Source organism: Agreia bicolorata, assembly GCF_000938265.1.
GTDB lineage: Bacteria > Actinomycetota > Actinomycetes > Actinomycetales > Microbacteriaceae > Agreia > Agreia bicolorata.
In genome coordinates this window covers 229,952-345,294 of the sequence record NZ_JYFC01000004.1, presented here as the reverse complement: position 1 = coordinate 345,294, position 115,343 = coordinate 229,952, and the positions used below count along the sequence as shown (strand labels likewise).

The window sequence follows — 115,343 nt, the reverse complement described above, 5'->3', positions numbered from 1 at the left end:
TGATTCTTGGCGTTCAGTACCTCGTGCCTGATGCCCTTCTTGGCGAGCAGTCGCGACAGGTACTCGCTCTTCTCGACGCTCGTGGTTCCGACGAGAACAGGCTGGCCCTTCTCGTGACGCGCGACGATGTCTTCGACGACCTGATCGAACTTCGCCTGCTCGTTCTTGTAGACGAGGTCGGACTGGTCGATGCGCTGCATCTTGCGGTTCGTGGGAATCGCGACAACACCGAGCTTGTAGGTCGACATGAACTCGGCAGCCTCGGTCTCGGCGGTACCGGTCATGCCCGACAGCTTGTCGTAGAGGCGGAAGTAGTTCTGCAGCGTCACCGTGGCGAGGGTCTGGTTCTCGGCCTTGACCGCCACACCCTCTTTGGCCTCGATCGCCTGGTGGATGCCCTCGTTGTAGCGGCGCCCGGCAAGAATACGACCCGTGTGCTCGTCGACGATGAGAACCTCACCGTTGAGCACCACATAGTCTTTGTCTTTCTTGAACAGCGCGCGGGCCTTGATGGCGTTGTTGAGGAACGAGATCAGTGGCGTGTTAGCCGACTCGTAGAGATTGTCGATGCCGAGGTAGTCTTCGACCTTCTCGATGCCCGGTTCGAGAATTCCGACGGTGCGCTTCTTCTCGTCGACCTCGTAGTCCTCATCGATGACGAGGCGCGTCGAGATGCCCGCGAACTCTGTGAACCAGCGGTTGGCCTCGCCCGACGCGGGGCCGGAAATGATGAGCGGGGTGCGCGCCTCGTCGATCAGGATCGAGTCGACCTCGTCGACGATGGCGAAGTTGTGGCCGCGCTGAACCATGTCACTGGCCTGCCATGCCATGTTGTCGCGCAGGTAGTCGAAGCCGAACTCATTGTTCGTTCCGTACGTGATGTCGGCCTCATACTGAACGCGCCGTTCGGCGGGCGTCTGCCCCGACAGAATCACACCCGTGGTCATTCCCAGGGCACGGAAGACACGACCCATGAGCTCCGACTGGTAACTCGCGAGGTAGTCGTTGACCGTGACGACATGCACACCCTTGCTGGTGAGCGCGTTGAGATACGCGGGCAGCGTCGCAACTAGAGTCTTTCCTTCACCCGTCTTCATCTCAGCGATGTTGCCGAGGTGGAGCGCGGCGCCACCCATGAGCTGCACGTCGAAGTGACGCAGGCCGAGCGTTCGGCGTGCGGCCTCCCGAACTGCCGCGAATGCCTCGGGGAGCAGGTGATCGAGACTCTCGCCGTCTTCATAACGCTTGCGCAGCGCGGGTGTTTCGTCTTTCAACTCCTCGTCAGTGAGGTCTTTGAACCCGTCTTCGAGTGCGTTGATCGCCTTCGCGTAGCTCTCGAGCTTGCGAAGAATGCGACCTTCACCGACACGAAGAACCTTTTCAAGAACTGAAGCCACCGAGAGTCTCCTACTGCTGATATTGCGGCGCATTTGGCCGACAATCCCAGCAATTCTAGCCTGCCTTGCCTGTACGCCACCGGAATCGCCCCTGAATCTGCGCCCGACACGACGAAGGCCCGACCCTGTGCAGGGTCGAGCCTCGTCAGCGCACGCTACGCCAGGTGGTTCATCGTGCGGATGCGCCGGCTGCGGCTGCCGTCACGACGGCGCTATCGGCGTCGGTCGGGTTGTCGTCGAGTCCGATGACCCCGTACTCCCAACCCTTTCGGCGGTAGACCACGCTGGGTCGGTGGCTCTCTGCATCGATGAACAAATAGAAGTCGTGGCCCACGAGTTCCATGAAATAGAGCGCGTCGTCGACCGTCATCGGAGCCGCGGGGAACACCTTCTCGCGAATGACGACTGGCGAGTACTCGGTGTCGTCGTCTTCGGAGTAGCTCGGCGTGTGCGGCTCTTCGGTCCGTGGCACCACAGCGCCTGTGCTGTCGACACTGTTGAGAACATCGACGTCGGCGGGCGTGATGTCGATGACGGAGAAGCCACCCGTCGATGCCTCACGCAACGAAACCGGGCGATGCTTTCCCCGATGCACCTTCTTGCGATCTTTGGCACGACGCACACGCTCCATCAACTTGGCGAGCGCGAGGTCGAAGGCCGCGTACTTGTCGCTCGCGGCGCTTTCAGCTCGAACGATGGGTCCAGGACCGATCAGCGTCAGTTCGACCCGGTCGTCTCCCGGCGACCCCGTAGCCGAATTGTGCCGGCAGAGTTTCACCTCGAGCGCGAGCGCCTTGTCGGCGAGATGCTCGATCTTCTCGGCCTTCTCCGTCGCGTAATCCCGAAATCGATCGGTGATTCCTAGGTTTCGTCCGGTGATGTTGATTTCCAAGGCGATCTCTCCTAGTCCAAGACGCGGCGCCCGAGTCGAGGGCGATTGGATTCCGCGCCTTTTCCCCCACCGTAGACCTGCCAGCTGACTAAGTCACCGTGCAATTCACTGTTTGTTCTCTTGACTTTTGCTGTATGCGCGAGAGCTGCCGCTCCCCACACCACGGCTCCCCCTTCCTCCGCCGCACGACGGCACTCGAGCAGGGTCGCACCCGTCGTCACGACGTCGTCGATGAGCAGCAGATGGCGCCCCTCGAGCCGGCGCGAGACCGCCCCCACAGAGCCCGAGAGATTGCTCCACCTCTCGTCGGCGCCGAGGGATGCCTGGTCGCGCGGCGTGCGCCGGTAACGGAGGCCGGTGGCTCGGCGAGGCTGCGGTCCGGCCCACCGCAGAAGAGATTCGACCGGGTTGTAGCCGCGAGTCCTGAAGGCCGCACGAGACGAGGGAACGACGAGGGTTTCGAGACGCGCCCCGACGGGCAGGCGCGGCTCGATCGCCTCGAGAGCGCGCATCACGGCTACGCCGAGCAACCGACCGAGCGGCCGCGCGCCGTCGAGCCGCCCGGCCTCTTTGAGCGCGTGCAGAACCTCTTTGGGCACGCCGTCGTAGCCGACGGTGAACCAGAGAGGCAGACCGTGTGCGCCCGCCGCACCTGAGGCGGGCACCTCGAGCAGATGGTGCTCGGCGTGGTCCGGCACCACGAGCGCCGCACGGCAGTCGGCACAGATACCCCGGTCGGCCGTGCCACACCCTGCGCACTCCACGGGCAGAAGCACGGCGAGACCGTCGAGTATCGCCTCGGAGACGGCACCACGCGTATCCATCGTTCGATCATGCTCTGATCGGCTGCCGCTGCAGCCACAGCGTGCCGATCTGTGCAGAACCCGCCCGTGATGCTGCGACGAGGACAGGACTCAGTACTGGGTCGCGAGGACCGCGACGTCGGCGGCCCTCACCTGCCATGTGTTGGCACTCTGCTGCAGGATATTGCCGTCGGAAGACAGGACTCGCAGGCCCACGACGTCGTTCGATCCCACGATCGAGGCGACCTTCGAGGCATCGGCCAGCTGAGTGGTCGTGCCGCCGATCTGCTGCTGCACGATCGCGTTGTCGCCCGACGGGGTGAGAGTGACCGACGCGACCGACAGGGAGTCGACCCACGTCGCATCCACCGCCGTACCCGAGCCCTCAGCCAGGTCGACCGGCTCGCCGAGCCCCGTGGGCGTGCCGTCTTTGTCGCGCAAGACCGAGGCGACCACGAGGCGGGGCTTGCCATCCATCATGAGGAACGCGAGAACCCTCGCACCATCACGCGACACGTCGAGCGACACGATCTGAGCCGCGCCGTCCCACGTTGCGGTGAAGCTCGAGGGCGTGCGACCCGCCGCCGACACGCGAATATCGAGCGGAGAGCCGCTGGGAACCGTCCACACAAAGCCGTCGGGATCGATGCTCGGCGCGATGAGCGCGGCTCGGTCGTCGACGATGCCGGGCGTGGATGCGGGAGCGACGGCATACACGCCGGCGGCCGTGCCGACCGCGGCCAGTTGCAGGCCCGGCACGGAATCCGAGAACGCGATCGACGTCGCATCCAACGACGCGACGTCGTCGCTGATGCCCTCGATGGGCGTCAGTGAACTGCCCGTGAAGAACCCGAACTGCCCTGAGCGCAGCACCAGTGCACGGCTGTCGACACGCGGCGTTGTGACGGGCCCGGTGTCGCTCGAGGTGGCGAGGGGAACCTCGGTCGAATCCACGGTCATGCGCACGGTCGACACCCCGCTGAGCGCGAGCAGGCTGGAACGCAGTTGCACATGCATCCGCTCGAGGGTTGCGGCGCTCGAGTCGAGAACGGGGCCCGACAGGTCGACGGATGCCACACCGGCGTCGACGGGAACGCTCGTCACGCCCGTGCCCTCCGGGAACGCCGTGACCACAGCGCCGCCAAGCCATGCCGACGGCCCAGTGATGAGCGCCCGCGCGATGCGGGTGCCCGTGTTGGATGCCACGCGCGGGAACCAGCGCACGTCGGGCACCAGACGTTGGTAGCTGGGATCGAAGAAATAGAGCGGGTACGAGTTGTAGACCTCGGCGAACTCGCTCGAGAGCATCACGATGCCGTCGGGAGCCGTATTGATGCGCCACTGGCCGTTCTCCTGCACGAAGGTGTAGTTGCGAGTCACGGGGGCGGCTGAAGGGACTGTGCTGTACTCGCCGTTCGAGTCGACCGTGGCGATCGGGCTGACCTTCAGGTCGATCGAAGTCTCAGAGGTCACCTGAGTGCTGCGCCCGCTCTGATCGATCGTGACGCCGGCGTCGGGCTTCCATTGGTCGGCGAAGTTCTTGCTGAGGAACGACCTCGCGACATCGAAATTGTTCAGAGGGTTCAACGCGGCTCGGATGAATCCTCGAAGGATGTCCTCCTGACTTTCGTCGACCGCCGGACCAGAGGGCTGGAAGATGATGTCGATCTCGTCCGACGTCGCGAGCACATCGCCTTTCTCCACCGGGCCGGAACTCGGGATGCCGACGCAGCCGGCAAGCAGCAGCACGGTCAGCGATGCCATCGCGGCGACGAGGGCTCGTGATCGAAAACGCATCATGGTTTGTCTCCGTTGAAGGCCTGTTCATCGAAGGCGTTGTGCGTCTGCGCTTCTCCGGCAGCGTCGAGCGGCGGCAGCGGCAGCGGCGAGACGCCGATCGGCCTTCCCTTGATACGGGGCAGCGTGAGCCGGAAGCAGGAGCCGGCGCCCGGTTCACTCCACAACGTCAACTCTCCGCCGTGCAGGGTCGCATCTTCGAGAGAGATCGCCAGGCCCAGGCCGGTGCCCCCGATGGTTCGCTTGCGCGATGGATCGGCCCGCCAGAACCGGTCGAACACGCGCGAGGCAGCCTCAGGGGTCATCCCTATCCCGTAGTCGCGCACCGCGAGCGCGACGGCCGTGGCCGTGCTGTCGATGGACACAACAATCGGGCGCCCCTCTCCGTGCTCGATCGCGTTGCCCAGAAGATTGCGCACGATGCGCCGGATGCGCCGGGGGTCGATATCGGCTTCGAAGTAGCCGCCGAGCGCGACGAGACGCAGCTCGCTTCCCGCCTGCAGTGCCAGCTGACTCATCTCGTCGATGGAGTCCTCGACGAGATGCACGAGGCTGGCGGGTTCGGTCTCGAGCTCGGCAGATCCCGCGTCGAACCGGCTGATCTCGAGCAGATCGCTGAGCAACAGCTCGAAGCGCTCCGTCTGCGTGTGCAGCAGCTCTGCGGTGCGCGAGGTCGCGGGTGGAAACGACTCCCGCTGGTCGTACAGCACATCGCCGGCGAGCCGAATGGTGGTGAGAGGCGTGCGCAACTCGTGCGAGACATCCGAGACGAACCGCTGCTGCACGCGTGAGAGATCGGCCAGCTGGGTGATCTGCGACTGGATGCTGTCGGCCATGCCGTTGAAGGATCTCGCCAGCGTGGTGATCACGTCGTCGCCCTTCTCAGGGATGCGCACCTCGAGTTCGCCGGCCGCGAGCTTGGCGCTCGTCTCGGCGGCAACGCGGATGGGCTCGACCACGAGTCGCACCACGACCCTGGCGATCACGCCGATCAATAGGCTGAGGGCGAGGGCCGCGATCCAGAGGATCTGCTGCACGAAGACAAGGGTGCGGTCGGCCTCGGCGAGGTCGTAGCCGAGGTAGAGCTCGAATTCGCCGGCCCCTGGAACGAAGAGCGGTGTGCCCACCACGATGCCCGGCACCGCAGCGCTCTGTCCGTCGCGAAGAGAGACGGATTGCCAGTACTGAGTCTGGTCATCACTGCCCGACGCGACCTGCCGGCGAAGTTCCGGCGTGATGACGTCGACGAGCTTGAGCGCACTGAACGAGATCGCCGTGTTGGGGCCCGTCTCGGTGCCCGGCGTCACATAGAGCGCCACCAGCCGCGATGACGTCGACGCGGTGATGGCATTCTGCACAGAACTCTGCAGTGACAGGCTCGCGGCTTGTCCCGTCACATCGGACGAGTCGAAGATGGTCTGCGCCGCCGTCGCCGCGCGCTTCGACTCGACCAGCACCTGATCGAGTCGCGAGTTGAAGAGGTCGTTACTGATGCTCGTCGACACGAAGGCTCCCGTGGCAGACAGGGCGACCGCCGAAAGCGCGACCGTGATCACGATCGTGCGGAACTGCAGGGAGCCGCGCCAGCCGCGCGCGATCTGCCGAGGCCAGGTGCGCCACTCGCGCACGATGGTGGGCCCGATTCGGCTCGTGCGACGCCCCTCGACGGTGGCGATGCTGTCGGTCGACACAGCCTGCTACGAGACCTGACCCGCCCGGTAGCCGACGCCACGAACGGTCATCACGATGCGCGGATTGTCGGGATCTTCTTCGACCTTGGCGCGGAGTCTCTGCACGTGCACGTTCACCAGGCGGGTGTCGGCCTTGTAGTGGTAGCCCCAGACCTGCTCGAGCAGCATCTCACGGGTGAAGACCTGCTGAGGCTTGGCGGCGAGAGCATGCAGAAGATCGAATTCGAGCGGGGTGAGACCGATGCGTGCGTCGCCCCGACGCACCTCGTGGCCGGCGACATCGAGTTCGAGGTCGCCCACCTGCAGCAACTCGGGCGAACCGGCGGCACTCGGCCGCAGGCGGGTTCGGATGCGTGCCACCAGCTCTTTGGGATTGAACGGCTTGACCACGTAGTCGTCGGCGCCTGCCTCGAGGCCCTTCACCACGTCGGTGGTGTCGGCCTTCGCGGTGAGCATGATCACGGGTATACCGGATTCAGCGCGGATCAGGCGGCAGACCGCGATGCCGTCGAGGCCAGGCAGCATGAGGTCGAGGAGCACCAGATCCGGCTTCGACTCGCGGAAGATGCCCAGTGCCTCTGCCCCGTCTGCGCAGAACACCGGCTCGAATCCTTCGGCACGCAGAACGATGCCGATCATCTCAGCCAGGGCGGTGTCATCGTCGACGACCAGTATGCGAGCATCCATGCGGTAAAGATTAGTCGAGGCGGGCGCATTCGCCTCACAGCAGACTGCGGGCAGGCGCGGTATATGGAAGCATGGGCGTACGTGACATGCCGGGGGACACCGATTACGACGATGAAGGATCACCGGTGAGCGACAGCCAGAATCCATACGGGGGAATCCCCCAGGCCTCATTCGGCCCGCCGTCGGCCGGCTATCCGCATATGCCGCCGCCTGCTCCCGCCGGCTGGGCACCCCCTCCTCGGCCAGGCCTGCTGCCGTTGCGCCCGCTCAGTTTCGGAATGCTGCTCGGCGCGCCGTTCCAGGTGCTTCGGCGAAATCCCGCTGCCACCTTCGGCAGCGCGCTGATCACGCAACTCGCCACGTCGCTCGTCACCGTCTTCGTCGTCGGCGGTGCCGGAATTCTGGCATTCAACCGCATCGACAGCGCCCTCCCCGAAGATCGTGACGCGGTCACTGCCGGGGCCTGGGCGACCGTGATCCTCGCCAGCCTCATACCGGTCGCTCTGTCGATCCTCAGCTCGGCGCTGCTGCAGGGTGTGCTCGTCGTCGAGGTGGCCCGCGGCACTCTGGGCGAGAAGAATCGCATGGGCGTGCTCTGGAGGGCCGCCGGGCGGCGGCTCTGGCCTCTCGTCGCCTGGTTTGCCGTGCTGCTGGGTGTGATCGTCATCGCCGTCGCAGCGGTCGTCGGTCTCGCCGTGCTCATCGGCGTCGTCGGCAGTACGGCGATCGGCGACGCCGCCATCGGCGTCGCGATCGGCGTCGGAGTGCTGGGCGCGCTCGTGCTCACCGCATCCGGCATCTGGCTGGGAACCAAGACCGCGCTCGTGCCCTCGATCATTGTGCTCGAGCGGCGGGGAATGCTCTCGTCGATCAGGCGGTCGTGGAGTCTCACCAACGGCTCGTTCTGGAAGACCTTCGGAGTTCTCGCCCTTATCAGCGTGATTCTCTCGTTCGCCTCGCAGATCATCACAACGCCGGTGTCGTTCATCGGTGGACTCGCAACCGGGTTCCTCTTTCCCACCGGCGGATCAGAGGACTCGGCCTCGTTCATCGCGGTGACGATCGTGACCTATGGGCTCACCCTCATCATCAGCCTTGTTCTGGGCGCCGTCACCGCCGTCGTGCAGTCGTCGGCCGTGGCTGTCATCTACATCGATCTCCGGATGCGCCGCGAGGGCCTCGATCTCGATCTGATGCGCTACGTCGAGGCGCGGCACACCGGAGGGGCCCACGACGTTCCGGATCCGTATCTCGTGTCGTCTCAGAGAAACGGCTGACCTCTCCCCTCTTATGCTCTCGATCTTCGCTCTGCCCGTGCTGTTCGTCACCGACGTTCCCGTCGATCCCGATGCTCCAGCTGCGCGAAAACTGCTGCTCGACGAGCTCGCGAAACCCGAGTACGCGGCGGCAAAGCCCACCCTCATCGACCGCATAGCCCAGGCCATCCAAGACTGGCTCGGTTCCTTCCGCGCCCCGGAGGACGGTTCGGTTCCCGACCTGTTTCCGCTCGTCGTGACCGTTCTCATCATCGGACTCATCGTTGCGGCGTTCTTCGTGTTCGGGCGGCCGCGCCTGCGGCGCAAAAGCCAGGCGGCAGGCGCGCTCTTCTCCGACGCCGACGACCCGCGCACATCGACCCAGCTGCGCGCATCCGCGCACGCAGCCGCCGCGGCGGGCGATTTCGTGACGGCTATCGAAGAAATGTTCCGTGCCGTCGCACGACAGCTTGCCGAACGCACGGCGGTCTCCGTCACCCCCGGAACGACCGCTCAGGAGTTCGCTGCCCGCGCCGCTCGGGCCTTCCCTGAGCACGGCGATCGTCTGGCACGGGGAGCCCGTGCATTCGACGGCGTGCGCTACCTCGACCAACCAGGCACCAGGGAGGGCTTCGACGAGATCGCCGCGCTCGACAGAGACATCAGCTCAGCGAGACCGTCTCGACTCGAGCGGGTCGCCGATCAGGGAGCAACGCTGTGAGCGCGCCGCCGGTCGAGCGTGGCACGGCCCCTCGCGCGGAGGCCACCACACCCACGCTCCGCGGCACGGCCAGACGCTGGCGGTTCTGGCTCATTCTCGCTGCGGTCGCGGTGGTCGGCCTGCTCGTCGTGGCCGTTGCATCCGGAACCGGCGGCGGCAGCCGTGCGCCGTATTCGATCACGAACACCGCGCCCGAGGGCAGCAAAGCCCTGGCCGAGGTGCTGCGTCAGCAGAGTGTCGACGTCATTCAGGCCGACACGCTCGACGAGGCGCGTGCTGCGGTGAAGGCGGCTCCCGGCGCGACCCTCGCCTTTGCCGACCCCGGCGGCTACCTGTCCGACGAACGGCTGGACGAGGCCGCCGAGCTCGCCGACCGGGTCGTGCTGTTTCTCCCAGGGTTCAACGAACTGCGCGCCTTCGCGCCCGGAGTCTCCGCGGCCGGCGCACCTCGCGAGATCGACGGCGTCGATGCCGGATGCTCCCTGCCGGCCGCCGTGCGCGCGGGCACCATCATCGGTGGCGGACGCTCGTACCGCGCGGCGGTCGACAGCGGCGCCGAACTCTGCTTCCGCAGCTCCGATGACGCATACTACGTCGTGCGCACCGAGACTCCGAACGGCACAGTCACCGTTCTCGGCGCGACCGATGTACTGAGCAATAGAGGCATCACCGGAGCAGGGAACGCGGCGCTCGCGCTCAGCCTCCTGGGCGAAGACGACACCCTCGTCTGGTACGTGCCCACGGCATACGATGTCGAGGCCGACGGGCCGGCAGACATCGCGTCTCTCACTCCCGACTGGGTGACCCCCGTGCTCCTTCTCACCGTCTTCACCTTCCTCGCCGCCGCCATCTGGCGAGGGCGCAGACTCGGCGCGCTGGTGGTCGAGAATCTTCCGGTCACCGTGCGTTCGCGCGAGACCATGGAGGGCCGCGCACGCCTCTACGCCCGGGCCGGCGCCCACACCCACGCACTCGACTCGCTGCGCATCGGCACGATCACCCGGCTGTCGTCCATTCTGGGTCTTCCGCGCAATGCCACGGTCGACGAGGTGATCACCTCGGTCGCCGCAGTTCTGCCCGCCAGGCCGCTCAGCGACATCCAATCGGTTCTTGTTGCGGCTGTGCCATCGAATGAGGCCGACCTCGTCTCATACTCCGACCGTCTTCTCGAGCTCGAGAGCGCCGTAACCCGGGCGGTCCGTCCATGACCGTGTCACCCTTCCTCCTGCCCGTGTCCCCACCGAAAGGCCGACCATGACAGACCAGCCAGAACAGACTCCCGACCAGCTCCGTGAGGCTTTGGGACGCGTGCGCACCGAGGTGGCCAAGGCCGTCGTCGGCCAAGACGGCGCAGTGACCGGTCTCATCGTCGCGCTCCTGGCGAAGGGTCACGTGCTGTTGGAGGGCGTTCCCGGTGTTGCCAAGACGCTGCTCGTGCGCTCGCTGAGCCACGCGTTCTCGCTCGACACGACCCGCGTGCAGTTCACCCCCGATCTCATGCCCGGAGATGTAACTGGATCGCTCGTCTACGACGCGAAGTCGGGCGACTTCGAGTTCCGCGAGGGCCCCGTTTTCACGAACATCCTGCTCGCCGACGAGATCAACCGCACACCTCCCAAGACGCAGTCGGCTCTGCTCGAAGCCATGGAGGAGCGGCAGGTGAGCGTCGACGGGCTCAGCCGCCCGCTGCCCGACCCGTTCCTTGTGGCCGCGACGATGAACCCCATCGAGTACGAGGGCACCTATACACTGCCCGAAGCGCAGCTCGACCGGTTTATGCTCAAGCTCGTTCTCGACCTGCCGCCGCGCGATACCGAGATCGCCGTGCTTCAACGGCACGCCGCCGGATTCAACCCGCGAGACCTGACCGGGGCCGGCATGACGGCCGTGCTCGGAGCATCCGAACTGCGCCAGGCCCAGGCCTCGGCCGCCGCCGTCGGCGCGAGTCCGGATGTGCTCGCCTATGTCGTCGATCTTGCCCGCGCAACAAGGCAGAGTCCGTCGGTGAAGCTCGGCGTCAGCCCCCGCGGAAGCACGGCTCTTCTCGCTTCGGCAAAGGCGTGGGCCTGGCTCAACGGCTCCCCTGCCATCACCCCCGACCACGTGCAGGCGATGGTGCTCCCTGTTCTCCGCCACCGCATCCAGTTGCGCCCCGAGGCCGAACTCGAAGGTGTCTCGGTCGACTCGATCCTGCGTTCGATTCTCAGCCAGGTGCAGGTTCCCATCTGATGACCGGGCGAAAGCACCTTCTCTGATGGCTGTCTCGGGTCGCTTCGTACTGCTTGTCGCCCTGGGCGTGGTTCCCGTGGTTCTTCTCGGCGAGGCATACCGCCAGGCCGAACTCACCCTTGTGTTGTGGCTGCTGCTGAGCGTGTTGATCGGCATCGTCGACCTCATTCTGGCGGCCTCCCCGCGCCGCCTCGTGATCGAAAGGGTGCTGCCGAATCGCGTACGTCTCGGCGAAACGGTGTCGAGCGAGCTCTTCATTACGAACGAGAACCGCAGAGCGCTGCGCGGCCTCGTTCGAGACGCGTGGCAGCCGTCGGCCGGTGCGGCGGCCACGCGTCAATCCGTCACGGTGCCCTCGTACGAACGCCGGATGCTGCGCACCACACTCACACCGTTCCGTCGCGGTGACCGCCGCACGGCCGGCATCACCGTGAGGAGCTTCGGGCCGCTCGGGCTCTGGGCCAGGCAGGCGACGCTCGCGAGCCCGGGGCGCATCCGGGTTCTTCCTCCGTTCAACTCCCGCAAGCATCTGCCCTCGCGCCTCGCACGACTGCGAGAGCTCGACGGCGCGACCAGCGTGCAGATCAGGGGCCAAGGAACCGAGTTCGACAGCCTGCGCGAGTACGTACGCGGCGACGACGTGCGTTCCATCGATTGGCGAGCCACCGCTCGGCAAGGGGATGCCCGGGCCGGGCACGAGCAGAAACTCATGATTCGCACGTGGCGGCCGGAGCGCGATCGGCGCATCGTGATCGTGATCGACACCGGACGAACCCAGGCCGCGCGAATCGACGACGAGCCGCGCATCGACACGTCGATCGAGGCATCGCTGCTGCTCGCGGCCCTCGCGACGCGGGCCGGCGACCGTATCGATCTGATCGCGTGGGACCGCCGCATCCGGGGTCGCGTCACGGGAGCGAGCGGCGGCGAGCTGCTGAATCGAATGGTCGACACGATGGCCACCGTCGATCCTGAACTACTCGAGACCGACTGGTCGTCGATGGCAGCGCAGGTTCGGGCAGTCACGAATCAGCGGGCGCTCGTGGTGCTGCTGACGACGATCGACACTCCTGCGTCGGCGAGCGGTCTGCTGAGCGTGCTACCGCAACTGGCTCAGCGCCACACGGTTCTGGTGGCGGCCGTCTCCGACCCCGAGATTCTGCGAGCGGTCTCAGAACGTGGCGACCGCGACGAAACCTATCGCGCAGCCTCTGCGGAACGCTCGCTGCTCGATATGGCGCGGGTCACTGCGGCCATCACACGACTCGGCGGCGACGTAGTGACGGGCTCGCCCTCTGCTCTGCCGCCGATGCTCGCCGACCGCTACCTGGCGCTAAAGGCGGCCGGTCGCCTCTGACCCGCGGCTGCGCTCATCCATCCGTCGCGACATGTCCTCATTCGCGGTGTTGGGAGCATCTGGCGACGGATGGATGCGCCAGTGCGGGTCCCTGTGGATGAATTCAGCGGACCCCGCTGCCACTCGGGCACCATGTTGGGGTGAAATCCCCTGAGCCCCTGCCACCGCAGCTTGCCGGACGCGCATTCAGTGTTCGTGAGTCGGACGCCGCAGGAATAAGACGTGGACGCCTGCGAGGTCGCGATCTCAGAATCGCGCACCGAGGGGTTCGAGTGCCGGTGGACGCAGAGTACACCGAGCAGCTCGAGCGCTCGGCCTTCATGTCACGATGGCGCCCCGGACAAGCCTTCTCGCATCTGACAGCAGCGCGGGTCTGGGGAATCCCCCTGCCTACGACCTTCAGCAGGCGTGAGGGTGTGCATGTGTCGGTCAGAGCACCGATCGCGCGGCCTCGGGGGTCCGGGGTGACCGGACATCAGCTCACCGATCCGTTCGCCTCGGCGGTCATGCGCTTCGGTGTACCCGTCGTCGACGCCGCTACGACGTGGTGCCACTTGGCGGCTTCACTGACGCACGATGACCTCGTCGCTGCCGCCGATCACCTGGTGCTGACACCAGCGAAGCAGCGTGCCGATGACCGTCGCCCCTACGTCACCACCGAGCAGTTGCGCGCACGCGTCGACAGCTATCACGGCCCCGGGGCTCGGGCCGCGCGCAAGGCACTTGCGGATGTGCGAGACGGTGCCGAATCGAGACGCGAAACCCTGCTTCGTCTCATCCTCCAACGGGCTGGGCTACCCGAGCCAGAGCTCAACGTCAACGTCTACGACGACGAAGGCCGGTGGATAGGGCGCTTCGATCAAGTGCACCGTCAGTGGATGGTCATCGTCGAGTACGACGGTGAGCAGCATCGACTCGACGATAGACAGTACGACCGCGACGAGATCAAGATCGAGGACGCGATCCAGGCCGGCTGGAATGTCGTGCGCATCAGAAAAGGGGCGATGCTCGCGGGCGGCAAGACTGCGATCGCGCGGGCAGAGCGCGCACTCCGCGCGGGCGGGTGGCATCCCTGAGAGGCACGACTCTCATCCATCCGTCGCGGGATGTCCTCATTCGCGACGTTACGAGCATCAACTGACGAATGGATGCCGGCGCACGCGCCGGTCAGCCCGCTACGAGCTGCTTCGCCCCGGACTCGAACTCGTCGAGGTCGCCCGTCTGGCCCGCCCGCACTGCGGCTCGCCCCACGATGAGCATGTACGCGAGGAATGCCGCCAGGGCGAGAGCGCCGATGCCGATCTTCACAGCCCACGGCCACGGTTGAGGAGTCACGAAGCCCTCGATGACTCCGGAAATGAAGAGCACGATCACGAGACCCAGCGCCACTGTGAAGAGCGCGCGGCCGTCTTCTGCGAGCGCCTGCGACCGAGTGCGCGCTCCTGGCGCGATCCACGCCCAGAAGATGCGCAGGCCCGCGGCACCGGCGACGAAGATGGCCGTGAGCTCGAGAAGACCGTGCGGCATGATGTAGAGGAAGAACGTGTCGCCCTGGCCGTAGTGAAACAGCACGGCGGCGCTGAGTCCGAGGTTCTGAGCGTTCGACATGATGAGCACGGGCACGTAGAAGCCGGTGATGCCGAACGCGATGCACTGCGCCGCGAGCCAAGCATTGTTGGTCCATACCTGCCCGGTGAACGACGCCGCGGGATTCTCGGAATAGTAGTTGACGAAGTCCTCGTCGGCGAGTTTCTTCAGCTCGGCATCGGATCCGAGGTTGGCAAGCACCTGCGGATCGTTCGACACCCACAGCGCGTACAGCGCGGCCACCCCGACTGTGACGACCGCGAGCACAAGCGTCAGCCACCGGATGCGATAGAGCGCGGCCGGTAACTGGAACACGAAGAAGGCGGGAATCTGCCGGAGCACATTGACGCCGGCCCCGGTGAATCGGAGTCGGGCTCGCGAGAGGAACAGCGATAGCTGGGCGCCCTGCGCGGTCGATCCAACGGTGGTCTTGATGGCCGACAGATCTGATGCACCGGCCTGATAACGCTCGATGAGCTCGTCCGCGTCGGTACCTGACAGCACTCGACTCTTGCTCAGAGCGTCGAGTCTGGCCCACTCGTCGCGGTGGGCTGCAGTGTAGGCGTCAAGATCCATCTGCTTGAATTGTATTCATGACGGATCCCCGTGTCGCCTCCCCGGTCGCAGGATTCGCCGATCCGCTCGCAGATGCCTTCACCGACGACGAGTTGCTGATCGGCGAAGCGGTCGCGCTCGATGTGCGCCCTGCCGGGTTCATTCTTCGCGCCGGAGGCGGCGCAATCGACTTCATCATTTCGGTGGCCATCCTGATCGTGCTGATGCTGGGAATCGGCGCACTCGGTCAAAGCGGCGTCATCGACGAGGCGCTCCTCGCCGCCTTGAGCGTCTCGGCACTCGTGCTGTGCTTCGCCGTCGTGCCGATCACACTCGAAGTGGTCTTGAAGGGCCGCTCTGTCGGCAAGCTCGCCGTCGGCGCGCGCATCGTGCGAGACGACGGCGGCGCCATCTCGATCAGACACTCCGTGATTCGAGGGCTGGTCGGCGTGCTCGAGATCTACATGACCCTGGGCGCGATCGCCGTGGTCACGGCCCTGCTCAACGGCAAATCGAAGAGGCTCGGCGATCTTCTCGCCGGAACGTACAGCCAGCACGAGCGGGTACCTACGCCGGTCAGCCACGCTCGCGGCGTTCCCGTCATGCTCCAGGCGTGGGCCGATGTCGCCGATGTCGCACGGATGCCCGACCGGCTCGGCAACAGAGTGACCCAGTTCCTTGTTCAGGCGCCGCGCATGGCGCCGGCGACCCGAGAGCGCATCGCCGCAGAACTCGCCGCAGAGGTCACACCGTTCGTCTCGCCCATTCCGCAGGTGCACCCCGCGCTCTTCCTGTCGGGCGTCGCGGCTGTTCGCCGCGATCGCGAATATGCGGCGCTTGAGCTTCAGAAAGCAGCGCTCAGCGGGCTCGACCCGATCCTGCAGAGCCTGCCGCACGGGTTTCCTCGACGCTAGTCACGCCACCTCGCGGCCTCAGTACCGGTAGTGGTCGACCTTGTACGGGCCCTCCACGGGAACGCCGATGTAGGCCGCCTGTCGAGGCGTGAGTTCGGTGAGCTCAACGCCCAGAGCATCGAGGTGCAAGCGCGCGACCTTCTCGTCGAGGTGCTTCGGCAGCACGTAGACGCCGATCGGGTAGCGCTCGTTGAAGGCGTAGAGCTCGATCTGAGCGAGCACCTGGTTGGTGAACGAGTTGCTCATCACGAAGCTCGGGTGGCCGGTGGCGTTGCCCAGGTTCATAAGACGTCCCTCTGACAGGACGAGAACGCTGCGGCCCGTGGGCAGGCGCCACTCGTGTACCTGCGGCTTGATCTCGACCTTGACGGCACCTTCGAGCTTCTCGAGCCCCGCCATATCGATCTCATTGTCGAAGTGGCCGACGTTGGCGATGATCGCCAGGTGCTTGAGCCCGAGGATGTGCTCGACCGTGACCACGTTCTCGTTTCCGGTGCCGGTCACGATGATGTCGACATCGCCGATCACGCTCTCGAGTCGCGCGACCTGGTAGCCGTCCATCGCGGCCTGCAGCGCACAGATTGGGTCGACCTCACTCACGATGACGCGGGCGCCCTGCCCGCGAAGGGCCTCGGCCGCTCCCTTGCCCACGTCGCCGTAGCCGACCACGAACACGACCTTGCCGCCGATGAGAACGTCTGTCGCGCGGTTCAGGCCATCCGGAAGCGAGTGGCGGATGCCGTACTTGTTGTCGAACTTGCTCTTCGTGACGGAGTCGTTCACGTTGATCGCGGGAAACAGCAGCTCACCGGCGGACGCCAGCTCGTAGAGTCGGTGCACACCCGTGGTGGTCTCTTCAGACACGCCCTGGATGTCGGCAGCGATGCGAGTCCAGCGATCGGTCGACGACGCAAGCGAGCGACGCAGAAGGTCGAGAACGACTCCGTACTCGTCGCTGTCTGAGGGCTGGCCAGCGGGCACAGCCCCGTCGAGCTCGAACTGCCGACCCTTGTGAACGAGCATCGTGGCGTCTCCGCCGTCGTCGAGGATCATGTTCGGTCCGATGAAGTCGGCCCCCTCTGCTGCGGCTTCGGCAGACCAGTCAAAGGCCTGCTCCGTGCACCACCAGTATTCCTCGAGGGTCTCGCCCTTCCAGGCGAAGACCGGCACGCCCGCCGGGGCGTCGGGTGTTCCCGTGGCCCCGACCACGATGGCAGCTGCCGCCTCGTCTTGAGTGGAGAAGATGTTGCAGCTGACCCAACGTACGCGGGCGCCCAAGGCGGTGAGGGTCTCGATCAGCACGGCCGTCTGCACGGTCATGTGCAGCGAGCCCATGATGCGAGCCCCAGCCAGAGGCTGAGACTCGGCAAACTCCTCACGCAGCGACATGAGCCCGGGCATCTCGTTCTCGGCAAGGCGGATCTGGTGACGACCGGCCTCAGCAAGCGTCAGGTCGGCGACCTTGAAGGGCAGAGTGGTCACCGGAGCAGCAGCAGAAGTCATGCTCCCATTGTAAAGAGGTACCGCTGCACGAGTGCCCGGGCTGTGCGTGCCTACTGGCTGAATTGAACGTGGCGCATGACTTGCCACCCCTGCGGTGCTTTGAGGCGTTCTGAGTGACGCGTGCACAGGTCATAGCTGTGCGGTTCGTGACTGAGGCTCAGCGGGCCCAGAACCGCAAGAGAATCGGCGTACACATACGTGAGAGTGGCGACCGCCTCATCGGGGCACGCTACTCGGGAACACGGTCGATTCGTCATCACCCTTCACCGTACGCCTGCCTCGCCCGCGGAGCCGTGAGGCTCTGTCGTGTGTCGCGCGGGGCACGAGGCTTCGACGGGTTCTGCCGCGCAGGGCCGCAGAGAATAGACTCTCGCCATGGCTCGCTCACGTCGCATCGCCCCGGCCTCGTCTCGAGGATCCGGTCGCAACCGGCACGGCAGGGGTCTTCGCTCGGCTGTCACGGGCCCGCACCTGCCCATGATGAACACGCGCATCGACTTCTTCGACACGACTGTCGCATCGACCGCCGAATACCTGCGCAGCGTCTGGCCGAACGAACTCGCCGATGCGGTCTTCGAGATCGGTGCGCTCCCTTACGGTGCGAACGGCAAGCCCGGAACCGCGGACACCGGGGTGGAGCGATGGCGCGTACTGGGCGACCGCATCATTCTCTACCGCGTACCGATCGAGCGTCTGGCTCACCTGCATCGTGACGACGAGGCGCACCGGCGCATGCTGATCGAGAGCTGCGTCTTTCGAGCGGTGGCCGAATACCTCGGCAAAGATCCGTGGGATCTTGCGCCCGAGGGCTTTCGCCACTTCTGACGACGCGTCTGCCGAACCCCTCGACTACGGGTAAACGACGATCGGGGCTGCTAGGTCGCTCGGCGGCGCCACCGTGTAGCCCGAGAGCTGGCCATCGCCGCTGTACCCCACGCTGATGCTCACCGCCGACGACATTTTTGCCGTGTAGACGGTGTTCGGCTGTGCGTCGAGGCCCTTCGTTCCGCCGGCGGGCACCACGATCTTCACCTCGTTGCCCGACGCCGTGCGCAGAGTTGCGGTCGCCTCTTTGTCGCCTGAATTCGCGATATGGATGCGCGGGGACGGCCCGGGCGCGATCGGCACCAGCACATCCTCGTCAAGCGGCGCTGCCGCCTGATTCCAGGCGAAGTCGATCGCGCCGGAGGCCAGAACGGAGGTGCGCGCGGACGCGACGATCGGCTGGGTCGAATCGAGGCTCACCGAATAGCTGCCATCGGGAAGGTCTTTCAGTGGCAGCTCGCTGACGACTCCCGCAGGAGCACTGAGCGTGTAGGAACCGTCGGCCGAGCCCGAGCTCTCGCTGGCGACCGAGACAGTGATCGTGGCATCGGTATCGCCCGGCACGTAGACGCGCACGGCGGCCTGTAGATCGGCATAGCCATCGGCGGAGAGGCGTTCTGCGATCGCTGACGTTCCTGTGATCTTCACTCCGGCGAAGACCACGTCGGTCGACGGCGCGGCCGTCGGGCCCGTGAGTTCGATACCGCCGGGCTCGAGGCCGCGGATGACCGTCTGCTGCAAGCTCGCCGCAACGTAGCCACCGGTGCTGACAACGTGAACGACCGGGTACTTGGCGTTCGGGGCGAAGCCGGCCAACGAGAAGACCCGCTGCGACTTGGCCGGCACCGTGATGCCGGTCGAACCCGGCGCGTCAAGTCGCCCGTTCTCGGAGAAGAAGGTCAGGTCGACATCGGCCGTGACCTCGGTGGGGTTGCTCAGAAGCACGAAGCTGGTGCGCCCCACGGTCGTCGCGCCGCCGACGAGCCAAGTGTCGGCCTGCGCCTCCGCGCAGTTCGTCGAGGCGAGGCCCGAGATGTCCTCCTGAGCGACCGCGACAGACTGTGCGGCAGCGATGAGAACCCCGGGATCGGCGGCCGGAGCAGTCACGGCCGTAGGAGCAGTCGCGTCGCTGACCGTGGAGTTGTCTGGCGCCGCAAGAGGCGACTGCTCGATGTCGACATCGGCATCGTCGGAACCGCTGCTGCGCTTCGGTGTGCCCACGCCCGAGGCCGTCGTTGCGTCGGCTCCGGCGCCGTTCGAGAGCTGCAGAAGCGACCCCGCGCAGACAAGGCTCTGAGGCAGCGGGGTGGGCGCGACCTCGACCGACGGCACAGAGGCCGTGTGGGATGGCAGGGGAATCAGAACGGCTCCGGCCACGAGGGCCGCGCCCGCCCCGAGGGTCAGGGCAGCCCCCAGCGCACGGGCGCTGGTGGCGATCACGGTGCGCTTAGCGGCCATCGTGCTCGTCCTCCTCGTGACTCAAGTCGATTGGTTTCACTCGCATCACGGTCTCCGCGTCGGGATCGTAGCCCTCGTCGATGTCATCGGGCATGGCACGCGGATGCGAGAACGCCGGTTCGGGGTCGGACTCACCGTCAGCCTGTGGCGGGGAGGCCATCGGCGGCGGCGTGTACACGAACGCCTCGTCGGAAACGGGCTCGGCAGCGTTCTGCGGGTAGCTCTCGGCGTCGGCCCCTGGGGCGTACTCGGCCTCGGGAGCGAACTCCGTCGGTGTCCGGGGCGCCGATTCGCCCTCAGGGAAGGCCTCTGGCTCCGGCTCCGGCTCTGACTCTGACTCTGGCTCTGGCTCTGGCTCTGGCTCTGGCTCTGGCTCTGGCTCTGGCTCCTGAATAGCCTCGGGCGACTCGACGAATTCGCCGGTTGGCTCTGCCTCTACCGGTGGCAGCTCGGTCGAGGCCGGGGCTTCGACAAGGTCTGCAAGCGAGGGCGTCTCGTGCTCTGTTTCGAGAACAGGATCAGGCGCTCCGATGAGATCGAAGTCTTCGCCCGGGTGAATAACGGTGGCGGGCGCAGGCCGAACACTAGAGCGCTCTGGCTGCTCCGACTCCGCAGCGGTAGCTGCTTCGGCTTCCACCACCGTCTGCTCATCGGGCTCCAGCCCCGACGTCTCCGATGCACCCTCCCGGGGTGTCGCCGATTCGTCAGGGGTGGAGTCAGGCACCGGCTCAGACTCCGGCGCGGATGCGATGGCTGCCGAACTCGCAGCCGCGGCCGCAGCAGCAGCTTCGGCGGCGGCATCCGGACGCGGCTTGCGCGTGAAGAGTCGGCGACGTGGTGAGGCGCCGGGCACCGGGGCGCCCGCTGCCTCGGCGGCCTGCCCATCCGGTGTCTTCGACGTCTCGTCGTCATCGTCGTCGTCGCCCTCTGCATCGGGCTCGTCGGGCATGGATGCGCCGGCGGGCTCGAGCGCACTCACGGCGCGGGCACCGTGGGGCTGCAGACGCCCGGCAGGAAGAGCGAGGAGGAGCATCAGGAGGAAGACGATGCCCTGTGCAACGAGGACGAGCACTCCGGTCGCCGATCCGAGGTTGCTGGGCTTCGGCTCGGGCAGACTCGAGATGCCGTCGGTGCCCGTGATCTGCCAGAGAGTTCCGGCGAAGGTCTTACCGACCGTGGTCAGCGATGCATTGGCATCGAACGCAGCGGTCGAGCGAGTCGTCGTCGTGACCAACGCCGGGTCAGTGTCTCCGGGCGCAGGGTTGGCGAGCAGCACGAACTCGACTCCGAGCTCGGCGAGGCGAGGGGTGCTGTCGCTTCCGCTCTGCGAGGCGAGGTTGCCGATGAGATCTGCAAGCTCGGCGTCGCGCGTCGCATCTCGATTGGTCGACGCGAGCGTCGACTGGTCGTCGAGCATCACGCCGGTTCCCGTGACGATCGCCGACTTGATGCCGCCGTCGCGCTGCGGCGTGAGCACGAGCGTGCCCACCCGGGGTGTGGATGCCGCCTCGGCCGTGACGAAGGCCGGCAGCAGACGGCCGTCGGTGGTCTGGATGGCGGACGCGCCGAGAAGCGTCGAAGCGACGAGCGGCACCGCGACGACAACCACGGTGGTCGCAGCCAGGACTCCAGGAGCGATCGAGAACCGCTTGAGCGCGTGCAGCCCCACGACGGCCGCACAGATGAGTCCGAGCCAGTAGAGGCTGAGGCCGGGGCCTGCCCAGAGCACCACTGGATCGGCGCCGATGGCATCGAGCGAGATACGAGTCGAGGCGATGGCCGTGGCGAGGCCGAGGAGCGAGCCGGCGACGGCGACGATCGCCCGCGTAACACTCGGACCGGGTAGAACAAGCGCGAGAACAGCGGTCAGCCCAAGCGGAACGACGGCGATCGCCAGCACGATCTGCAGAATCGACGAGTCGATTCCGACCATCGAGGCCAGGCCGGTCCATCCACTCTGTGCCGAATCGGGGATGCCGCTCAGCAGAGCGAGAACTGACCCCGGTTCGCGCACAGCGGGAACCCCCGGATCTGCCAGCAGGCCGAGCGGGTTGCCCGCGCGGAACTGACCCCAGGCCAACGGCAGGAAGAGGACGACGGCAGGAATGGGGATGCCGATGTAGCGCGCGACGTTGCGGCCCGCGGTGGCGACCGAGACGACCCAGATGATGAGCAGGGCGGGCCAGAGCGATGGGGCGCCGGCCAGCGTGACAGCGAACAGGATCGCCGCCATGGCCGACGCAGACCACGACTTGCGGGCAGCCAGGCCCGCGAGCACGAGCCACGGAAGCAGCAGATGCGCCAGCACAGCTCCGATGGCTCCCTGATCGAGCGAAGCCAGGAAGGTGGGCGCCAGAGTCCAGAGCACGGCGGCGACAGCACGCAGCCAAGGCTTGTCAGTGAGGCGTGCCGCGAGGAACCAGGCAGCCAGCGCCGCGAGCGGCAGTGCGGCGAGATAGAGGCCGACGATCGCCAGAGACGGAGACCAGAACGTGATCGATCCGAGAACGGCCAGTACGGTCGTGAACGGGTCCGCTGCGCCCACGAACCCCAGACCGATGTCGCGCCATCCGTAGCCGACGTGGCTCCACAGCTCAGACAGTGTGGCGCTCACCGGAAGCAGCGAACCGCCCGTGAGGGCGACAGCGCCGATCAGCGGAACGAACATGATGAGGCCGAGAACCGCGAAGATCAGAACGGTCGTGACGCCACCCGTGGCAATGAACTGGATGCGATCCTTCTCGCCGCGCAGGTGCGTGAGGGCGATCTCGCGTTGCAGAGAGCGCCGACGTCGCACCTCATCGCCCGGAATGCGCAGTGGCGCGATGGTGTTCCAGCCCACCCTCTTCGCGGCACGCAGGTTTCGACGGGCGTCGTTCACGCGCGATCCGAAGGCCGTACGGAAGGCGGCCGACAGCTCGCCGCCGATGGCGCCGGGCTGTTTGCGGACCAGCTGCGCGAGACTGCGCACGATGGCGAGTGGAACGAGCGAGAGCCAGTGGAAGACCACGGCGAAGGCGGGAGCATAGACGAGACGTCGGTGCAACTGCGCAGCTCGACGGTCGGCCTGGCGCTTGCGCCTGGCTCGACCCTTCTCACTGCGACCGGGGCCCGCGAGACCAGCTCCGGCAGAGGCGATGCGCGCCGCGGGAACACCCATGACCCGGTGGCCTGCAAGACGCACGCGCACGCTGAAATCGAGGCCGTTGTCCGCGGTAGGAAGCGCATCGTCGAATCCCGAAAGATCGTTCCACACAGTGTGACGAACGAGCATGCCGGCCGCGCCCACGCCGAGCACGTCGCTCATGCGGTCGTGCTGCGCCTGGTCGAGCTCCGTCTCGGCCATCGCGTAGGTGGCCCCGAACCGGGTCAGGGTCTCGCCGAACTCACTGATGTAGTCGGGGTGCTCCCAGTCCATCTGCTTCGGCCCTGCGGCAGCGACCGACGGGTTGACCTCGACAGCGGCGAGCAGGGCCGCGAGCGCGTCGGGTTCTGGGGCCGTGTCGTGGGCGAGCAGCCACAGCCACTCGTTCTCATCGGCAGGTGGCGGAACAACGCCGAGGGCATGTGCAACGGCCGTGCCGAAACTGAGGCGGCCCGATGCCTGGATGAAGTGAGTGGGTGCCGCGCCGGCGAGCAGCGCCGGCGTCGTGTCGGTCGAACCGACGTCGACAACGATGAGGCTGTCGGGCTGCCTCGTCTGCGCCTTCAAGGCGTCGAGGGTGCGCGGAAGGAAGTCCGCTCCGTTGGAGGCGACTAGGACTGCTGTAACTCGGGCGCGCATATCACTTAGACCCTAAGCGCCGCGTGCGATAGCGAGCCGTCCGGCCCCGGCGTGCCGGGATATCGGTCGATCGTCTATCAAGCTCATCGTCCGCCGAGCCCGTCGCCCTTCGACAAGCGCAGCGAGCGACTCGGCGCTAGGCCTGCTTGCGCAGCTTGCGACGCTCGCGCTCGGAGAGGCCGCCCCAGATGCCGAAGCGCTCGTCGTTCTTGAGCGCGTATTCGAGGCACTGGGCCTTGACCTCGCACGACGTGCAGATGCGCTTGGCATCGCGAGTCGAGCCGCCCTTTTCGGGGAAGAAAGCCTCGGGATCGGTCTGAGCACACAGCGAATCGGTCTGCCAGGCGAGAGGATTCTCGTCGTCTACCGGTGTCTGTTGACGTACGCCAGGAACACCGAGATTGACAGGATCGACGAACCAGTCCTCTGGGACGCCTGAGCGGTATTCCATAGCCATACCACGCTCTACCTTCTGATCTGCATTCGACCTGCCGAACCCCTCCCGCTAATTACACCCGTGTAGTTCGCGAGAGTCAAGTCGCAGATCGTAAACCCTCAAGTGCTTCTAGAGGGTTTGGCAAAACACCGTGTCGCGCTAAACGACGTTTGCGCGACACGCCAAATCGATTAGGCGCCCCGGCGCGCCGCCCACGCGCTGCGCACCATCTCGTCGAGCGTGTGGCGCATCCGCCAATCGAGGTCGCGGGCAGCCAATTCGCCCGACGCGACAATGCGGGCGGGGTCGCCCGGGCGACGCGGTGCGATCTCGGGTTCAAAGGGGATGCCCGTGCCTTCGGCCATGGCGGTCATGATCTGGCCGACGGATGCGCCGTCGCCGCTTCCGAGGTTGTACGCGGGTTCGAGCGGCTCGCCGGCGTCCAGACGCCGCGCGGCAGCCACATGCGACAGGGCGAGGTCGGAAACATGGATGTAGTCGCGCACACACGTGCCGTCAGGAGTGTCGTAGTCGTCGCCGTTGATGCGAGGAACCCGCCCGTCGAGGAGCGCGTCGAAGACAAGGGGGAAGAGATTGTGTGGGCTGGTATCGAACAGGTCGGGGTATCCGGAGCCGACGACATTGAAGTAGCGGAGCGAGGTGTGCGCGAGGCCGACCGCGACTCCCTGATCGCGCAGCAGCCACTCGCCGATCAGCTTCGACTCGCCGTAGGGCGACTGCGGATTCTTGGGCGTCGACTCTGTCACCAGATCAGTGTCGGGGGTTCCGTAGACGGCCGCGCTCGACGAAAAGACGATGCGGTCGACCCCGGCGTCGCTCATGGCACCGAGGAGCACCTGGGTGCCCGTCACGTTCTGCTCGTAGGTGTGCAGGGGGCGAGTGACCGAGACGCCCGCGTACTTGTAGCCGGCGACATGCACGACTCCCGAGATGGCGTGGTCTTCGAAGGTCTCGCGAAGCAGGTCGGCGTCGAGGATGCTGCCGTCGATGAAGGGAACTCCCTCGTCTACGAAGGCACGGTGCCCGCTCGAGAGGTCATCGATCACGACCACGTCGATGCCCTGCTCGATGAACGCCCTCACCACGTGCGAGCCGATGTAGCCCGCGCCTCCCGTTACCAACCACGCCATTCGTCGACTCCTCTATCCAGCGGCACGCGACGGTACCCATCGCGGATCAAGTCTCGCACCGTCCAGCCGATGGCGATTGCCGCTAGAACGCCCATCGTCACAAGAAAAATCATCATGGCAGTAACGATATGAATTGCGAAAACCCGCCACCAGATGGAAGAATGTCAACACTGCACGTTTTACTGCCACCGTCCGTCGACCGAAGGAATCCCATGCTGAAGAAGGTCGTTCTTATCGCACTCCCCCACGTCGCTCCGTTCGAGTTCGGGGTGATCTGCGAGGTATTCGGCATCGATCGCGCCGATATGGGCGGCCCAACTTTCGACTTCACGATCGCAGCCGCGGAGCCCGGCGCGATTCCCACCAGCATGGGTTACGACATGATGATCATGAATGACCTCACCGTGGCAGCCGACGCCGACCTCATCGCTATCCCGGCACACATGATCGAAGGCGACGTCCACCCTGAGGTCCTGAGAGTGCTGCACGAGGCGAACGACCGCGGCGCCTGGATCCTCACCGTCTGCAGTGGAGCGTTCACTCTGGCGAAGTCAGGCCTGCTCGACGGCAAGCGAGCGACGACGCACTGGATGCACGCAGACCGGCTCGCACGAGAGTTCCCCGAGATCGAGGTCGACCCCGACGTTCTCTTCGTGCAAGACGGCAACATCATCACCGGCGCCGGCACCGCTGCCGGAATCGATGCGGCACTCCATCTCGTGCGCACCGAGCTCGGCGCCTCCGCGGCGAACGTGATCGCCCGCCGCATGGTGGTACCCCCGCAGCGCGCCGGCGGTCAGGCACAGTTCATCGCCGCCCCCATGCCCGCTGAACCGAGCGACTCGTTCGCCGGCGTCACAGAATGGATGCTCGAGAACCTCGATCGCGACCTCAGCGTCGACGAGCTGGCACGCAAGGCCCTGATGTCCTCCCGCACCTTCGCGCGGAGGTTCCGAGCCGACCTCGGAACGACGCCCGCCGCGTGGCTCAACAAACAGCGCCTCATGAGGGCCCAGCAACTCCTGGAGGAAACCACTCTCGGACTCGAGGCCATCGCCTCGGAGACGGGCTTCGGATCGGCCGCCGTGATGCGCCACCACTTCGTGAAGACACTGCAGACGACGCCGGCCAACTACCGTCGCACCTTCTGCGTGAGAGAACTCGTGAGCTGAGCCTGGTTTGCGCGCTAAGTGAGGACATATTCGTCACGTCGAGAGCGCGGACCCGTTGATCCGGGGTCCGAGCCTTCGGTGGGCGAACAATGTCCTCAGTTGGCTACGGTGGGTCAGCCGCTCGAGGGCGACCACTCCCCCACAGGGACCGCGCGCTCCTTTAGCTCTCACCGATATCCGAGCCACATGGCTCGTGGCTTCCGCGGTTCGCCACACTCGACCTATGGCAGACAATGTCTCGCGCATCCAACAATTGATGATGGTCACAGGCGGAGTCGCGTCGCGAGGCACTCTGCTGTCGCTCGGTGCGACGCCGCGCATGATCGACCGCGCACGATCCCTTCACATACTTCAGTCGGTTCGGCGCGGAATCTACGCGAGCGCCCAGGCCGACCTCGATCAGCGACGCGCGATTCGGCTCGGCGGCAAGGTCGCGTGTCTGTCGGCCCTTCGCAGAAATCGAGTCTGGGCCGGAATCGACACTCGGCTCCACGTCTGTGTACGACGAAGCGCGCATCATCTGCACGTCCAAGAGGCAGCGAGCGTGGGCCTACCGGCCACGAGCCGACGCTCCGACACCAACTTTGTCGCCGACCCAGGGGCGCCGCGCGTCCATTGGCAAAGATCAGAACATCGCGAATTCGATGAGTCGTCATATCAGCGCGATTGGCTCATGCCCCCTCTAACGTCGCTGCGCCAGGCCGTGCTCTGCCAGAACGAAGAGCAGGCGATCGCGAGCATCGACTCGGCTTTGCGTACACGGTTCGTCGCGCAGGGTCAGGTCGACCGGCTGTTCACTCAGTTACCCGCTCGCCTGCAACACATACGTGCCGAGATCGACCCCACGGCGGATTCCGGCAACGAGACGATCGTGCGCGTACGGCTTCGCAGAGCTGGTTTCATCGTCGAAACGCAGATTCCGGTTCCTGGCACAAGCCAGTTCGACCTTCTGATCGACGGCGTCGTCACCCTCGACGTCGACAGCCGGCAATGGCATGGTGACGAAGCGCAGATCTCGTGGGACTTCGACAAAACGCTCTGCTCATTCGGAGCCGGCCTACCTAGTCTCCGCATCCTGCCCCGGCACATCTATCAGTCATGGCCGCAGACTCTGGCGGTCATCCGCCGCACTGTCGCCGATGCGAAGGAGCTCCGTGAGTTCCGTCGAATGGGGTCGCGCTAACTGAGGACAAATGAGCCAACGAGCGAAGATACGTCTCGTCAGATCAACGAAGTCGGTGCGCCGGCCGAAGAGTGTCCTCACCTAGCCTGGCTGCGCCCTACGCAGGAGCGCCCGGTGCAGCCAGGAAGACCGTTCCCACGCCTGTGAACGTGATGGCACCCTCCTCAGGTGTAATGAAAACCGATTGCCCGCGCTCGAGAGTGGTGTCGCTGCGCTCACCGTGGATCTCGAATGATCCTGAGGTGCAGATCGCGATCGCGGCGCCGTCGGGCCTGTAGGCCGCGCGCTCGTTCAACTCTGTGTGGATGCGCGCCAGCACGAAGTCGGGAACACCCGGCCGGAACTCCTCCACACCCTCAGAGGGGAACGTGGGGCGGAGGTACGGAACGGGCAGCGATTCGAAGTCGAGTACCGACAGCAGTTCGGGGACGTCGATGTACTTCGGCGTAAGACCGCCTCGCAATACGTTGTCGGACGCCGCCATCAGCTCGACGCCGAGCCCCTTCAGATACGCATGGATGTTGCCGGCCGGCAGATACAGCGCCTCGCCGGCCGAGAGGGTCACCCGGTTGAGCAGCAAGGAGGTGACGATTCCCGGGTCGCCCGGGTACTCGCCCGCCAGGTCGCGGACGGTCCGCAGGGATGCGGCGTACTCCCCCGCGGGCTCGTTCTCTTCCGCGAGCGCCGAGACCCGGCTCACGAGCGCCGCGACCTCCTCTGATCCACCCAGCAGCCACTCCACCAGCGAGCGGAGAATGCCGCCTTCGTCGTCGTCGGCGAGCGCCCGCGAGGCGAGCGGGGCGAGAACGGCCGGCGCCGGGGCATCCGATTCTGTGTCCCACTTCTCGAGCAGCGCGACGATGTCGCGGATCTCGGCGACCGGGCGGAACCCGCACAGGGCGTCGAAGGTCTCGCTCAACGCGACGATGACCTCGGGCTTGTGCAGCGGGTCCTTGTAGTTGCGGTTGGGTGCATCGAGCGGGATGCCCGCGGCGTTCTCGGCGTCGAATCCCTGCCGGGCACGTTCCAGCGTGGGGTGCGCCTGCAGCGACAGCGGGCCGTCGGCCGCGAGGATCTTGAGCAGGAAGGGCAGTTGTGCGTGCTCTCCGATCGCCGTCTCGCGGTCGTCCGCGATCCACTCGGCGAGGTTGTCGACGCCGTGCTTCATCGATCCATCGATGATGCGCGCCGGAGATCCCGGATGTGCGCCCAGCCAGAGCTCGGCCTGCGGCGCTCCGGATGCCGGGGTTCCGAGAAGCTCGGCGATCGCGGTGGCTGAGCCCCACGAATAGTCGCGGGGAGTATTGGTGATGCCAACGAACACGTCGGGCCTTTCTGAACTGTCGTCAAGGATCAACCCGTACGGGCGCGTTTATGAGCGACCTACAACGTCGCCCGGTGCGGCCTGCCGAGTCTTAGCCCAAACTACCAATCAGTTGGAGCGACAGCGGCCTCGCTGATTGAGTTGCACCCGAACACCCCTGAGCAACGGAGCACACATGTCTTTGGAACCACTCGCGAGCGACTTCTACGGTTACGAATCGATGCTGACCGATCAGGAGAAGACCGCCCTCGCGGCGATTCGCACCTATCTCGAGACCGAGGTCAAGCCGGTCGTGAACGGCCATTGGGAGAAGGCCACGTTCCCGCACGAGATCGTGAAGGGTCTCGCCGACCTCGACGTCTACCGCTTCGGCTGGGACGAGACGAAGCCGTTCGAGAACTCGGCCGTGTTCCGCGGATTCGTGGCCCTCGAGCTCGGCCGCATCGACGCATCCGTCGCCACCCACGTCGGCGTGCAGAACGGGCTGGCCATGGGCGCGATCAGCGTCACGGGCTCAGACGAGCAGCGGGCAGAATGGCTGCCCCGGATGGCCGCCGGCGAAATCGTCGGCGCGTTCGGACTGACCGAGCCCACGTCGGGCTCCGACTCCGCCCAGGGCCTCAAGACCACGGCGACGCGCGACGGCGACGAGTGGGTGTTGAACGGCGAAAAGCGCTGGATCGGGCACGCAACCTTCAGCGACATCACGGTGATCTGGGCCAAGGACACGGCCGACAATCAGGTCAAGGGCTTCATCGTTCCCACCGATACAGCCGGGTACCGCGCAACGAAGATCGAGAACAAGCAGAGCCTACGCATTGTGCAGAATGCCGACATCACGCTCACCGATGTGCGCATCCCCGAGTCGCTGCGCCTGCAGAACGCGAACTCGTTCCGCGACACCGCCAAGGTACTGCGCCTCACCCGCGCCGAGGTCGCCTGGGCGGCGGTCGGCAACTCGATCGGCGCCTACGAGGCGGCGCTGCGCTACACGAAGGAGCGCGTGCAGTTCGGCAAGCCGATCGCATCGCACCAGCTGATCCAGGACCTGCTCGTGAAGTCGATCGGCAACATCACGGCCAGCCTCGGCATGGTCGTGCGCGTCTCCCAGATGCTCGACCAGGGCATCCAGCGCGACGAGCACTCCGCGCTCGCCAAGGCGTATGCGACAGCCCGGATGCGCGAGACGGTCGCGTGGTGCCGCGAGGCGCTCGGCGGCAACGGCATCGTGCTCGACTACGACGTGGCCCGGCACTTCGCCGACGCCGAGGCGCTGTACTCCTACGAGGGCACGCGGGAGATGAACACCCTCATCGTGGGTCGCGCGCTCACCGGCTTCGCCGCGTTCGTCTAGCCGAGCGGGGCCGTTCCGGCGACACGACGACGGAACGGCCAGCGCCGCTGAACGCCCCACTGGGTCACGCGAAGCATCGCCTCGATCACGATGGCGCGACTCATTTTCGATTCGCCGCGTTCGCGTTCGCGGAACTCGATCGGAAGCTCGACCACGGAGCCGCCGCCGTCGAGAACGCGAAGGGTCATGTCCACCTGGAAGCAGTAACCCTTGGAGTCAACGGATCGCAGGTCCATGCTGGCGATGCTCTCCGCCCGGTAGACGCGGAACCCCGCCGTGACATCGTGCACTGCGATTCCCAGCATGATGCGCGCATAGATGTTCCCGGCCCGGCTCAGCAGCTGCCTGCTGAGTGGCCAGTTCACAACCGAGCCACCCTCGACCCAGCGCGAACCGATAGCGAGCTGGCGACGCGCATCCCCGCCCGACGCCAGACTCTCGACCATGGCCGGCAGTCTCTCGGGCGGGTGCGAGCCATCGGCATCCATCTCGATCAGGTAGTCGTAGCCGCGGTCGAGTCCCCAGCCGAAGCCTTCTACATAGGCCGACCCGAGGCCGAGCTTGCCCGCGCGATGAAGAACGTGGATTCGCTTGTCAGCCTCGCTCGCGTCGTCGGCGATCTTGGCCGTGCCGTCGACGCTGTTGTCGTCGACGACGAGCAGATGCGCCGAAGGCATCGAAGCGAAGACCCGCTCAACGATCCACATCAGGTTCTCTGCCTCGTTGTAAGTGGGAACGATCACGAGGCACCCTGCGCCTACTGGCGAATCGGCGTTGAGCGAATCTGACATCTGTTTCTCTCGATTACTGGTGATGTGCACTGCTGAAGGCAGCGGCGCTGGTGGGTATCTAAGGGCCTCAGCAAGGCTATTGGTTCCATAAGCATGCAACGACGCGCATAGAGGATCATCACAGCCACGACAAGATGAGCAGATCACGACAGCCGTAGCTGAGTGCGCTCGGTAGTCTTGCCTCTATGAACTCCGTGACAAGCACCGGTCGCGCCGCGCTGGCCGTGCTCACGTTCTTCACCCTTTTCGCCGGAGATTTCTGGCGCAACCTCATCGGCTGGTATGGCTTCGCGGCCCTGGCCCTCGCCCTCGTCATCACGCTGGCCGTGCTGATCACCCGAGACAAGGGATGGCGCCAGCTCACGCCGCGCCGGGTTCCGCTCGCGCTGGCCGCGTTCCTGGCCCTCGCCATCGTGTCGATCACCTGGTCGTTCTACCCCGGGGCCACACTGCTCGGTCTCGTCGCCCAGTCGGGCCCCGTGGTCGCCGCGATTTTCTTCGCCACCTCGATGACGTGGCCTCGCATCCTCACTGCCCTCGGCCGGGCCACCCGCTGGATTCTCGGGCTCTCCCTGCTCTTCGAGTTCATCGTCGCCGTCTTCGTGCGCCATCCGATCATTCCGTTCTGGGTCGACTACGGCGATGGGAAGCTTCCGAACGCGTTCTTCTGGAGCCAGGCAGACCTCTTCACTGGCGCGCCCATCCAGGGCATCGTCGGAAACCGTAATCTGTTGGCGTTCATCGCCGTGATCGCGCTGGTCTGCCTCGTTCTCGAGCTCACGTCGAGGTCGCTGGGTCGCAGGCGCGCGTACTCCTGGATCGCGATAGCGGTAGCAACTCTGGCGCTCACCCGCTCGACCACGGCCATCGCCGTACTCGTCGTCGTGGCCGCGGCTGCGGGCATCCTGATTCTGATGCGGCGGTCGAACGCGAGGCAGCGCCGAGCGGTTCTCGCTTCAAGCACGGTCGGCATCGTCGCGGTGGCGGTTCTGGTCGGGGTGTTCTCGTCGCAGATTCTCAAGGTCTTCGGAAAGAGCTCAGACCTCACCGGCCGCTTCGACATCTGGAACGCGGTCACCGGGCTCGCCCAGCAGCGCCCCGCTTTCGGCTGGGGCTGGGTCAGCTACTGGGTGCCGTGGGTCGAACCCTTCACGCACCTGGCCGAGCGCAAGGGCGTGACCTATCTTCAAGCGCACAACGCCTGGCTCGATGTGTGGCTGCAGCTCGGCATCGTGGGTCTCGTGCTCTTCATCGCCGCCGTGGTCGGTGCGTGTTGGCGGGCGTGGTGGTTCGCGGTCGATCCGCAACTGGATGCCCGGGGCACGTCGGTTCCGTTCGTTCCGGTCACCCTCTTCCCCGCTCTTATACTCACCCTGCTCGTCGCCCAGTCGTTTGTAGAGTCGCGCATGCTCGTCGAGGGCGGATTCGCCCTGCTCGCGCTCATGGCGTTGAAGACGCGACTCGACGTGGGGTCGACCGGCATCGATCTCACGGTGCCCGATGGCGGTCCGGTCGAGTCGGACAGGCCCGCACTGCTGCGACGGGCCGGCTCATCACGGTGAAGCTCTCCGAGCACCCCGCGTGGGCAGTGATCGCGGCGATCTTCGGCTCACCGCGGTTCTCTGCCGTGCTCGCAACGACGGCCATCGGGTCTGCACTGTCTGTGCACCTCATCAAGGCGACGATGGGCTGGGCCGGGCTGGTCGGCATCCTGAGCACCCTCGTCTTATTCGCGGCCGTGTCTCTGGTGGCACGGCGCAAAGATCTCGACTGGCACGGCGTGCTGCCGCTGTCTCTTGTAGTATTTCTCGGCTGGTGCGCCATCACGATCGTGTGGAGCCGGTATCAGCCGTCGAGCATCACCGGAGTGATCTATCAGCTGACGTTCTCGTTTCTGGCGTTGTATGTCGCTCTGGTTCGCGACCTCATTCAGATCGTGCGGGCCGTCGGCGACGTCATGCGCGTGCTGCTCACAGCTTCGCTCGCGCTCGAGATTCTGTCTGGCCTTCTGCTCGACGTGCCGATCGTGTTCCTGCGCATTCAGGGCAACCTCGACGAGGGCGGGCCTCTGCAGGGCATCTTCGGTTCGCGCAACATGCTGGGCTTCATTGCGCTGATCGCCCTTGTTACGTTTCTGGTGGAGCGCAACACCCGGTCTGTGCCGCGCGGCCTGAGCCGCTACTCGATCGTTCTAGCGGTGGTACTGCTGCTCGGCTCCCGCTCCCCCATCTCGCTCGGGGTCGCCGGCATCGTGCTCGTCGCCGCTGTGGCCGTGCTCGCTCTGCGTCGCGCTCGGCCAGAGCTACGACGAAGCCTGCAGATCGGAATGCTCGTCATTCTGGTGATCGGAACCGTCAGCGCCTACTTCGTGCGCACGCGCATCCTGGCGATCGTGGGGGCGAGATCCGAATTCACGTATCGCCTCGAGATCTGGAACCAGCTGTCGAGTCTGATCGACTACAACCAGCTCGAGGGCTGGGGATGGGTGGGCCTCTGGCGACCCAACGTGTCTCCGTTCTTCGCCCTCGACTTCGTGGGCAACCGGCAGCACACGTCGGGGCTGAATGCCTTCATCGACGTGTACTTTCAGCTGGGACTCATCGGCCTCGCGATCTTCGTGGGCATGGTCGGGTTGGCGCTCGTGCGTTCCTGGATTCTGGCGACCTCGAAGAAGAGCGTCATCTACATGTGGCCGGCACTCATTCTGATCGTGCTGCTGGTGACAAGCACGGCCGAGAGCGTCATTCTCGTGGAGTACGGGTGGATGTTTTTCGTGATGTGCATGGTGAAGGCCGCGCACTCGCTGAGCTGGCGGCAGGGGCTCGCCCTGAAGCCGCCGACGGTGGAGTTGCCGCGGGCTCGCGGTTAAGTAGATGCGCAATGACCGACGGAACGGGCTGGCATAGCTCAGAGGTCGACTGCGGACGCCGCTTAGATAAGGATGGCTCGACCTCGCTCAAGGACAGTCGCGCCTCCCCGAAAGTCCTTGGAACACTTCTCGACCGAAAGTGGCGGATCAGGCGCGGGGGCCGGACGGGATAAGGGCAGCGAGGCGAGCCGACACCGAGGTATATCCGACTGTCGCCCCTCCTAGCTCGTTATATCTACTCAGGGAGGCTATTGGAAGCTTTTTGCCCCCCTGGAGCACGTAGATGGACCCGTCGGGAGTGCGGATGAAGCTTGTCGCCGGCTTCCCCACGGACAGTGCGCTACATGTGAGCGAATCCAAGGACGTCGACGGCAGCGGGTACAACGGCGCGGTATTTGCATCCAGCGCATGCAACTCGCCGCCTCCCGCTACATACGTGACTGCACCGCAGACGAGCTCGTACCCCAGGCGAACGGTTCCTTGGTCGGCATACGCTGCAAGCTGAGCATCTGTTACATAAGAGAATCCACTCACCCCGGCCTCACTCGCTGGATCGAACGAGTCGAGGGCGACCTTCTTCGAGATCCCGTCAATGATGTAGATCGTCCCGTTGCTCGCCGTACGCGCCAGTGAGGCAACGCGAAGAACCGCTGGCCCCGTCGACATGGTCGACATGAACGGCGGCGCCATCGACGTGATCGACGGGTTCCCCCCTGGGCTCAACGAAACCAGAGCCTCCCATGAGCCCACCGGACGCATGCTCGATGCATCGAGCATGTAGACGGACGACGAGTTGGTGCCCTTGAAAAACGAACCTTGCTTCAATTCAACGGCGCGAGGATAACTTTGCAGGAACTCATCTGTGACGCTGGTGTAGGGCAGGGCCGAAACGGGAGTACCGCCGGGTACATCAAGCCGTCCGATTGTGGAGAGCACGCTATTCGTCGTGTTCCCCGGGGCCCGGACGACGCCGGAAAAAGCAGCCCCAGCCGATGGGATGCGGCTCAAACTCGATGACGAAAGCGAGCCCGCGGAACGCCCGGGGATACCGACAACCGTCTCACTGCCGGCGGAGATGTACGTCTTGCGCCCCCCGGCAAGCAGGAAGTAGTCCGCTGCGCCACGCTGAGAGACGTAAGCTGAGTCCCGAAAGATCGGTGAACCGACCGAAAGATCAGCGACCGCGTTCTCACTGAGCACGTTCATAGGGGCTGGTATGCCCGCCTCGGATTGGGAACGCGCGTCGAGAATTTCTCTCTTGGAGCCCACGGTGATGTAGTAGCGGCCGCCCGCAGTCGTTCCCATAACTGGCGTGACACCGGGGCCGGAGACAAACGACGAAACCTGCGCATCGGTCAACTGCGTGTACCCACCCGGCGAACACGATCCGCCATAGTCGACGACGAGCCCGCACGACGGTATCGGCAGCTTCATCCCAGAGTCGACAAAGAAGATCGCCCCAGCATCGCTGCGAACAATTCGATTTGCCGGCTGCTTCGTCGGGTATTTGTCGAGGTAACCCTGGGAGACGAAGCCGACTTGCCCAAGCGCAGAATAGCTAGCAATCAGGCCCATGTTAGAGATCGGATACTTGACCGATCCAGAAACAAGGAAGACGCTGGGATTGGCCTCTGTCCGGACGAGAGCGCTCCCGACCGTCGGCGAGCCGAACCAGTCGCTATAGATTCGCCAGAAATTCCGGTTGCCGTAGGCACTGCAGCCGTCACCCGTGCCGTAGAGGTTATTCAAAGCGGCGGCGTTTGGCTGGTAGGGAGTGTAATTGTAGAGTCCCGCGGTCGCCTGGTTGACGATCAACACAGGACTCGACCCGCACGAGGCGTCGGGGCTGAATCTGATGTTGTTAACGCGCCCGGCAATGTGGTTGAAGTACGTCGGATTCGCGGAATAGATCTTGAACTGCTTCGCAGCGTAGTAGACCTGGTACATGAAGCCGCCGTAGCCCGGGTCACACGGAGCCGTGTCAGGACACCCCATTCCTGTGGCCGACTCGAACCGCCCCTGGCCTGGCGTCGACGAGGTGACGAGGCTCTGCTCTTTCTCCAACAGAACGAGTAGGGCTTTCTGGCTAATCCCGCAAGCCATCCCGACTCGAGCGATGATGCTCGCCGCCGATTCGTTCGCCTGTCCGACGTAGGTGTCGCATCGACCCGCCGTTCCGGCGATGGTCGGAGTGTTCTGGGAGTAGGTGCTCAGACAGGCATAGCTACTTCGACAAACCGGAACTTGAGCGACAAGGAAATTCTGAATGTCTTGCGCACTCATAGCAGCACCATCAAAAAATTGCTCGTCGCTGATGATATTGCCCGCATTGAAGTCCGATGCGTCGGCCGCGCTAGCTGTCTGGGCCGGAGCTATGAAGGCGATCAAACCAAGAAGGAGTGTTAATGCCGCCGTCACCGCCGTCGCCTTCCTTCTGCCAGTTGTCGTCACGGGATCTCCAATGTGGTCGGTTCCGAGGCGGTAGCCGGCACCGCTTCAGATGAATATGTCACTGTGACTGTCCACGTGCCTCGGCTAAATGCTTCAATCGGTACCTGAACGAGACCACACGATGTCGTGCGCACGTCAGATCTTCCGATGCTTGAAACATCCGTGGATGCGCCGGCCCCGGAGAAGGTAAAGGTGCAGGTGCCCCCGTCTTCGACGATTCCCGCAACATAGCCTGACGAGGAGACATGCAAGCCGTCGACGTCGATTCCGGCGACGACTATTACGGGCTCGATTGTGGGAGGAGTTGGCTCGGGGACGACCGTCGAGGTGTCATCTGGAAGAGGCGGGCCTGGCGACGTGGAAGGCGCGGTAGACGCGGAGGAGCTAGAGGTTGGTTCGGGATCGCCAGAGGACGTCGGCACGCACGCGCTGACTCCGATAAGGATTACTGCTACGAGAACAAGCGAACGCCCCAAATTACGCACCTGCCCGCCACCCTCTGCTCTATAGCCGCTCGTGCCACGTTGTAATAAACGCGCCTTCCTGGAACAGATTAGCGTGACGTTTGCCGCTCGTGCTCGAACGAGTGCTACTCAGCGAAAAGGCGTCTCAATTCCGCTCCGATTCGTTTAGGCGACGTCCGCTCCCGAATCTCAGCCATCCTCCTCAACCCGAAGCGCCAATCGGATGAGCCGACGCCACGGCCAGCGCGTTCGATCGCTGCAAGTATGGAGTCCTCCGAGATTGGCCCCCGGTGAAGAAATGGATAGTCCTCACCGAGCCACTCTACAGCTTCTCGCTCGGTGTCCTGAATGAGGATGTTCGCGTTCATATGCGCTGCGGTGAACCCCTTCAGAAACGGCTTGAAATTGTCGGCACCAGGATTTCGTCTCATCGCGTAATGCATGGTGTAGCCGGGAAGCTTCTTCATCCACGCAGTACTCGTGTCGGAGGTATCGACGTGGACGACGTCCACATGAGATTCGAGGCTTCCACCGAAAATCGCATTGAGCGGTTCCCCGAAGTAGCCGAGGCGCATAGGTTCCTCTCCGGATCGGACAGGTGTCGCAGGAAGTCTCGGATCGACGTGATGATTCACCAGGGTGACGGGCACGGCGGGGTAGTCCCTGGAGTGATTCGTGAACGCCATGACAGACGAGGCGACAAGCGCATCCGCAAACTCTGACGTCGTCGGAGGTGGTAGCTCGTCGACGGCATCAAAATACAGACGGTTTCCGTTTCGCTTCAGATCAGCCAATGCTTCTGGCGTCAGGTCCTTCAGAGCGCCCTTCGTGAGGAACAGGTCGGCCTTCCGATGAAAATCGGAGATCGAGCTGTATGACACACGCCTTGCCCCTGCATACTCAGCCGTCGCAATTTGAGAGAGCTGGTACCCCCTCATGATCGTCGAGCCTGCCTTGCCGAATCGATCGGAGTATAAGAATTTCAAGGGGCGGTTACTCCGGAACATTTCACTCCTCTTACCTGGCCAGCGTCGTAGCCCAAGGCTAATGGGCACGCCGGGCAGTCACACCCGGCGCCGCACGTGCAGTATTCGGCAAACGGAGCTCCGTCGACTCGCGCGCGCCTCGGCGATGGGGCGCGGTGCGCGCTCATCCAGAGAGAACCGTGGTCGCAACGGGGCTGGTAGGTTGGTTTCTTGCTTCTCATCCTGTCGCCGAACGAGATGCGCGGGGTCTATCGATCCGTCGGAACGTCGGCAGAGTTGCCGCAGGCGCGAGTTACCGGAAAGAGACCAACAGATGCCAGCAAAGCGTGCGGTCTACACCGCCCTTCTCGGAGGCTACGAGCGTCTCAACGATCAGGCCGTCGCCGAGGAATCCGGAATCCCTTTCATCTGCTTCACGGACGACCCGGAGTTGAAGAGCGACACCTGGGAGATCCGTCTCGTGGACCCACTTCTTCCACTAGACATGGTCCGCAGCCAACGAGACTTGAAAATCCGAGGCCACGACAGTCTCAGTGAATTCTCCGAGACCCTTTACATAGACAATTCCGTTGCGCTGAAAAGAAGCGCTTCGGACATCCTCGACGATTGGCTCGACGGCTCTGACTTCACTGTCGCCCACCACAGCTACCGCGACCGCGTCATCGACGAGTTCGATGAGGTTGTTGCCCTGGGATACGACGACGGCGCTCGCGTCAACGAGCAGCTCATCCATTACTCGGAGTTGTATCCGGACATTCTGCTTGAACGGCCACACTGGAACGGAATCCTTGCGAGGCGATCGTCCGCGGCGGTCAGCCGGACTATGGACATCTGGTTCGACCACGTCCTGCGCTACTCGCGACGGGACCAGTTGTCCGCGAACGTCGCTTTCTCCCTCGGTGGGGTGCAACTTCGCAGTCTTGAATTAGACAACTGGCTCTCGCCGTCTCATGCATGGCCTGTTGAGGCTCAGCGCAAAGCGCATCTGGGTAAGGTATCTCGGCGCAAGGTAGGCCCTCTGCTCGCAGAGATAGCTCGAGCAGAACGCGAGACTGCCGCCCTCCGGACGTCCCTCGACCAGCTGACCGCGGAAGCGAACGAAACAAATGCGCTCCATGCCGCCCAGGTATCCGAGCTGGAAGCCGCTCTTGAGGGTGCCCGCCTCCTCGCCGAAGAGGAGCGCTCGCGTCGCACCGTTCTCGAGAAGGATCTCATTGGATACATCGGACAACTAGAGGACCTGCGAAATAGCACTTCGTGGAGATTGACGGCACCCATCAGGCGCGTTCTGCAAGCATCTCGAACGCGCGAAAAGGAGGACACCCATTAAGGCACTTGTCACAGGCGCCGCCGGCTTCGTCGGCAGCACCCTCTCCCGCACTCTCCTTCGCCAAGGGCACAGCGTCCTCGCGCTCGACAATCTGTCGAACTACTATGATCGACCTCTCAAGCGGCAGAACGTGGACTCGTATTCGGGCCTCCCGGGCTGCACGTTCATCGAAGCCGACCTGAACATGGTCGATCTCGATGATCTGCTGTCCGGCGGAATCGATGTCGTATTTCACCTTGCTGGCCAACCCGGAATTCGCGGTTCCTGGGGCCAAGAGTTCACGACGTACACCCGAGCCAACGTCGATGCGACGCAGCGGCTGCTTGAGGCGTGCATGCGCTACGGAAAGCTCCGGCGGTTCGTATATGCCTCCAGCTCATCCGTGTATGGACAGGCTGAGACGTACCCCACCTCGGAAACGACCCTCCCGCGACCGTTTAGTCCCTACGGCGTGACCAAGCTGGCCGGGGAGCATCTCACCGGTCTGTACCGAGCGAACTACGGGGTGCCGACGGTTGCGTTCCGTTTTTTCACCGTCTACGGGCCAGCGCAGCGCCCGGACATGGCGTTCACCAGATTTCTCCGGGCTGCGGTATCCGGAACACCGATCTCGATCTACGGCTCCGGCGAGCAAGTGCGCGACTTCACGTTCGTAGACGATATCGTCACTGCACTGATCTTGTCCGCGCAGTCCAACGGTGTCCTCCCACCGGTGATGAACCTGTCCGGAGGCTCGAGCGTTTCCGTCAACGCAGTGCTTGACACGATCAAGAGGATTTCGGACAACGAGTTGCTCGTCGACTACACGAGTCCTGTGAAGGGCGATGTCACCCGTACCGGAGGCGACAGTTCTCTTGCCCTCTCAGAACTGGGATGGGCGCCTGAGACTCCGCTCTCCGAGGGCTTAAGAAGACATCTCGAATGGGTGCTTGCCACGCAATAACAAGATCCGGCGGCGTGAATCCACGCCGCCGGATGATTCAGGACTGCTTTACTGCCTGACCAGCCCCTCGGCGTCGATACTCACCATTCCTGATCCGACCGTCGGCACATCGACCTCAAAGGTTGATGCAGGGTTCAACCGGTCGAGCGATCTTCCCGCCAGTTCCTCGAGACTTCCACGAACGAGGTACTGACCGGCGCCGAGCGACTGTCGCCGGAGCACGAAATCGACCGTGTGCGTTCCAACCACGTCGGGGATGGACATCCCCAGCATTCGGGTGTTGAGCCCGTATACCGGCTGACCGGTCAAGGTCTCGATAGCTATTCCGGCCACAAGCGGCTCCTGATTGCGCTGAAGCTCGTATGTGTAGGAGAGCGTGAGATCGGATTTCGCGACGATCGCGCCCCTTTCGTTCTTCTCACGAGAATCAGCGCTGATCGATGCGATCTTGGCGTGTGAGATCTCCTCGGGCTTCTTCTCCTCTTCTTCGAGCAACCGCGCCTGCTCGAAGCCGTAGCGAAGAACTCTCAAACCGTCCACGGCGTTGCCGTCGTGAATCATGTCGCCGTGGTCCAGTACGACTACACGATCGCAGAGTCGTCCTACCTGTTCTGACGAATGGCTCACGAGAACGATGGTGCGGCCTTCACGCTGGAACTCGCCGATCTTGTCCATGCACTTGCGCTGGAATGGTTCATCACCGACCGCCAACACCTCATCGACGAGGAGTAGGTCTGGATCCACGTGCACGGCAACCGCGAAGGCGAGGCGTACATACATTCCCGAGCTGTAGAACTTCACCTGAGTGTCAATGAAGTCTTCAATTCCCGAGAAGTCGACGATGGCGTCAAAGTACTTATCGGTCTGCTTGCGCGTCAGACCGAGGATCGCCGAGTTGAGATACACGTTTTCACGGCCAGTGAGGTCCTGATGAAAACCCGCGCCGAGTTCGAGTAGTGCCGCGAGTCGGCCTCGTCTCCTCACGGTGCCCGACGTGGGCTCGATGATTCCGCCGATCACCTTGAGCAGCGTGCTCTTTCCGGAGCCGTTGTGACCCACGAGCCCGACCGTGCTTCCGGCCTCGATATCGAGGTTGATGTCCTTCAGAGCCCAAAAATCATCTCGATGTTTGTCGGCCGCCCTGAAGTTCACGAGCCTCTCTTTGATCGTCTTGTCTTTGTGCATGATGAAGCGTTTGGAAACGTCTTTTACTTCAACAAGTGTTCTCGGCGATGACATGGTTACAGCTCCTGTGCGAAGTTGCCCTGCAAACGGGCGAATATGCGTTGTGCCAGCCAGAGAAGTACGACGCTGAGCAACAAAGTGACGACAAGGCGAAGCTCAAGATAGGGCGGCCAGTACTGCTCTTGGGCACCGGTTGCAGTGCTGCCTTCGGCCCATAGGGCCTTCTGCATTCCCAACACCGCGGTCGTGACAGGATTCATGAGATAGGCCTGTTCGAGCCAGTTGCCATTCAAAGCCTTGTGTACGAAGGTGAAGGAATACACGATCGGCGAAGCCCAGAAAAGGATGATGGTAGCGATCTCGACAAGATGCTGCACATCTCGAAAATAGACATTTATGGCAGAGAGTACGAGACCGATCGCCGTGGCAAAGACAACGAGCGAGAGAATGGCGAGGGGCGCAAGAAGTAGGTCCGGACCGAGCGGGAACGTCGAAAGCACCAATATCGCTGCCAGGAGCACGATCAACTGCATGGCGAAGTTGAAGAGCGCTCCGCCGACAGTGCTGAATGGGAATATCTCGCGAGGCAAGTAGACCTTCTTGACCAAGCCCGAGTTATTCAGAATCGACGTCGTGCTGTTGTTGAGGATTTCGTTGAAAAGACCCCACATCGTAATTCCGATGAAGATGAAGATCGCGAAATCAGGTACGGATCGAGCAGCCCCCAGAATCTGTCCGACAGCGAAGTAATAGATAGCGAGTTGCACCAATGGCCGGAGGAGACTCCAGACGATGCCCAACGAGCTGTCTTTGTACCTCGCCTTGATCTCGCGTCTGACGAGGAGACCCATCAACTCCCGGTGGCGCCAGATGTCCGCGATGGACGACGCTGAACCGCGGAAGAACTTCTGCTTCTCCCCGACCGTCACGTAGTCCATCGTTGAGATTTTCTCGGCGCGTCTTTCTGCGTCCGCCAATGTCATACTTCGTCCTTCGTTTTTCGACTGTGCTCGAGCGACCCGGCCCGAATTGCCTCCGCGTCGCTGAGGTCAACCAATGATGCGACTCGATAACTCGCCCACTTGGCTACGTGGTACCGGGGATTGGAAGCGAGCCAATAAAGCTTTCGTTTCCAGCTGTACTCGGAGTCCTTCATAATACGGACGGAATCAGCGAGTATGCCGCGAGCTGTCAGGATGAACTGGCCTTTCCGCGCCAACGGCTGAATCGGTTTGCCGATCTGCCTCAACGCAACGGTCTCATCAAAAATGCGCCTGCGATATTCCGCCAAGGTCAGGTCATTGGAATGAACGACGGAGGCTCTGGGAGCATACGCCTTTCTCAACCCGGCCTTGATGATGTCCTCGCCGAACATCATGTCTTCGGAGTAGCGAACGTCGCGATATGGGATGTGCTCGCGGAGAAACTTTGTTGTTGTCGCAGAGTTCACGTCGGAATAGAAAGCGAGGGCATCGATAAGACCTTGATTGTCTGCGAAACCGTCGTCGTAGAAAACTGTGGTTCCAAAATCAGGGCCGAACCCCGCGAAGACCATCCTGATCTCGTACTTGAGCAAGGGAAAACACCCGGGCCTGGGGATCTGCTTACCCATGACCCCTCTAACGTCAAGACCGCTATCTCGAAGCGGAGCCGTAATCTCGTGCAGCCAACGATCTGTCGCGGGGATGGCATCGTGGGTCAGATAGGCGATATATGTTCCATTGGCCAACCCTGCCGCAAGATTCCTTGTCTTACCGTGTCCGAACTCAGAGTTCGGGATCTGGTGAAGCCTTACCTCCGGGTGCCGACGAACAATATCGAGTGTTGCATCGCTCGAGCCGGAATCGATGACCAGTACTTCATACGTACCGTCGAACCGCTGCACGGACAGCGCTCCGAGGATTGCTTCCAGATATGTCTCCCCGTTGTAGGTGAGAATTGCGACTGTTGCGTCAACAGAATTGGTCACTGGTGTCCCTCCGAGACGAGATGATTCCATGTTGAACGAATTCCATCTTCGAGAGTCCTGGGCGCCAACTGTCCGAACTGCTTCTCGTACCGGGAAGTGTCCAGAACCACCCGGTCGAGGTACGTCGACGGGATGGGCTTGTGTTCCACGAGCGGGTCGATGCCGGTCACCGTTCTCATGACCTCGAGAACCTCCGTCAGCGTGGCGCCCCTGCCGCTGCCGATGTTGTACACATCATGATCAAGTTCTCGTCCCACCGTGCTCACCATCATCTTCACGGTGTCGTCGACATACTGATAGTCCCGAACCATGCTGCCATCTCCAAACACTGTGATCGGAAGACCCTGCTGCATACGGTTCAGAAAGATAGGGATCACCCCTTGCTTTTTGTGAGCACGCTGGCGCGGTCCGTACGGATTCGATATCCGAAACGCAACCGTATCGATGCCGTACTTGGTCCGGAAATAGCGAAGGTACCCTTCGATCGCGAGTTTGCCGATCGCATAGGGCGACACGGGCAAGGGACGAAGATTCTCATTGAGAACTGGTTCAGGTTGGTTTCCGTATATTGCGCCGCCCGTGGAAGCAAAGAAGATCTTCTGGACTCCCGCGTCAACACTGTGCTGAAAGAGTTCGATGCTCGACGCGATATTCGTTCGAACGTCCATGGTGGGATCGTTCTCAGCGGTTGCGGGTGTGGTGGTCGAAAGGAAATGAAAAACAAAATCCTGCCCATCGACGGCTTCTCCTATGTCCGCGACGTTCATGAAGTCCCCAGCCACGATGCGCACGCCCGACGCGGTGAACATCGATGTACTGCCCGAAAACCGGTCGAACGCTGTCACGGAGTGGCCCGTCCGAACGAGTTCGTCGACGAGATGAGAGCCGATAAATCCGTTAGCGCCTACGACAAGACACCTAGCCACGAATAGCTTCTTCGAACAATTTGACGAAGGTACGGCCTGAGGTCGCCCAATCAGTGGCTCTCACGCTTTCTGACGCTTCACGGGCATACTGCGGCAGATCGGCTCGATCGACGATTTCTACCATTCTCTGACCGAGGGCATGGGGCGCCGGCGCAGTGTACGCGAGGTACGGGTTGTCGCTGACCAAACGATTATTCGGACCGTCGTTGACCACCGGGATAACCCCCGCCGCCAACAGCTCAAGTGGAAGCAACGACATATTCGTCAAAGAAATGACGAGACCCGTGGCACACCTGTTGTAGACCTCGTTTAGTTGATCTATCTTGAGGTCTTTCAGATTCGTGTATTCGAACGGTATGTCGTAAGAACTCACATCCCAGCCAGCGAGATTGATGGTGTAATCCGGCCGAGCTCTAGCGAAATGTTCGAGGGCGAGGATTCCCAGTTCGAACCCTCGGCGGGCGGTCACCGGTCGCGCATAGAAGAAGACCTCTTTTCGCCGCGACTCATTCGTGATCTTGTACATCGTGCTATCGGCACCGAAGTCGAAAGACGATGTTGTCATACCGAAATCATTTGCGAGCTTGTGAGCGAGGAAGCCCCCCGCGGTGATTCCATGAAATCCGAATCTGTACGTATTTTCGGCGAGAACAGCGTCAGATCCGACGGAGTAGAAATACGGCTCATAGTCCTGCACGAAGTAGAAGCGCCTTGCGGGAGACGAATCGAGGAAGGACGGATAAGCAGTCTCCCAACCGGTCGCGAAGATCGCATCGACATCGCTCGAGACGCCGGCATCCGTATATGTCTCGATGCTTGCCTTGACATTCGGATACGACGGAGACGACTTGATCATCTCTTTGATGAGCGGAATTGAGTAAGGAGCATGAGCGCTGTAGATGTACACCTTGATCGTGTGCCCCGCCGCTTCGAGAAAGCTCATGAAGCGGAAGATGTTCTGATGTCCCCCGCTTGACTCACCGGGGGGCGACATGATCCACGCAACGGTGAGCCTATCCTTATCGATCACGATCGGATCGACAACCGCCGGATGGGGGATGCTCCAGTCAACTCGACTCGCATCTTCTGTCTTGACGAGGAAGCCGATCTTGACGGTGCCCGGGACGGGAGGTGGCACCGCGCGAAAGCGATGGCGCACCTTGTTGATCAGGGCAACGACACCTTGCTCTTTTAGGACGATCAGGGCCTTATTTAGGGAGCTCACCGATACAGGGTACTAGGCGCCCACAGTAACTGCCGCTCCGAGCGCTATCTCGTGGGAGGCTGGCGGCGCGTTACGGCGTAGCCCCCGAAAATCGTCAGTGCATAGAACCCATTAGCCCGCCATGACCCGATCGAAGGCGTCGATGAACATCTCGCCGGGGTCGGCCCAGTCAATACGAGCGACGGATTCCGCCATCTCGCGCGCGTGCTCCACCTGGTGGGCGTCATCCACGATCTCGATCATGCGGCGAGCCATCGCCCCGGGCGACAGCGGCTGATAGTCCATGTACGGGCTCTCGAAGATCTCGCGCGTGTTCGGCGCGTCGTTGACCACCGGCACCACACCGCTCGACATCACCTCCATCGGCAGTAGCGACATGTTGGTGAGAGAGAGGATCAGCCCAGCGGCACAGCGGTTGTAAACCTCATTGAGCTGCGAGATGTCGAGCGCAGTGTGATTCACATACGGGAACGGCACCCAGTAGGGAGAGATATCCCAGCCGACCATGTTGATCGTGATCTCGGGCCGCAGACGGTGCAACTCGGTGAGTACGAGACGGCCAAACTCGAAAGCGCGACGGGATGTCGGGGGCCGGGCGTAGAACAGCACCTCGCCTCGCCTTGAGGTATTGGTGAACGAGTAGTGCTGCTTATCGACCGCATAGTCGTAGTGGTCGCCCGGCATGCCGTAGTCGTCGGTGAGTTTCTTCGACAGCCACTTGCCCGCCGAGATGCCGTGGAACCCGAAGCGGTAGGTGTTCTCCGCGAGTACGTAGTCGCTGCCCGAGGCATAGAAGGCGGGCTCGAAATCCTGGGTGAAGTAGAAACGGCGGGCGTTCGTCGGATGCCGGTGGGCCGGGTATGCGGTTTCCCATCCGGTTGCAAAGACGGCCTGGGTGTCGGTATCCAGCCCCGTGGCCTGGTCGTAGATGCGCAACTCGCCGCGAAGGTCGGGATATGCGCTGGTCGTCTGCAGCATCAGCCGAATGGCCGCCAGGTCGATCGGCTTCGACTCGGTCGTGTAGAAGTACACGGTCACGGAGTGGCCGGCCTTCTCCAGAAAGTCCATGAAGCGGAAGGCGTTCTGGTGTCCGCCGCTCGTGCGCCCGGGGGGTGAGATAATCCAGGCGGTCTTCACGTTCTTCGTGACTGGAGCGGGCAGATCTGTCTCGAACAGGGCCGGCACCGTCCAGTCCACCGCGACGGCGTCGTCGGGATGAACGAGCGATTCGCCGGGCTTGTTGGTGTTGAGGTCGATCGAGAGCCGGTTGAACACCCTCGAAGCGGCCTGACGCGGGCCTTCCGACTTCAGCGACGTGACGGCGCGAGAAAACAAGCTCACGGTGATCTCCTTCAACGGTGTTCTCGTGCTCGGCACCGATCGGCGGCCGCGGAACAGCTAGTAGCCTAACCATGTGCCGATCGACCGAGGAGAAGCCATGCCGCACGACGAATTGCGGGCAACCGTCATTGTCGTGAACTTCAACGGCGGGGCCTTCGTGCTCGAGTGCATCGAGTCGCTCTCGCAACAGAAGACGCCGGGCATCCATGTCGAGGTGGTCGTCGTCGACAACGCATCGACCGACGGATCAGATCGCCAGATCTCGCAGTTCTACCCTGACGTGCGCATCATTCGCAGCCCCAAGAACATCGGCTTCGCCGGCGGTGTGAACCTCGGGATCGCAAACTCCACGGGGGACGTGATCGTGCTGATCAACAACGATGCTGTCGCTGCTCCGGGCTTCATCTCCGCTATCGTCGCGCCGCTCGTCGAGGACGGCAATGACCGCGTCGCCGCCATCACCGCACGGATTCTTCTGAGTGGGCGGTTCGTTCCTGCTCCAGGGTCGCCGACGGCATACGTATCCGCTTCGGGCGCTCGGTGGGAGCGGGTCGCACGCAACGCCACACCCGGATCCGGCGTGGCCCTCATCAATAGCACTGGAAACCAGGTCTCGCGCTCCGGCAACGGCAGGGACCGTTCGTGGCTCGACACTACCGACGACGAGACCAGCCCCGTCGAGGTGTTCGGATTCTCGGGCGGCGGGGCGGCCATTCGGCGCGCTGCTCTCGATTCGGTTGGACTCTTCGACGAACGACTTTTTATGTACTACGAAGACACAGACCTGGCCTGGCGCCTGCGCCGAGCCGGCTGGAGCGTTCGGTACGCACAAGACGCCACCGTGTGGCACCGTCACGCCGCGTCCAGCGGCATCCGGTCGCCTTTCTTTCTCAGCCATAACGTGCGCAACCGTATTCTCGTCACGGCCCGCAACGGCACGTTGCGCATGCTCCTGTCTGCTGTCGCGCGCACTGGTGGAAGCCTTGCCAAAGCGCTCCGACGTCTTGCGCGCAACGGGCGAGACAAGGATGCCCGAGTTCAGGTACGGGCGACCGCACTCGGGCTTCTGCAGGCACTCTTGATGATGCCCGGATACATTACCGACGGACGGCTGCGAGATGCGGGTTCTCGCCTGCCCCGTTCATTCATCAAGCAATGGACGGTCGACGATTAGTTCCTGCACGACACACGCGAAAAGAATGATCTGATGACGACGACTCCCCCGAAACGCAACCGCGTAAAGCGGACCCGGTTGATGCTCTTCGTGGTGTTTCCCCTCGCCATGTTCCTCAGCTTGGCGAGCTGGGCTCTGGCCTCCCCTGTCGGCGCCAGCCCTGACGACGACTTTCACCTCGCCAGCACGTGGTGCGGGCTCGGCGTCCGTGACGGACTCTGCGAGACGGGCGCACAACCTAACGAGCGCCTCGTTCCTCAGCTCGTACGTGACGGAGCGGAATGCTACAAATTCGCACCCGCAGTAAGCGCAGCGTGCCAAGAGCCCATCTTGGGTAGCGAGGCGTCGAAGCTCGTGCCGACCGTCCGACTCAACTCCACGGGGCTGTATCCCCCCGTCTACTACGCAGTCATGGGACTGTTCGCCTCTGAAGACGTCGAGAGGTCGGTCATCGTGATGCGAATGGTGAGCATCGCCATCTTCGTCGCTCTCTGGACCGCGCTCTACGCCCTCCTTCCTCGGCGACGCCGCGGCACGCTCGTCTGGTCGTGGGTCGTGGGCATAGTTCCCCTCGGCATGTTTCTACTTGCCTCGAACAACCCCAGTTCCTGGGCAATCATCTCGGGCGGCTCGGTCTGGATTGCTCTGGTGGGCTATTTCGAGACGACCGGGAGGAGGCGCGTCGCCCTGGGATTGCTCGCGCTTCTCGCGGCCGGGCTTGGTGCCGGAGCTCGTGCCGACTCAGCCCTCTACGCGATCATCGGCGCGGGGGTCGCCGTCGCTCTCACAGTCAAGCGTGCAAAAGGGTACTGGCGCTTGACCATCCTGCCTATTCTCATCGTCGTCGGGTCGATCGCCCTCTACTTGACCTCGAATCAGGTCGCGGCAGCCTCGACGGGAATGGGTACGGACACCACGATCGCGACGACTGACACGGGCTTCCTCCTGACGAGCAATCTTCTCGACATCCCACTTCTCTGGGCGGGCGTTTTCGGCTCCTGGGCCCTCGGATGGTTCGATACGAGGATGCCCGGAAGCGTGTCCGTCGTGAGCCTTGCAGCCTTCGCCGTCGTCGTCTTCGCGGCGCTCGCGCACACAACCTGGCGCAAGCTCTTGGTTCTCGGCCTGATCGCCGGCGCCCTCGTCGCTATCCCCGTGTACATCCTCGTTCAGAGCAGCACTGTCGTCGGCAGTGGGGTGCAGCCGCGCTACGTGCTTCCGCTCATCATCATGTTCGCCGGTGTCGCACTCTTCCACCTGCGTGATCGCGAACCTCAGCTCGGCCGGGTTCAGGTCTATCTCGTTGAAGGATCCATCATCGTAGCGAATGCTATCGCGCTGCATGTGAACATGCGCCGGTACCTCACGGGCGTCGACATGGGAGGCTGGAACCTGAACAACCAACGCGAATGGTGGTGGGCTCTGCCCGTTCCCCCGCTTGCCGTCTGGGTGATCGGAGTGCTGACGTTCGCTTTCGCCGTTCATCTGCTCCTCCGCTACCACAGCGTTCTCGGCTCGACGCAACGCCAGCAGTTCGATGACGGCTACTCCTCGCCTCGACTGAGATCCACTGCCGTATGACTCTCGACATCCTGATGCCCTTCTACGGGAGGGTCGACCAGTTCCGCCTTGCCGTAGATAGCGTGCGAGCGCAAACAGATGATGACTGGCGTCTCGTCATCGTCGACGACGTATACCCCGACCTGTCCGCTGGCCAATGGGTGCGCGAGCTGGACGATCCCCGCATTACCTACCTGCGCAACGATCACAACCTCGGGGTGAGCGGCAACTTCAACCGCTGCGTCTCGCTCATCGAGAACGACTTCTCAGTAATAATGGGATGCGACGACCTGATGCGGCCCGGATACGTGGCGAGGGTGGCGAATTTGCGGTCTCGATACCCGAATGTCGACATCATCCAGCCTGGCGTTTCGGTGGTTGACGAGCACGGAAATCCGTCTGAGCCCCTACCAGATCGAGTAAAAACACTCCTGCGTCCTCGCGGCCCGAAGCCGCAACTTCTCGGGGGCGACGATCTCGCTACGAGCCTGCTGCGCGGCAACTGGTGCTACTTTCCCTCGCTCTGCTGGAGAAGCGATCGACTGCGAGAGTTCGGCTTCCGCGAGAACCGTCGAGTTGTTCAAGATCTCACTCTCATCTTGCAGATCGTGCTCTCGGGCGGAACGCTTTTGCTCGATGATGAGACCGTGTTCGACTATCGCAGACACGCGGCAAGCGTCTCTTCATTGGGTGGCGTCGACGGGTCGAAGTTCGCTGAAGAGCGCGACGTGTTCTACGAAGCCGCCGATCGCTGTGAGGCGCTGGGATGGCATCGGGCCGCCCGTGTCGCCCGGAGGCACATTCCATCGAGGCTCAGTGCACTGTGGTCGTTACCGGCAGCCCTACACTGGGGCGACGCGGATGGCCGACGGGCGTTGCTTCGCCACGCTCTCGGCGGGCGTTAGACGATCGAGCGTGGGGGCCGCATCCGCACCCGCCGGCGGGCGATCAGCATGCCACGGGCCAGCATCAACCTCGCCGTGAGGATTGTCCCCAGGGGGCGCCACTTCAGCGGAGTGACGTTGTAATCATGCAGGCGACGCTCGACGACCACATCGCTCAGGTGCGAGATCGAGCGAGTCGCGTTGCCCAGGATAGCCAGCCACAGGTCGTGTGATTCGATGAAGATCTCCGGGAACGGCACGAGGTCAGGCACGAGCTCGCATCTGAACCCCATCGCGCACCCAAAGTAAGGACGGTAGCCCACAAGAATCGCCAGGGTGTTCCAGCCGAACTGCCGGTTGTAGCCTGGCCGAAGCGGCCGCCTGGCAGGCATCCGACCTTCCTCACCCAACACCGAATAGTTGCCGGCGACGACAAGACTTGTATCGAGCTGCGTGATCATCAACTCCAGTCGCCCGGCTGTCCAGACGTCGTCTTGATCGGCAAGCATGATGTACTTGCCGCGCGCTTGTCTGATGGCGCTCTCGAAGGTGCGCACGTATCCGCGGTTGGCCGACTCCGTGTGCAACCGGATGCGGGGATCGTCTACCTGCTCGATTACGGCCACCGTGTCATCGGGCGACGCGTCGTCCACAATGACAAGTTCGTCGTCGGCATGCAGCTGCTCGAGGATCGAGTCGATCTGCTCTCGCACGAACGGCGCGCCTCGGTAGGTGGCCATGCACACGCTCGCCCTGATCATGCCACCATAGTATTCGTCCGTTAGAACTCCTCAGGCACCCGACGAGAAGGAGGCCGCCGTGCCCCGAGCACATGCACGCGCCCCGTCGACGAGGGTCGTCGCCGTTATCTCCGCGTTCAATCCCGGACCGGCGCTGCTCGACGCATGCGCTTCGCTCTTATCGCAGACTCGTTCGGTAACCATCGTCGATGACGGCAGCACGATCGACGTCACCGAGATTCTGGATTCCTGTGCCGCGGCAGGCTGCCAAATCGTTCTGCTCGGACAAAACTCGGGTATCGCATCTGCTCTCAATGCGGGAGTCGATGCCGCATTTGCGAGGGCGCCGGAGGCAGAGTTCGTGTTGACGCTCGATCAGGACTCGACTCTCCAAGCCGACTATGTCGAACGTGCACTCTCGGCGTTTGAAGCGGCAACGGCCGCCGGCGTGCAGGTCGGCCTGGTCGCGCCGCACTCCGTCCAAGGGCTTCCCTCCCGCGTCGCGGAGGTGCGGAATGGGGTCGTACTGGGGCTCGAGCCGATCCAGTCGGGCTTGGTCATCCCGCGCTCTGTCTGGCGGAGCGCGGGTCCATTCCGAGCAGGTCTGTTTATCGACTCAGTCGACACCGAGTACTTCATGCGCCTTTCCGATTTCGGTTTCGAGACTGTGCTCGCCCCTGGCACCCACCTCAGCCATTCTTTAGGCAGCCGATTCCATCCCACGATCTTCGGTCGTCGCCTGCGGTTCCGCGGCAGAGACGTTTCACTCGTTCGCAGCTCCCCGTTCAGGTACTACTACATCGCACGCAACCGGGTGCTGATGAACCGGGCGTTCGGCTCGCGGCACCGCGCGTGGTCGATCAAGGAGACGCTCCTCGATGCACGGCACTTCGCAATTGTGCTTGCGCTGTCACCCAACAGGCTCACCCTTGGTCGCCTCATCGCCGCCGGATGGCTCGACGGCGTCCGCGGCAGGCAAGGTCGCATGCCTAGCGTCGCCAACCGGATCGCACGCCGCTGACCGCGCCTTTGCTCGCTGGTCACAGCGGGCGCTTATGATGGTCGGATGCCCACCCCCTTCGACGGCACACTAATTGTGATGCCCGCATTCAACGAGGAAGAGGCCGTCGGCAACGTCGTTCGCGAAGTTCTCGGCACTTTTCCCGGCATTCACTGCCTCGTCGTCGACGACGGCTCAACCGATGCGACATCGGCAAAGGCCACCGCGGCTGGAGCTATCGTCGCGTCATTGCCGTTCAACCTCGGCGTTGGCGGAGCAATGCGTGTGGGCTTCAAATACGCGCTCGAGCACGGCTATGACAACGTCATCCAGATCGATTCGGACGGACAGCATGACCCAGTGGGTGTGCCCGCTCTTATCGAGCAGCTCGCCACACACGATCTCGTTCTCGGTGCGCGCTTCGCCGGAGAAGGCGAATATTCGGTGCAAGGACCCCGTCGCTGGGCGATGCTGATGTTGTCGGGCATCCTCAGCCGGCTCGCGGGTACGCGGCTAACCGACACGACGTCGGGGTTTCGCGCCAGCGGCCCACGTGCTGTGAGACTATTCGCCGCGCATTACCCCGCCGAGTATCTGGGCGACACCGTGGAATCCCTCGTTATCGCGTCACGGGCCAGCCTCACGGTGAGCCAGGTGGCCGTCGCCATGCGCCCTCGCGCTGGCGGACGCCCATCCCACAACCCCCTCAAGGCGGCAATTTATCTTGGCCGTGCGGTGATGGCGCTGTTCATCGCCCTACTCCGCCCGCCCGTCATCCTGCCCCCGGAGGCGTCGACCCGATGACCATCGCCACATACCTGCTCGGGGTTTTATCGGCCCTACTCACTCTCGGTGTCGTCATCGAGATGCTGCGTCGGCGGCGACTGCGCGAACGCCACGCCGTATGGTGGCTGCTCGCTGGTACGCTCGCTCTTCTCGTGGGATTGTTTCCCGACATTCTCGGTTGGGCCGCAAGCCTCGTCGGAGTCGCGGTGCCGACCAACCTCATCTTCTTTGTGAGCATGGCCGTGCTCTTTCTGGTATCAATCCAACACAGCGCCGAGCTCACCGATCTCGAGACGAAGACCCGTGTTCTCGCCGAGACCGCGACCCTCCAGCAGCTTCGAATCGAAGAACTCGAGAAATCGATTCGGAAAGAGCCGTGAGTTCGGTTTTGCCGAGGGCCGGCGGAGGCCGGTGGAGCGTATTTGCCGGCGCGTGGATTGCGCTCTCGCTGCTCGCCGCCGCGTGGGCGATCTCCTCGCCGATATCGTCAGGTCCGGACGAACCAGCGCATATCGTCAAAGCTGCGTCCGTCGTCCGCGGTGAGTTCGTCGGACCGCAGGGCACGTACGGCAACGAGGTCGAGGTCCCGAACTACATCTCGTGGACCAACGCACAGACCTGCTTCGTCTTTCAACCGACTGTGCCCGCCGACTGTGCACCGGCGGTCGAAGGCGACCCGGCCAAGACAGTTCTTGGTTCCACGACTGCTGGCTACAACAATCCCGTCTACTACGTTCTGGTCGGATGGCCAACGCTGATCTTCTCCGATTCAACAGGTATCTACGCCGTGCGCATCGTGAGCGGGATCCTCTCGTCCGGCATGCTCGCGCTCGCGTTTATGCTTGTTTCGTCGTGGCGGCGACCTACCATCCCAGCGATTGGCCTGATCGCTGCAATCACGCCGATGGTGCTCTACGTCAATGGCCTCGTGAATCCGAGCTCGTTCGAGATCTCGGGCGCAATCACCGCGTTCGTAGCCATGCTGACCATCGTGTCGCAACCCGATGAGCGGATGCTTCGCGAACGAGCCATCGTTCTGGTCACCGTCTCTGTCCTGGTGGCAAACACGCGAACGATCTCGCCACTGTGGGTTGCCCTTGCCATCGTCCTGCCCCTGCTGTTGCTCAGGGGCCGCGAACTCGGGGCGCTGCTCCGAAGGCGCGCGGTCCTGCTTTCCGCGGCAATCATTGTGCTGGGCACTGCCTTCTCAATCGCGTGGACCCCGATCAGCACGAGGCTCGCTACGGATGCCGCGGCGGGCACCCCCGCGACTCCGGTCATCACGACATTGTTCCCCGACGTGGGCCAGAGTCCGTTCTTCGGCTTCGTGAAAATGGTGACGCTGACCTTCACCAATGGAGCAGACATGATCGGCAACTTCGGCTGGCTGGACACTCCTGTTCCCGCGACGACGATCGTGATCTGGACCATGCTTCTCGGCGTCATCCTGCTCGCCGGCTTCGTGCTGTTGCGCGGACGGCGCGCTGTCGTCGGGGCCACCCTACTGCTCCTCGCGCTTTTCCTTCCCGCCGTCATCCAGGCCGCTTTCATCACCAGCGGCGGATTTATCTGGCAAGGCCGCTACGGCCTGCCCATTTTCGTAATGCTCGTATTCGGGGTGTGCGCACTCGTGGGATTATCCATACAGAATTTACGTCCGAAGTCCAACGCTCTCACCCGCCTGGTGCTCGCCGTTCTCGTCGGCTTCGTCGCGGGCCAGGGCTACGGCTTCCTGAAGGCCATGCGCCGAAACGTGATCGGCAGTGACACCTCGTGGAAGCAGCTGATCACCGACCCGCAGTGGATTCCACCGGGAGGAGTGATGCTCTCGCTCGGTATTTTCGCCATAGGCCTCGTTGCGCTGGCCGTCGTTGTACTCCGCATCCGTTCAGCAGAGCGCCGTGCTGAGGTAGTCGGGCCGAATGCGTAGCAAGACCGCGCACTGGAGAGTGTTTCTCACGGCCTGGGTCGCGCTCTCCCTGATGTCGATCGCGTGGGCCCTCGCGTCGCCGCTGGGCTCAGGTCCAGACGAGCCGGCCCACATTATCAAGGCCGCTTCGGTCGTGCGCGGTGTGCTCGTGGGGCCGCAGGGCGATACCGGCAACATCGTCGACGTTCCCCGCGCTGCAGCGTGGACGGCCACGCAAGACTGCTATCGCTTCGACCTCAACCAGGATGCCGGATGCGCGCCGGGCCTCGCGAGCTCAGGTTCCGAGACGGTCACGACCGAGACATCGGCTGGCTACAACAACCCTGTCTACTACGCCGTCGTCGGCTGGCCCAGCCTGTTCCTGACCGGAGAGACGGGCCTCTACGGTGTACGCGTCGTCTCGGCGCTCATCTCGTCGGCCATGCTCGCCTGCGCTTTTATGCTCATCGCCGGATGGAAACGACGATCCGTTCCAGCCGTCGGCCTGCTCGTCGCGCTGACGCCCATGGTGATCTACGTCAACGGAGTGGTCAATCCGAGCGCGTTCGAGATCTCAGGTAGCCTGGCCGTCTTCGCGGCCACGCTGTCGATCGTGCTGCATCCGGATCGGCAGCTTCTCGCCCAGCGACTGACGATCCTGGTCGTCTCGGCGGTGCTCGCACTCGGCGCCCGCACAGTCTCGCCGCTGTGGGTCGCCCTCGGCATCGCGCTTCCGCTGCTCCTCGTGGGCTGGCGAGGCCTCGCGCCCCTGCTGCGCAATCGGGCCGTCATCGTGAGTTCGACTGTCGTCGCGCTCGTCGCCATCGCCGCCGTCGCGTGGAACCCGATCAGCACCCGCCTCGCCGTCGACGCGAGGACGACTCCGTCATCCACCGACGGCTTCGAGGTGTTTCCCGACGTGGGCAGCAGCCCGCTCTTCGGCTTCATGAAGATGATCACGCTGAGCGTCACCAACGGCAACGACATGATCGGCAACTTCGGCTGGATGGACACTCCGGTTCCCGACACGACCATCGTCGTCTGGACCGTGTTGCTTGGCGCTCTCGTTCTGGCCGCCATCTATCTGCTGCGTCGAAGGCGTGCCGTCTTCGGTGTCGCCCTGGTTCTGTGCTTCTTCTTCGTGCCTCCGCTCATCCAGGCCGCCTTCATCACGACCGGCGGATACATCTGGCAGGGGCGCTACGGGCTGCCGACGCTGACCATGTTGGCATTCGGACTGGCAGCGGTGGTCGCGGGCGCGATCCCGCGCCGCACAAGCGGAGCCATCCGCTCGGTCGGCTCCCCCACCCGTATCGTCGTCGTGATTGCGGTCGCCTTCGTCTACGCGCAGAGCTACGCATTCGTGAGCGCACTCCATCGCTTCACCGTCGGAAGCTCGACAGCGTGGAAACAGATGATCACTGAGCCCGCCTGGTCGCCCCCGGGAGGCGTCATACTCTCAGCAGCTCTCTTCGTCGTGGGCTCCCTCCTGCTCTTCGTCGTTGTGATGTCATTGCACCTGACGAAGAATCCGTTCGATGATGACGAGAAGGAGGGACGTCGTGAAGACCTCACCCCGCGTACTGTTTGACGCCACGTCGATCCCCCCGAACCACGGAGGTGTGGCCCGTTTCATTTCAGGACTGCTCTCTGGCCTCGAGCAGAACGGCGAGTTCGTCGACGTCGTCGCGAAGCGGCACGATATCCCTGCTTTTCACGACGTTGCTCCGGGCCACAATTACCTCGTCGCTCCGGCGCTCGTCTCGCAACGTGGCGGGCGGTTCCTCTGGGAGCAGACGGGGCTTCCGGCTCTTGCTCGTCGCCGCCGCGCCGACGTAATCTACTCTCCGCACTACACCTTTCCCTTGGTGACCCGTGCCCGGCGAGTGGTCACATTGCACGACGCGACCTTCTTCAGCTCTCCAGAGGCTCACTCGAGTCTGAAAGGCGTCTTCTTCCGCACGTGGATCCGCTGGGCGAACGCGCGTGCCGATCGGCTGGTCGCGGCCAGCAGAGCCACGGCGGACGAGGTTCAGCGCTACGTCGCGCATGCCCAGGGCACCATCGACGTCGGCTATCTCGGCGTCGACCCCGGTGTCTTCGCACCGCCTTCGCCGGATGCCATAGTCGATGCCAGGCGCGAGATCGGTCTCGACCCCGACCAGCCCTGGATCGCATTCCTGGGAACGATCGAGCCGCGCAAGAACATCCCAACGCTCATAGCCGCACACACCCGCCTCCGAGAGGCCGACCCGACCACACCCGTGCTCGTGCTGTCGGGCGCCCGGGGGTGGGACGAGGCCGCCAACCAGGCACTCGACCTCAACGCGCGTCTGGCTCCCGAGCAACGCCCCGTCATCGAAGCCGGATATCTGCCGCTCGAGCTGCTCTCTGCCTTCCTGGGGGCTTCCGAACTCGTCGTCTACCCCAGCCTGGGTGAGGGATTCGGCCTGCCCGTGCTCGAGGCGATGTCGAGCGGTGCGGCTGTGCTGACGACGCGGCGTCTCTCCATTCCCGAAGTCGGCGGCAATGCCGTCGCTTACGCCGAGCCCGACGCCGACTCGCTTGCGACGGAGATGCGTGCCCTGCTAGATAGTCCTGACCGTCGAGCCGAACTGGCGGCTGCCGGACTCGCTCGCAGCTCCCGCTTCACCTGGAGCGAGTGCGCCGCGGTGTACTCCCGCGCCTTCGCCGCTGCAGGAGCCCGCTCGTGACCGCCGCCAAGACCGGCGTCGTCACGGTCAGCTATGGCTCCGAGGGTGTGCTCGATGGCTTCTTCTCGTCGCTCGACGTAGCGAGCACCGCACCGCTGCACGCTGTCGTCGCCGACAACCGGCCTGAGGCGGGAGCCCCGGTGCGCGAACTCGCGGAACGCTACGGAGTCACCTACCTGCCCATGACGGGCAATCTGGGGTACGGCGGCGCCATGAACGCGGCCGTCCACAGCCTGCCCGCCGATATCCCCTGGATACTCGTGAGCAATCCCGACATCGAGATCCAGCCGGGCGCGATCGACGAGCTGGTGAGGGTCGGTGAATCGGATGCCCGAATCGGCGCAGTCGGGCCGCTGGTCGAAACAGATGGTGAGATCTACCCCTCCGCCCGCGCGATCCCCTCGCTGCGCATGGGGCTCGGGCACGCGCTCTTCGCCAACATCTGGCCGTCGAATCCGTGGAGTCGGCGCTACCACAGCGACAACGAGCGCCCGCCGCGCGAGCGCGACGCCGGCTGGCTGTCGGGCTCATGCCTCCTCATCCGTCGGGAGGCATTCGATTCCGTCGGAGGATTCGACGAACGATTCTTCATGTACTTCGAAGACGTCGACCTCGGCTACAGGCTAAGCAAAGCGGGCTGGCGCAACAGGTACGCCCCTTCCGCCACTGTCATTCACTCCGGCGCGCACTCCACCGACGAGCACTCCACGAAAATGGTGCTGGTGCACCACCAGAGCGCCTACCTCTTCCTCACCAGCAAGTACCGCGGCTGGTATTTCGCTCCGGTGCGGTTGGCCGTGCGCATCGGACTCTCGACCCGGGCATTCCTTGTGACCCGCGTATTCTCGAGACGTTCGTAAGGCGCTCCGGTTGCAGTACCAATAGCCAAATGTTAAAGCGCTGTCTTATCCTGCAAACAGTAGCTCCGACGTGGTCGCTCATGCCTGTCTAAGAGCTCTTGCCGCTTGACATAGTTCCTACGCCAGCCATCGACAATCCATGGTCATTCGCTGATCCAGTGACAGGCTGGGCGAGGGGCGAAAGCACTCAGTAGGCAAATTTCTCGAACTCGATAATCGGGCTTTTCGGGTCACCCGAGGCGTAGCAAAGCGCGATGACTTCAGATTGATGCGAATCTGACATTTTAAGATGCGCATTTATTGCACTGCGGGTTTTATCCGCCGACATGAAGACAAAGGCTGGGTCAAATGGGACGAGGGTAACTGGACTGTTTAGCTGACTCTTCGGCGCCACGTCGAAACAGCCTTCGTAGGCGGCGGCAGGGTCACTCAACACACTTGTCTCGCGATTGGCTTCCGGGAGAGCCGGCCCGGATTGGTCAGTTGGCAAGGCTTCGTCATCTGTCGTGTCCTTTCCACTTGTTTCCGGAGTCTCTGGAACCGTTCCAGGTGCGCTTGCAGCGCCAGTCGGCGTAGCAGAGTTAGGCGCAGACGCGCTCGTAGAGGTAGTCGGCATCGGCTTGTAGTCGTCCGTGGCCCGAACAGCGCAGCCTACGAGTCCAATCACTATGCCTAGAACACAAAGGCAAGCCGCAAGAGGCCGATACATAGAGGCGTCCAATCATCACGTGCGCTCGTGGCGCATCTCTCGATGCGCTTGCCTGTAGCCTATTCAAGATTTCGTATCAAAACTTACAACCGGGGAAAGAGTGACGTTTTGTCAATAATCATTATTGAAATCAAGAAAAACTGGGTAAGCGAAAGTTGACCACCATAAGAAAGAGCGCGGCCTTAGCAATATTCGCCCTATTAGTTTCATTCCTAAGCCCCATGATTGCGGCCTCCGAGGCGGTTCACGCAGTAGACCAAGGGTGCGGGATAGCGTGCGAAGGCATTTCAACAAGTCCACAGGAGCTATCCCAGCAGTTGCTGCAGTTCGGTGCAGCGGGTCAGTTTGAGGCGACATCCAACACAGTCAAGAACGACATCCTCAACGAGGAAATTGCTCCGATAGCGCGCGGCGAGAACCGAGCTGATTGCGGCATCGATACGCGAATATTGCAATCACTGGTGGTCCTCGTCAAGCAATACGGATATCTGCGCGTATCTGAGCTGAATCGCAGATGCCCTTACATATCATCCGATGTCAGCTGTGCGGGCTCATCTTCCATGCACTGCGAAAGCACAGCCCGAGCGGTCGACCTTTGGAAGATTGGTGGAGTTCAGGTGGATGGCGGCGCCGAGACCGAACCTTATCTGGCTTTCCTCAACACCTTCATGCCTGCGGGAACCAACGCATTGCAAGGCCAATGCGGGCGCACGAACGACCCTGCCTGGACCAATCTTGTCATTGGCTACATCGACGACTGCACGCATCAGCACGTTGATCTGCGGAACGCGACGGGCGACCTGAATCTGGCATCAGCTCCGGTGGGCTTGCCCGGCGGAACCGTCGTCCAAGCCGTCGGCACCGCTGGCTCAGGCTGGCAAACACTTCCAACCCCGATAACCGTCAGTAGCGGACAAATCTCTACCGTCAATATGGGCGGTAGCTGGCCACAGATATGGGTGAATGAAGGTGGCACACTCGTCGAAATTTGGGGTGACTCCGCTGGTTGGCACAAGGTTCCCACCGGAATTCAGATCAACCCCTCCGCGACGATCTCCGCGATCAGGGCCGGCAACGAGCCAAATGCCCGAATTTATGTCAACGACAGCGGGTCCCTTCTTGAGGCATACGGCAACTCATCGGGCTGGCACCTTGGAAACACCGGTGTGCAGATTGAGTCGGGACAGATCTCTGCTGTATATACGGGAGGCACTTGGGGCCGAATCATGGTCAACGAGGACGGATTTCTCAAGGAGGTCTACGCCGACAGCTCCGGCTGGCACAAAGGAGACACAGGCATCGCCCTCGGCAACGCATATATCAGTGCTGTCAACCTGGGCGGAACCAGTTTGCAGGTAATGGCAAGCCAGGGTGGCTACCTCTATCAAATCGCGGGTTACGGTGGTGCGTGGCATAAAGACGCGACCGGACTCAACATCGGCACTGGATATATAAGTGCCGTCGACATGGGAGGCGGGTGGCCTCAGGTCGCCGTCAATGGCGGCGGTTACCTCCAGTTCGCCGTTGGAACGAACTCCGGGTGGCAGCTGCTAGGCACGGGCAAGCAGATCGGCCCAGGCCTCGTTCCTGCACTAAATATGCAGCCAGGCGTCACCACTAACAACTGGCCGTCGGTAATCACGCTCATGTAGGTGTTTTCCCGAGCTGGCTTTCTCCCAGACGAAGCTCCCTCGTCTGGGAGAAAGCCGAACTCTCAATCAATGCCAGATTGCTTCAGTCAGTATTCGTTGGTCTCACGCCGACCGCGGTAGCCGAGCCGATTCGCGTCACCGTTTGAGGAGTGGCAGAGGATGGCTCCGACCTCTTTTCTTTCTTGGCAATTCAGCGCAGGAACTTCTCCACCGAATTGGAAATCGCACCAGTGCGCCCCCGGAACGAGTCCCGATACCCAGCAGCCATCGCCGCCACGATCGCGCGCCGATTCGGGCTGAACGCAAGTCGCAGCACGTGCGCCTTCGTCTCTTCGACCAACCGGCGCAACACCCACGCCGGATCTTTCAGAAGGTACCGCCGGCTGAGGGTCGTGCCGTTGCGCGCGATGTAATAGACCCTCTTCGGCGAGTGGTAGTTGTAGCTGATCTCTCGACCGAACAGGCGCAGCGGCCGCCCGAACAGCCGCGCGGGGTCGCGCCGTCCGAGTTGGTGCCGGATGTCGCATCCGGCCCCTACGAGCACGTCAAAACCGGCGGCACGCGCCCTGGCCGTGTATTCGCTGTCGACGCCGTCGATCACGAGTCCCTCGTCGAGGTGACCGATCGCCTCGATCGTCTCTCGGGCGATGACGAAGCCCGACTGCATAGGATCGAAGGCGACGGCGAATCCGGCAACGTCTCCTCGCAGGCGCACAGCGCGCCCGCTGTATGACGAGGCGACGACGAACCCGACCCTGCGGCCCGCTGCCCGTGCCTCGCGGAAGGTGGCCAACGCACGGTCGGCGTATCCGTCGACCGGCACAGAATCCTGGTCGAAGGTCACAAAGAAATCGGGGTGCCAGCTCGCCTCGGCCGCGCGGATTCCGGCGTTCAGAGTCGCAGCGATGCCCGCGTTCTGTGGTCGGCGGATCACGCGAACGCCCGTGGCGTCGATAGCGTCGAGCCGGTCGGCGAACTCCGCGGGAGACCCGTCGTCGACGACCACGACGTGCTCGAACTGCTCGGTCAGAGATATCGCCGTGGACACCAGCTCCGCATCCGGACGATACGACGCCACGATCGCGACGACGCCGGATGCGCGTAGCTCAGAGGGCATGGTTCTCACCTTTCTCGCGGCGCAGCTCACGGAACGCAGGAATGGCGAGGGCCATGCAAAGCACCGCCTCGCTGAGAGCCATTCCGAGAGCGATCAGCGGAGCATGTCCAGAAAGCCCGGCCAGGAGCATGGCGGCGATGCCGAGCACTGCGGAGATCAGCGTCCAGCGCAGAATCAACCGCTGGCGTCCAGCAGGAATCAGAATATTGCGCATCAGAGGAGTGCCGGCCGACAGAAAGAAGAACGCGATGCCGTAGTAGAGGCAGACCTCGACGGTGGCGCTTGCCTGCCCCGCAAACAGGATCTCGCTAACCCATGGGCCGGCGAGAACGAGGATCACGAGGCCTGCGCCTCCGAGACCGATGTGCGACCAGAGGGCGAATGCGTGCCGTTGCCGCCTGTTGGCGATGCCAGGTTCGATGGTCCAGCTCTGGAACGCGTTGCCCAGAGCCACAACGGTGAACAGGCCGAAGCGGTAAAGGGTATCGGCCGTAGACAGGCTTCCGGATGCGAGTGGGCTGGTCGTCGCCGTCGCGATCGGCGCCGGGGTGGATGCGTACGCGCTTCCCGCCATACTGATGCCGGCGGTGTGACGCTGCGACCGCAGATCGCGGAGCGCCGCGCCGAGAGGTCTGGGGAGCCACACTCCCCCGGCAGAGAAGCGGCGGTGAAAGAGCACAAGGCTGATCACCGTGGCAGCAGCCAGCACGAGCGTGTAGCTCCACACCTGATGGGTTGCGAGCAGCAACGGAACGGCCACGAGGGTCGCCGCGAACCTCGGAATCGTGTCGTAGTAGGCGAGCAGCTTGGGCTGGCCAAGGCCGATGCAGAACCAGGCCGGCGACATGCCGACGAGCGCCGTCGCGAGTGTCATCGATACCGCTTCGACACGGAACTCCGGCACGGCCACGAACGCCGCGACAACTGATGCGATCGGCAGCGCGAACACCATCAGCACGATCCTCGTGCGAACGCTACGAAGGTAGACCGTCGCTCTCTCGTCGGGCGTGGTTGCGCGGGCGATGGCGACCGGCCCGTCGACGTTCCAGCCCCACATCAAAGCTGTCGCGGCGAACGTGCCGATGGCCTGCCCGGAGATCACGCTCGATACCCCGTCTCCCCCGACGATCGACGAGACGATGGGCAGCAGCAGAAACGGCGTGATGAGGGAGAGAAGAGGAAAGACGGTGAAGCCGGAGAGCCGAAGCAGAACAGTCTTCATCGGTGGAACGAGGTGACGGCCGCGATCACCCGGTCGACCTGCTCGTCGCTCATATCGGCCCAGAGCGGCAGACGCACCAGCCGCTCCGAGAAGCTCTGGCTCGACGTCAGTTCACGCAGCCGACGGCCGAAGCGCAGACCCGCGGGCGCCGAATCAAGAGGAATGTAGTGAAATGTGCCGACGACGCCCTGCGAACGCAGATGGGCGAGCAACGCGACCTGATAGTCGTGATCGGGGGCTTGCAGAAAGAACAGGTGAGCCGGGTGACGACGGTCGTCCGGCACATCCATCAGTCGCACTCTCTCGGCCTCAGCCCAGGCCGGGAGACGGTCTGCGTAGCTGTTCCAAATCGCGTGCCTTCTGGACTGGATGTGATCGAAGGACTCGAGTTGCGAGTCGAGCACCGCGGCGTTGTACTCGCTCATGAGATAGCTCGACCCGACGTCGACCCAGGTGTACTTGTCGACCTGGCCTCGCAGGAAGCGAGCACGATTCGTGCCTTTCTCCCGCACGATCTCGGCACGCTCGAGCATCGATGGATCGTTGATGAGGATCGCGCCGCCCTCGCCCGAGTGCACATTCTTGGTGTCGTGGAAACTCTGGATGGCGACCACACCGAATGTGCCCAACTGCCGCCCGCGGTACTCGCCACCCAAGCCGTGGGCGTTGTCTTCGATGATGGCGAGGCCGTGTTCTTCGGCTATGCGTCCGATCGACTCGAAGTCGACGGCCACTCCCCCGTAGCTGACCACAGAGATCGCCTTCGTGCGCGGCGTGATCGCCTCAGCGACCTGCTGCGGATCGATGTTGCCGTAGCGGAGGTCGACATCGACGAACACGCACGTCGCGCCAGTGAGCGCGATGGCGTTGGCCGCCGATGGAAACGTGAAACTCGGAAGGATCACCTCGTCGCCCGGCCCGAGGTCAAGCAGCCTGCTCGCGAGTTCGAGCGCGTGCGAGCCCGATGTGGTCAGCAGCGCGGCCGGAACTCCGGTGATATCGGTGAGACGCCGCGTAGCCGAACGAGTGAAGTCGCCGTCACCGTGAGCGTGATCGCCCTGCACCACACGAGCGAGATTCTCCATCTCTCGAGGCGCGTGAAACGGCTTCGAGAAGAGAATGTCTGCGGTCATCTGTCAGCGGGCGTCGAGCAGGGTATTGAGGTAGGCACCGTATCCGCTCTTGACGAGAGGCGCCGCGAGAGCTCGAAGCTGCTCGTCCGAGATCCACCCCGCGCGCCAGGCGATTTCCTCTATGCATCCGATCTTGAACCCCTGGCGGTCTTCGACCACGCGAACGAACTCGGTGGCCTGAACCATCGACTCGAACGTTCCCGTGTCGAGCCATGCCGTGCCACGATCGAGAACCTGAACCCGCAGGTTGCCCTGCTTGAGATAGCGCTCGTTGACCGTCGAGATCTCGAGTTCGCCGCGAGCACTCGGCTCGATGGTCTTCGCGATCTCGACCACGGAGTTGTCATAGAAGTAGAGGCCGGGCACGGCGTAGTTGCTCTTGGGCTCGACAGGCTTCTCCTCGATCGACACAGCCACGTTCGCGTCGTCGAACTCCACGACGCCGTAGGCGCGCGGATTGGCGACGTGGTAGGCGAAGATCAGGGCACCGTCGAAGTCGGTGTTGTTGCGCAGGCTCGAACCGAGGCCCGTGCCGTGAAAGATGTTGTCGCCGAGAACCAAAGCGACGCTCTCGTCGCCGATGAACTCTTCTCCGATGATAAACGCCTGGGCGAGACCGTCGGGCGACGGCTGAACCGCGTACTCGAGACGGATGCCCAGGTCGCTGCCGTCGCCGAGGAGCGATTTGAACTGCTCGTTGTACTCAGGCGTCGTGATGATGAGGATCTCGCTGATGCCCGCCATCATCAGGGTCGAGAGGGGGTAGTAGATCATGGGCTTGTCATAAATGGGCATCAACTGCTTGCTGATGCCCTTCGTGATGGGCCAGAGCCGGGTGCCGGAGCCGCCGGCGAGAATGATTCCGCGCATGGTCGAGAAGTCTACCGGGCGGGCTTTCAGGAAGCCTCATTTGGCACTGATAGGGTCGAACTCACGGACAGTTCGTCGTTTTGTTCGTTCCGCCCCGCGGCCAGTCCACCCGGTTTTCATAGACCTGCCGCAGGTCCCGAGCGGAATTCGAAGCTATGCGCGATCGTTCGGTGAGCTGCACTCTGCAGCGCACTCGGGAAGTATTTGGAGACTGATGACAACCCTCAGGGTGATCATTGATCAAATGGTGGCAACCGTACCGGGGGGAATCGGTCGCTATACAGAAGAACTGACACGTGAGTTGATCGCCACGAGACCGCGCGGCTGCGACGTCGAAGGCATCATCTCGAAAGTGCCGAACGAGGCCTACGACGAGACACTGGCCCGGCTGCCCGGGCTCGAGAAGCTCACGAGGCTGCCGCTGCCTCGGCGTGAACTCGCCCGCGCCTGGCAGCACGGCTTCTCAACGGGCGCAAAGGGCCGGGGCATGATTCACGCTCCGAGTCTGCTTGCACCGTTGCGCAAGATCGATCGAGTCAACTCGATCGGCGAACAGGTCGCCGTGACCATCCACGATGTCGTGCCGTGGACGCATCCGGAGACGCTCACCAAGCATGGGGTCGCATGGCACAAGGGGCTCGCCAAACGCGCGCGACGCTATGCCGACGCCATCGTCGTACCCACTCACGCTGTCGCGGCCGAGTTGAGAGAGTTCGTGAACTTCGGCGATCGCGTGCGCGTCATCGGCGGTGCGGTCAGCTCGAAACTCGTCGTTCCAGAGAACGCTGACGACCGCGCAGACGAGCTTGGCCTGCCTGCCGAATACATGCTCACCGTCGGCACTCTCGAACCTCGCAAGGGGCTGGCGCCGTTGATCGAGGCTCTTGCCCGGCCGGGGGTTCCCGACCTCCCGCTACTCATCGCAGGCCCCGACGGATGGGGCGACCTCAACGTGGCCCGCGTCGTCGCAGACGCCGGCCTACCGCCCGAACGTGTGCGCACGATGGGATTCGTCTCCGACTCCGACCTCGCGCTGCTGCTCGACCGAGCATCACTCTTCGTCTACCCGAGCCTCGCCGAAGGCTTCGGGCTACCCGTCATCGAGGCCATGAATTTCGGCACCCCGGTGATTCACTCCGACGTGCCGGCGCTTCTCGAGGTCACCGCCGGCGCGAGCGTGTCGGTCGAACGAGACGACGCTGCCGGTTACCCCGAGCGCATCGCTGCGGCGATCACCCGCGTTCTGGGCGACACCCAACTGTTCGAGCGGCTGTCAGTCGGCGGGTACGACAGATCTCGCGCCTTCAGTTGGCGCGATTCTGCAGAGAAAGTCTGGCAGCTCCACGCCGATCTGTAATCGTCGATGGGCGATAGGACGGCTGGGGTCAGACCGCGAGGTCTGTCACGCGAGGGCTACCGGGCCTGACCATCGAGGTACGGCGTTGCCGCTGCGGCCCCAGCACCACCACGGAAAATCCAGAACCGGTAGATGAAGTAGTTCCAGATCGTAATGGCGGCGGTGGCAACGACCTTGCCGAAGACGTAGTTGATGCCGGTCGACTCGACGAGATGGATGATGAGCAGAGTAGCTCCCCAGTTGAAGGTAACGAGGAGCGCATATTTCCACAGGCTGTGCCATGAAACTTTCGATTGCCTGAAAGTGAAAAACCTCTGCATCAGGTAGCTGGCCACAAGACCCGCTATCAGCGCGCAGGCTGTGGCCACGGGAAGAACCCAGCGAGCTACGTCTCGCAAAAAGACGAGCGTTCCCAGGTCTATTACAAAGGCCGTTCCCCCGACCATCCCATAGACGATGATGGACTTCAGATTCGATCTAGAGAAGATCAAGGCGCCAGACCCTTCGCCGGTCGCGTGGATAGTCCCACGGAACGGGTGGTCACCACCAGGGCGATGATCAGATACAGGGCCGCGACAAGAACGCAGACGACGAACCATCCAGTTGATGAGAAGAACGGCGGAATCCACCGCGGACCCTCGAAGAACGCGCTCCATTCCGGCGAAGAACCTACCACGTAGCGCTTCAGATTCGTCAGTAACGACGCGATCTGCGCGACCGTGGTCACGGACAGTACGACGACGACAAGGCGACGCGATTCCTTGGCAGGCAGCTCGGAGAAGCGGTTAGACGCGACGACTGCCGCCATGACTGCAAGCATCACGATCAGAGGCAACGTGTATCGGCCCTGCCAAACATATCCAGACACGGTTACAGTGGATGCCTGGATCAGGGGTGGCATGAACAAACAGGCTGCGAGCGCGACCCATAGTGCCGCCATCGCGCGGGACCGGGGCGAGAAGACGAGCGCATACGCGGTGATTGCCGCGAGAAGCACGTAATAGAGGACGAGGACCCACGCGGGGGCAGGCGAATCGAGCCAGCCGAAGACCCCCACCGCCATCCGGAGATAGTCGACGGTGTTCGAGAGCATAGTGGTGAACCCTTGCCCAAAGGTCGATCCGACCCCCGGGTATTCTCCGACCGCGGGAAGCGAATTCGTCTTGACTGTCCACACCAGCGCGAATACTGCAGCAACTGCGACCAGCCCGACAGATATGAGCATCGGAGGACGACTCATCCTCTTCACGAAGGGAAAAAACCCTACCGACACGGCGACGATCACGACTGCGAATCCGAGCCAGGCAGGCGCAAGGCCCCGTGAGTTCGCGAGCATCGCGCCCGAAAGGGCCAGGGAACCCGCGGTCCACCAGTCCCCTCGCCTCGATGGCGGACTCGTCGCCGCATACAGAAGCGCTGAGAAGAAGGCGCCCGTTGTGACTATCTCGAACGCGTTGGGGTTCACAGAGCCGCTCAGGAACAACGTGGTGGGCGTCATCACGACGATTCCTGCAAGCACGGGTAATGCGGGGCGGGCCAGTCGGGAAAGAAAAGTGACCATCATTGCGAGGAACAACGAACATACTGCCGCGCTGGCGAACCGCATGAAATACAGAGCGGACGGGCCCGCATCCAACAGCGAAGGCCATCCCACGAGTACGTAATACGTAGGGTTGTACAGCCCAGCCGAGGTCCGCGTCTCAACCATTTCTTTTGCAGAACCGAAGGATGGGAGACAGTCTCCCGTAGCGTCGGATTTGAAGGCGAGGCAGCTGACGTTGAGGGTGTTCGCGACCGTCTCGGGGACACTGACAATACGGTCCTGCGGACGCGGTCCCGGCTCACCGATGAGTTGCCCCCGAACGACGGAGGCAGCCTTGATATAGTGCGCCGGCTCATCCGGGCTCGCCCCGATCGGCGAGGTCGTCGCCCAGAGCACTGACATGGCACCGAAGGCCATCAACGACAGGATGAAGACAAACCACGGTCGTCGAGCGACCTCTTGAGCCTGCCGTGATGTCATGTCGTCCCCGCGTCCGTATCTATTTCTTCAGCCGAAGCCTCTGCGATACTACCCGCCGATTCGGGTTCGGTTCGTAAACGCTTGTGCACTCCGCGTATCGACCGGTGGACCCGGCGGCCCACCGTTCGTTCTGGTCGCCCTACTGGGCGGCCGTTTTCGACGAGCTGAGCACGAGCGCGTCCTTCACGGACTGCCTCACGGCATCCCAATCGGGATTCTCGGGGTCGACAGCCGGCGGAACGAGTTCGACGGAGTCGACGGGAAGATCCTTGGTCTTCAGAGCGAGGTCGAGGAAGTAGGCCAGTGTCGACTGCGGCACATCTGTCTTCACCACATCGGCACCGGCCTGGGCGATTCCCTGGAACTTGCTCAGCACGTTGGCCGGCTGGAACTGGGTCAGAATCGCTGTCTGCAGTTCGCGCTGGCGGCTCATGCGATCGTAGTCACTCGTCGTGTGGCGGGAGCGCGCGTACCAGAGGGCGGTCGTGCCATCCATGTGCTGCTCACCGGGCTCGATCCAGCCCTCGACCTCGTTGAGGTTCTCGTCACCACCAATGGGAAGCCGCTCGGTGACATTGATGTCGACACCGCCCAGGGCGTCGATGAGCTGGGCGAAGCCCTGCATGTCGATCAGCACGTAATACTGAATCTTGATGTCGAGAGCACCCTCGATCGCATCTTTCGTGGCCTCGATGCCCGCGTTCGACCCCTCTGCCTCGGCATTCGGGTAGAGGTCTTGGTCGTATGCCTCGACGCGCGGGTAGAGGAAGCTGATCTGGCAGTCGGAGCCACAGTCGTAGACGCCCGTGCCGTTCTCGTCGTAGTCAGAGCCGATGAGAGGCGAGCCCTCGGGAAATGGCACCTGCTGGAGATCGCGTGGGACGCCGATCATCGTGGCCCGACCAGTGTCGGCTTCGATGCTGACGACGGTCATGCTGTCGGGGCGCAGGCCGTCGCGATCCGCGCCGGCGTCGCCGCCGAGAAGAAGGATGTTGTACCGACCATCGACGGGAGGCGCTGCGGCCGCCTGCACCGCGAAGATCGAGGCGACCGTGTCACGAGTCACGTTCACGAGGTAGGCGCCGTAGCCAGCACCGCCCGCGAAGAGCACCAGGAGCACCGTGGTGAACCCGGCGATCCAGCCGCGAGCGTTCGGGCGCGTTCGAACAAGACGCACCAGTCGCAACGTATCGAGAGCAAGAACGACCCACAAAACGGCGTAGGCGATGAGAATGATCTGAACGGCCCACAGGCTCCACTCGTTCGTAAAGACCGAGAAGATCATCTGGGGCCAGATGAGATAGACGACGCCGGCCACGATCGCGAGCCCAACGAGCGCGAGCGTGCAGCTGAGTCCGAAGCGCCCGAGGCGCCGACTGCCGGCGAGCACCTGCGCGGATCCGGGAAGCACGAAGTTGAGCACGACCAGCACCCAGGCGCGGGCGGTCATCACTTTGGGAGAGGCCACATCCGGGTAGCGGATGGGAGCGTTGACTGTTGTCATAGGCGGGCTTGCAGGTCCTGGTTCTTCTGCTCGACAAGGGCGGTGAGCTCTTCGCGATAGTCGCCGAGCTTTCCCGCGAGCGTGTCGTCGAAGGTCGAGAGAATGCTCACGGCGATGAGCCCGGCATTCTTGGCACCACCGATCGACACGGTGGCGACGGGGATGCCGGCGGGCATCTGCACGATCGACAGCAGCGAATCGAGGCCGTCGAGACGGGCGAGGGGAACGGGAACGCCGACGACCGGAAGGGTCGTGACGGCGGCGATCATGCCCGGCAGATGAGCGGCGCCACCGGCACCGGCAATGATGACCTTGAGCCCGCGATCGCGCGCGGTTCGGCCATAGTCGATCATCTTCTCGGGGGTGCGGTGGGCCGAGACGACCTGCACCTCGTGGGCAATACCGAAGTCGGTGAGTACGGCGACGGCGTCGGCCATCACGGAGAAGTCAGAGTCTGACCCCATGACGACACCGACGAGAGGCATAGAAGCGGGCATTTGCCCATGGTAAACGTCAGTTCTGGAAGAAAGCCGCTGCGGCACGCGCCTCGAAGACAACCTGATCGAGGTCGTCGCCGCCGGCGGTGACGTGTCCGACCTTGCGACCGGGGCGTGGCGCCTTGCCGTAGTTGTGGAACTTCACTGTGGGCTGATCGGCGAAGGCCGACGCGTAGCGGTCGGCCAGCGTACCTTCGGTCGGCCCGCCGAGCACATTGACCATCACCGACCAGGTGTCACGGCATCCGGTCGCACCCAAGGGCAGGTCGAGGACGGCTCGCAGGTGCTGCTCGAATTGGCTCGTGGTCGACCCGTCAATCGACCAGTGCCCTGTGTTGTGCGGCCGCATCGCCAGCTCATTCACGAGGAGGCGCTCGTCGGTGGTCTCGAAAAATTCTACGGCGAACACTCCGGTCACGCCGACGCCCTCCGCGATGGTGGTGGCAATATCGGCGGCAACGTCGGCGACGCGGCCGGCGCTCCGCGGCGCGGGCGCGATAACCTCGGCGCAGACTCCGTCTCGCTGAACGGACTCGACCACGGGCCACAGTTGCATGTCTCCCGATGGTCGACGCGCGACCATCTGAGCGAGCTCGCGACTGAAGTCGACGCGCTCTTCGGCGAGCAGCGCTCCCCCGTTGCCGTCTTCGGCGAGCGCGAGAAACCAGTCGGCGACCTCGTCGGCATGCGACACGACACGCACGCCCTTGCCGTCGTAGCCACCGCGCGGCGTCTTCACGACAGCATGGCCGCCATTGTCTGAAATGAACGCGGCGAGCTCATCGGCGTTCGACACAGCGGCCCAGACGGGAACAGGCACGCCGAGCTGCTCGAGCTTCTCGCGCATCAGAATCTTGTCCTGCGCGTACAGCAGCGCATCCGGCCCCGGGCGCACGTCATGACCCGCCTCGACGAGCGCGCGCAGGACGGCCTGCGGCACGTGCTCGTGGTCGAAGGTGATCACATCGACGGTCTGGGCGAAAGCCAGAACCGTGTCTCGGTCGAGATAGTCGCCCACCTGGGTCGCCGCGAGCGCGGCCGATGACCCGACGTTCTCGGCCAGCACCTTGAGGTCTATGCCGAGATTCACCGCCGCTGGAATCATCATTCGAGCCAGTTGACCGCCACCGATGACACCTACGCGATATTCCACGCGTACAGCTTAGTTCGGGCGGCCCAGAATGCTGTCGGAGTGCTGCGCCACCCAGAGCTCAGCAAGGTGCAGATCGTTTGCCCGATGGATCTCGACACCATCGACCGTCTCGATGATGAACGGTCCCTCGCCGTGGCCCGAGGCCTCGCGAATGCTCGCAACGTGCTCGTTGCCGACCCAGACCTGTTCGAGTTTCTCGCCTTTGAATTCCAACATGGTGAGAGGCTACTCCGATCACTGAAGCTGCTGCCCGTCCCACCACGGATTGTCTGCATCGGGCCGCCGGAATGTCACGGCATGCGCCGGCACGTGCTGAGATTCGATGAGGTCTCCGATCACCTCGGACACCAATTCGGCGCGAGGCACGTCTCGAAGAAGCGCGTCTTCGCCAGATGCCGTGCTGACACGCACGTCTCCCGAACGGAACATCGTCTGCAGCACGGACTTGCGCACGGTCAGGTCGCCCGCGCGCGCAAGCATCACCTCGCTACGGGTACTCACCAGCAGCCCTCGGCGCACGATGATGCGCCGGGTGGTGATCACATAGCGCGTACTCAGCCACCTCACCGCGGGAACGACGAAGAAGAGAACGGCGAGCAGCGCCCCCGCAGCGAGTACCGACCAGTTCTGCCATTGCTCCGGGAACCAGAAGGAGAAGTACCCGGTGGCGCCAGCGACGGCGATCAGAAAGATCGTGGGAAAGAACAGGCGCCGACCGTGCGAGCGGAACTTGGCGACCACGCGCTCGGGTTCTGCCTGCTCTGGGACCGGGCCCGTCGCATCCCGTGCGCTTTGCGCGTATGGGCCAGTGGCCGGCTGGGCTGACGGCCGGATGCGTTCGGTCACCACGGTCTCGCCGTAGGCCCTCGGCGCGGGGCCGGCGGCGACAACCGGGCGCTCGCTCGAGTAGATCTCCGTCGGCGCATCTGAGCCGTGGATGAGCGCGCCGAAGCTCGGGCGCGGATGCTTCGGAGCGGGCATGGGCCTATTAAACCTTCAGGTGGGTGATATCTCCTGCGGCCACGACGACTCTCCAGCCATCGGAGTCGCGATCGATGCCGATGCGGCCCAGCTCGTCTATTTCGCGAGCGATGCCAGAGACGACCTCTCCCCCGGGCAACTCGGCCAGAACAGGACTGCCGAGCGTGCCGCACAGCGCCGTGACGAGGGTGTGCAGTCCGCTCTGCACGGCGTCGCCCTCGAATCGCACGAAGTCGCGGTAGAGACGCGACAGATTGATCATGTAGCCCGCGAGCGCCGCGTCGAGCGAAGCATGCCGCACTCCGGCGACGAGCAGGGAGGTCGCCGTGGATACAGGAAGCTCACTCTCGGTGAGCGAGATGTTCAGACCGGCCCCGACGATGACCCCGGTCGACGGCACGAGTTCGCTGAGTATCCCGCTGACCTTGGCACCGTCGATCAGAACGTCGTTCGGCCACTTGAGCGAGGCCACCGGGTGATGATGCAGGCTCGTCGCGTGGCCCGCCTCCCCCTCGATGAGCGAACGCACGACCTGCGTCATCGCCGCCCCCGCCATCAATGGCAGCCAGCCCAAGCTGTCGGGCGGCAGAACCGACGAACCGATCGGTTGCCGCAACAGAACCGACACGGCGAGGCACTTGCCAGGCGGAGCGGTCCACACCCGCCCTAGTCGCCCCCGGCCCTGAGTCTGGGTGTCTGTAGCGATCACTGAGAGATCGGGCCAGGCCGAGGCATCCGGCCCTGTGGCACGCTCGCGCAGCGCGTCGTTCGTAGAACCCACGCTCGGAAGCCACTCGAGGCGCTCGGCGACGGCGGAACTGAGGGGCAGTTTCATAGCATCACCCTAGGCGCAGCGCCCGTCGCTTGTCGGCACGGCGCACGGGCTCGAACCAATGGATGCGCGGCAATTTTGTAGCAATCAACCAACGGTTGGCGGCGATGGCTGGCCGGTAGAGTGAACCGGTGAGCGAAGACGTAACTGCACAGGCGCCGGACATGTACACCACAGCGGGCAAGCTGGTCGACCTGAAGAACAGATACCACGAGGCCGTGACCGCGAGCGGAGAGGCGGCGATCGCCAAGCAGCACGCCCGCGGCAAGAAGACCGCCCGAGAGCGCATCGAGGAACTGCTCGATGCGGGCTCGTTCGTCGAGATCGACGAGTTCGTGCGCCACCGCACCGTGGCCTTCGGCATGGAGAAATCCCGCCCCTACGGCGACGCGGTCGTCACCGGCACGGGCACCATCCACGGGCGCCAGGTCGCCGTCTACTCGCAGGACTTCACGATCTTCGGCGGCTCGCTCGGCGAGGTCGCGGGCGAGAAGATCATCAAGGTCATGGACCTCGCCCTGAAGACCGGCGTGCCGATCATCGGCATGCTCGACTCCGGTGGGGCGCGCATCCAGGAGGGTGTCGTCGCCCTCGGCAAGTACGGCGAGATCTTCCGCCGCAACACGCAGGCGTCGGGCGTCATCCCTCAGATCTCGATCATCATGGGCCCGGCCGCGGGCGGCGCCGTGTACTCCCCCGCCCTCACCGACTTCGTGATCATGGTCGACAAGACCAGCCAGATGTTCGTGACCGGCCCCGACGTGATCAAGACCGTCACCGGCGAAGACGTGGGCATGGAGGAGCTCGGCGGCGCCCTCACCCACAACACCGTCTCCGGTGTGTCGCACTATCTGGCGAGCGACGAGGAAGACGCTCTGGACTTCGCCCGCGGACTCATCAGCTACCTGCCCGACAACAATCTGTCGGATGCCCCGGTGTACGACAGCGAGGTAGAGCTCGAAATCACGGACGCCGACCGCAAGCTGAACACGCTCATCCCGGACTCGCCGAACCAGCCCTACGACGTACACACCGTGATCGAGCACATCGTCGACAACGGCGAGTTCCTCGAGACGCAGCCGCTGTACGCGCCCAACATTGTGGTGGGCTTCGCCCGGGTCGAGGGTCGCTCAGTCGGAATCGTCGCCAACCAGCCGAACGCCATGGCCGGAACGCTGAACATCGAAGCCGGTGAGAAGGCCGCTCGCTTCGTGCGATTCTGCGACGCGTTCTCCATCCCGATTCTCACGCTCGTCGACGTGCCCGGCTACCTTCCGGGAACCGACCAGGAGTGGACCGGCGTCATCCGCCGCGGCGCGAAGCTGCTCTACGCCTACGCCGAAGCGACCGTTCCCCTCATCACCGTAATCACCCGCAAGGCCTACGGCGGCGCGTACATCGTGATGGGCTCCAAGCAGCTCGGCGCCGACATCAACCTCGCGTGGCCGACGGCCGAGATCGCTGTCATGGGTGGACAGGGCGCGGTCAACATCCTCTACCGCGGCGAGATCAAGCGCGCAGAAGAGGCCGGCGAAGACGTGGCCGCGGTGCGCACGAGGCTCGCCAACGAGTACACGTACAACGTGGCCTCGCCGTTCCTCGCCGCCGAGCGTGGAGAGCTCGACGGAGTGATCGAGCCGGCCGCCACCCGTGTCGCGGTGGTGAAGGCGCTGCGCGCGCTCCGCACCAAGCGGGCGAGCCTTCCCACGAAGAAGCACGGCAACATCCCGCTGTAGCGAGGCCGTCTCCCGGCGCTACTCCGTTGCTGCGCCGCGCCAGTCGTCTGTCGTGAGATGCGAGCCGCCCTGCGGCCCCATCTGCAGCATGCCTCCGTCGACGGCCCAGGATGCGCCGGTCACGTAGCTCGAGGCTGGCGACGCCAGAAACGCGATGACCGAGGCGATCTCGCCCGCAATGCCTGAACGACCGAGTGGGATGCCGGGCCGGTGCGTCTGGAAGGCATCCTCGTCGCTCATGTCGTTCATGGGTGTGGCGATCTCGCCCGGAGCCACCGCGTTGACCGTGATGTTGTGCTGCCCGAGTTCGAGCGCCGCCGTCTTGAGCAGTCCGCCGAATCCGTGCTTGGCCGCATCGTAGGCACTCGACCCGACCCGCGGCTGATGTTCGTGCACGCTTGTGACGCCGATAATGCGACCAGCCGCGCCCTGGTCGACCATCGTCTTCGCCGCAGTCTGGACGGCAAGAAAGGCGCCGTCGAGATCAGCGGCGATCGTGTGTCGCCAGGTCTCCAGATCCATCTCGAGGAACGGTGCGACATCCATGACCCCGGCGTTGTTGACGAAGACGTCGACGCCGCCCAGCTTCTCGATGAGCGACGCGATCGTGCCGGCAACCGTGTCGAGCTCACCGGTATCGAGCTGGGCGATGTGAGCGTCGCGCCCGAGAGAGCGCACCATGGCGGCCGTTTCGTCGGCACCATCGGAATCCGAATGGAAGGTGATGCCGACATCCATGCCCGCCTCGGCGAGGGCGAGGGCTGTAGCCCGACCGATGCCCGAGTTCGATCCGGTGACGATGGCGCGGCGCGGGGAAAAGTTCGATGTACTCATGTCTATGACGCTACGGCGACGCCCCTCGCCGGCGGCAGGGCTTGACGCACACGGCGACCGGCGCCGAGCGCGCTACCTCCTCGCAGCCAGGGTGCGCACCAGCGAGACCGCTTCTTTCGCCGACACCGTCGGCAGATAGGCCTTGCCCACCGCTGCGCCGATCGCCGGCAGTTCCAGCGGATCGGCGTATGCCATGTAGATCGTCTCGTACGTGGGATTGAACTTCGCCTTGAAACGGAAGAGCGTGGAGAAGCCGTATGCAGGCTCTAGAGTCCGAGCGAGGAACTCGAGCAGCCCCGTCATCACCGTCGGAGCCGGGGGCTCCTCGCCCGGGGCCAATGGCTTGGATGCGAGCGGAGCGCCCGACAGGCTCAGCACCTCGATGCCGTCTTTCTGCATAGCAAGGGCGGCCGATGCGATCAAGAACTCCATTGTTCCGTTCATGCTTCCGTCGGCACGACGCATGAAGTCGATCGTGTAGCCCACCGGCACGCCGTCACGGTACATGGGTAGCCAGCTCGTGACAGCCTGGATGGTGCCCTCCGGACTCAACGCGAGCATCAGCCTGACGTCGCGATCTTTGATCTCCTCCAACGCCCCGAGGGTGAACCCCATCTCGGGAAGCTCCTTCTCCGAGACCCAGGCCTCCGAGATCGCGTTGATCTGGTTCGCCTGAGAGAGCGTGAGGTCGTCATAGCTCAGCCACTGGGTCGTGAGCCCCTCTTTGATTCCTCGATTCAAGGCCTGCCGCACCTTCTGCCACGGCTTGCCTGCCATGTCGAGGGTGACCGGATGCATCAGCGTTTCCTCGCCGACCGACATGTACTGCCACCCCAGGTCATCGAACGAGCGCAAGAACTGCGGGTGCACGCTGTAAAAGACCGGGGTCCAACTGTTGGTATCGCAGAACTCGGAGAACTCACGGATCGTCTGCGTCGCCCGATCGTCTCTGCACACGGGGTCGCTCATGGTGATCGCGATGTCGTTGATCACGCGGTAGGCCACGGCAGCCTCGCCGTCGGCACTGAACCAGTAGACATTGCCGGGCCAGGTTCCCATCCATCCCATGGTGCCGCCGCCACCGCGCTTGAGCAGTGCCCTGAACCGCTGAGGGTCGCCCACCCGCACGGTCTGGTCCGTCGCCGCGAAGACCCGCAGAATACCGGCCACCACAATCGCCCAGAACAGCGGGCCCACCCAGTGGAAGACAACCCGGGTCACCTCGTCGCGCGGCACCATCACGTGCCCCGTGGTGCCGAGAAAGTTCACCGGAATGAAGCGCCGAACCACGTCTGCGGCCAGCTGCTCCATCGTGGCATCCGGCACATAACTGCCGAGCGTCAGCCATCCGACGATCAGATACAGAGCAGAGAGCGCGACGAGAGACACACACGACACGAGGGTGAATCGGATGAGCGCTTCGCGCGGCGCTCTGATGCCGAAGTGCGCTCGACGGGCCACGAGCATCGCTGAGATCACGATCGGCACAACGACCGCGCTGCCGAGCCAGACCACGTAGTCGACGACATCGAGCGACGGTCCTCCCGCACCCTCGGTCTGCAGCGTCTGCATAACGTCGAGCGAGAACCACGCCAGCAGCGCGAAGGCGATATTCACCACCACGGCGAGCCACAGGGCGAATCTGCGGCCCTTGCGCAGCCCCCACGCAGCGATGAGCAGCAACACAAGCGGAATGAAGGTGAGAAGCAAGGGGCCCGGGCCTGCGAGGCTCAGCAGGGCGAGCTGATGCACGCAGTGCGCGCTGGTCACCCCGGCACATTCCGACGTCGTGGATGCCGCGTCGGGAAATGTGCGGAACAGCTCGCTGGCCGCCGCGAAAGGCCCGAAGCCGTCGGGGTTGATGAGAGCGATCACGGGGCCGACCGCGGTGACAGCCACGATCGTGGCGAGCAGCACTCGCGCCTCGCCGTGCGAGCTGCGCTGCGGCGCCACGGGTTTTCCGCGGCGCGCCAACAGCCGCCCGAGAAGGAGTCCGAGCACGGCCGCAGACAGCCTGTACGAGTTCGACGAGTCGCCGTCGTAGAGCACGAACATCAAGAGAATCGAGAAGCTTACGACGCGGATGCGCCGCCGCCACAGCGCCGACAGAAACGCGGATGCCGTGAGCAGGCTCCCGACGATCGGCGTCAGGGGGTCGAGGGTCAGGTCGAGAGACGTGCCGACCGCCCACCACTCACCGGCAAGGCTGCCGATCCATTGAAAGAAGACGCCGATGACGAGGCCGAGAACGCCCGTGACAAGGAATGACGCGATCAGTCGCCGCGCTCCCATGGCAAGCTCGGCCGTGCCGAGAAGCACAAGCGAAAGAAGCACGCCGGCGACGAGTTGGGCAGGGTCGCCCGGAATGAAGAGAGCGGTGACGAAGGTCCACCACTGCCCGTTGGACGCGGTCTCGACGCCCACTCCCCAGGTCTCCTCGGGCGCATCGAGGTACACGAAGTCCGCGATCGTGCCGGTCACGACAGACGTCACGATGAGGAGCACGGCGAACCCCGCGCTGAGCGGGATGGTTCGCAGGTATCGCACGAAAAATCCGAGCGTCGCAGACATCCGTCCTCCCCCAGGTCGTGCTCCTAATGTAGCCTCGACTGCGTGACTGAATCGACACCGCGCCACGCAGCCGACCCCGACCCGATCGAGTTCACGATCACGACGCCCAACCTCGAACCCGAGCAGATCGCGGCAGTCACAGCGGTGCTTCAGGCGGCCATCGCGAACTCGTCAGACGCGTCACACGAGGCCGCCGCGCCGGCGGTGAGCGGCTGGGAGAAGTCGCGCCGAGACCTGCGCACGCCCATCCACCCCGGCGCCGGCGAATGGCGCCGCGCGAAGTAGCGGCCGCGCTCGAAAGTCGCGTCAATGCTGCGGCTCAGCGCCTTTCGAAAACGTGTCCTCATTTATGCCGACTGGTGTCGCATGGGCGCGTCGGGCGATGATGACTTTGCTAGATGTTCTCCTTCGGGATCAACATCGCCAGTCCATTGCCATCTAGGGTAAGCGGGCAGTGAACTGGGGGCGAGTCAGAGCACTATTCGGGTTAGTGCTCTGACTCGGATTCGTAACTGTGGGGCCGATGGATTACCGTCGGCCCCACTTTTACGTTCAACGGTCTGCAGCTCACTGCGGCGCGGCGCTCACGGCCGCCGGATCTCGTGCCACAGCGTGACCTCGTCATCGCCATCGTCGTCGCCGAGCGCGGCGGCAGTTCCGTCGTCGCCCGTCTCTCGAAGACCCACGACCGACACGGCCGTGTCTGAGTTATCTGTACCGGTTCTGATGATCAGGCGGTCGGCATCGATGCCGCCGACCACGTCGACGAGCTCGGCGAGCGCCGCGAGCCTGTCCGACTCGGGCAGCGCATCGAGCCCACCGTCGTCGAGCATCGTGACATGCACACCGCGTCGGCGGGCTGCCATCACCTCGGCGCGCACGTCGTCGGTGAGAAGCAGCCGGCCTCGGATCTCGTCGCGGATCGCAGCCTCGAGATGGAGGCACTCGCGCCGATCCTCCGGCCCGAGATCGCCACCCGATGCGACGATGCGACGCAGCATCGGAGCCGCCAGCTTGTCCATCTGCTCGAGACGGTGCCTGCGCTCATACAGAAGCGCCTCCTGGTTGGCCTGCCATTCGGCCGCCTTGATGCCGGCGCGCGCGTACTGGGCGGCATCCTGCTCGGCACGCACCAGCGCAATCGAGAGAGCGTGCGCGATCGCCACCCACATGGCACCCCCGAAGACGCCCGCAGTGACCAAGGCCAGAGGATCCGCCCACGCCACGATGACGATTACCGTGACGCCCACGCCGATCCAGGCAAAGACGGGCTGGCCGCGCACCATGGTGATCACGAGCAGGGTGAAGACTCCTGCAACGAACCATGTCGCATACCCATTTTCGGCGTGCGGGTCGAGCTGCGAGAGAACGAGTATCGACAGAACGGGGCCGATCGCCACGTTGAGGGCCGCGTTCCAGCCCGGCATCGGTTTGGCGGCGGGCGCCCACAGGCTGATGGCGGTGGCGGCAGCATACAAGACCATGGCGACGACGACCGGCGCAGGGTCACGGGGCACCGAGATCGACGACAACGCAAGAACGAGGTGATAGGCGGAGAACAGGGCCGCAAGACCGATGACGAGAAAGCGAGGCGACGAGATCATGAGGCCTGCTCGCCCGGATCGAAGACACGTCGTATGTGCTCCGCCGTGGTCTCGCCATTGGGGTCGGGCCACACGATCACGATCGAGGCGCCGCCGCCGGGAACCGATTGAATCTGCACGGCTCCTCCCACGGTCGCGACCCGTTCGCGGATACTCACCCGCAGTCCGAGTCTCTCTTGCGGCACCTGAGCGGGATCGAAACCGACGCCCGTGTCGGAGACCTGCACGGTGAACCCCTCGCCCTTGTCTGCGTGAACCGAGAGCGTGCGCTCAATCGTGACCTTGTCGACCGCGGGATCGTCGGCATGCTGGAGGCTGTTGACCATCGCCTGAACCGCAGCAGAGAACACCGCCTCAGCCACGTCGCCGGGTACGGTGCGCTGGGGAATCGAGCCGTGAGCGTAGTCGAACCCGGGCGAGAGAACGCGGGCTGCATTGGCGAGGCGTTCGGCCAGCTCACCGAGCGTGGTTTCGAATCCGGGTTTGCCGGGCTCTCCCGATGAGTGGAGGGCTCGGAGCGCGTCTTGCGCCATCTCCACGACGAGGTCGCGTTCCATCGCGCTGTTGCTCTTCGATGCCGACAGCAGGGTCGTGAGCACGCGGTCGTGCACCAGCGCGTCGACGTGCAGGCGTTCGGCCTCCATCGCGTCCTGTTTCACCGCGACGGAGTAGCGCAGCATGGCCGCCTGCTGGGCCTGGTCAACTCGGTCGGCCGCGTTGCGCAGCGTCGTGAGCAGAATCAGGATGAAGGCACCCAGAATAAAGACATACAGCGCGTCGAGGGCCGCGAGTCCGGCACCTGCCCCTCCGCCAGAGGGCAGAGCGCGCAGGATCGCGTACATGATCGGCACGGCCACGACATACAGTCCGGCGAGCCAGACATTGAATGCGATTGCGGCGTAGGCGGTCGCCACCGTTACGAGGTACCACAGCCATGGCTGGGTGGGCGCGACCTCGTTGGGATGCACCACCGCGGCGGGCCAGAGAACGAGCGACAAGACGAACGCGGTCGCCACCACGCCGGCGGCAACAACGACCCCGCGCGCGATGATGCTGGTGATGAGCACGGCCAACATGCCGACGAACAAGACCACGGGCATCGCGATCGCCCAGGCCGGCGAAAGATAGTCACCCGAAGCGAGAAGGCCGGGCAGAGCCTGCAGCGCGAAGACGATACCGAAGATTCCCGCGGTTCGGCTCATCACCTTTTCGATGCGAGCCCTCGAGATCGATCCGCGCGCGCGGTTCAGGATGCCGGGGGGCGCCGATGCCGCTCGGGTCTGGTTGTTCGCGGGTGCGGCTGGTGCAGACATGCGCTCACCTGCCGTCGGTGTTCTCGCCGAGAGCCAGGATGCCGTCTTCGACGGCCCGCTTCAGCAGATCGACCTTTGTCGGTGCAGGACGACCCACCTGCACATACTTTGCCCGCACTCTGTCGAGGTACTCGCGTGCGGTCGGCGTCGCGATCCCCAGCTCGGCGGCGACGAGCTTGAGGGGCAGGCCGGCCGCATACAGGTGGAGCACGTCGCGCTCCCGGGCTGTGAGCCGAGCCCGAGAGAATTCGGCGTCTGCGTCGATGGCGCTCGCCCACTCGAGGTTGTTGAGCACTCCCCCGGCGGCCACCGTAGCGATCGCCGCGATCACGGTGCTGGTGGCCGCCGATTTCGGGATGACGCCTGCCGCGCCCGCCGCCAAGGCCTCACGAACGCTCGCGGTGCGGTCTGCGATGCTGTGCACCAGCACTGAAGCACCGGTCTGCAGCGCGGCCTCGACGTTGTGCGTGACGCTGAGCCCGTCTCCGATGCTGAGGTCGAGCACGACCACGTCGGACGGTCGTGTTCCGAGTGCGCGGACGAGGTCGGGAACGGTCAATCCAACGGCGACGACCTCGTAACCGGCCTCGAGGCACGCGGCCTTGAGCCCGAGAAGAACCGACTCGTGATCGTCGACGATGGCGACGCGAACCGTCGCCTCGGAGAGACGATCTACCGTAGCGGTCTTGTCTGCGGGAGTCATGGTGGCCTTCCCTCTGCGGGTCACTCCGATCGTAACGGACGGCGTGCTTCGAGCGATCGGGCGTCAGTCTTTGGTGAGAACCGCCACGGATTCGACGTGGTGCGTGTGAGGAAAGAGATCGAAGGCGCGCATCGAGCGCACATGGTAGCCGCCACGCTCGAATTGCCCGGCATCGCGGGCGAAGGCGACAGGATCGCAGGCCACGTAGACGACCTGTGCGACGTCGAGGGCGATGAGGGAGTTGACGACCTGCTTGCCCGCGCCGGCTCGCGGCGGATCGAGGATCACCGTCGCGCGTGAGAGTCGATCGCGCTCCGCGGCCTGGGCACTCTTCTCGAGCTGGCGCAGATAGCGGTCGACCCTGTTCGTCTCCGCGTTGGCACCGATCCACTCGCTGAGGTTCTCGGCCGCATAGTCGGTGGCCAGTTCGTTGCCTTCGACGCTCGTGATGCGCAGGCCGGCGCCGACCTTCTCTCCCAGCGCCGCCGCGAGAAGTCCGACGCCGCCGTAGAGATCGAGGTTGAATGCGGCAGGATCGAGATGATCGTCGAGCACCTCGCTGCGGATCGCCCGCGACAGAGTCGAGGCGGCCCCGCGGTGCACCTGCCAGAACCCCTGCTCATCGAGCAGGAACTCGCGCCCGTCGACGACCTCGGTGATGCTGCGCCCGCGTCGCGAGGCCGTGCGAGAACCGCGAGCTTTCTCGGGCGTCTCGTTCGATGTCACGAAGCGAGGCGCACCCTGCGACGGCGCAACCAGGTCGATGTAGCCGTCGGCGGGAAAGTCCGAGCCGTCGACTCGATCGCCGAGCGGGGCCTCGAGCTCGAGGGCGGGCGTCGCCAGCGGAAGGTCGTCGACGGCGATGACCCGATGCGAACGGGCCGCGAACGGGCCGACGCGACCATCGGCATCCACATGCAGTCGCACCCGCGTTCGCCAGCCGAGCCCGCCGCGCAGGTCGTCGCCGTCGACCGCCTCGACCTCGATGTCGCGCTCGATCCCGGCGAACCGCTTGAGGGAGTCGACGATGACCTGTCGCTTGAGTTCGCGCTGCCAGGCAAGGTCGATGTGGCCGAACTCGGCCCCGCCGGCCCTGTCGCCGGGGTCACGATCGACAGACGCGGCCTGCCAGACGTGAGGCACGCGATGGGGCGACGCCTCGAGTACACGAATCGTGTCGGCCCGCCAGAACGAGGCGTGCTCGTCGTCGGTGATGCGGGCGATCACCCGTTCACCGGGCAGCGAGTCCGTGACGAACACCACGCGGCCATCGAGTCGTGCGACCGATATTCCGCCGTGGGCTACGTTGGTAATCTCCAGCTCGACCTGTGTTCCCTGCGCGTCAGCCATGGTTCGAGCATCCCATACGAAAGGGCGGTGCTCTCCGTGCGCCTCTATCTCGCATCCACCTCGCCGGCCCGCCTCGCCCTGCTCAGGCAGGTCGGCATCGAACCGGTGGTCGTGCCGTCGAACGTCGACGAGGAGGCCGCCGTGCGGCTCGCGACCGACTCAAACGGCGAACTGGATGCCTCGGCCATGGTCACTCTGCTGGCCCGGCTGAAGGCCGAGGCGATCCTCGGGCAACAACCGGATGGCGAGGAGATCGACGGTGTGATTCTCGGCGGCGATTCTGCCTTCGAGCTCGACGGCATCATCTACGGCAAGCCTCACGAGCCCCACATCGCCCGCGAGCGGTGGCTCGAACAGCGAGGCAAGACGGGCACTTTGCACTCGGGGCACTGGATCATCGAAGTGAAGAACGGCCAGCCTGCCAGAGCACTCGGAGCCACTGCCCACGCCTCGGTGGAGTTCGCGGCCGACATCACCGAGCAAGAGATCGACGCCTATGTCGCGAGCGGCGAGCCGCTGCAGGTGGCCGGCGCTTTCACGGTCGACGGACTAGCAGCGCCGTTCATCCGCTCGGTCACTGGCGCGCCGTCCACGGTGATCGGCATGTCATTGCCAACCCTGCGCACCATGCTGGCCGAGCTCGACGTCGACATGATGTCGCTGCGGGCGTAGTCCCCGCGAATAGAGGTTCCCACAGGGTCTGAACGGCATTTTTGTTCGTGTCTGCCAAAGGACGGCCAGCTCCGCCCAATAGGCTGGGTGGATTATGCCGCGCATCACCAAGGTACTCATAGCCAACAGAGGCGAGATCGCAGTCCGGGTCATCCGGGCCGCCAAAGACTCCGGAATCGGATCGGTCGCCATCTACGCAGATCAAGACCGAGACGCTCTGCACGCCCAGCTCGCCGATGAGGCGTATGCCCTCGAGGGCACCACGAGCGCCGAGACCTATCTCGTCATTCCCAAGATCCTCTCCATCGCTCGCAGAAGCGGCGCCGACGCCGTTCACCCGGGCTACGGATTCCTCGCGGAAAACGCCGAGTTCGCCCAGGCTGTCATCGACGCCGGGCTCATCTGGATAGGCCCGTCACCGGCCGCCATCGAGAAGCTCGGCGACAAAGTCTCTGCTCGCCACGTCGCGGAGAAGGTCGGCGCGCCGCTCGCCCCGGGCACCATCGACCCCGTCAACGGGGCCGACGAGGTTCTCGCGTTCGTGGCACAGCACGGCCTGCCCGTCGCCATCAAGGCGGCCTTCGGCGGCGGTGGACGCGGACTCAAGATCGCCTACACCGAAGACGAGATCGTCGAGCAGTTCGAGTCGGCCACCCGCGAGGCGATCACCGCCTTCGGCCGAGGCGAGTGCTTCGTCGAGAAGTATCTCGACAAGCCGCGCCACGTCGAGACCCAGTGCCTCGCAGACGCGCACGGCAATGTCGTCGTGGTCTCCACCCGCGACTGCTCGCTGCAGCGCCGCCACCAGAAGCTCGTCGAGGAGGCCCCGGCCCCGTTCCTCACCGACGCCCAGAACGCCGAGCTGTATCGCGCATCCAAAGCCATTCTGAAAGAAGTCGGCTATGTCGGCGCCGGCACCTGCGAGTTCCTTGTCGCCGCCGACGGAACGGTGTCGTTCCTCGAGGTGAACACCCGCCTGCAGGTCGAACACCCCGTGTCAGAAGAGGTCACGGGCATCGACCTCGTACGCGAGCAGTTCCGTCTCGCCGAGGGCGGCGTTCTCGACTACGACGACCCCGTGCCTCACGGCCACTCATTCGAGTTCCGCATCAACGGAGAAGACGCAGGGCGCGGATTCCTTCCCAGCCCTGGGCCGATCCACACGTTCAACGCCCCGGGCGGACCGGGCGTGCGCATCGACACAGGTATCCGGGCGGGCGACGTCATCTCGGGCTCGTTCGACTCGCTGCTGGCCAAGCTCATCGTCACGGGCAGCTCACGTGAAGACGCCCTCGAGCGCTCGCGTCGCGCACTCGACGAGTTCGAGGTGCACGGCCTGCCGACCGTGCTGCCGTTCCACAGGTCGATCGTGCGCGACCCCGCCTTCGCCCCGGCAGCCGGAGAGCCCTTCAGCATCTTCACGCGCTGGATCGAGACCGAGTACGTCAACGACATCGAGCCGTGGTCGGGTGAGCTCGAGGAGTCCGCTCCCGCCGCCGAACGCACGACCGTGGTGCTCGAGGTCGACGGCAAGCGCGTAACCGTCGCCATGCCCGCCAACTTCGGCGGCGGTTCTTCTACCGCGCGCTCGGCAGCCTCCAGTGCCGCGCCGAAGCGTCGCGGGTCGACATCCGGCTTCTCGTCGGCCACCGGCGATTCGGTCAAGGCGCCGATGCAGGCCACGATCGTCAAAATCGCCGTCGCCGAGGGAGACGCGGTCGTCAAGGGAGACCTCGTGCTGGTGCTCGAGGCCATGAAGATGGAACAGCCGATCACGGCGCACAAAGACGGCACGATCGCAAAGATCTCCGCCGCCGTCGGAGCGACAGTGTCATCGGGCACCGTGCTGCTCGATATCGCCGAATAGTACGGAGGCCACCGCGGGGTGGTCTCCTAGGAAAAGTCGACCCCGCCGTGTGCTGATCCAGTAGCCGTGGCCGCGGAACGCAGTCTGCGCTAAAGGAGGACAGATTGCTCGGAGCAGAGAAGTGCGGCGGATTCAGCCTCGGATCTCCGCACCTTGGGGTGGGGTGGAACGAGATTGTCCTCAGTTGGCCATCGGACTCGTTGACCACGTCGTGCTTCCGCGGGCTACCGACGCACATTGTGAGCAACACACCGATGTCACGGCTCGGGTCACGGAGTGTCGACCGATTCGTGCTCCGTTAGCTCGTTCCGAGAGGCTTTTCCCGAGCCTCTGATCGGCTGAGTGGCTTCACCGCTCGATACGCCGGGACCGCAGTCGGAACGGCTACTCGATCAGCGCTGTCTCGCTAGAGAACGATGTGCATCGCGCGAGCCGCATCTGAGATGCTGCCCGAGAGCGACGGGTACACACTGAACGCGCGCGAGACAGCATCGACCGTGAGGCGGTGCTCCACCGCGAGCGCGATGGGGAAGATCAGTTCGGAGGCGTTCGGAGCGACGACAACCCCGCCGATCACCGTGCCGGAGCCCGTGCGCGCGAAGAGCTTCACGAAGCCCTCCTTGATGCCCATCATCTTGGCTCGGGGATTCTCCGACAAAGGCAGCTTGTAGATGTCGCCCTGGGCGATGCCCTCTTCGATCTGGTGCTGAGTCCAGCCGACGGTGGCGATCTGCGGCTGGGTGAAGATGTTCGACGACACGTTGCGCAGCTCGGTCGGGTTGACCGCGTCTCCCATGGCGTGGAACACGGCCGTGCGGCCCTGCATCGAGGCCACGGATGCCAGGGGCAGGAAGGTCGTGCAATCGCCGGCCGCGTAGATCGACGGCATCGAGGTGCGGGCGACCCTGTTCACCCGAATGTGCCCGGACTCCGTGAGCTGCACGCCTGCCTCGGCCAGTCCGATGCCCTCGGTGTTGGGAATCGAGCCGACGGCCATGAGGCAGTGGCTGCCCTCGACGGTGCGGCCATCCGAGAGAGTCGCGATGACGCCCTTGTCGGTGCGCACGACCGAATCGGCGCGCGACTTCGAGAGCACGGTCATGCCGTTGCGCTTGAACACGTTCTCGATCACAGCGGCTGCGTCGGCGTCTTCGCCGGGCAGAACCTGGTCGCGGCTCGAGATCAGAGTGACCTTCGAGCCGAGAGCGGTGTACGCCGAGGCGAACTCCGCACCGGTGACGCCCGACCCGACCACGATGAGGTGCTCGGGAACGGTCTTGAGCGTGTACAGCTGGGTCCAGGTGAAGATGCGCTCTCCGTCGGGCACCGCCGAGTCGAGAATACGGGGGCTCGCACCGACCGAGACGACGATGGTGTCCGCCTCGATCTCGTCGAAGTCGGTGCCCTCCTCGCCCTTCGAGGTCGAGACGATCACCGAGTTGGCGCCATCGAGGCGACCCTCACCCGTGACGACGCGCACGCCGGAGCGGATGAGGCTCGACTTCATGTCTTCGGACTGCTGCCTCGCGAGACCCAGGAGTCGCTTGTTCACAGCGGCGAGGTTGACGGCGATCTCCGGACGCACCGGCTTGCCCGTGCCTCCGCGGGTGAAGAACTGCACGCCGAGATCGGCGGCCTCACCGATAGCGTTTGTGGCCTCAGCCGTGGCAATCAGAGTCTTCGACGGCACGACGTCTGTCAGCACGGCGGAACCGCCAACGCCGACCCGTTCGATCAGGGTGACGTCGGCACCCAGCTGAGCTCCCGCTATAGCGGCGTCGTACCCGCCTGGCCCGCCGCCGAGGACGGCGATTCTCTGCTTGCGCTCGAACTCATAGACCATGACCGCCATTCTCCCGTGTCGCGCGGGCCACCGCCAAACTCAGGCCCCGCGCATCAGCGACCCACCGGTGAACACCGCGTTAATCTAAGGTGGTTCAATGCTCACCACGACAGCCAATCCCCTCGATTCCTCCGACGCCGATCCCTTCGAGATCGCCCGCGAAGCGGCCGCTCAGATCGCAGAGAAGACGGGCGTCGCCCGCCACGACATCGCCCTTACTCTCGGCAGCGGATGGGGCAAGGCCGCAGACCTGATCGGTGAGACCATCGCGACGGTGGATGCGACGGAGATCGTCGGCTTCTCGGCCTCGGCCGTTCCCGGGCACGGCGGCACGCTCCGCTCGATCTCCCTGCCCAACGGAAAGCACGCCCTCGTGATCGGCGCGCGCACCCACTACTACGAGAACCACGGTGTGCGCCGCGTCGTGCACAGCGTGCGCACCGCCGCGGCCACCGGCGCAACGACCATGATCCTCACGAACGGGGCCGGCGGCATCCGCGAAACCTGGACCCCGGGAACGCCCGTTCTGATCAGCGACCACATCAACCTCACGGCCGACTCGCCTCTCGAGGGCGCCACGTTCATCGACCTCACCGACCTGTATTCGAGCCGTCTGCGCGACGTCGCGCGCACCGTCGACGCCGAGCTCGACGAGGGCGTCTACGTGCAATTCCGTGGCCCGCACTACGAGACGCCGGCCGAAGTGCAGATGGCGAAGGCGATCGGCGGCCACATCGTGGGCATGTCGACCGCACTCGAGGCCATCGCCGCACGTCAGGCCGGTATGGAGGTCCTCGGCATGTCATTGATCACCAATCTCGCCGCCGGCATTCAGAAAACGCCGCTGAGCCACGAAGAGGTCATCGAGGCCGGTCGTAACGCCGAGGGCAGGATCGGGTCGCTGCTCGCTCGAATCGTAGGCGAGCTGTGACAGAATCCGAGCTGCTCGAGGCGGCTCGCGCGTGGATCGCACAGGACCCCGACGATGAGACTCGTGCCGAGCTGTCGGGGCTGATCGACGCCGCCGGCTCAGGCGATACATCGGCGCTCGATGATCTGCGTGATCGGTTCGAGACCCGCCTCGCTTTCGGCACCGCCGGGCTCCGAGGCGAAATCGCCGCAGGACCCAACCGCATGAATCGCGTGCTGGTATCGCAGGCCGCCGCCGGCCTCGCCGCGTACCTGCTCGCGCGTGCCGCCGACGGTGACACCACGAGCGTCGTCGTCGGGTACGACGGGCGCAAGAACTCGGCCATCTTCGCGACCGACACGGCCGAGATCATGGCGGGCGCCGGCATCCGGGCCATTCTGCTGCCCCGCCTGCTGCCGACCCCCCTCGTGGCCTTCGCCGTGCGGCACCTCGACGTGAGCGCCGGTGTTATGGTCACTGCCTCGCACAACCCGCCGAACGACAACGGCTACAAGGTCTATCTGGGCGACGCCGACCAGGGCTCACAGATCGTGTCGCCCGCCGACGCCGAAATCGCCGAGCACATTCTGCGTGTCGCGACCGAAGAGAACGTTCTCAAGCTGCCTCGCTCCGACGACTATGAGATTGCACCCGAGTCGGTCGTCGAGGCGTACGTCGCGCAGACCGCCGGGCTCGCAGCGAGACCGACCGTTCAGCCGAAGGTCGTGTACACGGCCATGCACGGTGTCGGATGGCAGACCTTCCGGTCGGTGCTCACTGCCGCCGGATTCGACGAGCCCACGGTCGTGCGTTCACAGATCGAACCCGACTCGGCTTTTCCGACTGTCTCCTTCCCCAACCCTGAGGAGCCGGGTGCACTCGACCTCGCCTTCGAGACGGCACGCGAAGTCGATGCCGATCTGGTGATCGCGAACGACCCCGACGCCGACCGCCTGGCCATCGCCATCCGCGATTCGTCCCTTCCCGCCGCATATCGCGCACTCACCGGCAACGAGGTGGGCGCCTTGCTCGGCTGGCGTGCGGCCGAGATTCTGGATGCCGCGGCGCACGACGAGCAGACAGCGTCGGGCACCCTGGCGTGCTCGATCGTGTCGTCGCCCGCGCTGAGCGCGGTCGCCGCGGAGTACGGACTCGAATTCGCCGAAACCCTCACCGGATTCAAGTGGGTTTCTCGCACGCCCGAGCTCGCGTTCGGATACGAGGAGGCGCTTGGCTATCTGGTCAATCCGTCGACGGTGCGCGACAAGGACGGCATCTCGGCGGCTCTCGCGCTGCTCGATCTGGCCAGCGAACTCGCCGCCCGAGGACTCACCCTCGACGACCAGCTCGACGCGTTCAGCATACGTTTCGGACACTTCGCGTCGGGCCAGGTGTCGGTGCGGGTCACCGATCTGTCGCAGATCACGCGCGTGATGGCGCGGCTGCGGGCCGAGCCGCCCGCCGAGATCGGCGGCATCCGGGTGTCGTCGATCGACGATCTGCTGGCCACCGACGGCGCCCTGCCCCCGTCGGATGTTCTGCGCATCCACCTCGACGACGGCTCGCGCGTGATGGTGCGCCCCAGCGGAACCGAGCCGAAGCTCAAGGTGTACCTCGACACGCAGTCGAGCGACGGAACACTCGAGGAGCGCAGAGCGGCCGCCACGGCAGCTCTCGCCAGCCTGGAGAAGGGTGTGCGGGCGCTGATCGCGGACTGAGCTGCATGCGGGGCCGTCCGCGCGGGACTGTTCGCTGGGCTCAGAGGCTGAGCGTCTCGAGAGGCCGGTCAGGGCCGAAACCGATCACCCCATTGATCGAGGGCTGTCAGCATGACGTCGCTGTCCAGCGAATAGATGCGCTCCCGACCCTGCAGGCCGACTCTGATGAGTCCCGCTTCCTCGAGCTGGCGAAGGTGCCGACTCGTCGTCTGCCAGCTGTTGTCCATGCGGCCGGCGATCTTCCCTGAGGTCTGCGAACCACCATCGGCCAGGAGCGTCACAAGAATTGCGCGTCGCGTGCGGTGCGCGAGCGCTGCGAACACGGCGTCCAAACGATCCAGATCAGCGAGCCCCGGGATGGGATCAGGCGTCGGCATTCAACACAACCGGCACGAACTCATCGAATACCAGACCGCGTTCCACAACAGCAGGGGTGTGGGGTTCGACGAGCTTCGCCAACCGCAACCATATGGGAATCAGGTCGGGATGCTCGTGCGCAGGATCCATGACCCCGGGGACCCACGTGACGAGCTCGACGTAGCGCACCGGTTCGGACACCGACCGGAAGAGCCGCGGCTGCTCGTCGGCGACAAAGCCCAGCCGGCGCAGGGCCGCCCAGCTCTCCGGCAGCACGCGCTCGAACTCTTCGGTGGCGTCCGCGCGAACATAGTACGTGCCGAACGTCACTTCTTCTTTTTCGAATATTTGATCAGCCATATCGCTTAATATAAGCGGCTTTGCTTATCAATTCAATCCGGACGCAGAGAACGAGACGGCCCTTCGACAAGCTCAGGGAACGACAAGCTCAGCGAACGGGCCACGCAATCAGCCGAGGGCTATCTCGAGCTTGCGCGTGAGCTCGTCGAGGTCGAAGTAGTTCTCGATCACGACGACGTCGGCGTAGGTCTTGCCGATGAATTTCACGAGCTCGGGAGACGCGAGAATCACCTGCGCATCTTCTGCCGCGACGGAGAGACCGGCGACGTCGGTGGCCTCGATGTCGGCCTCGATGCCAAGGCGAGCAAGGGCACGTTCGGCATTCACTTTGAGAATGGCCGATGTTCCGATGCCTGCTCCGCAGAAGGCGATGATCTTCATAGAGTCAACGATAGTGGGCGGCGATCACGGCTCGGGGCGAGCCTGCCCCAGCACAGCCCTGACCCTTCCGACAGTCGCAGCCTGCGCGATGGAACGGGTGGCGGTCGGGTCGTTGAACACGTTCGCCAGGTCGGCCAACACCGTCACGTGCCCCTCATTGCTTGTCACAGCGAGCGCCAGCACGACCTCGACAGGATCGTTGTGCGGATGCCCGAACGCGACCGGTTCGTCGAGAGTCACGACCGCGAGCCCGTCGTGCACAACGTCGGGCCCCGGCCGCGCATGGGCGAGGGCAAGGCCGGGAGCGATGACGATATATGCACCGAATTCCTCGACGACCTGCACCATGCGCTCGGTGTAGGCATCCGTCGTGACCCCGCCTGCGACGAGGGCGTCGCCGGCGAGATGCACGGCATCGCGCCAGTCGCAAGCGTGCGCCCCCAGAACAATGACCTCGTCTGGCAGTTCTTCCAACCGCATGGGCTACGCGCTCTGGAAGCCCGCGATGATCGTGTCTGCGAGGTCTTGACGCTCGTCGAGCGGCAGGAACGCGGCGTTCGCGGCGTTGAGCTGGAAGACCTCGAAGTCTTCGAGGTCGTAACCGAAGGCATCGGACAGCAGCGAGAGCTCCCGGCTGAGGGACGTGTTGCTCATCAGGCGGTTGTCGGTGTTGACGGTGACGGTGAATCCCAGCTGGTAGAGCAGGTCGAACGGGTGATCCTCCAGCTCGTCGCCCCACGCGGTGATGGCACCGGTCTGCAGGTTCGATGACGGCGAGAGCTCGAGGGGTATCTCTCTGTCTTTGACCCACTGCGCGAGGCAGCCGATGGTGACAAAGGTGTTCTCGTCGTCACTCGACTCGATGCGGATGTCTTCGGCCAGCCGCACGCCATGACCGAGCCGAAGCGCCCGTCCGTCGAAGAGGGCGCCGCGGATGCTGTCGAGGCCGTCGGCCTCGCCGGCGTGCACGGTGACAGGGAAGTAGTTCTGGGCCAGATAGTCGAACGCCGCGCGGTGGTTGCCCGCGGGAAAGCCCAGCTCGGCACCGGCGATGTCGAATCCGACAACGCCGCGGTCGCGGTGGCGAACGGCGAGTTCGGCGATTTCGAGGCCCCGATCAGCGTGACGCATCGCGGTGACCAGCTGGCCCACACGCAGCGTCTTGCCCTCGCCCCGCGCATCGTCGATGCCCTGCTCGATGCCACGCTGCACGGCCTCGACGGTCTGGTCGAGAGTGAGGCCCTTGGCCACGTGCTGCTCGGGAGCCCATCGCACCTCGCCGTAGACGACGCCATCAGCGGCCAGGTCCTGAACGAATTCACGGGCGACGCGGCTGAGACCCTCTTCGGTCTGCATCACACCGACAGTCACGTCGAACGTCGCCAGGTAGTCGACGAGCGAGCCCGAGTCGGCCGAGTCTTCGAACCATTCGCCGAGCGAGACGGCATCGGATGCGGGCACCTCGAAGCCGATCGAGTCGGCCAGTTCGAGGATCGTGGCGGGGCGGAGGCCGCCGTCGAGGTGGTCGTGGAGAGAGACTTTGGGGAGAGCATTGATGCTTGTTCGGCCGTTGGCGAGCGTGTACTGCTCTCGTGAATCGTTCATGGCATCAGCCTACGGCGTCGATGCAGGAAAGAGGCTGGCGGCGATCTGCGAGGCGGCCTGCCGGGCCAGTTGCCGAACCTCGGTGGCACTCCGCACGCTCACCCGCGTCGCGACATAGGGAACGGTCAACGCTGCGACCGCTGTGCCGTCGGTCCGCAGCACCGGAAAGACAATGTCAATCACGCCGGCGTGAAGCTCATCGCCGCGCTCGACGTACCCCGCCTCGCGAACCGACCGCAGAGCGGGCTCGAGCCCATCCGGATCGCTCGAGCGGAACGCTCGCAGGACCTCGCCCGTCGCGGAGTTGTCGAGCGGAAACAGCGCGCCGACCCGCACACGGAACCCGAAGTCGCCCGGGCTCTCAACCTGCGCGACGACACGGGAGAGTCCGGCTTCTTCGACACTGAGACTGCACGACTGCTCGGCCACGTCGGCCAGCGAGCGCATCGGCCCGGCGGATGCCTGGAGCAGGCCGCGCAGAGGATCGTGACGGTGGGCAAGATCGAACAGTCGCAACGACAGGATGTAAAGCCCAGACTGAGAGTCGCGGTGCACGTAACCTCGCCGCTCGAGAGTGCTCAGCACACGGAAGATCTGACTGACGCTTCGCCCAACGCCGGATGCGATCTGGGCCTGGCCCAGTCCCCCGCTTGTGGCGGAGAGAAGCTCGAGAATATCGAGACCCTTGTCGAGTGCAGGCGCCGCATACTCCTTCTCGACCGCCACTGCCCGCGCTGAGGTGGATGATGAGCGTGGTTGTGTCATGGCTAGAGCTTCGCCCCCATAGAAGCGACCATGCGTCGAGCGATCTCCCGCTCGAGGTCGTCGGGAACGTTCTGGGCGCCCGCGACCAGGGTGGCTGGCCGCGTCGCCACGCGCTCGAGCGAGAGCACCTGCAACAGAAAGCCGAGATCCATGGAGTCGAGCGAGTTTCCTTTGGGCGCCGTGCCCGCGAGATTGAACATGCGGCCGCCGGCGATGAGGATCACGTGCCGCCCGTTCGGCAGCTCCACACGTTCGATCGTGTCGTCGATGGCTCTGGTCGCGGTGGCGGCCGTGCGCAACGATGCCGTGTCGATCTCCCAGGGAAAGTGACCGCAGTTGGCCAGGATCGCGCCGTCGGTCATGCGGTCGATGGCCGACATCGTGAGCACGTTCGGACGCCCGGTCGCGGTGATGAACACCTCACCCCAGTCGGCGAGGCCGTCGGCGGTGTCGACGCGGAATCCGTCGAGTGCCGCCTCGAAGGCTTTGAGCTCATCCACTTCGGCCACGGCCACCTTGCCTCCGAGCGCACGGAGGTACTGGGCGACGCCGCGGCCGCACCATCCGTAGCCGACCACCACGAAGCGACGGCCCGGAATCATGAGGTTCGTGATGCGCATAAAGCTCTCGACGACCGATTGTCCGACGGCGTGCTTGTTCTCGCCCAGCTGCTTCAGCAGACTGTCGTTGATCACTATCACGGGGAACGACACCTGCCCCAGAAGCTCGGAACGCAATCTGTCGCCGCCTGAGGTCGTCTCCTCGGTTCCGCCGATCAGTGTCGCCCCCGCGCCTCGCGCCACAATGCCGGCGGCCAGGTCGGCCCCGTTGTCGAGCAGGATGTCGGGGGTCGCGTCGAGCACGGCCGCGACGTTGGCGTGATGATCGTCGAGCGTGTCGTCGCGACGGCCGAACAGCGCCATTCCCTGATGGCGCAGGTAGGCGACAACGTCGTCTTGAGTGGACCCGTGGTTGCCGGTTCCGACGATCTCGGCTCCGCCGGCTGCGAGAGTCTCGAGCAGCACAGCGGTCTTGGGCTCGATGTGCAGCGACATGCCGATGCGGTGCCCCTCGAAGGGCCTCGTCGCGGCGAACTGCTCACGCACTGCGGCGAGGAGTCTCATGCGAGACCTGATCCATTCGACGCGGGCGGCGGCGGAATCGATGAGTTCTGTCATGACGCTAGTTTTGCATATATGAATGCTACTTTCATATATGATTTCAGGATCGACTTCAAGGAGTTCATCCATGCCGCGCAAGATCATCCTCGACTGTGATCCTGGCCACGACGACGCCATCGCCATCCTGCTCGCGCACGGCAACCCCGAGATCGAGTTGCTCGCCGTGACGACGGTCGTGGGCAACCAGACGCTCGAGAAGGTCACGAGAAACGCCCTCGCCGTGGCTGAGATCGCCGGCATCGTCGGAGTTCCCTTTGCGGCCGGCTGCCCGAGGCCGCTGGTGCGTACCATCGAAGTGGCCGCCGATATCCACGGTGAATCCGGCATGGACGGCCCTGAACTTCCCGAATCCACCCGTGAACTCGACGGCCGCCACGCGGTCGATCTGATCATCGACACGATCATGGCGAGCGAGCCCGGCGAGATCACTCTCGTGCCCACGGGCGGGCTCACGAACATCGCGCTGGCTGTGCGCAAAGAACCGCGCATCGTCTCTCGGGTGCGGGAAGTAGTGCTGATGGGCGGAGGCTTCCACGTCGGAAATTGGTCGGCCACCGCGGAGTTCAACATCATCATCGACCCCGAGGCCGCTCACATCGTCTTCAACGAGGCGTGGCCGCTCACGATGGTGGGCCTCGATCTCACCCATCAGGCACTCGCCACCCCCGAGGTCCGGGCACGAATCGACGCCGTCGGCACCGCGCCGTCGCGCTTCGTCGGCGAGCTACTCGAATTCTTCGCGAGCACCTACCTCGAAACGCAAGGGTTCACGCATCCGCCGGTGCATGACCCATGCGCAGTTGCCTACGTGATCGACCCGAGTGTGATGACCGTGCGCAAGACACCGCTCGATGTAGAGCTCACAGGCACGCTGACGCTCGGCATGACGGTGGCCGATTTCCGCTCTCCCCCACCCGCGGACTGCACGACCCAGGTGGCGGTCGACCTTGACACAGATAAGTTCTGGGCCCTCATCGAAGACGCCCTGCGCCGCATTGGAGAACCCGCGCGCTGACGCGAACACATCCGCGCCGGTTCGGCGCACCCGCGCCGGGTCGTCCGGTAGCGGATGCGCCGTAAAGGCGCGGATGCCGCCGCGTCACGCGGACTACTCGATGCGCTCGGCTACCAGCGGTCCTCTCGGCGTCCAGTCGGCGGCATCGCCGATGCTCCAGGCTCCTTCGACGGCCTCGAGTGCGCGCTCGAAGCGTTCGGGCTCGTCGGCCGAGAGCGTAAACAGCGGCTGGCCAGCCTTCACCGTGTCGCCGGGCTTCGCGTGCAGGTCGATGCCCGCGGCATGCTGCACCGGATCCTGAGCGCGTGCCCGACCCGCCCCGAGCCGCCACGCGGCGATGCCGAAGGGAAGCGCCTCCTGCGTGAGAAGCACGCCGTCACGGTCGGCGGTCACGACGTGAGTTTCGCGCGCGACCGGCAGCGCGGCATCCGGATCGCCGCCCTGAGCCTCGATGACCCTGCGCCAGGTGTCCATGGCACGGCCGTCGGCCAGCGCCTTCTCGACGTCGGCGTCAGGCTGCCCGGCGAGGCGCAGCATCTCCCGCGCCAGAGCCACCGTGAGTTCGACCACGTCGGCGGGGCCGCCACCCGCAAGCACCTCGACCGACTCGCGCACCTCGTTGGCGTTGCCGATGGCCAGCCCGAGCGGAACGTTCATGTCGGTCAAGAGGGCCGTGGTGGCCACGCCGGCATCGTTGCCGAGGTCGACCATGGTGCGGGCGAGCTCGCGTGACTTCTCGATGTCGACCATGAATGCGCCAGAGCCGAACTTCACGTCGAGAACGAGCGAGTCGGTGCCCTCGGCGATCTTCTTCGACATGATGCTGGATGCGATCAGCGGGATGGCCTCGACCGTTCCGGTGATGTCACGCAGCGCGTAGAGCTTCTTGTCTGCCGGCGCGAGTCCGGAACCGGCGGCGCAGATCACACCGCCCACATCGCGCAACTGGGTGAACATCTCGTCGTTCGTGAGGTCTGCGCGCCATCCCGGGATGCTCTCGAGCTTGTCGAGGGTTCCGCCTGTGTGGCCGAGTCCGCGACCGGAGAGCTGCGGCACCGCGACGCCGAACGATGCGACCAACGGCATAAGCGGCAGGGTGATCTTGTCGCCCACCCCGCCCGTGGAGTGCTTGTCGACCGTGACTTTGCCGAGACCGGCGAAGCTCATACGCTCGCCTGACGCGATCATCGCAAGTGTGAGGTCGCGGATCTCCTGGCGCTCCATGCCGTTGAGCACGATGGCCATGGCCATGGCGGCCATCTGCTCATTGCCGACGAAGCCGCGCGTGTACGCATCCACCAGCCAGTCGATCTCGGCGGTACTGAGGGTTCCGTGATCGCGCTTGGTGCGGATCAGGTCGACGACGTCGAAGGATTCTGACACGGGTGGAGCCTTTCGTTGGAGCTAGTGCGTTTCGACGTATGCCTGCAACGTGCGCGGGCCGAAGGCATCCGGCAGCACCTCGTCGATGGTGCGGATGCCCGAGACGGTCTGCAGCAGCATGCCCGGCGCGGAGTGCTCGTAGAGCAGCTGACGGCAACGTCCGCAGGGCATTAGTGCGTTGCCGTCGCCATCGACGCAGACGAAGGCGATCAGGTGCCCCCCGCCCGTCATGTGCAGCGCCGAGACGAGTGCGCACTCGGCGCACAGCGTGAGCCCGTAGCTCGCGTTCTCGACGTTGCAGCCCGAGATCACACGGCCGTCATCGACAAGCGCGGCGACCCCGACGGGGAACGTCGAGTACGGCACGTAGGCCTTCTTCATGGCCACGAGAGCCTCGGCGTGCAGCACGCCCCAGTCGATACCGGATGCCTGTTCGGTGTCGGTCATATCGGCTCCCCTAGGACTTTATGTACGGTTTACCGGCGGCTGCTGGCCCTCGGACGCGGCCGACCACCCCCGCGACCGCGAAGATCGTGACGAGGTAGGGCAGCATCAGCATAAACTCGCTCGGCACGGGCGAACCGATGATGCTCAGCACGCTCTGCAGGTTCGACGCGAAACCGAACAACAGTGCGGCCAGCGTCGCCCTGATCGGATCCCAGCGCCCGAAGATCACCGCCGCGAGCGCGATGAATCCGGCACCCGCAGTCATCTCCTTGTTGAACGACCCGACCGAGCCCATGGTGAAGTACGCACCACCGAGACCCGCGATCGCGCCGGCGAGAGAGACGTTCCAGAACCGTGTGCGGGCCACGTTGATGCCCACGGTGTCAGCAGCCTGCGGGTGCTCTCCCACGGCGCGCAGACGCAGACCCCAACGCGTCTTGAAGAGCGCGAAGAAGACCACGGCGACCGCAACGTAGAGGATGTACACGATGATCGTCTGCCGGAACAGCACCGGGCCGAGAATCGGAATCTCGCTGAGCCCGGGAATGGGCAGTCGGGGCAGTCTGATGGTGGCGCTGTTGTTCAGGAGATCGGTGTTCTTGGTCAGGACCTGCGAATAGAGGAAGCTCGTGAGCCCCGTAACCAGAACGTTGAGCACAACACCCACGATGACCTGATCGACGAAGTACTTGATCGAGAACGCCGCCAGCACGAACGATACGAGCACTCCGGCCGCCATTGCCGAGATAAGTCCGAGCACGGGCTGGCCGGTTACAGAAGCGACGATGGCCGAGACGAACGCACCCGCGAGCAGCTGCCCCTCGATGGCCACATTCACCACACCGACACGTTCGGAGATGACCCCGCCAAGGGCTCCGAAGACGAGCGGAACGCTCAGTCCGACCGCTCCGACCAGCAGGCCTGGCACAGGAATCGTCTCGCCGGCGGCGGCCCAGGTGAGGAAGGCGACGAGAAACAGAACGGCGAACACGACCGTGACCCAGAGCCGGACCGGCCGGTTGCGCGATACGAGGAACGCGCTGTAGGCGGCCAGGGCCACCAACAGAACGGTCAGCACAACGCCCGTCGCACGCGTCGGCGCCTCGATCGTGGGAATCTGCACGAAGTCGGAATCGGTCGACAGACGGAACCCGCTGATGCCCTCGCGCCCGAAGGCGATGAAGAGCAGGATGGCGACGATCGAGAAGATGCCGAATGCGATCGGCGCCTTCCAGCTCTTGACGACGGTCGTCTCGAGCGCTGGAGGCAGCGAATCCGGGTGGTTGTGCTGCACGGGCGCGTCTTGAATGCTCACTTGGTCACCTCAGCAGTCTGGGTACGCGGTCGTCTGAGGCCGACGCCGGTGGGCTTCGGCAATCGGAACACCGCACGCACGAGCGGGGGCGCCGCAATGAAGAGCACGATGAGCGACTGGATCACGACCACGATATCGATGGGGATGCCCTCCGATGCCTGCATGGCGAAGCCACCGGCCTTGAACGCGCCGAACAGGATGCCGGCGAAGAAGATGCCCCACGGCTTGGATCGGCCGAGCAGCGCCACGGTGATCGCATCGAAGCCGATGCCCGCGTCGATGCCAGAGCTGAATCCTGTGGTCACGGTGCCGAGCACCTGCGCCACGCCGGCGAGTCCTACAAGGCCACCAGACAGGAGCATCGCGTAGATGTACATCTTGTTGACGCTGATCCCCGCGACGCGAGCCGCGTTCGGGTTCTCGCCGACAGCCCGGAACTGGAACCCGAGGTTCGACCTGTTGAGCAGGTACCAGACGTAGACCGTGGCCGCTATCACGAAGATGAAGCCCCAGTGCAGGTTGAACTGCGAGCCGAGGAGGTCGGGGAAGACAGCCGTGGGGAGGGCCGCCGGCGTCTTGGGGTTGTTCGAGCCAGGGGCCTGCAGCAGGCCGGGCGTCTTCAGCATGAACGAGACCAGGTAGAGGGCCACGAAGTTGAGCATGATCGTGACGATCACCTCGTGGGCTCCCGTTCTCGCCTTGAGCAATCCGACGAGTCCGCCCCACAGGGCACCGCCGATGACACCTGCCGCAACGGCGAGGATGAGGTGAAGCCCGTAGGGCAGCTCGAACGACCAGCTGACCCACCCGGCGCACGCGGCGGCGATGAGCATCTGACCGCGGCCACCGATGTTGAAGAGGCCGACACGGAAGGCCAGACCGACTCCGAGGCCGGCCGCGATGAGCGGCGTGGCAAAGGTGAGTGTCTCTGTCAGCGGCTTGATGCCGGCGATGAAGCCGGGGCGCTTGAAGTTATAGACAGCCCCCTGGAACAGCGAGGTGTAGGCGCCCGAGACGGAATCCCACACGGCCTTGATCAGGTCGCCGGGCCGAGCGAAAAAGTACCCGGATGCAGCAGCCACCTTGTCGTCGGTGAGAGCGATCAGGATTCCTCCGGCGAGCATCGCCAGCACGACCGCGAGCACCGAGATCATGGCGCTGCCGCCCACGATCTCGCGCATAACGCCGTGCCAACGCGGCTCGGCGACGGAGGCGTCTGGGCCCTCGGGCGAAGATGCGACGGGTGGGCCAGATTCGACGGGTGGGCCAGATTCGACGGGTGGGACTGAGGGCTGGCTCACGCGGCCGCTCCTTCGGGTGGGGAGATGACGGAATCGGGTACTTCGCCGGCCATCATGAGACCGAGCACGTCGCGAGGAGTGTCACCCGGCACGATGCCCACAATGGTTCCGCGGTACATCACGGCGATGCGGTCGGCGAGCGCGACGACCTCGTCGAGCTCGGTCGACACAACGATCACCGGAATGCCGGAGTCGCGGGTCGCCACGATGCGCTTGTGCACGAATTCGATCGAGCCGACGTCGATGCCTCGGGTGGGCTGGGCCGCCATAAAGAGGCGGAGGTCGCGACTGAGTTCGCGGGCGAGCACGACCTTCTGCTGGTTTCCACCGGAGAGGCGCCCTACGGGCGTAGTGATGCCCTGGCTGCGAACGTCGAACTCCTTCGACTTCTGCTCAGCGAATTCCTTGAGGTAGTTCAACTGCAGGGTTCCCGCCTTGACGAACGGCGGGCCGTCGCTTCGGTCGAGCATCAGGTTCTCGGCGATGGTGAACTCGCCGACGAGACCGTCTTCTTTTCGGTCCTCCGGCACGAAGCCGATTCCCGAGGCGAGCACCTGCTTCACCGACAGACCACGGATCGACTTGCCATCGAGGGTAATTTCTCCACGAACACGCTGCTGCAGTCCCATGATGGCCTCGGTGAGCTCGGTCTGCCCGTTGCCCTGCACTCCGGCGATCGCGAGGATCTCGCCGGCCCGCACGTCGAAGCTCACGTTGTTGACGACCAGCTGGCCGTGGGGGTCAACCACCGAGAGGTTGGAGACGACGAAGGCGTCGGCCCCGGGGGTGGCCGGGTCTTTGTGCACGGTGAGCTCGACGGCGCGACCGACCATGAGCGAGGCCAGTTCTGCGTTCGTCGCCGTGGGCGACGCCTCGCCGACGACCTTGCCGAGGCGAATGACCGTGATGCGGTCGGCGACTTCGCGCACCTCGCGCAGTTTGTGGGTGATGAAGACGATGGATGTGCCGGCGGCCTTCAGCTGCCTCATGATCGTCATGAGCTCGTCGGTCTCTTGAGGGGTGAGCACGGCAGTGGGCTCATCGAAGACCAGAACCTTGGCGTCGCGCGACAGGGCCTTGATGATCTCGACCCGCTGCTGCACACCGACCGGCAGGTCGTCGACCAGCGCATCCGGATCGACATGGAAGCCGAACCTTTCGCTGATCTCGCGCACCTTCTCGCGGGCCGCACCGAGGTCGAGTACGCCGGCAGCGTTCGCCTTCTCGTGGCCGAGCATCACGTTCTCGGCCACGGTGAACACGGGGATGAGCATAAAGTGCTGGTGCACCATGCCGATTCCCGCGGCCATGGCGTCGCCTGGGCCCGCGAAGTGCTGCACGACGTCGTCGAGCAGAATCTCACCCTCTTCGGCCTTATAGAGACCGTAGAGCACGTTCATCAACGTCGACTTGCCGGCACCGTTCTCACCGAGGAGACAGTGAATCTCCCCCGGTTCGATGGTGAGGTCTATGTGGTCGTTGGCAGTGAGGGCGCCGAAGCGCTTCGTGATGCCGCGGAGTTCAAGCTTCATAGAGACAATCTACCCATCTGGTCGATGCGTGAAGAGCGGGCTTAACGCGATCGGGGGACCAGCCGTGGCTGGTCCCCCGATTTCACGCGGGTGGAACGGTGTGTGCGACTACTTGTTCAGGTACGAGGAGACCTTGACGTCGCCCGAGATGATCTTCGCCTTGAGGTCATCGATCTCGCCCTGGAGCGACGAGTTGACCTTCGACTCGAAGTCGTGGAACGGCGCCATGCCGACTCCGTCATTCTCGAGTGTTCCGACGTAGGGCTTGCTCGTGAAGTTTCCGGCGGCGGCGTCGGTGACGACCGTGTCGGTGGCCGTCTTGATGCCCTTGAGGATCGACGTCAGGTAGAGGTCCTTGTAGGTGGGGTCACTCTCGTAGAGGTCGGAGTCGACACCGACGAGTGCGATGTCCTTGCCGGACTCCTGGATGGCGACGCCAGCGCTCTGGTAGATCGGTCCACCGACGGGCAGCAGAACGTCTGCACCCTGGTCGATGAAGTTCTGAGCGGTCGTCTTGGCGACGTCGTTGGCCTCGAAGCCACCGGTGAACGTCGCAGAGTCGGGGGCCGTCAGGTCATAGCCCAGAACCTTGACGTCTTTGGACTTCTGCTCGTTGTAGTACTTGACACCCTGTGCGAAGCCGTCCATGAAGATGGTGACGGTGGGGAAGTTCATGCCGCCCCAGGTCGCGACGATGCCTGACTTCGAGTAGTCGGCGGCGGCGTAGCCCGCGAGGAAGGCGGCGCCGGCGGTGTCGAACGTGATCGGCTTGACGTTGTCGGCCGTGATGGAGGCGTCGTCGATGATCGCGAAGTCGATGTCGGAGTTTGCCTCGGCGGCAGCCTTGGTCGCGTCGGCCAGGGCGAAGCCGACCGTGACGATAAGCGTGCAGTTCTGGTCTACAAGGCTCGAGATGTTGGGCGCGAAAGCGGTCTCGGAGTCTGACTGAACCGTGATGGGCTCGACGCCAATCTTCTTGGCGGCGTCATTCAGCCCCTCGAAGCCTGCCTGGTTGAAGGACTTGTCGTCGAAACCACCGGCGTCTGACACCATGCAGGGAAGTGCGTTCGAAGCGGCGGCGTTGGTCGAACCGGTTTCGGCCGGCGCGGATGCGCAACCGGCGAGGAGTGCGGCGAAGCCGAGGGTGGCGATGCCGCCCATGGCGGCACGGCGAATGGTCTTGCTCAAGATGTCCTCCAAGGATTGCCCCGCGAAGTAGCGGAGCGCAGGGCTGTGTGGTCTCTCACGTTACCTAATGTGACGCGGGCCAAGCAGCCAGCAGCCGGCATCGCCGCCCAGTCGTTACAAAGACGCGTTCGCACCGAAACAACCCCGAAATGTTCACCGCCAAAAAGCCTGAAAAGACGCCGGATGCGCCGCGCGGCGATCGTTTGAGGAATCGGCTACGGCGTGCTGGGGCTGGTGACCTCGAGTGCACCCGAGACGATGTCGCTCTTCAGCCCGTCGAGCTCGGCCTGCAGCTCCGGCGTGACGGCAGAAGCCTTGTCGTGGTACGGAGCAAGAGCCACTCCCCCGTTGTCGAGGGTGCCCACGAAGGGCGAGTTATCGAATGAGCCGTCGACGTCGTCGCCCACGATCTGCACGACAGCATCGCCGGTGTTCTTCAGCACACTCGTGAGGACGATCGGCTTGTACGTCGCCGGGAGCGTCTCGTAGCCGTCGTTGTCTACCCAGATGATCGACACGTTGGGGTTCTCGAGCGCCGCTGCGGCGGCACCTTCTCCGACCTGGCCCGCCACGGGAAGGATGACGTCGGCGCCTTGATCGATGAACGCCTGGGTCGTGACCTTGCCCTTGTTGATGTCTTCGAAATCTCCCGTGAAGACGCCATCCTGGGCGTCCTTGCTCCAGCCGAGGGCTTGCACGGCGGTTCCGTGCACGGCGTTGTACTTCGCGACACCGTCGACGAAGCCGTCCATGAACAGTGTTACGGGAGGCTGGTTGCCGCCGCCGAACGTGGCGACCTTGCCGGTCGCGCTCGTTCCCGCGGCGAGGTAGCCGGCCAGGAACGCCGCCTGCGCTGTGTCGAACACGATCGGCTTGATGTTCGCGCCGTCGACCTGCTCATCGACGATCGCGAAGTGCACATCGGGGTTCGCCTTGGCTGCAGCTGCCGTCGCGTCGGCCAGCTCGTAGCCGACCGTCAGCACGAACTGACATCCGCTGTCGACGGCCTGCGTCACATTGGGCGCGAGGTCGGTCTCGTTGGTCGACACGATGACCTCGGCGTCGATCGACAGATCGGACTTGGCCTTCTCGAGGCCTTCCCAACTCGACTGGTTGAATGAACGATCCTCGAGGCCGCCGGAGTTCGTGACCATTCGGGCGCAGTAGCCGCTGGCCGTATCGGTGGTCTCGGGCGCCGGCGCGCATCCGGCCAACATGAGCGCAGAGGCGGCGACAACAGCGGCGGCGCGCAGGAGAGAAGAGGTCGACATGGCCAAAAGACTAGTAGGTGGCCCGTTCCCTGAACCGCAGGGTCAGAGAACGTCGCCAGAACCGCCGAGGCGCAGCGCGTCGACCACCGACTTGACCCGCTGAGCGTGCTCACTGGTGGTGACGAGCAGCGCATCCGGAGTATCGACGACCACGATGTCCTTCACGCCGATGAGGCTGATCACGCGACCGCTCTGCGAGACCACGACACCGCTCGACGAGTCGGAGAGCACGCGGGCGTTCTTGCCCAGAATGGCAAGCTCGGAGCCTCGGCCCGTGGAGTGAAGCTTCGCGATGGAGGCGAAGTCCCCCACGTCGTCCCAGCTGAAGTCGCCGGGAACGACCGCGAGCGTGCCATCGAGGGCAGCAGGCTCGGCCACCGTGTAGTCGATAGCGATCTTCTTGAGTTTGGGCCAGACCTGATCGACGACGGCGCCCCGGCGCGGAGTGTCCCACGCCTCGGCCAGTTCGAGCAGACCCGCGAGCAGCTCGGGTTCGGCCTTGCCGAGCTGCTCGAGCAGCTTGTCGGCACGGGCGATGAACATTCCGCCGTTCCAGAGGTACTTCTTGCTCTTCAGGTATTTCTTGGCCGTCTCGAGATCGGGCTTCTCGACGAAGCGCTTGGCGACCATGGCCGTCGAGGCGCCGGGCAGATCAAGTGCGTCACCGGTGAGGATGTAGCCGAAGCCCACAGACGGCTCCGTGGGCGTGATGCCGATGGTCACGATGTAGCCCGCGTCGGCCGCGTTGACGGCCTCGACCACGGTGTCGCGAAACGCCTCGGTCTGCGTGATCACGTGATCGGCGGCGAACGAGCCGATGATGACTCCCGGCTCGCGGTGCTGCAGGATGGCGGCAGCCAATCCGATGGCTGCGGACGACTCGCGCGGCTCGCTCTCGAGCACCACGTTGATATCGGCCAGCTCGGGAATCTGCTGCTCGACGGCAGCGCGGTGTGCTCGCCCGGTGACGACCATCACCCGCTGCTCACCGGAGATAGGAGCGAGGCGCTCCCACGTGTCGCGCAGCAGACTGCGGCCCGACCCGCTCAGGTCGTGCAGAAACTTGGGCGCGTCGGCGCGGGAGAGGGGCCAGAGTCTCGAGCCGATCCCCCCGGCTGGAATGACGCTGTAGAAACGGTCCATCGCAGAGTTCTCAGCCATGGCCCCACCATACCCACCCGAGCGCCGTCGCGATTGAACGAATGCTCACCTCGCCGCCACCGTCCATTAACCCCTGCGCCACCCGCCGCTCGTAGCGTTCGAAGCGTGCCCGGTGCATCCCCGGGCCGACGGGAGCAGCCCATGAGAGTCGCCGTCGTCACGGAGAGCTTTCTACCCACGGTCAATGGAGTCACCAACAGCGTCTGCAAGGTGCTCGACTTTCTTGCAGATTCGGGGCACGAAGCGATTCTCATCGCACCGGCCGCCCGGAACACGCCCTCCAGCTATCGAGGCTTCACCGTGCATGCGGTGCCCGCGGTCGCCTATCGGCAGTTTCCCGTCGGGCTCCCCCACCCCCAGGTGCAGAAGGTGCTGAGCGCGTTCGCCCCCGATGTGCTGCACGCCGCATCACCCTTCCTCCTCGGCGCCCAGGCGATCGCCGCAGCGAACCGCATCGGTGTGCCGAGCGTCGCGATCTTCCAGACGGATGTCGCCGGGTACGCCAAACGCAATCACCTCGGCAAGGCCGCCGCCCTGGCTTGGCGCTTCGTGCGCTGGATCCACGAGGCCGCCGATCTCACCCTCGTCCCCTCATCGAGCTCGGAGCGCGACCTCGTCGCCGCAGGGGTGACCCGCCTGGCGCGGTGGGGCCGGGGCGTCGACACCGAGCGATACCACCCGCGGTTGCGCACACATCCGGATGCCGTCGACCTGCACGCACGCCTGTCACCGGGCGGCGAGGTCGTGCTCGGCTACGTCGGCCGCGTCGCGCCGGAGAAGCAGCTCGAGCGCTTCGACCAGCTGCGCGGCATCGACGGCATCTCGCTCGCACTCGTCGGCGACGGCCCCTCGACCGCATCGGTCGGGCGACTGCTGCGCGGGATGCCCGTGACCTGGCTGGGGCGAATGGGCGGGGAACGCCTCGCCGTGGCGTACGCGAGCTTCGACGTGTTCGTGCACACCGGAACCGAGGAGACCTTCGGCCAGACGATTCAGGAGGCGCACGCGGCAGGTCTTCCGGTCGTGGCTCCGCGCGCCGGCGGCCCTGTCGACCTGGTGCACGACGGCGGAGACGGCTACCTCTTCGACCCCGACGCACTGACGGGAGCCTCGAGCATGCGCACGCTGGTCGAGGACCTCGTGGTGTCACGAGACCTGCGCCTGCGCATGGGAGAGTCGGGACGGCGCGCCGTGCGTGCGACCACCTGGAATTCTGTCTGCACCGAACTGCTCGGCCACTACGCGCGTGTCATCGCCGCTCGACAGCCCGTTCCCGTCGTCGAGGCAGTGTAGGCGCCTTCTCGGCTTAGGGGCGCCTAACAAACATGGGCTGCCAGAACTTATAAACTGGGAACCATCTTCGCCTTCGCCCGATCCTGATGAACCTGCACGAGAAGACCGGCACGACCGCGACGAGCCATCTCCATCGATGATCTCCACTTTCGAGATCATGGCTTTCTCAACCAAGGAGGGTTGTTCGTGTCCAGAACTGAGACAGGAACCCACGCGCCGGGTTCCCTTGCGCCTACGGGCAAGAGGCCCCAGGGCACTCTGTACCGCGGACGAGAAGGAATGTGGTCTTGGGTGCTGCACCGCATCACGGGTATCGCCATCTTCTTCTTCCTTCTCGTGCACATCCTCGATACCGCACTGGTGCGTGTCGCTCCCGAGGCGTACAACGCCGTGATGAGTACGTACAAGAACCCGATCATGGGGCTTGGTGAGACCGCGCTCGTCGGCGCCATCGCGTTCCACGCCTACAACGGCATCCGCATCATCCTCATCGACTTCTGGACCAAGGGTCCGAAGTACCAGAAGGTGATGTTCTACGTCGTCATCGGCCTGTGGGTCGTGACGATGGCCGGATTCGTTCCCCGCCACCTCATCAACGTCTTCAGCGAAATGGGGCACTGATGTCCACCACGATCGAAGCTCCTCGCAGCCCGTACTCCCGCGCACCGCGATCCCGCGGCGTCAACTGGGAGAAATGGGGATGGATGTACATGCGCGCCTCGGGCCTCGTGCTCGTTGTGCTCATCTTCGGCCACCTCATCGTGAACCTCGTTCTCGGTGACGGCATCAAGGCCATCGACTTCGCCTTCGTCGGAGGAAAATGGTCGAACCCGTTCTGGCAGGTGTGGGACTGCCTGATGTTGTGGCTCGCCATGATCCACGGCGCCAACGGCATGCGCACCCTCGTCAACGACTACGCGTCGCACCGCACAACCCGGGGCATCCTCAAGGGCGCCCTTCTCTTCTCAGTCATCGTCCTCATAACGCTCGGAACTCTTGTGATCTTCACGTTCGACCCCTGCCCCGCCGGCGCACCCGCCGACCTCCTCGCCTCGTTCTGCTCGGCGAGCTGACGGCCGCTGATATGACCGAGTACGCAGACGGATCCGTTGTAGACGGCGTTCACTACCACCAGTTCGACATCGTCATCGTGGGTGCCGGCGGCGCCGGCATGAGGGCGGCCATCGAGGCAGGCCCCAAGGCGAAGACCGCCGTCATCTCGAAGCTCTACCCGACCCGCAGCCATACCGGTGCGGCGCAGGGCGGCATGGCTGCCGCCCTCGCGAACGTCGAGGAAGACAGCTGGGAATGGCACACGTTCGACACCGTCAAGGGCGGCGACTACCTCGTCGACCAGGATGCCGCAGAGATCCTGGCAAAGGAGGCCATCGACGCGGTCATCGACCTCGAGAACATGGGTCTTCCGTTCAACCGCACGCCCGAGGGCAAGATCGACCAGCGGCGCTTCGGCGGCCACACGCGTGACCACGGCAAGGCGCCCGTGCGTCGAGCCTGCTACGCGGCCGACCGCACCGGCCACATGATCCTGCAGACGCTCTATCAGAACTGCGTCAAGTTCGGCATCAACTTCTTCAACGAGTACTACGTGCTCGACCTGGTGATGGTCAGCGACGGGTTCGGCGGGCAGAAGCCGGCCGGAGTCGTGGCCTTCGAGCTCGCCACCGGCGAGATCCACGTCTTCCAGTCGAAGGCCGTGATCTTCGCGACCGGTGGATTCGGCAAGATCTACAAGACGACCTCCAACGCCCACACCCTCACGGGCGACGGCGTCGGGATCATCTGGCGCAAGGGCTTGCCGCTCGAAGACATGGAGTTCTTCCAGTTCCATCCGACCGGACTGGCCGGCCTCGGCATCCTGCTCTCTGAAGCTGCCCGCGGCGAGGGCGCGATCCTGCGCAACAGCGAAGGCGAGCGGTTTATGGAGCGATACGCCCCGACGATCAAAGACCTCGCTCCCCGTGACATCGTGGCCCGCTGTATGGCGCTCGAGATCCGCGAGGGACGCGGCGCAGGTCCGCACAAGGACTACGTCTACCTCGACATCACTCACCTCGACCCCGCAGTGATCGACGCCAAGCTGCCCGACATCACCGAGTTCGCGCGCACCTACCTTGGCGTCGAGCCGTACACCGAGCCGGTTCCCGTGCTCCCCACCGCGCACTACGCGATGGGCGGCATCCCCACCAACGTTCAGGCAGAGGTGCTCTCCGACAACACCACCGTCGTGCCGGGCCTCTATGCAGCCGGCGAGTGCGCCTGCGTCTCGGTGCACGGTTCCAACCGACTGGGCACCAACTCGCTGCTCGACATCAACGTGTTCGGCAAGCGCGCCGGAAATGCGGCGGCCGAGTACGTGAAGACGGCCCCCTGGGTCGAACTGCCCGACGACCCCGCCGCCGGTGTGCGCGAACTCATCGAGAACGCCCGCAACTCGAACGGAACCGAGCGCATCGCGGTCATCCGCCGCGAGCTGCAGGAGTCGATGGACCGCAACGCCCAGGTCTTCCGTACCGAAGAGAGCCTCACCGAGGTGACCGAGGTCATCCACAACCTGCGCGAGCGCTACAAGAACATTCTGGTTCAAGACAAGGGCAAGCGGTTCAACACCGATCTGCTCGAGGCCGTCGAGCTGGGCTTCCTGCTCGACCTCGCCGAGGTCGTCGTGTACTCGGCGCGCAACCGCAAGGAGAGCCGCGGCGCCCACATGCGCGAGGACTTCCCCACCCGCGACGATGCGAACCACATGCAGCACACCATGGCCTACCTCTCGGGCGACCCCATGTCGGCCGACGCTGGAGACCACATCAGACTCGACTGGAAGCCGGTCGTCGTGACCCGTTACCAGCCCATGGAGAGGAAGTACTAAGTGAGTACAGCAACCCTGGATTCTCCGCCGGCTCCCGCTGACGACGTCATCCCCACATTCACCGTCACGCTCATCATTCGCCGGTTCAACCCCGACACCGACGACGAGCCCACGTGGCAGGACTTCGATGTCGAGATGTACCCGACCGATCGCGTGCTCGACGCTCTGCACAAGATCAAGTGGGAGCAGGACGGTTCGCTGACCTTCCGCCGCTCGTGCGCACACGGCATCTGCGGTTCGGATGCGATGCGCATCAACGGCCGCAACCGCCTGGCCTGCAAGACGCTGATCAAAGACCTCGACATCACGAAGCCCATCTACGTGGAGGCCATCAAGGGCCTGCCGCTCGAGAAGGACCTCGTCGTCGACATGGAGCCGTTCTTCGCGTCGTTCCGCGAGGTGCAGCCGTTCCTCATCGCGTCGTCGAAGCCCGAGAAGGAGCGCCTGCAGTCGGCCACGGAGCGCGCGCGCTTCGATGACACCACCAAGTGCATCCTCTGTGCCGCGTGCACGTCGAGCTGCCCCGTCTTCTGGACCGACGGACAGTACTTCGGTCCGGCCGCCATCGTCAACGCCCACCGCTTCATCTTCGACAGCCGCGACGAGGGCGCCAACGTGCGCCTCGACATCCTCAATGACAAAGAGGGCGTGTGGCGCTGCCGCACCACCTTCAACTGCTCCGAGGCATGCCCCCGCGGCATTCAGGTGACCCAGGCCATCGCCGAGGTCAAGCAGGCGATCATGCGAGGCAAGCCGTAGCGGCTGCTCCCTCGAGTGTGCAGAAAAGGCCCGTCGCGTTGATACGCACGGGCCTTTTCTGCACACTCAGTACCTTTTAGGGGCGCCATCCTTGGGAGGTCAGAGCATTGCGGACCCGGGTGACGATATCCGCGCGGTCTGCGTTCATATGCTCCTTGAGCACACGCACGACGCGCCAGTCATCGGCCGCGAAATCCTCGAGGCGGTCGACGTCGCGACGGAACTGGCGGCGGTCATCGGCGTGTTGGGAGCCGTCATATTCGACGAGCACCTTGTGTCCACGATAGACAAGGTCGCCTCTCCCGATAAAACGGCCACTCTTGCCGAACACGTCCACGTTGAGCTCGGGTTCCGGCAGGCCACCACGAATGAGAAGCAGACGCAACTCGGTCTCCTTCGGAGACTCGGAGCCTGGCCGAATGAGCTCGGCCGCCGCCACGAGAGACCGGACGCCCCGAGAGCCTTTCCGACATTCGACGGCCTGCCATAGCTGCTCACCGGTCTTCTGCGGGTAACGGTCGCCGATGATGTGGTCGCCAGTGATGACGAGCTCGTCTATCGACAGCAGCGTCGCGCACTGGCACCAGGCGTCGAGGATCGATACGACGGGCAGCCGCCGAAGCGAACCGATGTCGGCGGCGCCAGGGCTCAGCCTGTGTCCGATGATTCCTGCCGCACGCGGACTCTGCGCCGGTGAGATCGTCGACACGTGCAATGATCCTGCATCGAACCTTCGAGGCACGGGCAATCCGTGCATGGCGGCCGCCGTGAGGTGCGAGTAGAACTGGCCGCGAGGCATCCGTGCCGCATAAGCACGGCATCGAGACCACAGATCTGGACTCCCCACGACCGCGGGCATGCGAACGCCGTGGAACGGCGCCGCCAGGTCACGTCGCCGGAGCCGCCCCGGCGAGACTCCGAGATCGAGGGCGTCGCGCACGGAGAATGCGCGCCCATCGAGCCCGCTGGGCAGTTCTGCTCGTCGATTCACCCGTCGATGATGCCCATGTCGCCACGGCCCTGCAGAAGTTATCCCCAGCTCGCCACTCCCCCGCGTGTCGAGTGTGCAGTTCTTGTCGGTGGGATCAGCCCTCACCGGCAGAAAGTGCCCACTCAACGCGGGCGGGCGAGCGGGCGTCAAGCGGGGGCGCGGATGTGCGCCGGGTCAATAGGGTTGGAGGGTGAGCAACAGCAGCGACGACTCCGAGAAATCAGCCACCGGCATCCCCGCCCTCGTGCAGAAGGTGATGAAGCTCAAGCCCGTGCGGGTGTTCCAGCACTACGCCTCGAATGGCGGACCGCTGATGGCAGCCGGCATGTCGTATCAGGCCCTCTTCGCTGTGTTCGCCGCTCTGTGGGCGGGCTTCTCGATCGCGGGGCTCGTGCTCGCCTCGAACAGGCCGCTGCTCGAAGAACTGATCGCAATCATCAGCAGCGCGGTTCCGGGGCTCATCGGCGAGGGCGGCGCCGTCGATGCGGATGCCCTGCTGAATACCCCGGCATTGAGCTGGTCGGGCGTCATCGCCCTGATCGGACTCGCGTTCACGGCCCTCGGGTGGCTCGCCTCTGCGCGTGACGCCATCCGCCGCATCTTCTCGGTCGGCCCCGACACGACGTTCTTTCTGCTTCTCAAACTGAAGGATGCCGGGCTAGCAATCGGGTTCGGCATCGTGCTCGTCGTCTCGGCGGGCATCAGCATCGGCAGCACGACGCTCATCGGCTTGGCGTTCGATCTGATCGGGGTCGACAACACGTCCGGTTTCGCGGTGGTCGTGGCCCGCATCATCGGCCTGCTGATCTCGTTCGCGTTGGACGCGCTCGTGCTTCTTGTCTTCTACCGAGTGTTGACGGGCATCAGGATTCCCTTTCGGCGCGTCATCAGCGGTGCGCTCATCGGTGCAGCGGCACTGGGGGTGCTGAAAGCGCTCGGTGGCCTGCTGCTCGGAGGAGCCAGCAACAACCCCCTGATCGCGTCGTTCGCCGTGATCGCCGGTCTGCTGATCTTCTTCAACCTCGTCTGCCAGGTCATCCTCATCACGGCCGCGTGGATCTCGGTCGGAGTTGCAGACGTGGGCATCGACCTACGCGGCCTCTCACCCGATCAGCTCGAGGCCGAGGCCCAGCTGAAGCAAGCGGAGGCTCGGGTGGTGGTCGCCGCGGCCGAGCGAGCACGTCTCGAAGACGCGCTTCGCGAGGCTCGCGGCTTACGCCGCAGAGGCATCTCTCGCAAGCTCAAGGCGGCCGTTCGGGAGGAGTCACGATTGAAGGACGAGACCACTCCGCCTCACTAAACTAGGGGGATGTCTTCGTCGAAAACCGGCACGTCCCTTCGCATCGCATCTGTCAACGTCAACGGTGTTCGCGCCGCATTCCGCAACGGCATGGGTGCCTGGCTCGATAAGCGCGAGGTCGACATCCTCGCGCTGCAAGAGGTGCGTGCGGAGACGAGCCACCTCGAGGAGCTGCTCGGAGACGAGTGGGACATCCTGCACGACGCGGCCACGGCCAAAGGCCGGGCCGGTGTGGCGCTCGCGAGTCGCAACAAAGCTTCCATTCACCGCGTCGCCCTGGGCGCCGACGACTTCGACAGCGCGGGGCGATGGCTCGAGGCTGACTACGAGGTGGGCGGCAAGGTCGTTACCGTGGTGTCGACCTACGTTCACTCGGGCGAGGCGGACACGCCGAAGCAGGTCGAGAAGTACAAGTTCCTCGACGCCATGGTCGAGAGGCTCCCCCGACTGATGGAGCACAATCCCCTCTCCGTGATCGTCGGCGACCTCAACGTGGGTCACCGCACGCTCGACATCAAGAACTGGAAGGGCAATGTGAAGCGCGCCGGCTTCCTGCCCGACGAGCGTGCATACTTCGACCGCTTTCTCGGCGCCGAGGGCGACCCGGACTACAACGCGGGCGCAGGCTTCGGTTTCGTCGACATTGGACGACGCGCGGCCGGAGAGGTCGAGGGGCCGTACACCTGGTGGTCTGCTCGCGGACAGGCGTTCGACAACAACACGGGCTGGCGCATCGACTACCAACTCGCCACCCCCGAACTCGCGGCGAAGGTCACCAACTACACGGTCGACCGCGCAGCAAGCTATGCCGAGCGCTGGAGCGACCACGCTCCGGTCGTCGTCGACTACGCCATCTGACTCCTCGCCCTCATACGGGCCCCTTCGACAAGCTCAGGGAACGATCATGACCACGAAACCCCGCCTCTTCTCGGGTATGCAGCCCTCCGCCGAGTCCCTGCACCTCGGCAACTACATCGGCGCTCTGCTGAGCTGGAAAGCACTGCAGGAGACCCACGACGCCTTCTTCTTTCTCGCCGACATGCACGCGATCACCGTGCCACAAGACCCGGTCGCCCTGCGCGAGAATACGCGTCGCACGGCCGCCCAGTACATCGCAGCCGGAATCGACCCATCGAAGTCGACCCTCTTCGTGCAGTCGCAGGTGCCCGCGCACGCGCAACTGGCCTGGGTACTGAACACCCTCACCGGCTTCGGCGAGGCGAGCCGCATGACCCAGTTCAAGGACAAGGCGGCCAAGCAGGGGTCTGACACGGCGTCGGTCGGCTTGTTCACTTATCCCATCCTGCAGGCCGGCGACATCCTGCTCTACCAGGCGGCCGAGGTGCCGGTGGGCGAAGACCAGCGCCAGCACATCGAGTTGACCCGTGATCTCGCGACCCGGTTCAACTCGCGCTACGGCGAGACCTTCCGCATCCCCGAGCCCTACATTCTCAAGGAGACGGCCAAGATCTTCGACCTGCAGAACCCGCAGTCGAAGATGTCGAAGTCGTCGGAGTCGCCGGCCGGAATCGTGTGGTTGCTCGACGATGCCAAGACCACGGCGAAGAAGATCATGCGGGCGGTCACGGATGCCGATGGCCAGGTCGTCTTCGACCGTGAGGCGAAGCCCGGGGTCGCCAATCTGCTGACGATCTTCTCGGTGCTAGGCGACATCCCCATCGCCACCCTCGAGGCGGACTTCGCCGGACGCGGCTACGGAGACCTCAAGAAGGCTCTGGTCGAGGTCGTCGAGTCGACCCTCGGCCCGGTTCGCGAGCGCACGCTCGAGCTGCTAGCCGACCCCGCCGAGCTCGATCGCATCCTCGCCGCGAATGCCGACCGCGCCAACGAGGTGGCCTCAGCGACGCTCGCCGACGTCTACGACAAAGTCGGGTTCCTGCCGCGGTCGAGCTGACCGAAGCGCGAAGCGAGGTCAGCGCCCCACGCTCTGGCCCGCTTCGACGACGACCTCGTGCACGCGGCGCAGGTCTTCGATGAGTGAGCCGATGAGAATCCAATGGGTGGGACTCGGAGTGACGACTTGGAAGGGTGCCGTCAAGGCGGGCATCTCGGCCGTGCGCGGCAGTGGCTCCGCAGCCTGAAGATCCGACTCCTGCATCACAAGGCGCAGATCATGCGCCGCTTTTCTCATCTCATCGGCGAGGCCGACGACGGTGCTCTCGGTGTGCAGCGACTCGTCGTAATTGTCGGCGAGCCCGCGCACCATGCCGGGCACACGACCCACGATGACCCCCAGCATGGCGAGCAGGTCGTCGTCGAGCTCCAATGCGTCGGAGTTGGCGCGCCTGCGAGGGTTGAACCGCAGGCTCTCCTCGGCGCCGGTGACGGCTGCGCGGGCCTTCGCCAGCATCGGGGCCAGCAATCGCACCTCGACGAGTGCGCGGTTGCGGTCGGCCTCGGTCGACGGCTCGGTGAGCAGCCGGGCGAGCCCATCGAGGCACGCCGCCGTCTCGCGTCCGAGGGCCGCCACGGCGTC

General features: G+C 64.2%; 103 protein-coding genes (2 of these 103 running past the window's edge). 42 read left to right on the top strand and 61 right to left on the bottom strand.

Annotated features, from left to right (window positions below):
- The 6 genes from secA to mtrA form a co-directional block, all read right to left on the bottom strand.
- A protein-coding gene (gene secA, locus TZ00_RS11755; RefSeq protein ID WP_044441884.1) for a preprotein translocase subunit SecA crosses the window boundary here: on the bottom strand, positions 1-1,397 show its 5' portion. It extends 1,459 nt beyond the left edge of the window; only the first 1,397 of its 2,856 coding nucleotides appear in the window; its start codon is at positions 1,395-1,397; its stop codon lies off the left edge, out of view.
- Positions 1,398-1,566: 169 nt separating this feature from the next.
- Positions 1,567-2,289 carry a ribosome hibernation-promoting factor, HPF/YfiA family gene (gene hpf / locus TZ00_RS11750; protein ID WP_044441883.1) on the bottom strand — a complete coding sequence of 241 codons (723 nt, stop codon included), beginning with the start codon at positions 2,287-2,289 and terminating at the stop codon, positions 1,567-1,569.
- Between the two features lie 11 nt (positions 2,290-2,300).
- Positions 2,301-3,113 carry a ComF family protein gene (locus tag TZ00_RS11745; protein WP_052521518.1) on the bottom strand — a complete coding sequence of 271 codons (813 nt, stop codon included), beginning with the start codon at positions 3,111-3,113 and terminating at the stop codon, positions 2,301-2,303.
- A gap of 90 nt (positions 3,114-3,203) precedes the next feature.
- A complete protein-coding gene (locus TZ00_RS11740; protein WP_044441882.1) occupies positions 3,204-4,892 on the bottom strand; it encodes an LpqB family beta-propeller domain-containing protein in 1,689 nt (562 codons plus the stop codon).
- Complete coding sequence (mtrB, locus tag TZ00_RS11735; protein WP_238579667.1) at positions 4,889-6,580, bottom strand: MtrAB system histidine kinase MtrB; 1,692 nt, start codon at positions 6,578-6,580, stop codon at positions 4,889-4,891. The genes TZ00_RS11740 and mtrB overlap by 4 nt, the downstream gene beginning before the upstream one ends.
- 6 nt (positions 6,581-6,586) lie before the next feature.
- Positions 6,587-7,267 carry an MtrAB system response regulator MtrA gene (gene mtrA / locus TZ00_RS11730; protein WP_044441880.1) on the bottom strand — a complete coding sequence of 227 codons (681 nt, stop codon included), beginning with the start codon at positions 7,265-7,267 and terminating at the stop codon, positions 6,587-6,589.
- A gap of 125 nt (positions 7,268-7,392) precedes the next feature.
- On the opposite strand from mtrA, the gene TZ00_RS11725 reads away from it, so the two are divergent.
- The 6 genes from TZ00_RS11725 (at position 7,393) to TZ00_RS11700 (ending at position 13,906) form a co-directional block, all read left to right on the top strand.
- The gene (locus TZ00_RS11725; RefSeq protein ID WP_139368667.1) at positions 7,393-8,544 is read left to right on the top strand and encodes a DUF7544 domain-containing protein; all 1,152 of its coding nucleotides are present in this window, start codon (positions 7,393-7,395) and stop codon (positions 8,542-8,544) included.
- A gap of 13 nt (positions 8,545-8,557) precedes the next feature.
- Positions 8,558-9,244 (top strand): DUF4129 domain-containing protein, encoded by a 687-nt coding sequence (locus tag TZ00_RS11720; protein ID WP_044441878.1) that lies wholly within the window; start codon positions 8,558-8,560, stop codon positions 9,242-9,244.
- The gene (locus tag TZ00_RS11715; protein WP_044441877.1) at positions 9,241-10,452 is read left to right on the top strand and encodes a DUF4350 domain-containing protein; all 1,212 of its coding nucleotides are present in this window, start codon (positions 9,241-9,243) and stop codon (positions 10,450-10,452) included. Before TZ00_RS11720 ends, TZ00_RS11715 begins: the two co-directional genes overlap by 4 nt.
- 46 nt (positions 10,453-10,498) lie before the next feature.
- A complete protein-coding gene (locus TZ00_RS11710; RefSeq protein ID WP_044441875.1) occupies positions 10,499-11,473 on the top strand; it encodes an AAA family ATPase in 975 nt (324 codons plus the stop codon).
- A gap of 25 nt (positions 11,474-11,498) precedes the next feature.
- Positions 11,499-12,830 carry a DUF58 domain-containing protein gene (locus TZ00_RS11705; protein WP_044441873.1) on the top strand — a complete coding sequence of 444 codons (1,332 nt, stop codon included), beginning with the start codon at positions 11,499-11,501 and terminating at the stop codon, positions 12,828-12,830.
- A 272-nt stretch (positions 12,831-13,102) separates the two neighbouring features.
- On the top strand, positions 13,103-13,906 hold the full coding sequence (locus tag TZ00_RS11700; protein WP_152631179.1) for a hypothetical protein: 804 nt from the start codon (positions 13,103-13,105) through the stop codon (positions 13,904-13,906).
- Between the two features lie 91 nt (positions 13,907-13,997).
- Here TZ00_RS11700 and TZ00_RS11695 read toward each other — a convergent pair whose 3' ends face one another.
- Positions 13,998-14,993 carry a stage II sporulation protein M gene (locus tag TZ00_RS11695; RefSeq protein ID WP_044441872.1) on the bottom strand — a complete coding sequence of 332 codons (996 nt, stop codon included), beginning with the start codon at positions 14,991-14,993 and terminating at the stop codon, positions 13,998-14,000.
- 17 nt (positions 14,994-15,010) lie between these two features.
- Here TZ00_RS11695 and TZ00_RS11690 point away from each other — a divergent pair, with 17 nt between their 5' ends.
- Positions 15,011-15,886: an RDD family protein gene (locus TZ00_RS11690; RefSeq protein ID WP_084606066.1), complete on the top strand. Its 876-nt coding sequence runs from the start codon at positions 15,011-15,013 to the stop codon at positions 15,884-15,886.
- An 18-nt stretch (positions 15,887-15,904) separates the two neighbouring features.
- On the opposite strand, the gene ahcY is transcribed toward TZ00_RS11690, so the two are convergent.
- Positions 15,905-17,389: an adenosylhomocysteinase gene (ahcY, locus tag TZ00_RS11685; protein ID WP_044441871.1), complete on the bottom strand. Its 1,485-nt coding sequence runs from the start codon at positions 17,387-17,389 to the stop codon at positions 15,905-15,907.
- A 50-nt stretch (positions 17,390-17,439) separates the two neighbouring features.
- The gene (locus tag TZ00_RS19325; RefSeq protein WP_078714138.1) at positions 17,440-17,646 is read right to left on the bottom strand and encodes a DUF3499 family protein; all 207 of its coding nucleotides are present in this window, start codon (positions 17,644-17,646) and stop codon (positions 17,440-17,442) included.
- Between the two features lie 118 nt (positions 17,647-17,764).
- Here TZ00_RS19325 and TZ00_RS11680 point away from each other — a divergent pair, with 118 nt between their 5' ends.
- A complete protein-coding gene (locus TZ00_RS11680; protein ID WP_044441869.1) occupies positions 17,765-18,214 on the top strand; it encodes a metallopeptidase family protein in 450 nt (149 codons plus the stop codon).
- Positions 18,215-18,238: 24 nt separating this feature from the next.
- Here TZ00_RS11680 and TZ00_RS11675 read toward each other — a convergent pair whose 3' ends face one another.
- The 4 genes from TZ00_RS11675 to galE form a co-directional block, all read right to left on the bottom strand.
- Positions 18,239-19,672 (bottom strand): DUF5719 family protein, encoded by a 1,434-nt coding sequence (locus tag TZ00_RS11675; protein WP_044441867.1) that lies wholly within the window; start codon positions 19,670-19,672, stop codon positions 18,239-18,241.
- Positions 19,662-23,456: a glycosyltransferase gene (locus TZ00_RS19975; protein WP_084606065.1), complete on the bottom strand. Its 3,795-nt coding sequence runs from the start codon at positions 23,454-23,456 to the stop codon at positions 19,662-19,664. The genes TZ00_RS11675 and TZ00_RS19975 overlap by 11 nt, the downstream gene beginning before the upstream one ends.
- A gap of 136 nt (positions 23,457-23,592) precedes the next feature.
- Positions 23,593-23,913, bottom strand: coding sequence for a WhiB family transcriptional regulator (locus TZ00_RS18935; protein ID WP_078714135.1), 321 nt, complete (start codon positions 23,911-23,913; stop codon positions 23,593-23,595).
- 170 nt (positions 23,914-24,083) lie between these two features.
- Positions 24,084-25,043, bottom strand: a complete 960-nt coding sequence (galE, locus tag TZ00_RS11655; RefSeq protein WP_044441865.1) for a UDP-glucose 4-epimerase GalE — start codon at positions 25,041-25,043, stop codon at positions 24,084-24,086.
- Positions 25,044-25,255: 212 nt separating this feature from the next.
- On the opposite strand from galE, the gene TZ00_RS11650 reads away from it, so the two are divergent.
- The gene (locus TZ00_RS11650) at positions 25,256-26,215 is read left to right on the top strand and encodes a GlxA family transcriptional regulator (RefSeq protein ID WP_044441864.1); all 960 of its coding nucleotides are present in this window, start codon (positions 25,256-25,258) and stop codon (positions 26,213-26,215) included.
- A gap of 223 nt (positions 26,216-26,438) precedes the next feature.
- The gene (locus tag TZ00_RS11645; RefSeq protein ID WP_044441862.1) at positions 26,439-27,398 is read left to right on the top strand and encodes a hypothetical protein; all 960 of its coding nucleotides are present in this window, start codon (positions 26,439-26,441) and stop codon (positions 27,396-27,398) included.
- Positions 27,399-27,495: 97 nt separating this feature from the next.
- Here the strand turns inward: TZ00_RS11645 and manA are convergent, their stop codons facing one another.
- A complete protein-coding gene (manA, locus tag TZ00_RS11640; protein WP_044441860.1) occupies positions 27,496-28,722 on the bottom strand; it encodes a mannose-6-phosphate isomerase, class I in 1,227 nt (408 codons plus the stop codon).
- 175 nt (positions 28,723-28,897) lie between these two features.
- Here manA and TZ00_RS11635 point away from each other — a divergent pair, with 175 nt between their 5' ends.
- Positions 28,898-30,076, top strand: a complete 1,179-nt coding sequence (locus tag TZ00_RS11635; protein WP_044441858.1) for an acyl-CoA dehydrogenase family protein — start codon at positions 28,898-28,900, stop codon at positions 30,074-30,076.
- Here the strand turns inward: TZ00_RS11635 and TZ00_RS11630 are convergent.
- Complete coding sequence (locus TZ00_RS11630) at positions 30,073-30,819, bottom strand: polyprenol monophosphomannose synthase (RefSeq protein WP_238579666.1); 747 nt, start codon at positions 30,817-30,819, stop codon at positions 30,073-30,075. The genes TZ00_RS11635 and TZ00_RS11630 overlap by 4 nt on opposite strands.
- A 233-nt stretch (positions 30,820-31,052) precedes the next feature.
- Here TZ00_RS11630 and TZ00_RS11625 point away from each other — a divergent pair, with 233 nt between their 5' ends.
- The gene (locus TZ00_RS11625) at positions 31,053-32,429 is read left to right on the top strand and encodes an O-antigen ligase family protein (RefSeq protein WP_084606064.1); all 1,377 of its coding nucleotides are present in this window, start codon (positions 31,053-31,055) and stop codon (positions 32,427-32,429) included.
- The gene (locus TZ00_RS11620) at positions 32,426-33,736 is read left to right on the top strand and encodes an O-antigen ligase family protein (RefSeq protein WP_044441854.1); all 1,311 of its coding nucleotides are present in this window, start codon (positions 32,426-32,428) and stop codon (positions 33,734-33,736) included. The genes TZ00_RS11625 and TZ00_RS11620 overlap by 4 nt, the downstream gene beginning before the upstream one ends.
- Before the next feature lie 147 nt (positions 33,737-33,883).
- Here TZ00_RS11620 and TZ00_RS18930 read toward each other — a convergent pair whose 3' ends face one another.
- Both TZ00_RS18930 and TZ00_RS11610 read right to left on the bottom strand, forming a co-directional pair.
- Complete coding sequence (locus TZ00_RS18930; protein WP_152631178.1) at positions 33,884-36,187, bottom strand: hypothetical protein; 2,304 nt, start codon at positions 36,185-36,187, stop codon at positions 33,884-33,886.
- Between the two features lie 589 nt (positions 36,188-36,776).
- On the bottom strand, positions 36,777-37,589 hold the full coding sequence (locus TZ00_RS11610) for a hypothetical protein (protein ID WP_152631177.1): 813 nt from the start codon (positions 37,587-37,589) through the stop codon (positions 36,777-36,779).
- Positions 37,590-37,950: 361 nt separating this feature from the next.
- Between TZ00_RS11610 and TZ00_RS20200 the strand changes: the two genes are divergently transcribed.
- Together TZ00_RS20200 and TZ00_RS11600 are read left to right on the top strand one after the other, a co-directional pair.
- Entirely contained in the window at positions 37,951-38,967 is a 1,017-nt protein-coding gene (locus TZ00_RS20200; protein WP_052521511.1) for a hypothetical protein, read from the top strand.
- Positions 38,963-39,910 carry an NAD-dependent epimerase/dehydratase family protein gene (locus tag TZ00_RS11600; RefSeq protein WP_044441851.1) on the top strand — a complete coding sequence of 316 codons (948 nt, stop codon included), beginning with the start codon at positions 38,963-38,965 and terminating at the stop codon, positions 39,908-39,910. Before TZ00_RS20200 ends, TZ00_RS11600 begins: the two co-directional genes overlap by 5 nt.
- A 48-nt stretch (positions 39,911-39,958) precedes the next feature.
- On the opposite strand, the gene TZ00_RS11595 is transcribed toward TZ00_RS11600, so the two are convergent.
- The 6 genes from TZ00_RS11595 to TZ00_RS11570 all read right to left on the bottom strand — a co-directional run bounded on the left by TZ00_RS11595 (position 39,959) and on the right by TZ00_RS11570 (position 46,556).
- On the bottom strand, positions 39,959-41,149 hold the full coding sequence (locus TZ00_RS11595) for an ABC transporter ATP-binding protein (RefSeq protein WP_044441850.1): 1,191 nt from the start codon (positions 41,147-41,149) through the stop codon (positions 39,959-39,961).
- A gap of 2 nt (positions 41,150-41,151) precedes the next feature.
- A complete protein-coding gene (locus TZ00_RS11590; protein ID WP_044441849.1) occupies positions 41,152-42,078 on the bottom strand; it encodes an ABC transporter permease in 927 nt (308 codons plus the stop codon).
- A complete protein-coding gene (locus TZ00_RS11585; RefSeq protein WP_044441847.1) occupies positions 42,075-43,064 on the bottom strand; it encodes a glycosyltransferase family 2 protein in 990 nt (329 codons plus the stop codon). Before TZ00_RS11585 ends, TZ00_RS11590 begins: the two co-directional genes overlap by 4 nt.
- The gene (locus TZ00_RS11580; RefSeq protein WP_044441845.1) at positions 43,061-43,990 is read right to left on the bottom strand and encodes an NAD-dependent epimerase/dehydratase family protein; all 930 of its coding nucleotides are present in this window, start codon (positions 43,988-43,990) and stop codon (positions 43,061-43,063) included. The genes TZ00_RS11585 and TZ00_RS11580 overlap by 4 nt, the downstream gene beginning before the upstream one ends.
- Entirely contained in the window at positions 43,983-45,215 is a 1,233-nt protein-coding gene (locus TZ00_RS11575; protein ID WP_044441844.1) for a rhamnosyltransferase WsaF family glycosyltransferase, read from the bottom strand. Before TZ00_RS11575 ends, TZ00_RS11580 begins: the two co-directional genes overlap by 8 nt.
- 111 nt (positions 45,216-45,326) lie before the next feature.
- Positions 45,327-46,556, bottom strand: coding sequence for a rhamnosyltransferase WsaF family glycosyltransferase (locus tag TZ00_RS11570; RefSeq protein WP_152631176.1), 1,230 nt, complete (start codon positions 46,554-46,556; stop codon positions 45,327-45,329).
- Positions 46,557-46,629: 73 nt separating this feature from the next.
- Here TZ00_RS11570 and TZ00_RS11565 point away from each other — a divergent pair, with 73 nt between their 5' ends.
- The 3 genes from TZ00_RS11565 to TZ00_RS11555 are packed head-to-tail and all read left to right on the top strand — an operon-like array spanning position 46,630 to position 50,195.
- Positions 46,630-47,730 carry a glycosyltransferase family 2 protein gene (locus TZ00_RS11565; protein WP_152631175.1) on the top strand — a complete coding sequence of 367 codons (1,101 nt, stop codon included), beginning with the start codon at positions 46,630-46,632 and terminating at the stop codon, positions 47,728-47,730.
- Positions 47,731-47,763: 33 nt separating this feature from the next.
- Positions 47,764-49,311 carry a DUF2142 domain-containing protein gene (locus tag TZ00_RS11560; protein ID WP_078714121.1) on the top strand — a complete coding sequence of 516 codons (1,548 nt, stop codon included), beginning with the start codon at positions 47,764-47,766 and terminating at the stop codon, positions 49,309-49,311.
- On the top strand, positions 49,308-50,195 hold the full coding sequence (locus TZ00_RS11555; protein WP_044441843.1) for a glycosyltransferase family 2 protein: 888 nt from the start codon (positions 49,308-49,310) through the stop codon (positions 50,193-50,195). The genes TZ00_RS11560 and TZ00_RS11555 overlap by 4 nt, the downstream gene beginning before the upstream one ends.
- On the opposite strand, the gene TZ00_RS11550 is transcribed toward TZ00_RS11555, so the two are convergent.
- The gene (locus tag TZ00_RS11550) at positions 50,192-50,935 is read right to left on the bottom strand and encodes a glycosyltransferase (protein WP_044441842.1); all 744 of its coding nucleotides are present in this window, start codon (positions 50,933-50,935) and stop codon (positions 50,192-50,194) included. The two genes, TZ00_RS11555 and TZ00_RS11550, sit on opposite strands and share 4 nt — an antisense overlap.
- A gap of 58 nt (positions 50,936-50,993) precedes the next feature.
- Between TZ00_RS11550 and TZ00_RS11545 the strand changes: the two genes are divergently transcribed.
- Genes TZ00_RS11545 through TZ00_RS11515 form a run of 7 tightly spaced genes read left to right on the top strand, consistent with a single transcriptional unit; the run spans position 50,994 to position 58,183 of the window.
- Positions 50,994-51,935, top strand: a complete 942-nt coding sequence (locus TZ00_RS11545) for a glycosyltransferase (RefSeq protein WP_044441841.1) — start codon at positions 50,994-50,996, stop codon at positions 51,933-51,935.
- A 45-nt stretch (positions 51,936-51,980) separates the two neighbouring features.
- Positions 51,981-52,718, top strand: coding sequence for a glycosyltransferase family 2 protein (locus TZ00_RS11540; RefSeq protein ID WP_044441840.1), 738 nt, complete (start codon positions 51,981-51,983; stop codon positions 52,716-52,718).
- On the top strand, positions 52,715-53,080 hold the full coding sequence (locus tag TZ00_RS11535) for a DUF2304 domain-containing protein (protein ID WP_044441839.1): 366 nt from the start codon (positions 52,715-52,717) through the stop codon (positions 53,078-53,080). The genes TZ00_RS11540 and TZ00_RS11535 overlap by 4 nt, the downstream gene beginning before the upstream one ends.
- Positions 53,077-54,630, top strand: a complete 1,554-nt coding sequence (locus TZ00_RS11530) for a DUF2142 domain-containing protein (protein WP_044441837.1) — start codon at positions 53,077-53,079, stop codon at positions 54,628-54,630. The genes TZ00_RS11535 and TZ00_RS11530 overlap by 4 nt, the downstream gene beginning before the upstream one ends.
- A complete protein-coding gene (locus TZ00_RS11525; RefSeq protein WP_084606063.1) occupies positions 54,623-56,200 on the top strand; it encodes a DUF2142 domain-containing protein in 1,578 nt (525 codons plus the stop codon). The genes TZ00_RS11530 and TZ00_RS11525 overlap by 8 nt, the downstream gene beginning before the upstream one ends.
- Positions 56,172-57,323 carry a glycosyltransferase family 4 protein gene (locus tag TZ00_RS11520; RefSeq protein ID WP_202965847.1) on the top strand — a complete coding sequence of 384 codons (1,152 nt, stop codon included), beginning with the start codon at positions 56,172-56,174 and terminating at the stop codon, positions 57,321-57,323. The genes TZ00_RS11525 and TZ00_RS11520 overlap by 29 nt, the downstream gene beginning before the upstream one ends.
- A complete protein-coding gene (locus tag TZ00_RS11515) occupies positions 57,320-58,183 on the top strand; it encodes a glycosyltransferase family 2 protein (RefSeq protein ID WP_044441834.1) in 864 nt (287 codons plus the stop codon). The genes TZ00_RS11520 and TZ00_RS11515 overlap by 4 nt, the downstream gene beginning before the upstream one ends.
- 187 nt (positions 58,184-58,370) lie before the next feature.
- Here the strand turns inward: TZ00_RS11515 and TZ00_RS19685 are convergent, their stop codons facing one another.
- Positions 58,371-58,616 carry a hypothetical protein gene (locus tag TZ00_RS19685; RefSeq protein WP_139368663.1) on the bottom strand — a complete coding sequence of 82 codons (246 nt, stop codon included), beginning with the start codon at positions 58,614-58,616 and terminating at the stop codon, positions 58,371-58,373.
- Positions 58,617-59,209: 593 nt separating this feature from the next.
- On the opposite strand from TZ00_RS19685, the gene TZ00_RS11510 reads away from it, so the two are divergent.
- Positions 59,210-60,544, top strand: a complete 1,335-nt coding sequence (locus TZ00_RS11510) for a hypothetical protein (protein ID WP_152631174.1) — start codon at positions 59,210-59,212, stop codon at positions 60,542-60,544.
- A gap of 190 nt (positions 60,545-60,734) precedes the next feature.
- Here the strand turns inward: TZ00_RS11510 and TZ00_RS11505 are convergent, their stop codons facing one another.
- The 4 genes from TZ00_RS11505 to rfbA are packed head-to-tail and all read right to left on the bottom strand — an operon-like array spanning position 60,735 to position 64,886.
- The gene (locus TZ00_RS11505) at positions 60,735-61,661 is read right to left on the bottom strand and encodes a glycosyltransferase (protein WP_044441832.1); all 927 of its coding nucleotides are present in this window, start codon (positions 61,659-61,661) and stop codon (positions 60,735-60,737) included.
- A complete protein-coding gene (locus tag TZ00_RS11500; RefSeq protein ID WP_044441830.1) occupies positions 61,651-62,883 on the bottom strand; it encodes a polysaccharide biosynthesis protein in 1,233 nt (410 codons plus the stop codon). Before TZ00_RS11500 ends, TZ00_RS11505 begins: the two co-directional genes overlap by 11 nt.
- Positions 62,880-64,016, bottom strand: coding sequence for a dTDP-4-amino-4,6-dideoxygalactose transaminase (gene rffA / locus TZ00_RS11495; RefSeq protein ID WP_044441828.1), 1,137 nt, complete (start codon positions 64,014-64,016; stop codon positions 62,880-62,882). The genes TZ00_RS11500 and rffA overlap by 4 nt, the downstream gene beginning before the upstream one ends.
- A 3-nt stretch (positions 64,017-64,019) precedes the next feature.
- Positions 64,020-64,886 carry a glucose-1-phosphate thymidylyltransferase RfbA gene (gene rfbA, locus TZ00_RS11490; RefSeq protein WP_044441826.1) on the bottom strand — a complete coding sequence of 289 codons (867 nt, stop codon included), beginning with the start codon at positions 64,884-64,886 and terminating at the stop codon, positions 64,020-64,022.
- A gap of 244 nt (positions 64,887-65,130) precedes the next feature.
- On the opposite strand from rfbA, the gene TZ00_RS11485 reads away from it, so the two are divergent.
- Positions 65,131-66,243, top strand: a complete 1,113-nt coding sequence (locus TZ00_RS11485) for a glycosyltransferase family 4 protein (RefSeq protein ID WP_338010791.1) — start codon at positions 65,131-65,133, stop codon at positions 66,241-66,243.
- A gap of 56 nt (positions 66,244-66,299) precedes the next feature.
- On the opposite strand, the gene TZ00_RS11480 is transcribed toward TZ00_RS11485, so the two are convergent.
- The 8 genes from TZ00_RS11480 to TZ00_RS11445 all read right to left on the bottom strand — a co-directional run bounded on the left by TZ00_RS11480 (position 66,300) and on the right by TZ00_RS11445 (position 73,236).
- The gene (locus tag TZ00_RS11480; protein ID WP_044441823.1) at positions 66,300-66,734 is read right to left on the bottom strand and encodes a GtrA family protein; all 435 of its coding nucleotides are present in this window, start codon (positions 66,732-66,734) and stop codon (positions 66,300-66,302) included.
- Positions 66,731-68,188: a DUF2142 domain-containing protein gene (locus tag TZ00_RS11475; protein ID WP_238579674.1), complete on the bottom strand. Its 1,458-nt coding sequence runs from the start codon at positions 68,186-68,188 to the stop codon at positions 66,731-66,733. The genes TZ00_RS11480 and TZ00_RS11475 overlap by 4 nt, the downstream gene beginning before the upstream one ends.
- A 217-nt stretch (positions 68,189-68,405) precedes the next feature.
- Positions 68,406-69,770 carry an LCP family protein gene (locus TZ00_RS11470; RefSeq protein WP_044441822.1) on the bottom strand — a complete coding sequence of 455 codons (1,365 nt, stop codon included), beginning with the start codon at positions 69,768-69,770 and terminating at the stop codon, positions 68,406-68,408.
- The gene (gene purE / locus TZ00_RS11465; protein WP_044441821.1) at positions 69,767-70,267 is read right to left on the bottom strand and encodes a 5-(carboxyamino)imidazole ribonucleotide mutase; all 501 of its coding nucleotides are present in this window, start codon (positions 70,265-70,267) and stop codon (positions 69,767-69,769) included. Before purE ends, TZ00_RS11470 begins: the two co-directional genes overlap by 4 nt.
- 16 nt (positions 70,268-70,283) lie before the next feature.
- Entirely contained in the window at positions 70,284-71,420 is a 1,137-nt protein-coding gene (locus TZ00_RS11460) for a 5-(carboxyamino)imidazole ribonucleotide synthase (RefSeq protein ID WP_152631173.1), read from the bottom strand.
- Between the two features lie 9 nt (positions 71,421-71,429).
- Positions 71,430-71,636 carry a hypothetical protein gene (locus TZ00_RS11455; RefSeq protein ID WP_044441820.1) on the bottom strand — a complete coding sequence of 69 codons (207 nt, stop codon included), beginning with the start codon at positions 71,634-71,636 and terminating at the stop codon, positions 71,430-71,432.
- 18 nt (positions 71,637-71,654) lie between these two features.
- On the bottom strand, positions 71,655-72,401 hold the full coding sequence (locus tag TZ00_RS11450) for a PH domain-containing protein (RefSeq protein WP_052521502.1): 747 nt from the start codon (positions 72,399-72,401) through the stop codon (positions 71,655-71,657).
- 7 nt (positions 72,402-72,408) lie between these two features.
- The gene (locus TZ00_RS11445; RefSeq protein WP_044441819.1) at positions 72,409-73,236 is read right to left on the bottom strand and encodes a biotin--[acetyl-CoA-carboxylase] ligase; all 828 of its coding nucleotides are present in this window, start codon (positions 73,234-73,236) and stop codon (positions 72,409-72,411) included.
- Positions 73,237-73,397: 161 nt separating this feature from the next.
- Here TZ00_RS11445 and TZ00_RS11440 point away from each other — a divergent pair, with 161 nt between their 5' ends.
- Positions 73,398-74,969: an acyl-CoA carboxylase subunit beta gene (locus TZ00_RS11440; RefSeq protein ID WP_044441817.1), complete on the top strand. Its 1,572-nt coding sequence runs from the start codon at positions 73,398-73,400 to the stop codon at positions 74,967-74,969.
- 18 nt (positions 74,970-74,987) lie between these two features.
- Here the strand turns inward: TZ00_RS11440 and TZ00_RS11435 are convergent, their stop codons facing one another.
- Entirely contained in the window at positions 74,988-75,803 is an 816-nt protein-coding gene (locus TZ00_RS11435) for an SDR family oxidoreductase (RefSeq protein ID WP_044441816.1), read from the bottom strand.
- A gap of 72 nt (positions 75,804-75,875) precedes the next feature.
- A complete protein-coding gene (locus TZ00_RS11430) occupies positions 75,876-78,374 on the bottom strand; it encodes a bifunctional lysylphosphatidylglycerol flippase/synthetase MprF (protein ID WP_044441815.1) in 2,499 nt (832 codons plus the stop codon).
- A 42-nt stretch (positions 78,375-78,416) separates the two neighbouring features.
- On the opposite strand from TZ00_RS11430, the gene TZ00_RS11425 reads away from it, so the two are divergent.
- Positions 78,417-78,659, top strand: coding sequence for an acyl-CoA carboxylase subunit epsilon (locus tag TZ00_RS11425; protein ID WP_238579664.1), 243 nt, complete (start codon positions 78,417-78,419; stop codon positions 78,657-78,659).
- Between the two features lie 299 nt (positions 78,660-78,958).
- Here TZ00_RS11425 and TZ00_RS11420 read toward each other — a convergent pair whose 3' ends face one another.
- The 4 genes from TZ00_RS11420 to TZ00_RS11405 all read right to left on the bottom strand — a co-directional run bounded on the left by TZ00_RS11420 (position 78,959) and on the right by TZ00_RS11405 (position 83,344).
- Entirely contained in the window at positions 78,959-79,978 is a 1,020-nt protein-coding gene (locus TZ00_RS11420; protein ID WP_044441814.1) for a hypothetical protein, read from the bottom strand.
- The gene (locus tag TZ00_RS11415) at positions 79,975-81,291 is read right to left on the bottom strand and encodes a sensor histidine kinase (RefSeq protein WP_052521501.1); all 1,317 of its coding nucleotides are present in this window, start codon (positions 81,289-81,291) and stop codon (positions 79,975-79,977) included. The genes TZ00_RS11420 and TZ00_RS11415 overlap by 4 nt, the downstream gene beginning before the upstream one ends.
- A gap of 4 nt (positions 81,292-81,295) precedes the next feature.
- Positions 81,296-81,994, bottom strand: a complete 699-nt coding sequence (locus TZ00_RS11410) for a response regulator transcription factor (protein ID WP_044441813.1) — start codon at positions 81,992-81,994, stop codon at positions 81,296-81,298.
- 63 nt (positions 81,995-82,057) lie between these two features.
- A complete protein-coding gene (locus tag TZ00_RS11405) occupies positions 82,058-83,344 on the bottom strand; it encodes a class I SAM-dependent RNA methyltransferase (protein ID WP_044441812.1) in 1,287 nt (428 codons plus the stop codon).
- A gap of 36 nt (positions 83,345-83,380) precedes the next feature.
- Between TZ00_RS11405 and TZ00_RS11400 the strand changes: the two genes are divergently transcribed.
- Together TZ00_RS11400 and TZ00_RS11395 are read left to right on the top strand one after the other, a co-directional pair.
- Positions 83,381-84,016 (top strand): Maf family protein, encoded by a 636-nt coding sequence (locus TZ00_RS11400; protein WP_078714260.1) that lies wholly within the window; start codon positions 83,381-83,383, stop codon positions 84,014-84,016.
- 94 nt (positions 84,017-84,110) lie between these two features.
- A complete protein-coding gene (locus tag TZ00_RS11395; RefSeq protein ID WP_044441809.1) occupies positions 84,111-85,883 on the top strand; it encodes an acetyl/propionyl/methylcrotonyl-CoA carboxylase subunit alpha in 1,773 nt (590 codons plus the stop codon).
- A gap of 406 nt (positions 85,884-86,289) precedes the next feature.
- On the opposite strand, the gene TZ00_RS11390 is transcribed toward TZ00_RS11395, so the two are convergent.
- Complete coding sequence (locus TZ00_RS11390) at positions 86,290-87,726, bottom strand: NAD(P)H-quinone dehydrogenase (protein ID WP_044441987.1); 1,437 nt, start codon at positions 87,724-87,726, stop codon at positions 86,290-86,292.
- A 97-nt stretch (positions 87,727-87,823) separates the two neighbouring features.
- On the opposite strand from TZ00_RS11390, the gene TZ00_RS11385 reads away from it, so the two are divergent.
- Positions 87,824-88,657 carry a purine-nucleoside phosphorylase gene (locus tag TZ00_RS11385; protein ID WP_044441808.1) on the top strand — a complete coding sequence of 278 codons (834 nt, stop codon included), beginning with the start codon at positions 87,824-87,826 and terminating at the stop codon, positions 88,655-88,657.
- Positions 88,654-90,354: a phospho-sugar mutase gene (locus tag TZ00_RS11380; protein WP_044441807.1), complete on the top strand. Its 1,701-nt coding sequence runs from the start codon at positions 88,654-88,656 to the stop codon at positions 90,352-90,354. Before TZ00_RS11385 ends, TZ00_RS11380 begins: the two co-directional genes overlap by 4 nt.
- Positions 90,355-90,422: 68 nt before the next feature.
- Here TZ00_RS11380 and TZ00_RS11375 read toward each other — a convergent pair whose 3' ends face one another.
- From TZ00_RS11375 to TZ00_RS11345, 7 genes are all read right to left on the bottom strand, one after another.
- Positions 90,423-90,731, bottom strand: a complete 309-nt coding sequence (locus tag TZ00_RS11375; protein WP_044441806.1) for an ArsR/SmtB family transcription factor — start codon at positions 90,729-90,731, stop codon at positions 90,423-90,425.
- The gene (locus tag TZ00_RS11370) at positions 90,718-91,041 is read right to left on the bottom strand and encodes a hypothetical protein (RefSeq protein ID WP_044441805.1); all 324 of its coding nucleotides are present in this window, start codon (positions 91,039-91,041) and stop codon (positions 90,718-90,720) included. The genes TZ00_RS11375 and TZ00_RS11370 overlap by 14 nt, the downstream gene beginning before the upstream one ends.
- 138 nt (positions 91,042-91,179) lie before the next feature.
- Positions 91,180-91,452: a PTS sugar transporter subunit IIB gene (locus tag TZ00_RS11365; RefSeq protein WP_044441804.1), complete on the bottom strand. Its 273-nt coding sequence runs from the start codon at positions 91,450-91,452 to the stop codon at positions 91,180-91,182.
- Positions 91,453-91,476: 24 nt separating this feature from the next.
- A complete protein-coding gene (locus TZ00_RS11360; protein WP_044441803.1) occupies positions 91,477-91,932 on the bottom strand; it encodes a PTS sugar transporter subunit IIA in 456 nt (151 codons plus the stop codon).
- A gap of 3 nt (positions 91,933-91,935) precedes the next feature.
- The gene (locus tag TZ00_RS11355; protein ID WP_044441802.1) at positions 91,936-93,057 is read right to left on the bottom strand and encodes an adenosine deaminase; all 1,122 of its coding nucleotides are present in this window, start codon (positions 93,055-93,057) and stop codon (positions 91,936-91,938) included.
- Between the two features lie 9 nt (positions 93,058-93,066).
- Positions 93,067-93,822: an IclR family transcriptional regulator gene (locus TZ00_RS11350; RefSeq protein ID WP_044441801.1), complete on the bottom strand. Its 756-nt coding sequence runs from the start codon at positions 93,820-93,822 to the stop codon at positions 93,067-93,069.
- Between the two features lie 2 nt (positions 93,823-93,824).
- Positions 93,825-95,000, bottom strand: coding sequence for an adenosylhomocysteinase (locus TZ00_RS11345; protein WP_044441800.1), 1,176 nt, complete (start codon positions 94,998-95,000; stop codon positions 93,825-93,827).
- 70 nt (positions 95,001-95,070) lie between these two features.
- Here TZ00_RS11345 and uriH point away from each other — a divergent pair, with 70 nt between their 5' ends.
- A complete protein-coding gene (gene uriH / locus TZ00_RS11340; protein WP_044441799.1) occupies positions 95,071-96,018 on the top strand; it encodes a uridine-preferring nucleoside hydrolase UriH in 948 nt (315 codons plus the stop codon).
- Positions 96,019-96,111: 93 nt separating this feature from the next.
- Here the strand turns inward: uriH and TZ00_RS11335 are convergent, their stop codons facing one another.
- The 8 genes from TZ00_RS11335 to TZ00_RS11300 all read right to left on the bottom strand — a co-directional run bounded on the left by TZ00_RS11335 (position 96,112) and on the right by TZ00_RS11300 (position 105,616).
- Positions 96,112-97,401 (bottom strand): thymidine phosphorylase, encoded by a 1,290-nt coding sequence (locus TZ00_RS11335; protein ID WP_044441798.1) that lies wholly within the window; start codon positions 97,399-97,401, stop codon positions 96,112-96,114.
- Between the two features lie 21 nt (positions 97,402-97,422).
- Positions 97,423-97,848, bottom strand: a complete 426-nt coding sequence (locus TZ00_RS11330) for a cytidine deaminase (RefSeq protein ID WP_044441797.1) — start codon at positions 97,846-97,848, stop codon at positions 97,423-97,425.
- A 10-nt stretch (positions 97,849-97,858) separates the two neighbouring features.
- Complete coding sequence (locus TZ00_RS11325) at positions 97,859-99,142, bottom strand: ABC transporter permease (protein WP_044441985.1); 1,284 nt, start codon at positions 99,140-99,142, stop codon at positions 97,859-97,861.
- A 17-nt stretch (positions 99,143-99,159) separates the two neighbouring features.
- Positions 99,160-100,464: an ABC transporter permease gene (locus TZ00_RS11320; protein WP_044441796.1), complete on the bottom strand. Its 1,305-nt coding sequence runs from the start codon at positions 100,462-100,464 to the stop codon at positions 99,160-99,162.
- A complete protein-coding gene (locus tag TZ00_RS11315; RefSeq protein WP_044441795.1) occupies positions 100,461-101,996 on the bottom strand; it encodes an ABC transporter ATP-binding protein in 1,536 nt (511 codons plus the stop codon). Before TZ00_RS11315 ends, TZ00_RS11320 begins: the two co-directional genes overlap by 4 nt.
- Positions 101,997-102,104: 108 nt before the next feature.
- The gene (locus TZ00_RS11310; RefSeq protein ID WP_044441794.1) at positions 102,105-103,184 is read right to left on the bottom strand and encodes a BMP family lipoprotein; all 1,080 of its coding nucleotides are present in this window, start codon (positions 103,182-103,184) and stop codon (positions 102,105-102,107) included.
- A 215-nt stretch (positions 103,185-103,399) separates the two neighbouring features.
- Positions 103,400-104,455: a BMP family lipoprotein gene (locus TZ00_RS11305; protein ID WP_044441793.1), complete on the bottom strand. Its 1,056-nt coding sequence runs from the start codon at positions 104,453-104,455 to the stop codon at positions 103,400-103,402.
- A 42-nt stretch (positions 104,456-104,497) separates the two neighbouring features.
- Positions 104,498-105,616: a mannose-1-phosphate guanylyltransferase gene (locus TZ00_RS11300; protein WP_044441792.1), complete on the bottom strand. Its 1,119-nt coding sequence runs from the start codon at positions 105,614-105,616 to the stop codon at positions 104,498-104,500.
- 141 nt (positions 105,617-105,757) lie between these two features.
- Between TZ00_RS11300 and TZ00_RS11295 the strand changes: the two genes are divergently transcribed.
- The 5 genes from TZ00_RS11295 to TZ00_RS11275 all read left to right on the top strand — a co-directional run bounded on the left by TZ00_RS11295 (position 105,758) and on the right by TZ00_RS11275 (position 110,555).
- Positions 105,758-106,909 (top strand): glycosyltransferase family 4 protein, encoded by a 1,152-nt coding sequence (locus tag TZ00_RS11295; protein WP_044441791.1) that lies wholly within the window; start codon positions 105,758-105,760, stop codon positions 106,907-106,909.
- A gap of 186 nt (positions 106,910-107,095) precedes the next feature.
- Entirely contained in the window at positions 107,096-107,530 is a 435-nt protein-coding gene (gene sdhC, locus TZ00_RS11290; protein ID WP_078714258.1) for a succinate dehydrogenase, cytochrome b556 subunit, read from the top strand.
- A complete protein-coding gene (locus tag TZ00_RS11285; protein ID WP_044441789.1) occupies positions 107,530-107,982 on the top strand; it encodes a succinate dehydrogenase hydrophobic membrane anchor subunit in 453 nt (150 codons plus the stop codon). The genes sdhC and TZ00_RS11285 overlap by 1 nt, the downstream gene beginning before the upstream one ends.
- 11 nt (positions 107,983-107,993) lie before the next feature.
- Positions 107,994-109,796, top strand: a complete 1,803-nt coding sequence (gene sdhA, locus TZ00_RS11280; RefSeq protein WP_044441788.1) for a succinate dehydrogenase flavoprotein subunit — start codon at positions 107,994-107,996, stop codon at positions 109,794-109,796.
- Positions 109,797-110,555, top strand: a complete 759-nt coding sequence (locus TZ00_RS11275; RefSeq protein WP_044441787.1) for a succinate dehydrogenase iron-sulfur subunit — start codon at positions 109,797-109,799, stop codon at positions 110,553-110,555. It begins immediately after the preceding gene.
- 76 nt (positions 110,556-110,631) lie between these two features.
- Here the strand turns inward: TZ00_RS11275 and TZ00_RS11270 are convergent, their stop codons facing one another.
- Positions 110,632-111,546, bottom strand: a complete 915-nt coding sequence (locus tag TZ00_RS11270; protein ID WP_044441786.1) for a DUF559 domain-containing protein — start codon at positions 111,544-111,546, stop codon at positions 110,632-110,634.
- Between the two features lie 190 nt (positions 111,547-111,736).
- On the opposite strand from TZ00_RS11270, the gene TZ00_RS11265 reads away from it, so the two are divergent.
- The 3 genes from TZ00_RS11265 to trpS are packed head-to-tail and all read left to right on the top strand — an operon-like array spanning position 111,737 to position 114,761.
- On the top strand, positions 111,737-112,846 hold the full coding sequence (locus TZ00_RS11265; RefSeq protein ID WP_044441785.1) for a YihY/virulence factor BrkB family protein: 1,110 nt from the start codon (positions 111,737-111,739) through the stop codon (positions 112,844-112,846).
- A 9-nt stretch (positions 112,847-112,855) separates the two neighbouring features.
- On the top strand, positions 112,856-113,704 hold the full coding sequence (locus TZ00_RS11260; RefSeq protein WP_044441784.1) for an exodeoxyribonuclease III: 849 nt from the start codon (positions 112,856-112,858) through the stop codon (positions 113,702-113,704).
- 46 nt (positions 113,705-113,750) lie between these two features.
- Positions 113,751-114,761, top strand: coding sequence for a tryptophan--tRNA ligase (trpS, locus tag TZ00_RS11255; RefSeq protein ID WP_044441783.1), 1,011 nt, complete (start codon positions 113,751-113,753; stop codon positions 114,759-114,761).
- Between the two features lie 18 nt (positions 114,762-114,779).
- Here trpS and TZ00_RS11250 read toward each other — a convergent pair whose 3' ends face one another.
- Positions 114,780-115,343 carry the final stretch of an FUSC family protein gene (locus TZ00_RS11250; RefSeq protein ID WP_238579663.1) on the bottom strand. It continues 570 nt past the right edge of the window, so the window shows 564 of its 1,134 coding nt (coding positions 571-1,134); its start codon lies off the right edge, out of view; it ends in the stop codon at positions 114,780-114,782.

What these genes read in the sequence shown, in the direction of transcription:
- mtrA (WP_044441880.1), bottom strand. Translation starts at nt 7,267, where the DNA reads ATGGATGCTCGCATACTGGTCGTCGACGATGACACCGCCCTGGCTGAG.
- TZ00_RS11710 (WP_044441875.1), top strand. Translation starts at nt 10,499, where the DNA reads ATGACAGACCAGCCAGAACAGACTCCCGACCAGCTCCGTGAGGCTTTG.
- TZ00_RS11680 (WP_044441869.1), top strand. Translation starts at nt 17,765, where the DNA reads ATGGCTCGCTCACGTCGCATCGCCCCGGCCTCGTCTCGAGGATCCGGT.
- TZ00_RS19975 (WP_084606065.1), bottom strand. Translation starts at nt 23,456, where the DNA reads ATGCGCGCCCGAGTTACAGCAGTCCTAGTCGCCTCCAACGGAGCGGAC.
- TZ00_RS11315 (WP_044441795.1), bottom strand. Translation starts at nt 101,996, where the DNA reads ATGAAGCTTGAACTCCGCGGCATCACGAAGCGCTTCGGCGCCCTCACT.
- ahcY (WP_044441871.1), bottom strand. Translation starts at nt 17,389, where the DNA reads ATGACTTCTGCTGCTGCTCCGGTGACCACTCTGCCCTTCAAGGTCGCC.
- TZ00_RS19325 (WP_078714138.1), bottom strand. Translation starts at nt 17,646, where the DNA reads ATGACGAATCGACCGTGTTCCCGAGTAGCGTGCCCCGATGAGGCGGTC.
- TZ00_RS11285 (WP_044441789.1), top strand. Translation starts at nt 107,530, where the DNA reads ATGTCCACCACGATCGAAGCTCCTCGCAGCCCGTACTCCCGCGCACCG.
- rfbA (WP_044441826.1), bottom strand. Translation starts at nt 64,886, where the DNA reads ATGCGCGGAATCATTCTCGCCGGCGGCTCCGGCACCCGGCTCTGGCCC.
- TZ00_RS11540 (WP_044441840.1), top strand. Translation starts at nt 51,981, where the DNA reads ATGCCCACCCCCTTCGACGGCACACTAATTGTGATGCCCGCATTCAAC.
- TZ00_RS11330 (WP_044441797.1), bottom strand. Translation starts at nt 97,848, where the DNA reads ATGACCGACACCGAACAGGCATCCGGTATCGACTGGGGCGTGCTGCAC.
- TZ00_RS11445 (WP_044441819.1), bottom strand. Translation starts at nt 73,236, where the DNA reads ATGAAACTGCCCCTCAGTTCCGCCGTCGCCGAGCGCCTCGAGTGGCTT.
- TZ00_RS11410 (WP_044441813.1), bottom strand. Translation starts at nt 81,994, where the DNA reads ATGACTCCCGCAGACAAGACCGCTACGGTAGATCGTCTCTCCGAGGCG.
- TZ00_RS11440 (WP_044441817.1), top strand. Translation starts at nt 73,398, where the DNA reads ATGTACACCACAGCGGGCAAGCTGGTCGACCTGAAGAACAGATACCAC.
- TZ00_RS11395 (WP_044441809.1), top strand. Translation starts at nt 84,111, where the DNA reads ATGCCGCGCATCACCAAGGTACTCATAGCCAACAGAGGCGAGATCGCA.
- TZ00_RS11300 (WP_044441792.1), bottom strand. Translation starts at nt 105,616, where the DNA reads ATGGCTGAGAACTCTGCGATGGACCGTTTCTACAGCGTCATTCCAGCC.
- TZ00_RS11470 (WP_044441822.1), bottom strand. Translation starts at nt 69,770, where the DNA reads ATGACAACAGTCAACGCTCCCATCCGCTACCCGGATGTGGCCTCTCCC.
- rffA (WP_044441828.1), bottom strand. Translation starts at nt 64,016, where the DNA reads ATGACCGCAGACATTCTCTTCTCGAAGCCGTTTCACGCGCCTCGAGAG.
- TZ00_RS11345 (WP_044441800.1), bottom strand. Translation starts at nt 95,000, where the DNA reads ATGACAGAACTCATCGATTCCGCCGCCGCCCGCGTCGAATGGATCAGG.
- TZ00_RS11450 (WP_052521502.1), bottom strand. Translation starts at nt 72,401, where the DNA reads ATGCCCGCTCCGAAGCATCCGCGCCCGAGCTTCGGCGCGCTCATCCAC.
- TZ00_RS11590 (WP_044441849.1), bottom strand. Translation starts at nt 42,078, where the DNA reads ATGACATTGGCGGACGCAGAAAGACGCGCCGAGAAAATCTCAACGATG.
- TZ00_RS11355 (WP_044441802.1), bottom strand. Translation starts at nt 93,057, where the DNA reads ATGAACGATTCACGAGAGCAGTACACGCTCGCCAACGGCCGAACAAGC.
- TZ00_RS11555 (WP_044441843.1), top strand. Translation starts at nt 49,308, where the DNA reads ATGACTCTCGACATCCTGATGCCCTTCTACGGGAGGGTCGACCAGTTC.
- TZ00_RS11745 (WP_052521518.1), bottom strand. Translation starts at nt 3,113, where the DNA reads ATGGATACGCGTGGTGCCGTCTCCGAGGCGATACTCGACGGTCTCGCC.
- TZ00_RS11260 (WP_044441784.1), top strand. Translation starts at nt 112,856, where the DNA reads ATGTCTTCGTCGAAAACCGGCACGTCCCTTCGCATCGCATCTGTCAAC.
- TZ00_RS11635 (WP_044441858.1), top strand. Translation starts at nt 28,898, where the DNA reads ATGTCTTTGGAACCACTCGCGAGCGACTTCTACGGTTACGAATCGATG.
- TZ00_RS11365 (WP_044441804.1), bottom strand. Translation starts at nt 91,452, where the DNA reads ATGAAGATCATCGCCTTCTGCGGAGCAGGCATCGGAACATCGGCCATT.
- TZ00_RS11675 (WP_044441867.1), bottom strand. Translation starts at nt 19,672, where the DNA reads ATGGCCGCTAAGCGCACCGTGATCGCCACCAGCGCCCGTGCGCTGGGG.
- TZ00_RS11525 (WP_084606063.1), top strand. Translation starts at nt 54,623, where the DNA reads ATGCGTAGCAAGACCGCGCACTGGAGAGTGTTTCTCACGGCCTGGGTC.
- TZ00_RS11485 (WP_338010791.1), top strand. Translation starts at nt 65,131, where the DNA reads ATGGTGGCAACCGTACCGGGGGGAATCGGTCGCTATACAGAAGAACTG.
- galE (WP_044441865.1), bottom strand. Translation starts at nt 25,043, where the DNA reads ATGGCGTGGTTGGTAACGGGAGGCGCGGGCTACATCGGCTCGCACGTG.
- TZ00_RS11350 (WP_044441801.1), bottom strand. Translation starts at nt 93,822, where the DNA reads ATGACACAACCACGCTCATCATCCACCTCAGCGCGGGCAGTGGCGGTC.
- TZ00_RS11535 (WP_044441839.1), top strand. Translation starts at nt 52,715, where the DNA reads ATGACCATCGCCACATACCTGCTCGGGGTTTTATCGGCCCTACTCACT.
- TZ00_RS11375 (WP_044441806.1), bottom strand. Translation starts at nt 90,731, where the DNA reads ATGCCGACGCCTGATCCCATCCCGGGGCTCGCTGATCTGGATCGTTTG.
- TZ00_RS11560 (WP_078714121.1), top strand. Translation starts at nt 47,764, where the DNA reads ATGACGACGACTCCCCCGAAACGCAACCGCGTAAAGCGGACCCGGTTG.
- TZ00_RS11695 (WP_044441872.1), bottom strand. Translation starts at nt 14,993, where the DNA reads ATGGATCTTGACGCCTACACTGCAGCCCACCGCGACGAGTGGGCCAGA.
- TZ00_RS11420 (WP_044441814.1), bottom strand. Translation starts at nt 79,978, where the DNA reads ATGATCTCGTCGCCTCGCTTTCTCGTCATCGGTCTTGCGGCCCTGTTC.
- TZ00_RS11455 (WP_044441820.1), bottom strand. Translation starts at nt 71,636, where the DNA reads ATGTTGGAATTCAAAGGCGAGAAACTCGAACAGGTCTGGGTCGGCAAC.
- TZ00_RS11390 (WP_044441987.1), bottom strand. Translation starts at nt 87,726, where the DNA reads ATGGTCTATGAGTTCGAGCGCAAGCAGAGAATCGCCGTCCTCGGCGGC.
- TZ00_RS11475 (WP_238579674.1), bottom strand. Translation starts at nt 68,188, where the DNA reads ATGTCAGTGCTCTGGGCGACGACCTCGCCGATCGGGGCGAGCCCGGAT.
- TZ00_RS18935 (WP_078714135.1), bottom strand. Translation starts at nt 23,913, where the DNA reads ATGGCTATGGAATACCGCTCAGGCGTCCCAGAGGACTGGTTCGTCGAT.
- TZ00_RS11645 (WP_044441862.1), top strand. Translation starts at nt 26,439, where the DNA reads ATGGCAGACAATGTCTCGCGCATCCAACAATTGATGATGGTCACAGGC.
- TZ00_RS11305 (WP_044441793.1), bottom strand. Translation starts at nt 104,455, where the DNA reads ATGTCGACCTCTTCTCTCCTGCGCGCCGCCGCTGTTGTCGCCGCCTCT.
- TZ00_RS11505 (WP_044441832.1), bottom strand. Translation starts at nt 61,661, where the DNA reads ATGCCCTCTGAGCTACGCGCATCCGGCGTCGTCGCGATCGTGGCGTCG.
- TZ00_RS11430 (WP_044441815.1), bottom strand. Translation starts at nt 78,374, where the DNA reads ATGTCTGCGACGCTCGGATTTTTCGTGCGATACCTGCGAACCATCCCG.
- TZ00_RS11295 (WP_044441791.1), top strand. Translation starts at nt 105,758, where the DNA reads ATGAGAGTCGCCGTCGTCACGGAGAGCTTTCTACCCACGGTCAATGGA.
- TZ00_RS11610 (WP_152631177.1), bottom strand. Translation starts at nt 37,589, where the DNA reads ATGAGGGGGTACCAGCTCTCTCAAATTGCGACGGCTGAGTATGCAGGG.
- TZ00_RS11690 (WP_084606066.1), top strand. Translation starts at nt 15,011, where the DNA reads ATGACGGATCCCCGTGTCGCCTCCCCGGTCGCAGGATTCGCCGATCCG.
- TZ00_RS11405 (WP_044441812.1), bottom strand. Translation starts at nt 83,344, where the DNA reads ATGGCTGACGCGCAGGGAACACAGGTCGAGCTGGAGATTACCAACGTA.
- TZ00_RS11650 (WP_044441864.1), top strand. Translation starts at nt 25,256, where the DNA reads ATGCTGAAGAAGGTCGTTCTTATCGCACTCCCCCACGTCGCTCCGTTC.
- TZ00_RS11550 (WP_044441842.1), bottom strand. Translation starts at nt 50,935, where the DNA reads ATGATCAGGGCGAGCGTGTGCATGGCCACCTACCGAGGCGCGCCGTTC.
- trpS (WP_044441783.1), top strand. Translation starts at nt 113,751, where the DNA reads ATGACCACGAAACCCCGCCTCTTCTCGGGTATGCAGCCCTCCGCCGAG.
- purE (WP_044441821.1), bottom strand. Translation starts at nt 70,267, where the DNA reads ATGCCCGCTTCTATGCCTCTCGTCGGTGTCGTCATGGGGTCAGACTCT.
- TZ00_RS11625 (WP_084606064.1), top strand. Translation starts at nt 31,053, where the DNA reads ATGAACTCCGTGACAAGCACCGGTCGCGCCGCGCTGGCCGTGCTCACG.
- TZ00_RS11500 (WP_044441830.1), bottom strand. Translation starts at nt 62,883, where the DNA reads ATGAAGACTGTTCTGCTTCGGCTCTCCGGCTTCACCGTCTTTCCTCTT.
- uriH (WP_044441799.1), top strand. Translation starts at nt 95,071, where the DNA reads ATGCCGCGCAAGATCATCCTCGACTGTGATCCTGGCCACGACGACGCC.
- TZ00_RS11595 (WP_044441850.1), bottom strand. Translation starts at nt 41,149, where the DNA reads ATGTCATCGCCGAGAACACTTGTTGAAGTAAAAGACGTTTCCAAACGC.
- TZ00_RS11385 (WP_044441808.1), top strand. Translation starts at nt 87,824, where the DNA reads ATGCTCACCACGACAGCCAATCCCCTCGATTCCTCCGACGCCGATCCC.
- TZ00_RS11360 (WP_044441803.1), bottom strand. Translation starts at nt 91,932, where the DNA reads ATGCGGTTGGAAGAACTGCCAGACGAGGTCATTGTTCTGGGGGCGCAC.
- TZ00_RS11435 (WP_044441816.1), bottom strand. Translation starts at nt 75,803, where the DNA reads ATGAGTACATCGAACTTTTCCCCGCGCCGCGCCATCGTCACCGGATCG.
- TZ00_RS11740 (WP_044441882.1), bottom strand. Translation starts at nt 4,892, where the DNA reads ATGATGCGTTTTCGATCACGAGCCCTCGTCGCCGCGATGGCATCGCTG.
- TZ00_RS11705 (WP_044441873.1), top strand. Translation starts at nt 11,499, where the DNA reads ATGGCTGTCTCGGGTCGCTTCGTACTGCTTGTCGCCCTGGGCGTGGTT.
- TZ00_RS11415 (WP_052521501.1), bottom strand. Translation starts at nt 81,291, where the DNA reads ATGTCTGCACCAGCCGCACCCGCGAACAACCAGACCCGAGCGGCATCG.
- sdhA (WP_044441788.1), top strand. Translation starts at nt 107,994, where the DNA reads ATGACCGAGTACGCAGACGGATCCGTTGTAGACGGCGTTCACTACCAC.
- TZ00_RS20200 (WP_052521511.1), top strand. Translation starts at nt 37,951, where the DNA reads ATGCCAGCAAAGCGTGCGGTCTACACCGCCCTTCTCGGAGGCTACGAG.
- TZ00_RS11720 (WP_044441878.1), top strand. Translation starts at nt 8,558, where the DNA reads ATGCTCTCGATCTTCGCTCTGCCCGTGCTGTTCGTCACCGACGTTCCC.